Origin of the sequence: Streptomyces sp. 351MFTsu5.1 (genome assembly GCF_000383655.1) — a bacterium.
GTDB classification, from domain to species: domain Bacteria; phylum Actinomycetota; class Actinomycetes; order Streptomycetales; family Streptomycetaceae; genus Streptomyces; species Streptomyces griseorubiginosus.
This window is the reverse complement of sequence record NZ_KB911775.1, coordinates 460179-575521: the sequence shown is the minus strand read 5'-3', so window position 1 is coordinate 575521 and position 115343 is coordinate 460179. Positions and strand designations below refer to the sequence as shown.

Annotated in this window: 93 protein-coding genes and 2 pseudogenes (2 of these 95 cut by a window edge); 46 read left to right on the top strand and 49 right to left on the bottom strand. The window is 72.2% G+C overall.

All coding sequences use genetic code 11. The features are described 5' to 3' along the window. A protein-coding gene (hemG, locus tag H295_RS0102495) for a protoporphyrinogen oxidase (RefSeq protein WP_028808986.1) crosses the window boundary here: on the top strand, positions 1-1202 show its 3' portion. 238 nt of this gene lie to the left of the window's left edge; only the last 1202 of its 1440 coding nucleotides appear in the window; the start codon falls outside the window, past its left edge; its stop codon occupies positions 1200-1202. Between the two features lie 5 nt (positions 1203-1207). After that, positions 1208-1939: a hydrogen peroxide-dependent heme synthase gene (gene hemQ / locus H295_RS0102490; protein ID WP_020133767.1), complete on the top strand. Its 732-nt coding sequence runs from the start codon at positions 1208-1210 to the stop codon at positions 1937-1939. Here hemQ and H295_RS0102485 read toward each other — a convergent pair whose 3' ends face one another. The 15 genes from H295_RS0102485 to zapE all read right to left on the bottom strand — a co-directional run bounded on the left by H295_RS0102485 (position 1940) and on the right by zapE (position 17551). Next, positions 1940-3556 (bottom strand): alpha/beta hydrolase, encoded by a 1617-nt coding sequence (locus tag H295_RS0102485; protein WP_020133766.1) that lies wholly within the window; start codon positions 3554-3556, stop codon positions 1940-1942. It lies immediately after the preceding gene. Positions 3557-3672: 116 nt separating this feature from the next. Next, positions 3673-4464, bottom strand: a complete 792-nt coding sequence (locus H295_RS0102480; protein ID WP_020133765.1) for a TIGR04222 domain-containing membrane protein — start codon at positions 4462-4464, stop codon at positions 3673-3675. Positions 4465-4564: 100 nt separating this feature from the next. Then, positions 4565-5353 (bottom strand): DUF4142 domain-containing protein, encoded by a 789-nt coding sequence (locus H295_RS0102475; protein WP_020133764.1) that lies wholly within the window; start codon positions 5351-5353, stop codon positions 4565-4567. Positions 5354-5478: 125 nt separating this feature from the next. Continuing rightward, positions 5479-6831, bottom strand: a complete 1353-nt coding sequence (locus tag H295_RS0102470) for a DUF692 domain-containing protein (protein ID WP_020133763.1) — start codon at positions 6829-6831, stop codon at positions 5479-5481. A gap of 138 nt (positions 6832-6969) precedes the next feature. Continuing rightward, positions 6970-7686: an aminoacyl-tRNA hydrolase gene (locus H295_RS0102465; RefSeq protein WP_020133762.1), complete on the bottom strand. Its 717-nt coding sequence runs from the start codon at positions 7684-7686 to the stop codon at positions 6970-6972. A gap of 16 nt (positions 7687-7702) precedes the next feature. Continuing rightward, a complete protein-coding gene (locus H295_RS0102460; protein WP_020133761.1) occupies positions 7703-7882 on the bottom strand; it encodes a hypothetical protein in 180 nt (59 codons plus the stop codon). Between the two features lie 9 nt (positions 7883-7891). Further along, the gene (locus H295_RS0102455) at positions 7892-8713 is read right to left on the bottom strand and encodes a polysaccharide deacetylase family protein (protein WP_028808985.1); all 822 of its coding nucleotides are present in this window, start codon (positions 8711-8713) and stop codon (positions 7892-7894) included. Positions 8714-8774: 61 nt separating this feature from the next. After that, positions 8775-10292, bottom strand: a complete 1518-nt coding sequence (locus tag H295_RS0102450; RefSeq protein ID WP_020133759.1) for an FAD-dependent oxidoreductase — start codon at positions 10290-10292, stop codon at positions 8775-8777. A gap of 21 nt (positions 10293-10313) precedes the next feature. After that, positions 10314-11183, bottom strand: coding sequence for a PPK2 family polyphosphate kinase (locus tag H295_RS0102445; RefSeq protein WP_020133758.1), 870 nt, complete (start codon positions 11181-11183; stop codon positions 10314-10316). 81 nt (positions 11184-11264) lie between these two features. Next, on the bottom strand, positions 11265-12632 hold the full coding sequence (locus H295_RS0102440) for a PhoX family protein (RefSeq protein WP_020133757.1): 1368 nt from the start codon (positions 12630-12632) through the stop codon (positions 11265-11267). 101 nt (positions 12633-12733) lie between these two features. Continuing rightward, positions 12734-13510 (bottom strand): slipin family protein, encoded by a 777-nt coding sequence (locus H295_RS0102435; protein WP_020133756.1) that lies wholly within the window; start codon positions 13508-13510, stop codon positions 12734-12736. 96 nt (positions 13511-13606) lie between these two features. Continuing rightward, positions 13607-15097, bottom strand: coding sequence for a SulP family inorganic anion transporter (locus tag H295_RS0102430; protein ID WP_020133755.1), 1491 nt, complete (start codon positions 15095-15097; stop codon positions 13607-13609). Beyond that, a complete protein-coding gene (locus tag H295_RS0102425) occupies positions 15094-15672 on the bottom strand; it encodes a carbonic anhydrase (protein WP_020133754.1) in 579 nt (192 codons plus the stop codon). The genes H295_RS0102430 and H295_RS0102425 overlap by 4 nt, the downstream gene beginning before the upstream one ends. A 191-nt stretch (positions 15673-15863) precedes the next feature. Continuing rightward, positions 15864-16259, bottom strand: coding sequence for a hypothetical protein (locus H295_RS0102420; RefSeq protein WP_020133753.1), 396 nt, complete (start codon positions 16257-16259; stop codon positions 15864-15866). 215 nt (positions 16260-16474) lie between these two features. Continuing rightward, positions 16475-17551 (bottom strand): cell division protein ZapE, encoded by a 1077-nt coding sequence (zapE, locus tag H295_RS0102415; protein ID WP_020133752.1) that lies wholly within the window; start codon positions 17549-17551, stop codon positions 16475-16477. A 73-nt stretch (positions 17552-17624) separates the two neighbouring features. Here zapE and H295_RS0102410 point away from each other — a divergent pair, with 73 nt between their 5' ends. The 5 genes from H295_RS0102410 to H295_RS0102390 all read left to right on the top strand — a co-directional run bounded on the left by H295_RS0102410 (position 17625) and on the right by H295_RS0102390 (position 22491). Further along, positions 17625-18449 (top strand): pyrimidine reductase family protein, encoded by an 825-nt coding sequence (locus tag H295_RS0102410; RefSeq protein WP_028808983.1) that lies wholly within the window; start codon positions 17625-17627, stop codon positions 18447-18449. A 180-nt stretch (positions 18450-18629) separates the two neighbouring features. After that, positions 18630-19085 (top strand): hypothetical protein, encoded by a 456-nt coding sequence (locus H295_RS0102405; protein WP_020133750.1) that lies wholly within the window; start codon positions 18630-18632, stop codon positions 19083-19085. Positions 19086-19130: 45 nt separating this feature from the next. Continuing rightward, positions 19131-20522 (top strand): UDP-N-acetylmuramate--L-alanine ligase, encoded by a 1392-nt coding sequence (murC, locus tag H295_RS0102400; protein WP_028808981.1) that lies wholly within the window; start codon positions 19131-19133, stop codon positions 20520-20522. Between the two features lie 13 nt (positions 20523-20535). Then, positions 20536-20943, top strand: coding sequence for a peptide-methionine (R)-S-oxide reductase MsrB (gene msrB, locus H295_RS0102395; RefSeq protein ID WP_020133748.1), 408 nt, complete (start codon positions 20536-20538; stop codon positions 20941-20943). Between the two features lie 75 nt (positions 20944-21018). Beyond that, positions 21019-22491 (top strand): glycoside hydrolase family 3 N-terminal domain-containing protein, encoded by a 1473-nt coding sequence (locus H295_RS0102390; protein ID WP_020133747.1) that lies wholly within the window; start codon positions 21019-21021, stop codon positions 22489-22491. Positions 22492-22564: 73 nt separating this feature from the next. On the opposite strand, the pseudogene H295_RS42630 reads toward H295_RS0102390, so the two are convergent. Continuing rightward, positions 22565-23883, bottom strand: a pseudogene (locus tag H295_RS42630) (glycoside hydrolase 5 family protein). An 8-nt stretch (positions 23884-23891) separates the two neighbouring features. On the opposite strand from H295_RS42630, the gene H295_RS0102375 reads away from it, so the two are divergent. Further along, positions 23892-24968: an N-acetylglucosamine kinase gene (locus H295_RS0102375; RefSeq protein ID WP_051135487.1), complete on the top strand. Its 1077-nt coding sequence runs from the start codon at positions 23892-23894 to the stop codon at positions 24966-24968. Continuing rightward, positions 24965-27190, top strand: coding sequence for a glycoside hydrolase family 3 N-terminal domain-containing protein (locus H295_RS0102370; protein ID WP_020133743.1), 2226 nt, complete (start codon positions 24965-24967; stop codon positions 27188-27190). The genes H295_RS0102375 and H295_RS0102370 overlap by 4 nt, the downstream gene beginning before the upstream one ends. Here H295_RS0102370 and H295_RS0102365 read toward each other — a convergent pair. From H295_RS0102365 to H295_RS0102340, 6 genes are all read right to left on the bottom strand, one after another. Further along, on the bottom strand, positions 27154-28050 hold the full coding sequence (locus tag H295_RS0102365) for a carbohydrate ABC transporter permease (protein ID WP_020133742.1): 897 nt from the start codon (positions 28048-28050) through the stop codon (positions 27154-27156). The genes H295_RS0102370 and H295_RS0102365 overlap by 37 nt on opposite strands. After that, positions 28047-29060 carry a carbohydrate ABC transporter permease gene (locus H295_RS0102360; protein WP_020133741.1) on the bottom strand — a complete coding sequence of 338 codons (1014 nt, stop codon included), beginning with the start codon at positions 29058-29060 and terminating at the stop codon, positions 28047-28049. Before H295_RS0102360 ends, H295_RS0102365 begins: the two co-directional genes overlap by 4 nt. 2 nt (positions 29061-29062) lie before the next feature. Further along, positions 29063-30439, bottom strand: a complete 1377-nt coding sequence (locus H295_RS0102355) for an extracellular solute-binding protein (RefSeq protein WP_020133740.1) — start codon at positions 30437-30439, stop codon at positions 29063-29065. A 117-nt stretch (positions 30440-30556) separates the two neighbouring features. Then, a complete protein-coding gene (locus H295_RS0102350; RefSeq protein ID WP_051135486.1) occupies positions 30557-31297 on the bottom strand; it encodes a hypothetical protein in 741 nt (246 codons plus the stop codon). Beyond that, positions 31243-35454 carry an NEW3 domain-containing protein gene (locus H295_RS0102345; RefSeq protein ID WP_020133738.1) on the bottom strand — a complete coding sequence of 1404 codons (4212 nt, stop codon included), beginning with the start codon at positions 35452-35454 and terminating at the stop codon, positions 31243-31245. The genes H295_RS0102350 and H295_RS0102345 overlap by 55 nt, the downstream gene beginning before the upstream one ends. 109 nt (positions 35455-35563) lie before the next feature. Next, positions 35564-36448 (bottom strand): MurR/RpiR family transcriptional regulator, encoded by an 885-nt coding sequence (locus H295_RS0102340; protein WP_020133737.1) that lies wholly within the window; start codon positions 36446-36448, stop codon positions 35564-35566. Positions 36449-36567: 119 nt separating this feature from the next. Between H295_RS0102340 and H295_RS0102335 the strand changes: the two genes are divergently transcribed. Further along, entirely contained in the window at positions 36568-37332 is a 765-nt protein-coding gene (locus H295_RS0102335; protein WP_020133736.1) for a sugar isomerase domain-containing protein, read from the top strand. 89 nt (positions 37333-37421) lie between these two features. Here the strand turns inward: H295_RS0102335 and H295_RS44635 are convergent, their stop codons facing one another. The 4 genes from H295_RS44635 to H295_RS0102315 all read right to left on the bottom strand — a co-directional run bounded on the left by H295_RS44635 (position 37422) and on the right by H295_RS0102315 (position 43364). After that, complete coding sequence (locus H295_RS44635) at positions 37422-40481, bottom strand: beta-N-acetylglucosaminidase domain-containing protein (protein ID WP_020133735.1); 3060 nt, start codon at positions 40479-40481, stop codon at positions 37422-37424. A gap of 47 nt (positions 40482-40528) precedes the next feature. Next, positions 40529-41545, bottom strand: a complete 1017-nt coding sequence (locus tag H295_RS0102325; RefSeq protein WP_020133734.1) for a lysylphosphatidylglycerol synthase transmembrane domain-containing protein — start codon at positions 41543-41545, stop codon at positions 40529-40531. A gap of 229 nt (positions 41546-41774) precedes the next feature. Further along, entirely contained in the window at positions 41775-42242 is a 468-nt protein-coding gene (locus tag H295_RS0102320) for a hypothetical protein (RefSeq protein WP_020133733.1), read from the bottom strand. 132 nt (positions 42243-42374) lie between these two features. Continuing rightward, complete coding sequence (locus H295_RS0102315) at positions 42375-43364, bottom strand: hypothetical protein (RefSeq protein WP_020133732.1); 990 nt, start codon at positions 43362-43364, stop codon at positions 42375-42377. A gap of 372 nt (positions 43365-43736) precedes the next feature. Here H295_RS0102315 and H295_RS0102310 point away from each other — a divergent pair, with 372 nt between their 5' ends. From H295_RS0102310 to H295_RS0102295, 4 genes are all read left to right on the top strand, one after another. Then, positions 43737-47030 carry an AfsR/SARP family transcriptional regulator gene (locus H295_RS0102310; RefSeq protein WP_020133731.1) on the top strand — a complete coding sequence of 1098 codons (3294 nt, stop codon included), beginning with the start codon at positions 43737-43739 and terminating at the stop codon, positions 47028-47030. Between the two features lie 185 nt (positions 47031-47215). Then, entirely contained in the window at positions 47216-47881 is a 666-nt protein-coding gene (locus tag H295_RS0102305) for a M15 family metallopeptidase (RefSeq protein ID WP_020133730.1), read from the top strand. 88 nt (positions 47882-47969) lie between these two features. Further along, positions 47970-48506 (top strand): RNA polymerase sigma factor, encoded by a 537-nt coding sequence (locus H295_RS0102300; RefSeq protein WP_028808978.1) that lies wholly within the window; start codon positions 47970-47972, stop codon positions 48504-48506. A gap of 155 nt (positions 48507-48661) precedes the next feature. Beyond that, positions 48662-49807 carry a C40 family peptidase gene (locus H295_RS0102295; RefSeq protein ID WP_020133728.1) on the top strand — a complete coding sequence of 382 codons (1146 nt, stop codon included), beginning with the start codon at positions 48662-48664 and terminating at the stop codon, positions 49805-49807. Between the two features lie 66 nt (positions 49808-49873). Here H295_RS0102295 and H295_RS0102290 read toward each other — a convergent pair whose 3' ends face one another. Together H295_RS0102290 and H295_RS0102285 are read right to left on the bottom strand one after the other, a co-directional pair. After that, positions 49874-51316, bottom strand: coding sequence for a sensor histidine kinase (locus tag H295_RS0102290; protein WP_020133727.1), 1443 nt, complete (start codon positions 51314-51316; stop codon positions 49874-49876). After that, positions 51313-51987, bottom strand: a complete 675-nt coding sequence (locus tag H295_RS0102285; protein ID WP_020133726.1) for a response regulator transcription factor — start codon at positions 51985-51987, stop codon at positions 51313-51315. The genes H295_RS0102290 and H295_RS0102285 overlap by 4 nt, the downstream gene beginning before the upstream one ends. Before the next feature lie 175 nt (positions 51988-52162). Between H295_RS0102285 and H295_RS0102280 the strand changes: the two genes are divergently transcribed. From H295_RS0102280 to H295_RS0102255, 6 genes are all read left to right on the top strand, one after another. Next, positions 52163-53503 carry a ferric reductase-like transmembrane domain-containing protein gene (locus tag H295_RS0102280; protein ID WP_078616539.1) on the top strand — a complete coding sequence of 447 codons (1341 nt, stop codon included), beginning with the start codon at positions 52163-52165 and terminating at the stop codon, positions 53501-53503. A gap of 10 nt (positions 53504-53513) precedes the next feature. Then, positions 53514-54209, top strand: coding sequence for an FMN-binding protein (locus H295_RS0102275; RefSeq protein WP_020133724.1), 696 nt, complete (start codon positions 53514-53516; stop codon positions 54207-54209). 10 nt (positions 54210-54219) lie between these two features. Continuing rightward, positions 54220-54957: an FAD:protein FMN transferase gene (locus H295_RS0102270; protein ID WP_020133723.1), complete on the top strand. Its 738-nt coding sequence runs from the start codon at positions 54220-54222 to the stop codon at positions 54955-54957. Between the two features lie 108 nt (positions 54958-55065). Further along, a complete protein-coding gene (locus H295_RS0102265) occupies positions 55066-56193 on the top strand; it encodes an ABC transporter ATP-binding protein (protein ID WP_028808976.1) in 1128 nt (375 codons plus the stop codon). After that, the gene (locus H295_RS0102260; protein ID WP_020133721.1) at positions 56190-56879 is read left to right on the top strand and encodes an ABC transporter permease; all 690 of its coding nucleotides are present in this window, start codon (positions 56190-56192) and stop codon (positions 56877-56879) included. The genes H295_RS0102265 and H295_RS0102260 overlap by 4 nt, the downstream gene beginning before the upstream one ends. Then, positions 56876-57544 (top strand): ABC transporter permease, encoded by a 669-nt coding sequence (locus tag H295_RS0102255; protein WP_020133720.1) that lies wholly within the window; start codon positions 56876-56878, stop codon positions 57542-57544. Before H295_RS0102260 ends, H295_RS0102255 begins: the two co-directional genes overlap by 4 nt. Before the next feature lie 35 nt (positions 57545-57579). Here H295_RS0102255 and H295_RS0102250 read toward each other — a convergent pair whose 3' ends face one another. Genes H295_RS0102250 through H295_RS0102235 form a run of 4 tightly spaced genes read right to left on the bottom strand, consistent with a single transcriptional unit; the run spans position 57580 to position 61786 of the window. Beyond that, positions 57580-58182 (bottom strand): GTP-binding protein, encoded by a 603-nt coding sequence (locus tag H295_RS0102250; RefSeq protein ID WP_020133719.1) that lies wholly within the window; start codon positions 58180-58182, stop codon positions 57580-57582. Continuing rightward, positions 58169-58585, bottom strand: a complete 417-nt coding sequence (locus H295_RS0102245) for a DUF742 domain-containing protein (protein WP_020133718.1) — start codon at positions 58583-58585, stop codon at positions 58169-58171. Before H295_RS0102245 ends, H295_RS0102250 begins: the two co-directional genes overlap by 14 nt. Positions 58586-58604: 19 nt before the next feature. Next, complete coding sequence (locus tag H295_RS0102240) at positions 58605-59096, bottom strand: roadblock/LC7 domain-containing protein (protein WP_020133717.1); 492 nt, start codon at positions 59094-59096, stop codon at positions 58605-58607. Then, the gene (locus H295_RS0102235) at positions 59093-61786 is read right to left on the bottom strand and encodes an ATP-binding protein (RefSeq protein WP_020133716.1); all 2694 of its coding nucleotides are present in this window, start codon (positions 61784-61786) and stop codon (positions 59093-59095) included. The genes H295_RS0102240 and H295_RS0102235 overlap by 4 nt, the downstream gene beginning before the upstream one ends. 385 nt (positions 61787-62171) lie before the next feature. Here H295_RS0102235 and H295_RS0102230 point away from each other — a divergent pair, with 385 nt between their 5' ends. Next, complete coding sequence (locus tag H295_RS0102230; RefSeq protein WP_020133715.1) at positions 62172-63137, top strand: ABC transporter substrate-binding protein; 966 nt, start codon at positions 62172-62174, stop codon at positions 63135-63137. A gap of 234 nt (positions 63138-63371) precedes the next feature. Here H295_RS0102230 and H295_RS0102225 read toward each other — a convergent pair whose 3' ends face one another. Genes H295_RS0102225 through H295_RS0102205 form a run of 5 tightly spaced genes read right to left on the bottom strand, consistent with a single transcriptional unit; the run spans position 63372 to position 68547 of the window. Further along, complete coding sequence (locus H295_RS0102225) at positions 63372-63968, bottom strand: GTP-binding protein (protein WP_020133714.1); 597 nt, start codon at positions 63966-63968, stop codon at positions 63372-63374. Then, entirely contained in the window at positions 63955-64314 is a 360-nt protein-coding gene (locus H295_RS0102220) for a DUF742 domain-containing protein (protein WP_020133713.1), read from the bottom strand. The genes H295_RS0102225 and H295_RS0102220 overlap by 14 nt, the downstream gene beginning before the upstream one ends. Then, entirely contained in the window at positions 64311-64739 is a 429-nt protein-coding gene (locus tag H295_RS0102215) for a roadblock/LC7 domain-containing protein (RefSeq protein ID WP_020133712.1), read from the bottom strand. The genes H295_RS0102220 and H295_RS0102215 overlap by 4 nt, the downstream gene beginning before the upstream one ends. A gap of 10 nt (positions 64740-64749) precedes the next feature. After that, positions 64750-67485 carry a nitrate- and nitrite sensing domain-containing protein gene (locus H295_RS0102210; RefSeq protein ID WP_020133711.1) on the bottom strand — a complete coding sequence of 912 codons (2736 nt, stop codon included), beginning with the start codon at positions 67483-67485 and terminating at the stop codon, positions 64750-64752. 45 nt (positions 67486-67530) lie between these two features. After that, positions 67531-68547, bottom strand: coding sequence for a substrate-binding domain-containing protein (locus H295_RS0102205; RefSeq protein WP_028808975.1), 1017 nt, complete (start codon positions 68545-68547; stop codon positions 67531-67533). A gap of 234 nt (positions 68548-68781) precedes the next feature. On the opposite strand from H295_RS0102205, the gene H295_RS0102200 reads away from it, so the two are divergent. Beyond that, positions 68782-69513: a peptidase E gene (locus tag H295_RS0102200; RefSeq protein WP_020133709.1), complete on the top strand. Its 732-nt coding sequence runs from the start codon at positions 68782-68784 to the stop codon at positions 69511-69513. Between the two features lie 324 nt (positions 69514-69837). Here H295_RS0102200 and H295_RS0102195 read toward each other — a convergent pair whose 3' ends face one another. After that, positions 69838-70395 (bottom strand): DUF6114 domain-containing protein, encoded by a 558-nt coding sequence (locus H295_RS0102195; protein WP_020133708.1) that lies wholly within the window; start codon positions 70393-70395, stop codon positions 69838-69840. Further along, entirely contained in the window at positions 70395-71060 is a 666-nt protein-coding gene (locus H295_RS0102190; protein ID WP_020133707.1) for a DUF6230 family protein, read from the bottom strand. Before H295_RS0102190 ends, H295_RS0102195 begins: the two co-directional genes overlap by 1 nt. 670 nt (positions 71061-71730) lie before the next feature. Between H295_RS0102190 and H295_RS0102185 the strand changes: the two genes are divergently transcribed. Beyond that, positions 71731-72390, top strand: a complete 660-nt coding sequence (locus H295_RS0102185) for a hypothetical protein (protein WP_028808974.1) — start codon at positions 71731-71733, stop codon at positions 72388-72390. An 18-nt stretch (positions 72391-72408) separates the two neighbouring features. Here the strand turns inward: H295_RS0102185 and H295_RS0102180 are convergent, their stop codons facing one another. Further along, complete coding sequence (locus H295_RS0102180; RefSeq protein WP_020133705.1) at positions 72409-73362, bottom strand: lytic polysaccharide monooxygenase auxiliary activity family 9 protein; 954 nt, start codon at positions 73360-73362, stop codon at positions 72409-72411. Positions 73363-73807: 445 nt separating this feature from the next. Between H295_RS0102180 and H295_RS0102170 the strand changes: the two genes are divergently transcribed. Next, on the top strand, positions 73808-75592 hold the full coding sequence (locus tag H295_RS0102170) for a S8 family peptidase (RefSeq protein WP_020133703.1): 1785 nt from the start codon (positions 73808-73810) through the stop codon (positions 75590-75592). A gap of 93 nt (positions 75593-75685) precedes the next feature. Here H295_RS0102170 and H295_RS0102165 read toward each other — a convergent pair whose 3' ends face one another. Continuing rightward, the gene (locus H295_RS0102165; protein WP_028808973.1) at positions 75686-76348 is read right to left on the bottom strand and encodes a ScbR family autoregulator-binding transcription factor; all 663 of its coding nucleotides are present in this window, start codon (positions 76346-76348) and stop codon (positions 75686-75688) included. Between the two features lie 159 nt (positions 76349-76507). Here H295_RS0102165 and H295_RS0102160 point away from each other — a divergent pair, with 159 nt between their 5' ends. The 4 genes from H295_RS0102160 (at position 76508) to H295_RS0102145 (ending at position 80150) form a co-directional block, all read left to right on the top strand. After that, positions 76508-77434 (top strand): ScbA/BarX family gamma-butyrolactone biosynthesis protein, encoded by a 927-nt coding sequence (locus H295_RS0102160; RefSeq protein WP_020133701.1) that lies wholly within the window; start codon positions 76508-76510, stop codon positions 77432-77434. Between the two features lie 70 nt (positions 77435-77504). Further along, positions 77505-78152: a ScbR family autoregulator-binding transcription factor gene (locus tag H295_RS0102155; RefSeq protein WP_020133700.1), complete on the top strand. Its 648-nt coding sequence runs from the start codon at positions 77505-77507 to the stop codon at positions 78150-78152. A gap of 20 nt (positions 78153-78172) precedes the next feature. Then, positions 78173-79324: a damage-control phosphatase ARMT1 family protein gene (locus tag H295_RS0102150; protein ID WP_020133699.1), complete on the top strand. Its 1152-nt coding sequence runs from the start codon at positions 78173-78175 to the stop codon at positions 79322-79324. Positions 79325-79397: 73 nt separating this feature from the next. Further along, complete coding sequence (locus H295_RS0102145; protein WP_028808972.1) at positions 79398-80150, top strand: class I SAM-dependent methyltransferase; 753 nt, start codon at positions 79398-79400, stop codon at positions 80148-80150. Here H295_RS0102145 and H295_RS0102140 read toward each other — a convergent pair. Next, the gene (locus H295_RS0102140; RefSeq protein ID WP_028808971.1) at positions 80108-83380 is read right to left on the bottom strand and encodes a tetratricopeptide repeat protein; all 3273 of its coding nucleotides are present in this window, start codon (positions 83378-83380) and stop codon (positions 80108-80110) included. The genes H295_RS0102145 and H295_RS0102140 overlap by 43 nt on opposite strands. 244 nt (positions 83381-83624) lie before the next feature. Between H295_RS0102140 and cyc2 the strand changes: the two genes are divergently transcribed. From cyc2 to H295_RS0102115, 5 genes are all read left to right on the top strand, one after another. Beyond that, the gene (gene cyc2, locus H295_RS0102135; RefSeq protein ID WP_020133697.1) at positions 83625-85784 is read left to right on the top strand and encodes a germacradienol/geosmin synthase Cyc2; all 2160 of its coding nucleotides are present in this window, start codon (positions 83625-83627) and stop codon (positions 85782-85784) included. Between the two features lie 386 nt (positions 85785-86170). Then, positions 86171-86761: a PDZ domain-containing protein gene (locus H295_RS0102130; RefSeq protein ID WP_028808970.1), complete on the top strand. Its 591-nt coding sequence runs from the start codon at positions 86171-86173 to the stop codon at positions 86759-86761. Between the two features lie 361 nt (positions 86762-87122). Further along, complete coding sequence (locus tag H295_RS0102125) at positions 87123-88247, top strand: aminopeptidase P family protein (protein WP_020133695.1); 1125 nt, start codon at positions 87123-87125, stop codon at positions 88245-88247. Between the two features lie 47 nt (positions 88248-88294). After that, positions 88295-89272: an aminoglycoside phosphotransferase family protein gene (locus tag H295_RS0102120; RefSeq protein ID WP_020133694.1), complete on the top strand. Its 978-nt coding sequence runs from the start codon at positions 88295-88297 to the stop codon at positions 89270-89272. Positions 89273-89459: 187 nt separating this feature from the next. Next, positions 89460-89987 (top strand): hypothetical protein, encoded by a 528-nt coding sequence (locus H295_RS0102115; RefSeq protein WP_020133693.1) that lies wholly within the window; start codon positions 89460-89462, stop codon positions 89985-89987. A 27-nt stretch (positions 89988-90014) separates the two neighbouring features. Here the strand turns inward: H295_RS0102115 and treZ are convergent, their stop codons facing one another. Next, positions 90015-91760: a malto-oligosyltrehalose trehalohydrolase gene (gene treZ, locus H295_RS0102110; protein ID WP_020133692.1), complete on the bottom strand. Its 1746-nt coding sequence runs from the start codon at positions 91758-91760 to the stop codon at positions 90015-90017. Positions 91761-91932: 172 nt separating this feature from the next. On the opposite strand from treZ, the gene H295_RS0102105 reads away from it, so the two are divergent. The 3 genes from H295_RS0102105 (at position 91933) to H295_RS0102095 (ending at position 94406) form a co-directional block, all read left to right on the top strand. Continuing rightward, positions 91933-92484: a DUF1707 and FHA domain-containing protein gene (locus H295_RS0102105; RefSeq protein WP_020133691.1), complete on the top strand. Its 552-nt coding sequence runs from the start codon at positions 91933-91935 to the stop codon at positions 92482-92484. 138 nt (positions 92485-92622) lie between these two features. Next, entirely contained in the window at positions 92623-93987 is a 1365-nt protein-coding gene (locus H295_RS0102100; RefSeq protein ID WP_020133690.1) for a M14 family zinc carboxypeptidase, read from the top strand. Next, positions 93984-94406 carry an SSI family serine proteinase inhibitor gene (locus H295_RS0102095; protein WP_020133689.1) on the top strand — a complete coding sequence of 141 codons (423 nt, stop codon included), beginning with the start codon at positions 93984-93986 and terminating at the stop codon, positions 94404-94406. The genes H295_RS0102100 and H295_RS0102095 overlap by 4 nt, the downstream gene beginning before the upstream one ends. A gap of 44 nt (positions 94407-94450) precedes the next feature. Here the strand turns inward: H295_RS0102095 and H295_RS0102090 are convergent, their stop codons facing one another. The 3 genes from H295_RS0102090 to glgX all read right to left on the bottom strand — a co-directional run bounded on the left by H295_RS0102090 (position 94451) and on the right by glgX (position 100493). Continuing rightward, complete coding sequence (locus tag H295_RS0102090) at positions 94451-95707, bottom strand: M14 family zinc carboxypeptidase (protein WP_028808969.1); 1257 nt, start codon at positions 95705-95707, stop codon at positions 94451-94453. Between the two features lie 232 nt (positions 95708-95939). Then, on the bottom strand, positions 95940-98297 hold the full coding sequence (treY, locus tag H295_RS0102085) for a malto-oligosyltrehalose synthase (RefSeq protein ID WP_028808968.1): 2358 nt from the start codon (positions 98295-98297) through the stop codon (positions 95940-95942). A 69-nt stretch (positions 98298-98366) separates the two neighbouring features. Next, complete coding sequence (gene glgX / locus H295_RS0102080; RefSeq protein WP_020133686.1) at positions 98367-100493, bottom strand: glycogen debranching protein GlgX; 2127 nt, start codon at positions 100491-100493, stop codon at positions 98367-98369. 195 nt (positions 100494-100688) lie between these two features. Here glgX and H295_RS0102075 point away from each other — a divergent pair, with 195 nt between their 5' ends. The 4 genes from H295_RS0102075 to H295_RS0102060 all read left to right on the top strand — a co-directional run bounded on the left by H295_RS0102075 (position 100689) and on the right by H295_RS0102060 (position 105081). Further along, entirely contained in the window at positions 100689-101510 is an 822-nt protein-coding gene (locus H295_RS0102075) for a hypothetical protein (RefSeq protein ID WP_020133685.1), read from the top strand. A gap of 58 nt (positions 101511-101568) precedes the next feature. Next, on the top strand, positions 101569-102888 hold the full coding sequence (locus tag H295_RS0102070) for a copper amine oxidase (RefSeq protein WP_020133684.1): 1320 nt from the start codon (positions 101569-101571) through the stop codon (positions 102886-102888). Positions 102889-103002: 114 nt separating this feature from the next. Continuing rightward, positions 103003-104247 (top strand): SAV2148 family HEPN domain-containing protein, encoded by a 1245-nt coding sequence (locus H295_RS0102065; RefSeq protein ID WP_078616538.1) that lies wholly within the window; start codon positions 103003-103005, stop codon positions 104245-104247. Positions 104248-104358: 111 nt separating this feature from the next. Next, positions 104359-105081 (top strand): 3'-5' exonuclease, encoded by a 723-nt coding sequence (locus tag H295_RS0102060; RefSeq protein WP_020133682.1) that lies wholly within the window; start codon positions 104359-104361, stop codon positions 105079-105081. Between the two features lie 7 nt (positions 105082-105088). On the opposite strand, the gene H295_RS42620 is transcribed toward H295_RS0102060, so the two are convergent. Continuing rightward, positions 105089-106078, bottom strand: coding sequence for a DMT family transporter (locus H295_RS42620; RefSeq protein WP_020133681.1), 990 nt, complete (start codon positions 106076-106078; stop codon positions 105089-105091). Positions 106079-106159: 81 nt separating this feature from the next. Between H295_RS42620 and H295_RS0102050 the strand changes: the two genes are divergently transcribed. Next, a complete protein-coding gene (locus H295_RS0102050) occupies positions 106160-107068 on the top strand; it encodes a LysR family transcriptional regulator (protein WP_020133680.1) in 909 nt (302 codons plus the stop codon). A 70-nt stretch (positions 107069-107138) separates the two neighbouring features. Here H295_RS0102050 and H295_RS0102045 read toward each other — a convergent pair whose 3' ends face one another. Continuing rightward, a complete protein-coding gene (locus H295_RS0102045; protein ID WP_020133679.1) occupies positions 107139-107993 on the bottom strand; it encodes a phosphotransferase enzyme family protein in 855 nt (284 codons plus the stop codon). 201 nt (positions 107994-108194) lie between these two features. Here H295_RS0102045 and H295_RS0102035 point away from each other — a divergent pair, with 201 nt between their 5' ends. The 5 genes and pseudogenes from H295_RS0102035 (at position 108195) to mgt (ending at position 113518) form a co-directional block, all read left to right on the top strand. Beyond that, a complete protein-coding gene (locus H295_RS0102035; RefSeq protein ID WP_020133677.1) occupies positions 108195-109127 on the top strand; it encodes a carbohydrate ABC transporter permease in 933 nt (310 codons plus the stop codon). Next, positions 109124-109957 (top strand): carbohydrate ABC transporter permease, encoded by an 834-nt coding sequence (locus tag H295_RS0102030; protein ID WP_020133676.1) that lies wholly within the window; start codon positions 109124-109126, stop codon positions 109955-109957. The genes H295_RS0102035 and H295_RS0102030 overlap by 4 nt, the downstream gene beginning before the upstream one ends. Continuing rightward, complete coding sequence (locus H295_RS0102025; protein ID WP_020133675.1) at positions 109957-111246, top strand: ABC transporter substrate-binding protein; 1290 nt, start codon at positions 109957-109959, stop codon at positions 111244-111246. The genes H295_RS0102030 and H295_RS0102025 overlap by 1 nt, the downstream gene beginning before the upstream one ends. 263 nt (positions 111247-111509) lie before the next feature. Beyond that, positions 111510-112283, top strand: coding sequence for an ErmE/ErmH/ErmO/ErmR family 23S rRNA (adenine(2058)-N(6))-methyltransferase (gene erm, locus H295_RS0102020; RefSeq protein ID WP_020133674.1), 774 nt, complete (start codon positions 111510-111512; stop codon positions 112281-112283). Beyond that, positions 112264-113518: pseudogene (mgt, locus tag H295_RS0102015) on the top strand (macrolide-inactivating glycosyltransferase). The gene erm and the pseudogene mgt overlap by 20 nt, the downstream one beginning before the upstream one ends. Before the next feature lie 95 nt (positions 113519-113613). Here mgt and H295_RS0102010 read toward each other — a convergent pair. After that, positions 113614-115343 carry the 3' portion of an MMPL family transporter gene (locus H295_RS0102010; RefSeq protein WP_028808965.1) on the bottom strand. 538 nt of this gene lie beyond the right edge of the window, so 1730 of the gene's 2268 nt are visible here — the last part of the coding sequence; its start codon lies off the right edge, out of view; it ends in the stop codon at positions 113614-113616.

The window sequence follows — 115343 nt, the reverse complement described above, 5'->3', positions numbered from 1 at the left end:
AGCCCCCGGCCACCTCGACCGCCTCGATCTGGACCCGGGGCGCCCTGCGCCCCATGCCCAAGGGCCATGTCATGGGCGTCCCCGGCACCGCCGACGCCCTCGCCGGAGTGCTGTCCGACGAGGGCGTGGCCCGCATCGCGCAGGACGCGGAACTGCCCCGCACCGAGGTCGGCGACGACGTGGCGGTCGGGGAGTACGTGGCGGCGCGCCTGGGCCGCGAGGTCGTCGACCGTCTCATCGAGCCCCTGCTGGGCGGGGTCTACGCGGGCGACGCGTACCGCATCTCCATGCGCTCCGCGGTCCCGCAGCTCTTCCAGGTCGCGAAGACCCACACCTCGCTCACCGAGGGCGTCCGCGAGATCCAGGCCAGGATGGCCGCCCATCAGCAGACGGGGCCCGTCTTCATGGGCATCGAGGGCGGCGTCGGCACCCTCCCGCTCGCCGTCGCCGACGCGGTCCGCGCGCGCGGCGGCGAGATCGTCACCGGAGCCCCGGTGACCGAACTGCGCCGCGAGGCGTCCGGCGGCTGGCGGGTCGTCGCCGGGGACCGGGTCCTGCACGCCGACGCGGTGATCGTCGCCGCCCCCGCCCCGGCCGCCGCGGCCCTCCTGCGGGCCGAGGCACCCGAGGCCGCCGGCGAGCTCGGCGGCATCGAGTACGCCTCCATGGCCCTGGTCACCCTCGCCTACCGCCGCTCCGACACCGACCTGCCCGCGGGCAGCGGCTTCCTCGTCCCGCCGGTCGACGGCCGCACCATCAAGGCCTCCACCTTCGCCTCCCAGAAGTGGGGCTGGATCGCCGACGAGAACCCCGACCTCGTCGTCCTGCGCACCTCCGTCGGCCGCTACGGCGAGACGCGGATCCTGGAGCGCGACGACGCCGGGCTGGTGGACGTCTCCCGCCATGACCTGCGCGAGGCGACCGGCCTCGACGCCACCCCCCTGGAGTCCCGCGTCACCCGCTGGACCGACGGCCTGCCCCAGTACCCGGTCGGGCACCACGCGCGCGTGGCCCGCATCCGGGAGCACCTCGCCAAGCTGCCTTCTCTCGCGGTGTGCGGCGCGCAGTACGACGGCGTCGGCATCCCCGGCTGCATCGCGAGCGCGCACGCCGCCGCGGACCAGATCGAGGGCGACCTGACCGCCGTGCGGGAGCTCACCGCCAACCCGGTGCAGAGCCTGCACGGGGGAGCGGGAGAATAGGGCCCATGAGCAACGACGCCCCCACCCCCGAGTCCGGCAGGGTCCCGAACAAGGGCAAGCTGGCCAAGGACCTCAACGAGGTCATCCGTTACACGCTCTGGTCCGTCTTCAAGCTGAAGGACGTGCTCCCCGAGGACCGCACCGGCTACGCCGACGAGGTCCAGGAGCTGTTCGACCAGCTCGCCGCCAAGGACGTCACGATCCGCGGCACCTACGACGTGTCCGGGCTGCGGGCCGACGCCGACGTCATGATCTGGTGGCACGCGGAGACCAGCGACCAGCTGCAGGAGGCGTACAACCTCTTCCGCCGCACCCGGCTGGGCCGTGCCCTGGAGCCGGTGTGGTCGAACATGGCGCTGCACCGCCCCGCCGAGTTCAACCGCTCCCACATCCCGGCGTTCCTGGCCGACGAGAACCCGCGCGACTACGTCAGCGTGTACCCGTTCGTGCGGTCGTACGACTGGTACCTCCTGCCCGACGAGGACCGCCGCCGCATGCTCGCCGACCACGGCAAGATGGCCCGTGGCTACCCCGACGTCCGCGCCAACACCGTCGCGTCGTTCTCGCTCGGCGACTACGAGTGGATCCTGGCGTTCGAGGCCGACGAGCTGTACCGCATCGTCGACCTCATGCGCCATCTGCGTGCCTCGGAGGCCCGTATGCACGTCCGCGAGGAGGTCCCGTTCTACACGGGCCGCCGCAAGGACCTCGGCGACCTCGTGGCGGGCCTCGCCTGATCAGCGAGTCGGCTTGCCGGCGGCCTTCCGGGCGCTGGCCGTCGGCTTCGGCTGAGGCTCCGGGTGCGGGGCGCACGCGGCGCGCCGCACCGGGAGGCGGCCCTCCAGCAGATAGGCGTTCAGGTAGCCGTTGACGCAGGGGTTCGGGCCGCCCGCGATGCCGTGGGTGCCCGCGTCCCGCTCGGTCACCAGCACCGACCCCGACAGTCGCCGGTGCAGCTCCAGTGCCCCCTCGTAGGGCGCGGCGGCATCCCGCTCGGCGGCGAGGATCAGCGTCGTCGGCAGCTCCGCGGGTCCGGTCCGCACGTCCAGCGGCTCCTGCCGGGCCGTCGGCCAGTAGGCGCAGGGAAGATTCGTCCAGACGTTGTCCCACGTCTCGAACGGCGCCACCCGGGCGAGCCGGGTGTTGTCCCGGTCCCACACCTTCCAGTCGGTCGGCCAGGACGCGTCGTTGCACTCGACGGCCGTGTAGACGGCGTGGGAGTTCTCCGCCTCCTTCGCCGCCTCCTGGTGCGGGCCCGCCTGCTGGATCAGCGGCTTCGGGTCACCCTTGAGGTAGGCGGACAGCGCCTGCGCCCGGTGCGGCCAGAAGTCGTCGTAGTACCCGACCGACAGGAACGCCCCCTGGAGCTGCCCCGGGCCCACCGTGCCCCCGGCCGGTTCCGCGGCCAGTCGCGCGGCCGCCTTCTCGTAGCTGAGCAGCACCTTGTCCGCGGTGTCCCCGAGCCCGTACACGTCGTCGTGCTTGGCGGCCCACTCCCGGAAGTCGGCCCAGCGGTCCTCGAACGCGGCCGACTGGTCCAGGTTGTTGCGGTACCAGACCTGTTCCGGGTCCGGGTTCACCGCCGCGTCGAACACCATCCGCCGCACATGTGAGGGGAAGAGGGTCGCGTACAGCGCGCCGAAGTAGGTCCCGTAGGACGCCCCCATGAACGTCAGCCTCGGCTCGCCCAGCGCGGCCCGCAGCACGTCCAGGTCACGGGCGTTGTTGAGCGAGGTGTAGTGCCGAAGGGCGGGGCCCGTCCGCCGGGCGCACCCGCGCGCGTATGCCTTCGCCTGCGCGACGCGTTCCTTCTTGTACGACTCCGAGGGGTGCGTCGGCGCCTGCGTGGGCGCGTGGAAGAACTGCTTGGGGTCCTTGCAGGACAGCGGCGCCGAACGGCCCACTCCGCGCGGGGCGTAGCCGACGAGGTCGTAGGCCGCCGCGAGCCCCTTCCACTCGGGCAGGGCGCCGATCAGCGGGAAGTACATGCCGGAGGCGCCGGGACCACCGGGGTTGTAGACCAGGGCGCCCTGCCGGGGCACCCGGCGCTTGCTGTTGTGCGGGTCCTTGTGGGTGGCGCGGACCCGGCTGACGGTCAGTCTGATCTGTGTGCCGTCGGGGTGCGCGTAGTCGAGCGGGACCGTGACCGTGCCGCACTGGACACCATCGGGCAGATCCTCCACCGCGGGGCAGGCCCCGAAGCGGATCCCGGCCGTCCCGGCGCGCGCGGCGGCGACCGTGGTCCCGTACAGCTCCGCGGCGCCCGGGGCGGCCGGTGCGCTCCCGGCCGGCGCGGCGGCGAGCGTGGTCAACAGCAAGGACCCGGCGGCCGTGTAGAGGGCGGGAGCTCTCATCGGTATCCCTTCGGTGCGCGGCAGCGACAAAAGGGATGTTTGGTTCGGCTGTGGTGGAAGGCAAGCACCGCCCCGCCGGTGTCGGCCCCAATGCCTCCGTGCGCCCCCGGGCGCGCTCAGTCGCGCGGGTCCGTGTCCCACCCGTCGTGCCGCTGCTCACGGTGGGCGAAGGCGGCGCGCAGATCGGGTTCGCCGACCGCGCTGATGCCCCGCACCGCGACGGAGGTGAGATAGGTCCGCTCGTCCGTGCCGCCGGTGCCCCGGCTCAGGGCGCCGAGCAACCGCTGGCCCGCAGGGGAGGCCCAGCGCGAGTACGGGTGGACCTCGATCCTCGCGATGGCCAGGCAGCTCAGGCTCAGCGCGAGCGGCAGCGCGAACCAGAGGGCGACCAGGTGCCGCGGCATCTCCGACGGGGCGGGCGCCAGCAGGGCGATCACGCCCAGCGCGACCACGGCCACCGAGGCCGACTGCACCTGGCGCACCGCCGCCGCGATGCCGGACCGGGCGCCGGCGGGCACGGCGAGACCCGCGTCCACGAGCCGGTCACCGAGCCCGCGCACGGCGTCCGCCGCGGCCGCACCGGCGCGCACCGGCGCGATCCGGCACTGTCCCTCCGGTCCGATGGCGCCGAGGACCGTGCGCTCCATCTCGTCCCGGCCCCGCGGATCGACGACGGTCGCCCAGCCGGTGCGGGCCAGCAGCAGCCGTCGCTGCCGGGCCATCGAGACCAGTGTCAGATCGGCGACCCGTCGCGGGCCGCCGGACAGGAACGCGGCCTCGTACAGCGTCAGATCGTGCTCCCGGGCATCCGCGTCCGCGGCCGCCGCGTGCACGGCGGCCAGGCACAGCCGCGTGCAGGCGGTGCCGGTGACGGCCCAGGCCAGCAGCAGGAGAAGAACCCAGAACATGCCGCGTTTCTATGCCAAAGGCTCGCGACTGCGCCATGGGCTGTTCACGATCCGGACGGAGTGTTGTCGGTGTGTGACGTTCCGTTTGTCCGGAAGCGGCCTAGGAAGGGGCGGGGGCCGGGCTGGAGGCGGCCGGGGGGAGCGAGTACGTCGTCGCGTACGGCGACGGGGTGACCGGCACGACCACGCCCGGGTCGGTCGTCGGACCGGGCGGCGCGGGCGAGTTGACGAGGGGCGGCGCGCTGTCGCCGGCCAGTTCCTGGGCCAGGGCGGCGAAGTCGACGTACCCGGTGGCCTCCAGGACCTTGATGTGGTCGAGGACCGTGGTGTTGGCGTCGTCGGCCAGGGCGCGGACCAGGGAGTTCTGCGTGCTCGCGCGGACCTCGGCGACGACCGAGAAGACCCTGCCGTGCGCGAGGCGCAGGATGTTGGCGAACTGGCGGTCGTAGTCGACGCCCTGGGCCTGGTCCAGCGTCGCGAGCCACTGCTTCTGCTGGTCGTTCGGCTCGTTGGGCAGGGCGAGCCCGAGCTTCGCCGCCACGTCCCGCACCCGGGCGTCCAGGAAGGTGTGGCCCGCCACGAGGTGCTCACCGGCCGTCCGCACGGCCTGCGTCGTGCCCTTCTGCTCCGCCTGCTGACCCGCGGGCAGTTCCCAGAGCCCGGCCAGCCGCACCTTGGTGACGAAGTCCCGGTCCAGTGCGGAGAGCGGGCCGTACGGGGTCGTCACGGTCCCGGCCTTGAGCAGGCTCAGTCCCGTGTCCGAGCGGTCGGCGTAGGACCAGATCGGGACGAGGATCGCCACGAGGGTCGCCGTCAGCCCGGCGATGATGACTCCGGTGCCGGTGAAGATGCCTCGGCCCTGGAGTGGCGGCCGTGGTCGCGCTCGCATGGTGCCTCCTGTTACGGCACCGCACGCTAGTACGTTTCAGGTGCGGGGTGCACATATTACCGTCGGGTCAACACCGACGGCCGAGCGTCCCACGGGCGCCGGCCACGGGACGCGGGGCGGCCCCCTCAGCGCCGCAGCAACACCTTGCGCGTGGCCCGGGCCAGCCGGACAGCGGGCCTGCGGGACCTCGGCGCGGGCCCCGACCGCTCCACCCACCACTCCCGCACCTGACGCCGCGTTCTGGCCTCCGCCAACGCGCCGCCGCCGAACAACAGGTGCTCGGCGAAGGTCAACGCGTCCCGCCGGTACCCGTCCGTCATCGGCGACCCCTGGGCGTACGCCAGGAACGCCGGCCGGTAGCCGGACCCCAGGATCAACGGCAGCTCCGGCGCCACCTTGGCCACCACGTCCGCCCGCTTCCCCGCGAGCGCCCGCGCCTGCACCCCGAGCCGCACCCGGTCGAAGCCCTCCGGGGCCGGAGTCCCCGCCACCAGCGCGGACAACAGCGCGGTCTGAGCGAGGGCGAGCCGCTGCCGGACGGCTTCGGCCGGAGCACCGGCCGACTCCTTCGAGGACGCGGAGCGCCCCGTACCGCTGGGCGGCCCCTGCGAAATCCTCGCCCGCCCCGCACCGGCGCGCCCGGCATCACCGCCGCCCCCCTTCTCCACGGCGTCCCGGATCGCCCTCAACTCCCCTTCCAGCTCGCCCGGTCCGGGGAAGTTCTCGTCCCGCTCCAGCAGCACCCCCGGAGGCGAGACCCGGGACGCGAGGTCGGTGAGGATGTCGAGGACCGGTCGCGGAACCGGGTGGGCGTGGCTGTCGTGCCACACCCCGTCGCGCTCGAACCCGCCCGCGACATGGACGTACGCGAGGGCCTCCAGGGGGAGTTCGGCGAGCGCCTCGGCCGGGTCCTCGGCGCGGTTGACGTGGTTGGTGTGCAGGTTGGCCACGTCGATCAGCAGCCGCACCCCGGTCCGGTCGGCGAGGTCGTACAGGAACTGCCCCTCGGTCATCTCCTCGCCGGGCCAGGAGATCAGCGCGGCGATGTTCTCGACCGCGAGCGGCACCGGCAGCGCGTCCTGGGCGATGCGGATGTTCTCGCACAGCACGTCGAGGGCGTCCCGGGTGCGGGGGACGGGCAGCAGGTGCCCGGCCTCCAGGCGCGGGGAGGCGGTCAGCGGGCCGCCCGCCCGGACGAACGCGATGTGCTCGGTGACCAGCGGCGCCCCCAGTGCCCCGACCCGTTCGGCGAGCGCGGCCAGCCGCCCGGCGTCGGGCCGCTCCGCCCCGCCGAGGCCGAGGGAGACGCCGTGCGGGATCACCGTGACCCCGCGCGCACGCAGCCGCCGCAGCGACTCGGGGAGATGCCCGGGGCAGACGTTCTCGGCCACGACCTCGACCCAGTCGATGCCCGGCATACCCTCCACGGCGTCCGCGATCTCCGGCCGCCACCCGATCCCCGTGCCCAGTCGCTCCATGGTCCGTCCCCCTCCTCCGCCCGCTCCGGCCGCCGTCCGGGCGGCGTGACGGAGGTATGGCCCCGGGTGCCCGGTCCGAACCGTGGCACGGGGACCTTCAGAGCAACATTTGAGGTTCGGGAACAGCGGCCCCGTACGTCACCGCAGCGCCGGATGATCGGCGACCACCGTGCAGCTGCCCGGCGCGATCTCGGTGAAACCGGCGTCACGGACCAACGGCAGCCCGCTGGTGGTCAGTTCGCCCCAGCGGCCGGGGTCCGCGGTGCGCACGGCGAGCGGGAACCCGGCGTCCCGCCAGTCGGCCTTCTCCTCGTCCGACAGCTCCCACCAGGCCAGTTGGGCGCCGTGACCGGCCTGGGCCATCGCCTTGCCGGCCGACATGTCGAGATCCGGGTTGAGCCACAGCACGGGGGCGGCCGTGTCCGCCTCGGCCGGCGGCTCGGGGTCGTCGAGATCGGTACCGGAGACCTGGAGCCTGGCCAGCTCCTTGGGCCAGCCGTCGAGCGGCACCGGCGGGAACACCCGCACCTCGGCGGACTTCCCCGTCACCGTGATCCCGGGCAGCGCCTCGGCCCGCCGCCACTCGGCCCCGCGGGCCCGCCGGACGACCTTGCGGATCCGGGCATCCTGCCAGTCCCGCATGGCCTCGGCCCACTCGCCGTCACGCACGGAACGCTCGTCGGCGAGCATGACGAGAACGGCCCGGGCGGCCGTCTCCAGGGCGTCGGTGCGAGCGGGCGGGGCCGCCTTCTCGATCCGGACGACCAGCGGCAGCACGAACTGCGGCGCCTGGTCGCGGGCGGTCGGCTCGGTGCGGAAGGGGCTGTCGGTGGAGGGCGTCACGTCGTTGCTCACCGGACAACCCTAAAGCTCACCCGGAGCAGGCCGTCCGCTGAGCCTCCTGCCACTCGCAGACCGGGCACAGGGTGATCCCCTTGTACGACTCCGGGTACTCCGTGGGCTCGCGGCACAGCACGCAGTCCGCGTACGGCGGCCCCTCGGCGACCGGCGGCCTCGGCACGGCGCCGATGGTGCAGTAGTCCTCGCTCATGCCTCCAGCCTAGGACCCGATCAGCTGGGACACCTTCATGAACCGAAAGCCCCGCGCCCGCAGCCGGGGCACCACCTCCCGCACCACCCGTTCCGTCGTCGGCGCCGCACTGCGCGTGCAGTGCATGACCACGACCGACCCCGGCCGCACCCCCTCCAGCACCTGCCGGGCGACCGCCTCCGCGTCCGTCGCGAACGCGTCGCCGCTCACCACGTCCCACTGGACGGCGGTCACCCCGGCCGGGGTGAGCTCCTGGAGGGCCCGCCGGTCGTAGCAGCCGCCGGGGAAGCGGAAGTACGGCCGCGCGTCCGGCACCCCGGCCTTCCGGAACGCCGTGTACGCCCGCTCCACGTCCGCCCGCATCCGGTCCGCCGGCACCGTCGGCAGCCCGTAGCAGTCGGCGGTGAAGGCGTAGTGGCTGTAGGAGTGGTTGGCCACCTCGAAGAGCGGATCGCGCCCGATGGAACGTGCCTGGTCCGGGTACTCCTCGGCCCACCGCCCGGTCATGAACACGGTGGCCGGCACCTTCAGCGCCCGCAGCGCCGAGATCAGCCCCGGATTGTCGAAGTGCTCGCCCGCCGCCGCCCGCGCCCCCTGGTCCGCGGTCATGTCGGCGTCGAAGGTGAGCGCGACCGTCCGCCCGAGCGCCCGGGACCCGTTCCTGAAGACGGGGGTCAGCCCGCCCGGGCCCGGGGCGAGGGTGGGCGGCGCGGCGGTCGCCGAGGGGGCCGGCCGTGCCACCCGGGACGCCGGGTGGACGGTGGGGGCACAGGCCGTGAGAGCGGTGCCGAGAAGACAGGCGGCCGTCACGCGTCGTACAAGAGTGATCATCGTACGAAAATAGGGCGAACCGTCTTCTTGTCGTCTCAGCCCCGGCCGGGGCATCACCCGCTCAGATGTCCCGCTGCTCCAGCGGCTTGGTCGCCGGGCCCTGGATCACCTTGCCGTCGGTGTCGAAGCGGGAGCCGTGGCAGGGGCATTCCCAGGCGTCCTCGGCGCCGTTGAAGGCGACCAGGCAGCCCATGTGCGTGCAGCGCGGCGAGACCGCGTGCAGGGCGCCCTCGTCGTCGCGGTAGACCGCTACCCGGTCACCGTTCACGCGGACCACCGCACCCTCGCCGGGCGGCAGGGACTCCAGCGGCGGGGAGGGGCGCAGCCGGTCGCCGACGAAGTGCCGGGCGACCTGAGCCTGGTGCTTGAGGAAGGACGGGGCCTCGCGGACCTGCGAGCGCAGCCGACGGGGGTCGTACAGCTCGCTCCACGCGCACTCCTCGCCGGTGATCTGCGCCGTGAGCAGGCGGCCCGCCATGACGCCGCCGCTCATGCCCCAGCCGCCGAACCCGGTGGCGACATAGGTGTGCCGGGCGCCCGGGTGCAGCGGGCCGACGAGCGGCACCGTGTCCGTGGGGTCGTTGTCCTGGGTGGCCCAGGCGTGGGTGAACTCGACGCCGGGGAAGTGCCGGGCGGCCCAGGCCGAGAGGTCGTCGAAGCGGGCCCGGGTGTCCCCGGTGCCGGGCGTGAAGTGCTCGCCGGTGACGATGAGCAGCCGCCGGTCCTCGTCCCAGGGAGCCGTCCGCACCGAGCGGGTGCCCTCGTCCGGCGTGATGAACATGCCGTCCGGATCCCGCTCCCGCCCGATCGTCCCGGCGACCACCAGCTCGCGGCGCGGGGAGAGCCGGGTGAACAGCAGGGCCCGGTCGAAGATCGGGTAGTGGGTGGCGACCACGACGTCCCGCGCCGTCACCGTCGCCCGGGTGTCCGTCGTCAGCCGGCACGGCTCGCCCTCGTCGAGACCGACGACGACGGTGTGCTCGTGGACCGCCGCGCCGGATGCCAGCAGGTCCTCGACCAGGGCCAACAGGTACTTGCGCGGATGGAACTGCGCCTGATCCTCGACCCGCACCGCTCCCGCCACCGGGAACGGCAGCCCGGTCTCCGTCACGAACGACGCCCGCAGCCCCGCCTCCCGGGCGGCCTCCGCCTCGGCCCGCAGTTCCTCGACCCGGCCCTCGTCACCGACATAGGTGTAGGCGCTGCGCCGCTCCCAGTCGCAGTCCACGCCCAGCTCCCGCGCGATCTCGGCGGCCCGTTCGACCGCCTCGCCCTGCGAGCGCGCGTACAGCCGGGCCCCCTCCGGGCCACGGGTGCGGCGCAGCTTGTCGTAGACCAGGGTGTGCAGGGCGGTGAGCTTGGCGGTGGTGTGCCCGGTGACCCCGGCCGCCACCCGCCCGGCCTCCAGTACGGCCACCCGCAGCCCCGCCTGCGTCAGCTCCCAGGCCGTGCTCAGCCCGGCGATGCCGGCGCCGATCACGGCCACGTCGACGTCGAGGTCCCCGGTCAGTGGCGGCAGGGGGCCACCGGGTGCCGTCTCCAGCCAGTACGAGCCCTTGACGTGCCGGTTCTCGGTCATGCGGGCCGAGTACCCAGGGATTCACTCTTCCAGCAGCCGCCTGCGGGCCTCCGCCACATCGAAGTCCGCCTTCGGGTACTGCGGGTCCAGCTCGGACAGGTGCTCCAGGAGAAGACGGCTGACCGCCCAGTTGCGGTACCACTTGCGGTCGGCCGGCACCAGGTACCAGGGCGCGTGCCGGGTCGAGCAGCGCTCCAGGGCGATCTCGTACGCCCGCTGGTAGGCCGGCCACAGGGCGCGCTCGTCGATGTCCGAGACGTTGAACTTCCAGTGCTTGTGCGGGCGGTCGAGACGCTTGAGGAGGCGGTCGCGCTGTTCTTCGTACGAGATGTGCAGGAAGCACTTGATCACGGTGACGCCGTCGTCGCTCAGCGCCTTCTCGAAGCGGTTGATCTCGTCGTAGCGGCGCTCGATCTCGGCGGCCGGGGCGAGTTCGCGCACCCGGGCGATCAGCACGTCCTCGTAGTGGGAACGGTCGAAGATGCCCAGCTCACCGGCCTGCGGCAGGACCTTCTTGACCCGCCAGAGGAAGGGGTGCTCCCGTTCCTTCGGCGTGGGTGCCTTGAACGCCTGGATGCGGCAGCCGGAGGGGTTGAACAGGCCGATGACGTGCTTGACCGTGCCGCCCTTGCCGCTGGTGTCCATGCCCTGGAGCACCAGCAGCACCCGGCGCCGGTCGCCCGCCGTGCTCGCCGCCCACAGCCGTTCCTGAAGGTCGGCCAGCGGATCGGCCAGCCTGGTCATCGCGGCCCGGCCGGCCTTCTTGTCCCCGGGGCCGGCCGGGGTCCTCCGGGCGTCGTGGGAGGCCAGGTCCACCGCCTTGCCGCCCGGCACGCGCAGCGACTCACGCAGGGAGACGTCCGCACCGGCCTTCGAGCGCTTCCTGGACATGGCACACCCCTTCCGGTCCGGGTCCGGTCCCTCGGTCCTGCGCCGGGGGACCGGGGCGCGCCGGCCGTCCCGGAGGGGCGGCTACCTGCGCCAGGGCCCCGTCACCGCGAAGGTCGTCCCGGGCGTGTAGCAGTTGACGTACATCGTCTGCCCGTCGGGCGAGAAGGTGACGCCGGCGAACTCGCCCCACTCGGGTGCCTCGGGCGTGCCGATGTTCTGTGCGTTGCGGGCCATCGCGTAGACCTCGCCGTGCCGGGTCACGCCGAAGACGTGCTGGGCTCCGTTGCCGTCCTCGCACACCATCAGACCGCCGCTGGGGGCCAGGCAGATGTTGTCCGGGGACTCGCCGGGCAGCTGCACGTCGGTGTCCGGGCCGAAGACGATCACCAGGGTGAGCCGGCGCGCCGAGGGGTCGTAGCGCCAGATCTGCCCGAAGTGGGAGGCGGCCGAACCGTCGGCGCTGCGCGCGAACGACGACACGAAGTAGACGGACGTCCCGCCCCAGTAGCAGCCCTCCAGCTTCTGGGCGTGGGTGATGCCCTTCGGGCCGAAGTCCTGGAGCCTGACGGGTGTCTCGATGGCCAGCGGGTCCGGTACGTCGACCCACTCGATGCCCTCGAAGCAGGCTCCGGTCTCCTGGATCACCGACAGGTCCGGTACGCCGGGCACCCGCATCGCCTGGAGCCGGCCGCCCGCCCGAAGCGAACCGGGGCCGCCCTCGGGCCGGTCGGGCAGGAACCGGTAGAAGAGGCCGAAGGGCTTGAGGAAGGCGTCCTCGGTCTCGTAGACGATGCCGCGCTTCGGGTCGATCGCGATCGCCTCGTGCTGGAAGCGGCCCATCGCGGTCAGCGGTACGGCGCCCGAGCGGTGCGGGTCGACCGGGTCCACCTCGAAGATGAAGCCGTGGTCCTTGGTGTAGCCGTTGGTGCCGGCCTTGTCCTCGGTCTCCTCGCAGGTCAGCCAGGTGCCCCAAGGCGTCGGCCCGCCCGCGCAGTTGACGGCGGTGCCGGCGATGGCGACCCGCTCCGACAGCACGTTGTTGCGGGAGTCCAGCGTGAGGGCCGTACAACCGCCCTTGCCCGCCGGGTCGTAGGTGAGGCCCTCGACCGTCGGGACCTGGAGGGGCGCGGTGGGGCGGTTCTCGTGGTTGCGGACCAGGTGCACCCGGCCGTGTCTGCCGGGCAGCGCGGTCATGCCGTCGTGGTTGGAAGGAACCTTTCCCTCACCCGAACGCAGCTGGTCGCCCTCGCGGGAGAGGACCTGGTAGCGGAACCCTTTCGGCAGGTCCAGCAGGCCCTTCGGGTCGGGCACGAGGGGGCCGTAGCCGGTGTGGCCGAGGGACTGGGCGGCGGCGGTGCCCGCGAAGAGCTCGGACAGGGCTCCGGTGAAGGCGATGCCGACCCCGAGGGCCCCTGAGCGGGCGAGGACTTGACGTCGTGTTGCGGACATGGCGGTGCGACCTTCCTGCTGGCGGACAGGAACTGTGACGCCGCTGTGTCTATCACCTGGGTCGGCCGTCGGGAACCACGCGCGTAGCGTGTCCCCATCCGTCACTGCCCGGTCGGGTGCTCCTGTGCGCGCTCCAGGAAGCGCAGCAGCTCCACCGGGAAGGGCAGGACAAGCGTGGAGTTCTTCTCGGCGGCCACCGCGACGACCGTCTGGAGGAGCCGGAGCTGGAGCGCGGCGGGCTGCTCCGACATCTCCTTGGCGGCCTCCGCTAGCTTCTTGGAGGCCTGGAGCTCGGCGTCGGCGTTGATGATCCGGGCCCGCCGTTCACGGTCGGCCTCGGCCTGACGGGCCATCGACCGCTTCATCGTGTCCGGCAGCGACACGTCCTTGATCTCCACGCGGTCCACCTGCACACCCCAGCCGACGGCCGGGCTGTCGATCATCAGCTCCAGGCCTTCGTTGAGTTTCTCGCGGTTGGACAGCAGATCGTCCAGCTCGCTCTTGCCGATGATCGAGCGCAGCGAGGTCTGGGCCATCTGGGAGACGGCGAACTTGTAGTCCTCGACCTTGACCAGGGCGCTCGCCGCGTCGACGACCCGGAAGTAGACGACCGCGTCCACGCGCACCGTCACGTTGTCCCGGGTGATGCCCTCCTGGGCCGGCACCGGCATCGTGACGATCTGCATGTTCACCTTGTGCAGCCGGTCGGCGAACGGGAGGACCAGCGTGAACCCGGGCTCGCGCACCCCGCCCGTGAGACGGCCGAGGCGGAAGACCACCCCGCGCTCGTACTGCTTGACCACCCGGGCCGCCGCCGCGAGGTAGACGCACCCGGCGGCGGCGGTCGCCGCGGCCGCCGCCAACAGTTCTGGGAGCATTCCGACCTCCTCAGAGAGGTCCTTCTGTCTGCTCCTGCCACGATATGCCCGGTGCCTGGTCCGAGGCCACGACGGCTCCGGACCAGGCGGTGAGGGCTACGGGGCGGTGGCCCGCACGGGCTCCGGCTCGGTGACGCGCACCGGTTCCGTGCCGACCGAGCTGTGCCGTTCGGCCCAGTTCTCCAGGGCCGTACGGCAGGCGTGGTCCAGGTGGTGCAGGCCCGAGAGGTCCAGCTCCACGGGCCGGTCCTGGGGCAGCGACTCCAGGCTGTCGAGGATCTTCGGCAGCCGCAGGAAGGTCGCGTTGCCCGACAGGTGGGCCTGGACGGGGCCCGCGCCCTTGTCGACGATCTCCAGCTTGAGGTGCGAGGCCTCCCAGGCGGTCTTGGCGACGGACAGCGCCAGACCGATCAGCACGCCCTCGAACATGTTGACCGCGACAATCGAGACGGCGGTGGCCACCAGGATCAGCGCCTCACCGCGGTGGCTGCGCCACAGCGGCACGATGGCCCGGAAGGGGATCAGCTTGAAGCCCGCGTGGACCAGGATGCCGGCGAGCGCGGGCAGCGGGATCAGGGCGAGCGCGGAGGGCAGCAGGGCCGCGAACAGCAGCAGCCACACACCGTGCATGACCCGGGACGCCTTGGTCCGCGCGCCCGCCTGGACGTTGGCGGAGCTGCGCACGATGACCGCGGTCATGGGCAGGGCGCCGAGCGCGCCGCACACTGCGTTGCCCGCGCCCTGAGCCATCAGTTCCTTGTCGTACTCGGTGCGCGGACCGTCGTGCAGCCGGTCCACGGCGGCCGCGCTGAACAGCGACTCGGCGGAGGCGATCAGCGTGAACGCGAGGATGGTGCCGAAGATCGCCGGGTCGGCGAGCTCGCCGAAGGCCTCCGAGCCGGGGGGCTGGATGGAGCCGAGCAGGCCGTTCACCTCGACGGTGGCGATCGACAGGCCGAAGACCTGGGTGACCACGGTGGCCAGCAGGACGGCGGCGAGGGCGCCCGGCACGCTCTGGGCCTTCCCGGGCAGCTTCTTCCACAGGACCAGCACCGCGACGGTGCCCGCCCCGACCGCGAGCGAGGTGAGCGCGGTGCTGCTGCCCAGCGCGTCGACCACGGCACCGGGCAGTCCCAGGATCTTGTCGACCCCGGTGGTGGGCGCCTTCAGGCCGGCCGCGGAGTACAGCTGGCCGGCGATGAGCACGAGGCCGATGCCGGCCAGCATGCCCTCGACGACCGAGACGGATATCGCCCGGAACCAGCGCCCCAGCTTCAGGGCGCCCATCGCGAGCTGGATCAGCCCGGCGGCCAGCACGATCACTCCGAGCGCGGGCAGCCCGAACTCCTGCACCGCCTCGAAGACGAGCACGGTCAGACCGGCGGCGGGCCCGGAGACCTGGAGGCTGCTGCCCCGCATGACTCCGGTGACCAGCCCGCCGACTATGCCGGTGACCAGGCCCAGTTCGGCCGGGACTCCGGAGGCGACGGCCACGCCCACGCAGAGTGGGAGCGCGACCAGGAAGACGACCAGGGACGCGGTGAAGTCCTGCCGCAGGTGAGGGTATTTGGTCAGCACGGCGATCACAGGCCCTCGAACGCGTCGGACTCGGTGCGGTGGACGCGGACCGCGCCGGTGTGCACCTCGTAGTACCAGGCGTGCAGGGTCAGTTGTTCCTCCGCCAGCTTCTTGTCGATGAACGGGTAGGACCGCAGCCGCAGGATCTGGGCCAGGACATGGCTCTGCACGCCCTCGGCGACCTCCGGGTCCTCGGCCGCGCCGGCCGGACGCGGGGTGGCGTGGTGCAGCCAGTCGCGGACGGCCGGTACGGCGTCCAGGTCGTCGCCGCGGACCAGGGCGCCGACGGCCCCGCAGTGCGAGTGCCCGCAGACCACGATGTCGCGGACGCCCAGCACCTCCACGGCGTACTCGATGGTGGCCGCCTCGCTGGTGGGGTGCTCGGAGGCGTAGGGGGGAACGATGTTGCCCGCGGTGCGCAGCTCGAAGAGCTCTCCCGGGCGGGCACCCGTGATCAGGGCCGGGACGACCCGGGAATCCGAGCAGGTGATGAACAGAACCTGGGGGGACTGGCCTTGGGCCAGCGGGGCGAACTCCTCAGGGCGCTGTCCGAACGTACGGGCGTTGTCGATGAGGGGCTGCATGTGGTGATTCCTCCTGGCGCGCCGTGGGGGGCGCGTCGGGCTTGCCGAGTGCGCGGTTGCGCGTCGGCTCGCATGACAGTGATTCAGGTGAGGTGGGGGACTTCGCTGCCGAGAGCGGTGGAGAACAGCGGAGAACAGCGGAGAGCAGCAGACCGCGGCTGTCAGCAGTCGTCAGCAGTGGTCAGCGGCTGTCAGCAGCGGAAGACCTGGAGTGCCGCCGGAGCGTGGGCTGTCGAGGGTCTCGACAGGGGGAATCCGCTCGGGACGGAGTGGTGCCCGGGTGTCGTCGCCGACTCCTGGGTCAGTGCCGCGCGGTCGGGCCCCTGGGGTGCGAAGTCGACGGCGCGGTGCCGGTCGCGTGCGCGCAGGGGACCGGTCGGGTCGCCCGCGGGGTTGCAGTGGCGCTTCGTGGCGGCTTCGATGCGCAGCGTGCTGCCGGTGGGTTTGGTTCCGGCAGGAGCTTTGGCCTCGACTTGACGAACCGTGTGCGCGGTTGCGAAGCCCTCGGTGGGTGCGAAGAACTGGAGGGCGAACAGGACAGCCGTGAGGGCCGCGAGCGCGGTGCGTACCGCCTTACCTCGAAACATGCGCCCCCCTCTCGCAGTTCTGCATCTCCAGTCCAGACCAACACCTGGTCAACGGCTGGTCAAGAAACACCTTAGCCCGGCAAAGTTGTTTGCTGGGTTAACTTAACGTTTCCAGCTGAAGAGAGGCTGAAGCGCGCCGGGTCGCTGTCGCGAACTGGCCCTTGACGTGCGATGTTTCGCTGTGGTGGGGCGAGCTGTGGTTCGGCGGGCCGCGGTCAGGCGACGAGACCCTTGGCGTCGCGGGCCAGCGCGGTGAGCCGGGATATCGCGCGGAAGTACTTCTTGCGGTAGCCGCCGTTCAGCATCTCCTCGCTGAACAGCCGGTCGAAGGGCAGCCCGGAGGCCAGGACCGGCACCTCGCGGTCGTAGAGACGGTCCGCGAGCACCACGAGCCGCAGCGCGGTCGACTGGTCCGGCACCGGCTGGACATCGGTGAGGCACACCGCCTTCAGACCGTCGGTCAGGGCGCCGTACCGGCTCGGGTGGACCTTCGCGAGGTGGGCCAGCAGGCTCGGGAAGTCGTCCAGGGAGGCGCCCTCGGTGGCGTACGCCGCCGTCCTGACCTGCTCGTCGGTGAACGGCGCCGGCGCCTCGGGCAGCCCACGGTGGCGGTAGTCCTCGCCGTCGATGCGCAGCGGGCGGAACTGCGCCGCGAGGCCCTGGATCTCGCGCAGGAAGTCGACGGCCGCGAACCGGCCCTCGCCGAGCTTGCCCGGCAGGGTGTTGGAGGTGGCGGCGAGCGCCACACCCGCGTCGACCAGCTTGCCGAGCAGGGTGGAGACCAGAACGGTGTCGCCCGGGTCGTCCAGCTCGAACTCGTCGATGCACAGCAGACGGTGGCCGGAGAGCGTCTGCACGGTCTGCTGGAAGCCGAGGGCGCCGACCAGGTTGGTCAGTTCGACGAAGGTGCCGAAGGCCTTGAGGGAGGGCTCGGCGGGAGTGGCGTGCCAGAGGGAGGCCAGCAGGTGGGTCTTGCCGACGCCGTAGCCGCCGTCGAGGTAGACGCCGCGGGGGCCGGCCGGTGCCTTGGCCGCCTTGGCCCTGCCGAAAGCGGTGCCGAGGCCGAGGAAGCCGCGCTTGCCGCCGCCGACCGCGTGGGCGCCGCCGAGACCCGCCGCGAAGCCCTCGAGGACCCGCACGGCCTCGGTCTGGCTGGGCTGGTTCGGGTCCGGGATGTAGGTGTCGAAACGCACCGAGTCGAACCGCGGCGGCGGCACCATCTCGGCGACCAGCCGGTCCGCGGGGACGTGCGGCGCGCGGTCGCACAGGGACGGAGGGGCGGGCTCGGTCATCGCACCGGACCCGGACGCGGCGGGGGAAGTAGACACGGTTCACCATGCTAAGCGCCGTGCCAGACTGCACGACATGCGACGCCTGTTCCCTGTGACCGACGAGACAGAGATCCGAAGCCCCGAGACGGAGATCCGCAGCCCCGAGGGGGAGGCCGGCCACGAGTGGAGCCTCGCCGAGCTGGCCGCCGCCTACGCGTACCCCGCGCTCGGGCCGGGCGCAGGACCCGGGGCCCCCGAGGTCTGGCTGCGCGCCAACATGGTCTCCACCCTCGACGGGGCCGCCCAGCACGACGGCCGTTCGCAGCCCATCTCCACCGCGACCGACATGCGGATCTTCGGCACCCTGCGGGCGCTGGCCGACGTGGTGGTGGTCGGTGCGGAAACGGTCCGCCAGGAGGGGTACCGGCCGGCCCGCGCGCGTGCGGAGTTCACGGTCGCGCGGGTGGCGGCCGGACAGGGGCCGGCCCCGGCGATCGCCGTGATCAGCGCGAGCCTGGACCTGGACTTCGCCCTGCCGCTCTACACCTCGCCCCTGGTGCCCACGCTGGTCCTCACCGGCGCGGCGGCGGCTCCGGACCGGATCGCCGCGGCCGAGAAGGCCGGAGCGCGGGTGGTGATCGCCGGCGACGGCGTCGGCGTGGATCCCGCGCGGGCCGTACGGGCGCTGGCCGAGCTCGGGCACACCCGGCTGCTGACCGAGGGCGGGCCCCGGCTGCTCGGGCAGCTGGTGGCCGCCGGGGTGCTCGACGAGCTCTGTCTGACCCTGTCGCCAATGCTCACCGCGGGGGACGCGCAGCGCATCGCCGGGGGGCCGTCGGTCGCGGTCCCGGCGCGGTTCGCGCTGGCCTCGCTGCTGGAGGAGGACGGATTCCTCTACAGCAGGTATCGCCGGCCTTGACCGCGGGCGTATGGGTATAGGGGTTCGATCGGTACCGCTGTCGCCGACATCCGCGGAATCTGTCGTTCCGTTTGATGTCCGGCGGGCACACTGAATCCGGCAGTACCCGTGCGATCACGGGGCAGGATGGTTTCCGCAACGCGCAGAGAAGGGGACGCCCCGGTGTTCACAAGCGTTTTGATGATCGAGAAGGCCCTGACGTCCGCCGACGTGGAGTTCGTCACCACCTTGCACGGGGATGAGTCCGTCGCGTTCCATGTGCTGCTCCAGCCGCGGGGGGATCAGGCGGACCGGCTGCTGCGGGCCATCGACGACGTGGCGCTGGGCGAGCTGGACGAGGCGGTCCGGGAGCGCGAGACGCCCGAGGGCGAGGACGCCAAGGGGGTCGGGGAGCAGGCCCTGGCGGTGTCCCTCCAGGCGCTCAGAGCCTCCGGCAGCGAGGCCGAGGGGCGGCTCATCGAGGACCACCCCCTGGACGCGCTGAAGTCCCTGGTCGACGAGATCGGCGCGGACGAGGTGATCGTCCTGACCGACCCCCACTACGTGGAGGAGTTCTTCCACCGCGACTGGGCGTCCCGGGCCCGTCACAAGGTGGGCGTCCCGGTGCTGAAGCTGTTCTCGCACAGCAAGGCATAGGCTGAGCCCCGCACTCGTACCGCACCACCTTGGGGAGACACACGCATGGCACCCGGCCTTCCTACCGCCATGGACCGACCGCACTTCATCGGGATCGGTGGGGCCGGGATGTCGGGGATCGCGAAGATCCTCGCGCAGCGCGGGGCCAAGGTGGCGGGCAGCGACGCCAAGGAGTCGGCGACCGCCGAGGCGCTGCGGGCGCTGGGTGCGACCGTGCACATCGGGCACGCGGCGGAGCACCTCGCCCCCGACGCCACCTGTGTGGTCGTCTCCTCGGCGATCCGGGCCGACAACCCCGAGCTCGCCCGGGCCGCCGAACTCGGCATCCCGGTCGTCCACCGGTCCGACGCCCTCGCCTCCCTGATGGACGGCCTCAGGCCGATCGCCGTCGCGGGCACGCACGGCAAGACGACCACGACCTCGATGCTGGCCGTCTCCCTGTCCACGCTGGGCCTGAAGCCGTCCTTCGCCATCGGCGGCGACCTCGACGCCCCCGGGTCCAACGCCCTGCACGGCGAGGGCGAGATCTTCGTCGCCGAGGCGGACGAAAGCGACCGCAGCTTCCACAAGTACGCCCCCGAGGTCGCGATCGTCCTCAACGTCGAACTCGACCACCACGCCAACTACGCCTCCATGGACGAGATCTACGAGTCCTTCGAGACGTTCGTGGACCGCATCACCGAGGGCGGAACGCTGGTGGTCAACGCGGACCACGAGGGCGCCCGGGAGCTGACCCGGCGGGTCACCGCGTGTGACGTGCGCGTGGTGACGTACGGCGACGCCGAGGACGCGGACGTACGGGTCCTCTCGGTGGTTCCGCAGGGCCTGAAGAGCGAGGTCACCGTGGTCCTCGACGGTGCGGAGCTCACCTTCGCGGTCTCCGTCCCCGGCCGCCACTACGCGCACAACGCGGTGGCCGCGCTGGCCGCCGGCGTGGCCCTCGGGATCCCCGCCGCCGAGCTGGCGCCGGCGCTGGCCGCGTACACCGGCGTCAAGCGGCGCCTCCAGCTCAAGGGCGAGGCCGTCGGGGTGCAGGTCGTCGACTCCTACGCCCACCACCCCACCGAGATGACGGCCGACCTGGAGGCCATGCGCGCCGCCGCCGGGGACGCCCGCATCCTCGTGGTCTTCCAGCCCCACCTGTTCTCCCGGACCCAGGAGCTCGGCAAGGAGATGGGCCAGGCGCTCGCGCTGGCCGACGCCTCGGTCGTCCTGGACATCTACCCGGCCCGCGAGGACCCGATCCCCGGGGTGACGAGCGAGCTGATCATCGAGGCGGCCCGGGCCGCGGGTGCGGACGTGACGCCGGTCCACGACAAGGCGGAGGTGCCGTCGGTGGTGGCGGGAATGGCGAAGGCCGGTGATCTCGTTCTCACCATGGGCGCGGGTGACGTCACCGACCTGGGCCCGCTGATCCTGGACCGTCTCGCACAGTAAGGGGCTGAACTTCATGTCGTACGACGTCGAAAAGCCGGACGAGCAGTGGCGAGCGGAGCTGACGCCGGCCGAGTACGCCGTACTCCGCAAGGCCGGTACGGAGCCGGCCTTCACCGGTGAGTACACCGACACCAAGACCACCGGCGTGTACTCCTGCCGTGCCTGCGGCGCCGAACTCTTCACCTCCACCACGAAGTTCGAGTCGCACTGCGGCTGGCCGTCCTTCTACGACCCGAAGGACACCGACGCGGTCGAGCTCATCGAGGACCGCTCCCACGGGATGGTCCGCACCGAGGTGCGCTGCGCCCGCTGCGGCTCGCACCTCGGGCACGTGTTTGAAGGCGAGGGCTACCCGACGCCCACCGACCAGCGCTACTGCATCAACAGCATCTCGCTGCGCCTGACGGCGGACGAGAGCTGACGCCGGCACCCCGGAGTGAATGACCGAACCATTGGTCTGTTGACTTTCGGCTGATCGAGCCAGAGGATTCCGGGGGTGACCCACACCGAGCTCCCGACTGCCCGCACCGCCCTCCCCGTCGACCTCGACGAGGCCGCCCACCGCTGTCTCGTCGCCGGGTTCGAGGGGACCACCGTCGTCCCCGACAAGCTGAAGCGGCTCATCGACCGCGGCCTCGGCGGGGTCATCCTGTTCACCCGCAACGTGCGCGACGCGGAGCAGGTGCGCCGCCTCACCGACACCCTGCGGGCCCTGCGCCCCGACCTGCTGGTCGGCATCGACAACGAGGGCGGCGGCATCGGGCACCTGGTGGCCGCCGGCGCCCCGGAGGTCCCCGGCTCCTACGCCCTCGGCGTCGTCGACGACCCGGCCCTGACCGCCCGCTGCGCCGACGCGCTCGCCGGGCACCTCGCCGCCCTCGGCATCACCGCCTCCTACGCCCCCGTCGCCGACGTGCAGCGGAAGGCCGACAACCCCATCGTGCGCACGCGGGCCTTCGGCGAGGAGAGCGGGCTCGTCTCCCGGCACCTGAGCGCCTGGATCGCCGCGACCGAGGCCCGCGGCATCGCCTCCTGCGCCAAGCACTTCCCGGGCCACGGCGGCACCCTCACCGACAGCCACCACGAACTCGCCGTCGACCCGCGGCCGTACGAGGAACTCGACCTCGAACCCTTCCGGGCCGCGATCGCCGCGGGGGTGCCGATGCTGATGAGCGCCCACGTCGTGTTCCCGGCACTCGACGCGAACCGGCCCGCCACGCTCAGCCGGCGGATCCTCGGGGACCTGCTGCGCCACGAGCTCGAGTTCGAGGGGGTGCTGGTCAGCGACGCGCTGGAGATGAAGGCCATCGCCGACCTGTACGGGGAGGCCGCGGGGGCACGGATCGCCCTCGCCGCCGGGGCCGACCAGGTCATCGTCGCCGTACCCGATCTGCGGGTCACCCTGGAGTGCCGGGACGCCGTGCTGGAGGCACTGCGAGAAGGGGTGCTCGCCGAGGAGCGGGTGCGGGAGGCGGCGGGGCGGGTGCAGCGCCTGGTCGACCGGTATGCCACGCCGACGGCGGAGGTCGCCCCGTGGGACGCGGACGCGGGCCTGGAGGCGGCTCGGCGGGCCGTGCGGGTGCCTCCCGTGGGGGTGCGGGGGGCGCATGTCGTGGATCTGTTCCCGGCGCCGCATCCCGCGTTGAACTGGGGCGGGGAGGATCTGCTGACCCAGGTGCTGGCGGTCGACCCGACGGCCACGGGAACGGCGCTGGCGGGGGAGCCGGCGGATCCGGAGGGCGTGGCTGCGGAGATTCTGGCCAGGGCCGGAGACGCCCCGCTGGTCGTGGCCACGTGTGACGCGGGGCTGTATCCCTGGCAGGGGCGGCTGAGGGACGTGCTGGTGGCCCGGCGGCCCGAGGCGGTCGAGGTCGCCACGGGGCTGCCGGACGGGGGTGCGGTCTGTTCCTACGGGCGGGGCAAGGTCAATTTGCGGGCAGTGGCTGAAGTTCTGGTCGGTGCGCGATGAGTTTCATCCGCGGGGCGGTGGGGGCTGGTCGCGCCCCCGCGGCGGAGCCGCACATCGATACAGCCCCGCGCCCCTAAAAGCCCTCACCGATCACTTTCTTGATGCCGCGCGCTGCGAGATGTCCCTCATCGCCCGCCCGCTCCGCCAGGACCACCGCCGGGCGCAGCCCCTCCTGACGCAGGCGCATCCACTCCTCGAAGTACGCCCCGCCGGGCCCCGACACCGACCGGGTGGACGGGGTGCAGTCCAGGACCAGGGCCGTGTCGCGGGGGAGGGCGGCCAGAGGGGTCGCCCGGAGTTCCGCGACCGTCGCCGCCACCGCCTCCGCGATCGGCTTGGGGCGGTCCTGTGCGTCGAACAGGCCCAGCGTGTACTCCAGTTCGGGGAAGTCCGCGAGGGACCGGTCCACGTCGTGGGAGCACCACCAGGTCACGCCCCACAGGCCCGCGCAGCCGGAGGCGTTCAGGATCGTCTCGCGGGCGAAGTGCGGGGCGTCCGCGGCCGGGATGTGGGGTTCGGGGGCGCCGGTCTCCTGGACCCAGACCGGGCGGGCGGGGTCCTCGGCGTAGGCCTTGGCGAGTTCCGTGCCGTACTCGGCCAGGTGCAGGACCTGGGGCGAGCGGGGGCCGTAGAGGCTCGCGCAGCCGCCGGAGAAGACCCACGGGTGGACCGTGGTGACGTCGCCCTTGCGGGCCGAGGCCTCCGGGGTGAAGGGGTGGTCGTCGCCGTACCAGGCCGCGTCGTACGCGGAGTGGGTCACCAGGCCCGCGCCCGCGCCGAGCCCCTCGCGGGCGGCGGCGAGCAGGGTGTCCAGGTAGTGGTCGACCTCCGTCGGCGTCGCCGGGTTGTGCTCGATCAGGTTGTTGAGCTCGTTGCCCAGCTGGAGGCCGATGAGGTTCGGGCGGCCGGACAGGGCGCGGCCGAGGGTGCGCAGCAGGTCCGCCTGGGCGGCGATGGCGTCCGGGTCGGTGAAGACGTTGCGGTGGTGCCAGCTGCGGGTCCACTCCGGGTAGAAGTCGAAGCTCGACAGGTGGCCCTGCACGCCGTCCACCAGGACGTCCAGGCCCGCCTCGGCCGCCAGGTCGACCAGCTGCGCCAGCTGGTCGACGGCGGAGGCGCGGATCAGGGTGCGGTTGGGCTGGAGGAGCGGCCACAGGTGGAAGATCCGGACGTGGTCGAGGCCCAGCCCGGCGATCTGGTCGAGGTCCGCGCGGGCGCGGGCCGGGTCGAAGTCGTGCCAGGCGTGGAACCAGCCGTGGCGGGGCGTGTAGTTGACGCCGAAGCGGAGCGTGGGAATGGGATCCTCCTCGGGTTCGGGCCGGTCCGACGTCGGCCCGGCTCGTGTTCCGCTCGTGTTCTGCTCTTGTCCTGCGCGAATGTATCAATCACCATAGTCATCGATGGGTAATTATTTGAACCACGATGTGCGTGACGCCGACGCCCTGGTCATCGGCCTCGACGCCGGCGGCACCCGTACCCGCGCGGTCCTCGCCGCCGCCGAGGACGGCCGCGTGCTCGGGGAGAGCACCGGCGGTCCGGGCAACGCCATGACCGTTCCGGCCCCGCAGCTCACCGACCACCTCGCCGAGGCGCTCGCCCGGGTGGTGCCCGAGGAGGCGCGCGGCCGGGTCGTGGCCGTGACCGGCGGTTTCGCGGGCGCCACGGCCGCCTCCGCACAGGACCCCGGCACGGTGAAGGCCCGCACGGCCCTCACCGAGGCGCTGCACCGCCTCGGCATCCCGGCCGGCCGGATCGGCGTGTGCAGCGACATCGAGGCCGCGTTCGCCGCCGCTCCCGGCACCCCTTCCGACGGCCTCGCCCTGGTCGCGGGCACCGGTGCGGTCGCCATGCGCATCACCGCCCGGCACGCCACGACCACGGTCGACGGCGACGGCTGGCTCCTCGGCGACGAGGGCAGCGGCTTCTGGATCGGCCGCAGCGCGGTCCGGGCCGCCCTGCGCATGGCCGACGGCCGCGGCCGTCCCACGGTCCTCGCCGCCTGGGTCGGCCACACCCTGGGCCTGCCCGTGGACGTCCTCCCCAAGGGCCCGGTCCAGCCGTACGACCGTCACGGCACCGTCCCGCCCCCCGGCACCGGCACCCCCACCCCCGGAGTCCCCGGCTGGGAACGCGCCCGGCGTGAGGACTTCCGCCGGCATCTGCTGCCCGCCGTGCTGGCCGACCCCCCGATCCGGCTGGCGCGCTTCGCCCCGCTGGTCGCCGAGGCGGCCGCCGGGAACGACGCGGTGGCCCTGGCGATCCTCGCCGAGGCGGCCGACCACCTGCTGGACACCGTACGAGCCCTGGAACCGCGCCCCAGTGAGCGGATCGTCGCCACCGGCGGCCTCCTCGGCCCCGAGGGCCCGCTCACCGCCCCCCTGACCGACCGACTCCACGCCCACGGCCTGACCCTCGACTGGGTGGCCGACGGCCGCCCCGGCGCGGTGGCCCTCGCACGACTGGCCCACACCTCATGAGCGACGCCCTCTACCGCGACCCCACCGCCCCCGTCGACGCCCGCGTCCGCGACCTCCTCGGCCGGATGACGCTGCGGGAGAAGGCCGGCCAGCTCAACCAGCGGATGTACGGCTGGGACGCCTACCGCCGCACCCCCGACGGCGGCTTCGAGCTCACCGACGCGCTGTACGCCGAGACCGACCGCTTCGAGGGCCTCGGCGCCCTGTACGGCCTCCAGCGGGCCGACGCCTGGTCCGGGGTCGAGCACGGCAGCGGGCCGGGAGCCGAGGACGGGGCCGCCCTGGCCGAGCTGGTGCAGCGGCACGTCGTGCGGCGGAGCCGGCTCGGCATCCCCGCCCTCCTCGTGGAGGAGGTCCCGCACGGCCTGATGGCCCTGGACGGCACGGTCCTGCCGGTGAACCTGGCCGTGGGCGCCGGCTGGGACCCGGACCTGTACCGGCGGGCCGCCGCCCACGCCGCCGCCGAACTGCGCGCCCGCGGCGGCCATGTGGCCCTGGTCTCGGCGCTGGACATCGCCCGCGACCCGCGCTGGGGCCGCACCGAGGAGTGCTTCGGCGAGGACCCCTACCTGGCCGCCCGGCTGACCGAGGCGCTGGTCCGCGGGATGCAGGGCTCCTGGGACCCCCTCGGTGACGACGTCTTCGCCGCCGACAAGGCCCCCGTCGTCCTCAAGCACTTCGCGGGCCAGGGCGCCACCGTCGGCGGCCGCAACTCCGCCGAGTCCGAACTGGGCCTGCGGGAACTGCACGAGATCCACCTCCCCGCCGCCCGGGCCGGGATCCGCGCCGGCGCCGCCGCCGTCATGGCCGCCTACAACGAGGTCGACGGGATGCCCTGCTCCGGCAACCGGGCCCTGCTCACCGGGCTGCTCCGCGAGGAGTGGGGCTTCGACGGACTGGTCATGGCGGACGGCCTCGCCGTCGACCGGCTGGCCCGCATCACCGGCGACAAGGTCTCGGCGGGTGCCCTCGCGCTCAACTCCGGTGTGGATCTGAGCCTTTGGGACGAGGGCTTCACCCACCTGGAAGAGGCGGTCGAACGGGGACTCGTCACGGAGGCGGCCCTCGACGCGGCCGTCGCCCGCGTCCTGCGCCTCAAGTTCCGGCTGGGGCTGTTCGAGCAGCAGGACGGCACGGCCCGGCCGCCGGCCGGGGGAGCGGAGCTCAGCCGGGACGTCGCCCGGGCCGCCGTCACCCTCCTGCGCAACGACGGCGTGCTGCCCGTCGGCGGACACGTCTCACGGATCGCCGTGCTCGGGCCCCAAGCCGCCACCACCGCCCACCAGTTCGGCGACTACACGGCCCCGCAGCGCCCCGGCACCGGCAGCAGCGTCCTCGACGCCCTGCGCAGGCTCGCCCCGCCCGGCCTCGACATCCGGCACGCCGCCGGCTGCACCCTCACCGGCACGGACCTCTCCGGCATCCCGGCGGCGATCGCCGCGGCCGCCGCCTCCGACCTCGCCGTACTGGTCCTGGGCGGCAGCAGTGCCCGAACGCCGGACACCGAGTTCGACGCCAACGGGGCCGCGCTCAGAGCCGTCTCCGAGATGACCTGCGGCGAGGGGGCCGATCTGGCCGAACTGCGCCTCGGGGCAGCCCAGTACGCCCTGCTGGACGCCGTCCTGGCGACGGGCACACCGACCGCGGTGGTGCTGGTGCAAGGGCGCCCGCACGTCGTGCCGGACACGGCGCCCGCGCTGCTCACGGCCTGGTACCCCGGCCCCTGGGGCGGCGACGCGATCGCCGAGGTGCTGCTCGGACTCGCCGAACCGGCCGGCCGGCTGCCCGTCTCCGTGCCGCGCTCGGCGGCCCAACTCCCCGTCTACTACAACCACAAGGACACCGAGTACGGCGGTTACACGGACCGGAGCGCCGAGCCCGCTTACTCCTTCGGACACGGGCTGTCGTACACGGACTTCGACTGGACCGAGCCCGCGTTCACCGGCACAGGTCTCAGTGTCGACGTCACCAACACCGGTCAGCGGTACGGCCGTTGTGTCGTGCAGGTCTATCTCCGCCGACTGATCACCCCCACCTGGCCGCGCACCCTCGAACTGTGCGCGTTCGAGGGTGTGGGCCTTGCTCCGGGTGAGCGCCGTACGGTGACCCTGTCTCTGGAAGGCGTCACCGGCACGGTCGAGATCAGGGTCGCCGCGTCAGCCGCGCAGGCGCTCGCCGTGAAGGGTCACAGCTTCACGGCCCCCGACGAGACGCCCTTGTAGAACCACCGCTGGGTGATCACGAACAGCACCAGTACCGGGACCACGGAGATCACCGAACCGGCCATGACCATCCGCTGGTCGTAGCCGAACGAGGAGCTCTGGAGCCGGGAAAGCCCCAGGGTGAGCGTCATGTTGCTCTCGGAGCGCAGCACGATCAGCGGCCACAGGAAGTCGTCCCAGGCGCTGATGAAGGTGTTGATGACGACCACCATGATCGCGCCCCACGCGGACGGCAGGTACAGGTACCGGAAGCGCTGCCACTCGTTGGCGCCGTCCAGCATCGCCGAGTCCTCGATCTCGCGCGGGACCGCGAGGAACGCCCCGCGCATGAGCATGACGTTGATGGCACCGACGAAGCCGGGCAGCCACACGCCGGCCAGGTTGTCGACCAGGCCCAGGTCGCGGATGCTGATGAACAGGGAGACCATGATCGACTCGAAGGGGAACATCATCGAGGCGATCAGCACCACCCAGACCGCCTTGCGGCCCTTCCAGGCGGGCTTGGATAGCATGTAGCCGGCGGTCGTGGAGAAGACCAGCTGGCTGGTGACCGACAGGGCGACCACGATCAGGCTGTTCCTGATGTACGACCACACCGGCACCTGGTCGAAGACCGTCCGGTAGGCGCGCAGCGTCGGATGGTGCGGCAGCAGCGTGGCGTCCGTGCCGAAGACGTCCTCGCTCACGCCCTTCAGGGAGGCGAGGAGCTGCCACAGCAGCGGGCCCACGGTGAGGCCGAGCACCAGCAGGAGCAGCAGATAGCGCACGACCAGCTCGCGCGGACGGCCGTAGTCACGCCAACGCGGCATCAGGCGACGGCCCTTGGTCTCGACGTGGGTCCCGACGACACTCGTCGTCATGACTCGTCCTCCTTGGTCAGACGCTGCGCCAGCAGGGTCAGCCCCAGCGTCAGCGCGAACAGGGCCACGCTGACGGCCGAGCCGTATCCCGCGTTGCCGGTGATCGGGTCCAGGCCGACGTCCCGGATGTAGAAGGGCAGGGTGCGGTCGGCGCCGCCGGGGCCGCCGGTGGAGCTGCCGAGCATGTAGATCTCGGTGAACACCCTGAGCGAGCCGATGCCGGTCAGGGTGCCGACGAGCATCATGGCCTGCCGGACGCCGGGGACCGTGATGTGCCAGAACCGGCGGACCGCGCCCGCGCCGTCCATCTGCGCGGCCTCGTGCAGCTCCTTGGGCACGTTCCCGAGGGCGGCCAGGTAGAACACCATGTACCAGCCCAGGCCCTTCCACAGCGTCAGGCCCATCGCGGAGAGCAGGATCAGCCACGAGTCCGAGAGGAACGGGATCGCGGACTTGATCAAGTGGGCCTTCTCCAGCCAGGTGTTGACCAGGCCGTCGTCGGCGAGCAGCCACTGCCAGCTCAGGCCCACCACCACGCTGGAGGCCAGCACCGGCGTGTAGAACGCCGACCGGAAGAATCCGATACCGGGCAGGTTCTTCTCCACCAGGACGGCCAGCATCAGCGGCAGCAGCACCATCAGCGGGACGACGATCACCGCGTACAGGATGCTGTTGCGGGTGGCGAGCCAGAAGTCGTCGTCCTGGAGCATCCGCGTGTAGTTGTCGAGCCCCACGAAACTCGCGGTGCCGCCAAGGGGTTTGGCGTTGGTGAACGACAGCAGGACCGTGTTGAGGAACGGGAACACACCGAAGACCACCGCGCACACGATCGCCGGGGCGGTCCACAGCCAGGGAAGCCACCAACGGCGGTACATCGCCGCTCCGTTGGCCCCGGGGGCGGGGCCGGGCAGCACGGCCCTGGCGAGTCGGCGCAGGCGGGACGGGGCCGTGCCCGGCGTGGAGGTCAGGGGCTCCACGCCGGACACCGGATGCGTGATCTGTGCCGTCACCGTCAGCTGCCCTGCTTCAGCAGCTCGTTCGCCTTCTCCTGGGCGTCCTTGACCGCGTCCGCCGCGCTCTTCTTGCCCTGCATGGCCAGCTGGACCTGGGCCACGATGGCGTTCTGCACGGCCGGGGAGAGGTTGGTCTGGTTGGTGGAGGCCGTCTTGAGCTGGTCGGCGACGAGCTTGCGGGCCTGGGAGAACGGGTCGCTGCCGGTGACGTCCTGGAAGAACGGGTCGTCAAGCGACTTGGTGGTGGTCGGGAAGATCACCACGTCGGGGTCCTTGCACCAGGCCGTCTGGTTCTCGGCGTTGGTGAGGAACTCCGCGAACGACAGTGCCACGGGCGCGTGCTTGCTGGTCGCGGCGACCGAGATGTACTGCGGGGCGCCGGCGGACGCCTTGCCGAGCGCGTCGTAGGGCTGCTGGCCCACGGCCGTCTTGGCGTACACCGACGGGCTGTTCTGCTTCACGAACCGCACGAAGCTCGGGTTCGTCGAACCGTAGGCCACCTTGCCCTGGCTGTAGAGCGTGGACGGGTCGTTGCTGGAGGACAGTGAGTCCTTCGGCATCGCGCCCTCCTTGTACAGCTTCGCCATCCAGGCGACCCACTGGGTGGTGCGCGGGTCGTCGCCGAAGACGGCGGACTTGCCGTCGGCGGACAGGACCTTGATGCCCATCTGGTCGAAGTCGGCGGGGATGCGCCAGATCGGGTTGGCCATCGTCGCGAAGAACTTGCCGCCGGAGGCCTTGGCGACCTTCTCGTAGTCTGCGAAGAGGCCGAAGATGCTCGTCGGCGCCTTGGCCGGGTCGACGCCGGCCTTCTCCAACAGGTCCTTGTTGTACGTCAGCAGGACACCGCCGGTGTACCAGGGCAGCGTGGTGTGGATCGCCTTGCCGGAGGCGTCCGGGAAGGTGGCGGTCTTCCAGAAGGACGGGACGAAGGGCTCGCCGGCGGCCGGGTCCTTGGTGCCGATGTCGAGCAGGTAGCCGGCCTTGGTGAGGGCGGTCGCCGTCGGCGCGTTGACGTTGATGACGTCGGCCATCGTGCAGGCCTGGGCGTCGGCGACGGTCCGGCTCGTGAAGGTGTTGTCACCGGGGTCGTCGATCCACTTCACCTTGGTGCCGGGGTGGGCCTTCTCGAAGTCGGCGATCACTCCGTTGAAGAAGCTCCCGAAGTCCTTCTTCAGGTTCGTGGTCTGGAAGGTGATGTCGCCCTTGACCTCGCCGGTGAGCTTGCCCGACCCGACGTTGCCCTTGTCGACCTTGCAGCCGCCGGCGGTGGCGTCACCGCTGTCGGACCCTCCACCGGACAGGCCGCAGCCGACGGCCGTGAGCGACAGCACGGCGATACAGGTCAGGGTGCGGGTCAGTCTCTTTGCACGCATGTGATGCCCTCCACGGCTGGTTCATTGAACCAACTCCGACTCCGATTGATGAAAATGTGGACCAGAATTCATCGGAGGTCAATGGTTTGCCGTGTTGCTTTTAGGTTCCGTAGGAGATCAGTGACGGTGTTCATGATCCGGATGGGACGGATCGCCGGGGTGTTCGTGCCCATGGGAGTAGGTCACGCCCGCGCGCGACTGGTCCAGCCATCCGAAGAACGCCTGGCGGCCGGCCGCGGTGCGGAGCTCGCGGGTGATGTGGTCGCGGACCTCGTCGTACGGGCGTATGTCCTGAGGGGTTGCCCCGTCGAAGGGGGTGACGCCTCGCCTGAGTGCGTCCGGGGTCAGGAAGCGGTCCTGGTTGCGCTCGTAGTAGTCCCGTACGGCCGTCTCCGGGACCGTCTGTTCGGCTTCCAGGGCGGCGAGGAGGGTGCGGGCGGCTGGCGAGTGGGCCAGGGCTGCGGCGACGATGCTTCCGAGGTCTGCCACGTCGGACTCGGCCAGCGTGAGGATTTTGGCCGGGGAGACTTCGGGTGGCGGTTCCAGGCCCCGTGCCGCGCAGGCCCTTCGGGCGAGTTCGTCGGTGACGACGACTTGTGTGGCCCAGCGGCGTCTTTGTCTCGCGACGGAGGGTGCCTCTGGTTGCCGTCTGGCGGGTGCCGGCTCGTTGTGGCTTGTCGCGCCCCGCGGCGGAGCCGCAAATTGATACAGCCCCGCGCCCCTGGAGGGGCGCGTTTCCAGGAACGAGTCCACCCGTTCTCTCGGCAGTGGTTCACCGTCTATCAGGGCCGCGTGTTCCGGGTTCACTCGGTGACCTCCAGGGGGATCGTCCTCGTGTACGCCACCTGGCCGTTCCATGCCGCCTTGGCCAGGAGCCAGTACGTGCCCGGGGGGATCAGGGAGCTGTCGACCTCGATCACGGACTCGGTCCGTTCTCCTCCCGGCACCGTGAAGCCCTGGAGGCCCGGCGTCACGCCCTGCCAGGTGCCCCAGGACGAGACCGCCCACAGCTGGCCGCCGATCGGGCCCCGTGTGGTGTTGTGCAGGCTCACCGGAACCTGAGCCCGCTCACCTCTGCGCACGGTGACCCGGTCGGCGGCCAGGTCGCACGCCAGGCCCTGGCCGGCGGGCGGTCCGCCCGGCACGTCCAGGCCCAGCACGTCCTCGTAGGTCTGGCCGCCGTACGTCAGCCGGGCCGTGAGCCAGTGGCGGCCGGGCTCGGCGTCCGGGGGCGGTGTCACCGTCACCTCGGACAGGGAGAAGCCGCCCGGGCCGAGCGCGTACGGCAGTACGGCGGGCTCCGCGGACCAGCCGGGCGGTACCTCGAAGGCCACCGTGCCCGTCGTCGAGGCGTCCGTGAGTTCCGAGCCGACCCGGACCGTGGCGGTGACGGGGCCCGTGGCGGTCAGGGCGGTGGGGGAGACGTAGACGGACACCGGCATGTTGCCGCGGGGGGCCGGTCCGGAGTTGTGGAGCCAGTAGCGGGTGTGGACCGGCTGGGCCGGCTCGTGGGCGGCGACTCCGGGATCGGTCGCCGGCTCGGGAGCCTGTGGGGGCGTGGCCAGGACGGTGGCGACCTCGAAGCCCGTGAGCGTCGTCTCCAGGGCCCCTTCGCCGTCCGGGGTCAGCGGCTCACCCGGCCTTTCCAGTACGTCCGCGCGGGCGCCCTCCGTCCAGGCGACCGGCCCGCGCACCCGTGCCCGCACCGGCCGTCCGTTCACCTCGTGCATCCGGACCACGACCCCGCGTCCGGGGTCCGCCGGGGCGGAACCGCCCCTGGCCAGCGGTGAGCCCAGCGGCTTGAGGGCGTCCAGGAGGACCGCGCGGGCCGGTTCCACCTCCAGCAGCGAGGTGGTGCGGGGCAGCAGCGGGGTGGTGCCCCCGTCGCGCACCCGGGCCGTGAGCGGATGGTTGAACTCGTGTCCCCGTGCGGGGAGTTCGAGGTCCCGCCAGTCGCCCTCGCCGGCGACGACGGCGTACTCGAAGGTGTGGGACCAGCGCTGGAGCTGGAAGCCCGAACCGTCGGGGGTGGTGCGGCGGGGCGGGTCGACCCAGATGCCGGACGGCCAGCCGGTGCAGGAGCGCATCAGCGACATGTAGAGGTCGCCGGAGCTCGTGATCACACAGCCGGGTGTGCCCCGGTTCAGGACGGCGAAGCCGCGCCCGTCCCAGGCGTCACCGGGCGGGAGCGCCTCGCCGCCGCCCGCCGCGGTGGCGGTGACGGTGAAGTCCTCCAGGTCCGTGATCAGCGCGTCGACCGCCTTGGCGTCCCCCGACGCGTCGGCGCCCGCGATCACCAGCAGCGGCAGCCGTTCCAGGTCGCGCAGGTCGGCGCCGGGCACCCACTCCTCGCGCAGGGAGGCGCGCGGCGCGACCCAGACGGCCGCCACGCCCCGCTCGGCGACCTGGCGGCGCAGTTCGCGGTCGGCGGCCGGGTCCATGGCGAGGGCCTCCGCGACCAGGGAGTTGCGTGCGGGGCCGCCGACGGCGATACGGAGGTCGGGGAGGTTGGAGTCGACCTCCAGGTCGCCGTAGCGGGGACCGCCGGCGATGGTCGAGGTGGCGGTGACACCGGTGCGCACCAGGGCCGCCGCGAGCGGGGCGCCCAGCTCACCGGCCTCGTCCCAGTCGGCGTACACCAACTCGGCGACCCCGAAGGCCCGTTGGCCCAGGAGTGCGCCGGAGTCGTCGCGCAGGGCGACCCGGGCCGTGGAGCCCAGCCCGAACCATGTGTTGGCCGGGTTGTCGAGGGTCCACGGGAACTCCTCGCTGTTGACCTCCACGAACCCGAAGCCGCGTCCGATGACCGCGTCGGCGACCTCGTGCACGGGCAGTCCGCCCCGGACGTCGGAGGGCCAGCGGACCCGGATGAGGCGGTCCTCGCCGTCGTAGCCGTCGAGGGTCGTGGTGACGTCGAGCCGGTCCACGCCGGTCCACAGGGTCAGGCGCTGCGTGTAGGTGAAGAGCCCGAGGTCGGCGCGGACGGTGATGCGGGAGCCGGCCGGGGAGTGATCGACATCGATGTCGGCGGTCACGTCGCGGCTGCGGGCGGCCGTGGTGCCGGTCGGGGTGAGGTGCCAGGGGCCCTCGCCGAAGCGCGGGTGCCGGGCGAACTCCTCCTGGACGACCAGTTCGTTGCCGATGTCCCCGGCGGGCAGGAGTTCCCGGTCCTCCACGACGGATCGAAGACTGCTGACGGCGCCGCCGCGCGCCGGGTCGACCGTCACCTCGTAGAACTCGTTGCGGATGGTCAGGCCCTCGCCGGTGGTCCACTCGGGGATCGAACCGGCCGTCAGGGGCAGGGCCTTGAGGCCCATGCCGGGCACCTGCGGTACGACGACGTTGAGGGTGCCGTCCTTTTCGCGGACGGCCGGCAGCGGCTGGAAGTCGTCGCCGACGGGCACCAGACCCGGGTCGGCGACGGTCAGGACGTCCCGTCGTTCCCAGGTGGCGGGGTTGAAGACCACGAGATCGGGTCCGGTGCCCGGCTCGACCCGGTCGGCCAGTGCCTTCGTCGCGTCGGCGTGCACGGTCTCGGCGAGATCGGCCAACTCCCGCCAGCCGGTGAGGAGATCGATGTACACCTGGTCCGACTCGGAGCCCGTGATGGCGTCGTGGTGGGCGCCGTACACGAGCTGGCGCCAGGCCTTGTCGAGGGCCGCGTCCGGATAGGGGTGCCCGGTGACCAGCGAGGCGAGGGTCGCCCAGGCCTCCGCGTCGGCGAGAAGCGTCTCGCCGTACCGCTGGGCCTGCTTGGTGTCGATGTAGGAGACGTCCTTGCCGGTGTAGACCGGGTTCATGTCGCGCGTCTGCGGCGAGGCCCTGCGTCCCTCGGCCTCCAGCTCGGCGCGGACGGCGGCGAAGAAGTCGCGGGGGATGCCGGAGACGAACCGGGGCCAGACGTAACGGGCGTTCCAGTCCCGGTGGATGTCCATCACCCAGCGGCACGGCGGCGCGTAGTCCCCGCCGACCGGGAGCAGCACGTTGCGGGTGAGCGCGACCTGCTTGAGCCCCTTGAACAGCTTGAAGGCCTCGGCCTCCGCCTCGGGCAGCGTCGGCGCGTTGTCGATCCGCCAGCCGGCGCCGTAGTGGTTGACCATGTACGCGGTGAGGATCCCGCGTCCCGAGGGGGCGATCCAGTCGAACTCGGCCGGGAACTGCATGCGGTTCGGGTCCCGCGGCTCCTCGCCGAAGACGGAGAGGGTCGGCCCCCACTGGTGGAAGGGCCCGCGCGCCCAGGAGCTGGAGGAGACCCCCGCGTCGGCCATGATCCCCGGGAACTGCGGGTCGTGCCCGAACGCGTCCAGCTGCCAGGCGGTCTCCGGCGACGCCCCGAGGATCGCCCGCTGGTATCCGTCGCCGTACAGCGCGTTGCGTACGGTCGCCTCGGCGCCGGTGAGGTTGGTGTTCGGCTCGTTGTAGGTGCCGCCCATGATCTCGACGCGGCCGGTGCGGATCAGCTCCCGCAGGAAGCCGCGCTCCTCGGGGAAGGCGTCCCAGTACGGCTTGAGGTAGTCGACCTCGGCGAGCACGAAGGTGTACGCCGGGTCGCGCCGGGCCAGGTCGGAGTGGGCGCGGACCAGGCTCATCCCCGACTGGCCGCGCGAGTCGAAGGTGCGGGCGGGGAGGCCGGTGCCGGCCGGGTCGTCGGCGACGTCCCAGGTCTCGGTGTAGGCGCCCTGGGTGTTCCACCAGACCGGGTCGTAGTGGAAGTGGCTGACCATGAACATGGTCCAGCCGGGCTCGGCGGGCGTGAACTCGCCGGTCGCGCTCGCGCTCTCGTCCCCGTCGGCCGCGGTGACCGTGATCGGTCCGCCGGGGCCGGTCACGGGTATCTCGGCCCGTGCGGTGCCGTCCTCGCCGAGGGTGACCTCGGCCTCTCCGGTGCCGTGGCCCTCGACGCGGACGCGGACCGAGCGGCCCGGGAGGTGCTCGATCCGGGCCGCCACCACCTGGAGCGGTTGTTCGGGGGAGCCGACGAACAGCTCGGTCGACTCGACAGCGGTGACGCGCATGGGGCTCCTACGAGATGACTCGGGGAGCCCCATCCTGGCATCGAGAGGATGATTCAAACAACCATCTTCGTGTTATCTCGGTGGTTCATCCATGCAAGATCGGTCACGGTCACCGGGTGCGGCGAGCCTTCACCGCGTGCTGCGGGGTGATGTGGTCGGTGAGCGCGAGGGAGGCGCTGGCCCGCTGGTAGGCGACCTGGCCGACCCGGACGTAGAGGCAGTCCACGAGCATCAGGACGGAGTGCCGGCCACCGATGCTGCCGGTGCGGAAGCTGGTCTCCGAGGTCGCCGAGATGAGCCGGATGTCGGCGGCCCTGGCCAGCGGGGAGCGCGGGTCCGTGGTGATGGCGATGGTGGTCGCGCCCCGCTCCCTGGCCATCTCGAAGGGTTCGAGGGTCTCGCGGGTGGCGCCCGAGTGGGAGATCCCTATGGCCACGTCGGCCGGGGTGAGCAGGGCCGCGGAGGTGGCCGCGCCGTGCACCTCGGTCCAGCCGCGGACCTGGCAGCCGATGCGGAACAACCGGGTCTCGGTCTCCTGGGCGACCGCGCCGCTGCCGCCGACGCCGTACACGTCGATCCGGCGCGCCTTGGCCAGCGCCTGGGCCGCGCGCTCCAGGGAGTCGAGGTCGATGCGCTCGATGGTCTGCTGGATCGCCCGCAGGTCGGCGCTGCCGACCACCTGGACGACGCGCTCCAGGCTGTCGTCCGGCGAGATGTCCGGGCCGATCTCGGCCGAGCCCCAGTCGGAGACCTCGCCGCGGCCGCGCTCCTGGGCCAGTTCGATCAGCAGGTGCTGGTAGGAGTCGAGCCCGATGGCCCGGCAGAAGCGGGTCACCGTGGCCTGCGAGGTCCCGGTGCGGCGACCCAGCTCGGCGGCCGAGCAGTGGGTGACGGCGGCCGGATCCTCCAGGATCAGCTCGCCGACCTTCCGCAGGGAACCGGCCAGCCGGGGCAGCTCGGTGCGGATCAGTGTGGTGACGTCCGTCGGAGGCATGGAGAGAAGGTATCAGCCACCGTATGGGGCACTGATTGAATACCAGGACCGTGCTGTGATTTATTGATTCATCGATCGGTGATTGAATGGTGGTTCAATCCATCAGTGGGGAGTGTCGCGTGTCCGTCGAGTCAGTCAGCGCCCAGGGCTTCGCCGAACAGAGTCTGGACGTCCTCCGTCACCTCACCGAGTCCGCCCGCGAGGACGTGCGCCGAGCCGCCGGCCTGATCGCCGACTGCATCCGCGCCGACGGTGTGATCCAGGCCTTCGGCACCGGTCACTCCCAGGCGATGGTGCTGGAGGTCGCGGGCCGGGCGGGTGGGCTCGTGCCGACGAACCGGTTGCAGATGTCCGACCTCGTCGTCTACGGCGGGGACGCGCCGAGCGTTCTCGACGACCCGCTGCTGGAGCGTGAGCCCGGCATCGCCGTCCGGCTCTACGACTTGGCCGCGCCTGCCCCGCAGGATCTGTTCGTGATCATCTCCAACTCCGGGGTCAACAACGTCATCGTGGAGATGGCGCTGCACGCGAAGTCGCGGGGGCACAGGATCCTCGCGATCACTTCGCTCACCCACACCGGCGCGGTGCCCGCGGGGCATGCCAGCGGGAAGAAGCTGGTGGATCTGGCGGACGTGGTGCTGGACAACGCGGCGCCGGTGGGGGACGCGATGGTGTCCTTGCCGGGGGGTGGGGCGGTGGGGGCACTGTCCACGTTGACCGGGGTGATGCTGGTGCAGATGGCTGTCGCCGAGACGTGTGCGGTGCTGCTCGCTGCGGGGGAGCGGCCGCCGGTCTATGTGTCGGCCAATGTGCCTGGTGGGTTCGAGGGGAATCTGGAGTTGGAGAAGCGGTATGCGGGGCGGGTTCGGCGTACTGCTACTTAGGGTTTGGGGCTTGGGGTATCGCGGGGAACTTGCGGCCGGTGGGGGCCGGTCGCGCAGTTCCCCGCGCCCCTGAGTGAGTTGCCCGGCCCTCAGTTCACAGGTACTGGAGTCAGGGCGACCGCCAGTGGATAGGCACCCGTCGTCAGAGGTGACTTGACGGTACTGGTCGCCGTGTCCACCGGGACCAGTACGTTGCCGTCCGCCGTCGTGACGTAGGCCGTGGTGCCGTTCCAGTCGAGGGCCACGTCGAAGGCCGACTTCCCCACCTTGACCGGGGTGCCCGGGGCGCCCGTCACCGTGTTCACCGGGGTGATCGTGTCGCCGTTGCTCGGGCTGACCCAGAGGGTGCGGCCGTCGGGGGAGAGACCGAGTCCGTAGGCCTGGCCGCTGACCAGGAGGGTCGGCTCCGTCTCGTTCGTGGCCGTGTCGATCGGGGTCACCGTCGAGCCGCCCGAGTTGGAGACGTAGACCGTCTTTCCGTCGGGTGCCGCCACCACGTTGAAGGGGCTCGGGCCCACCGGGATCGGCTTGCCTGCGGTGGCGGTGGTGAGGTCGACCGGGGTGACCGTGTTGTCGTGGATGTCGGCCACGTACAGGGTCCGGCCGTCGGGGGTGATCGCCATGTTCTCCGGGCCGTCTCCCACGGGTATCGGTGTGCCCGTGCGCAGAGTGGCGGTGTCGATCGACTGCACTGTGCCGTCCGTGTAGTTGGCGACCCAGAGGGTGTGGCCGTCCGGGGTGAGCGCGAGCCCGGCCGGGACCTTGCCCACGGCGACGGTGGCGGTGACCTTGCCGCTCGCCACGTCGATCACGCTGACCGTGTTGCTGCCCTGGTTCGCCGCGTACGCGGTACGGCCGTCCGCGCTCACCACGACCTCGCCGGGATTGGCGCCCACGGCGATGTTCGTCGTTGTTCCGGAAGCCAGGTCGATCGAACTCACCGACGCACCGCTGAAGTCGGCCGTCAGCGCCCGGGGGGTGCCGGCGCCGTCCGTGACCTGGACCGGGAGGGCGCGGTCGAGGATGCCGGTGCCCTCGACGACGATCGAGTGCACGCCCTGCGCCCGGCCCGTGACGGTGATGGTGGCCTTGGTGCCCGTGCCTTCCGAGGGCGTGGCGGTGACACCGTCCGGCACGTCGAGCTTCCAGCCGGCCGTCCCGGCCCGGGTGCCGGAGAGGTCGAGGGTGACGGTGGCGGAGGCTCCGGGCTTCAGGGAGAGGGACGCGGGGGAGAAGGACGCGTCCACACCCGGGTCGGGGGCGTTCTCCAGCATCGTCGTGTACAGGAACTGGTCCATCACGCCGGGGGAGACCTGCTGCGGGATGGCGTCCAACTCCTTGCGTTCCTGCTGGAGTTGCTTCCAGTACGTCGAGACCGCGTCCGTGTCACCGGCCCTGTGGGCCAGCAGCAGCCTCACGGCCGTCCCGCCGGCGCTGCCGTAGCGGCCGAGCTTGTCGAGCCAGGGGGAGGTCTCGTCGAGGAATACCGGGTTGTCGAGGTCCGCGCGCAACCGGGCGGGGGTGGCCGCCATGTCGGCGAAGTAGTTCGTGAGTGCCGTCGCGGCACGGTCGAGCCCGCTGTCCTGCTCGTAGGCCCTGCGGAAGGCGGCGATCAGCTTCGTGAGGGTCGGGGACTCGGTCGCGTCCAGCTGGGAGGAGTAGTTGTTCTCCGCGAAGATCCGCAGCCACTTGGCGGCTCCGGGACCCGCGAGATCACGGACCGAGGCGAGGAACGCCCTGTGCGGGTCGTAGGAGTCCGGGTTCCACAGGTAGGCGCCCGAGGTGAACAGGGCGATCCGGCTGGCCTCGCCCTGGACCATCGGGTTGGCGGTCACCCCGGTCGCCTGTGCGGCCACGCCCGGTTCGCGGCCGGTGTACGGACCGAGGAGGAGGCGGCTGGTGACGTAGTCGTTGACCGGGTAGTTGTCCCAGACCAGGATCGGGTGGCCGTAGACCTCGCGGGCCTGCTTCAGCTGGTCGGTGGTGAGGGTGGGCGCGATGACGCCGACGCCGGTCCACTCGACGACCACGGACGGGTCGAGCTGCTCCCGAAGGGCCTTCTTGTACGGGGTGTCGGCGAGGTCGGAGTACTCGGTGGGGACCATCTCCAGGGGTTCGAGGTCCGGGTGGCTCGCGGAGAACCGCTTCCAGACGGTGTTCAGCAGGTGGGCCTGCGCGGCACCGGCCGCGGCGCCGCCCGTGCCGAACTCCTCCTCGTCCGCGGGGCAGTTCCACTTGGTGTAGCTGATGTCGTCGAGCGGGATCGCGAAGGAGCGGACACCGATGGCGTACAGCGAGTCGAACTTGGCGGTGAGGGCGTCGACGTCGGCTTCGGAGGAGTAGCAGACGGAGAGGCCGGGGGACAGGGCGTAGGTGAAGCGGACGTGGTCGGTCGCGGCCCGGTCCGCCAGCTCCTTCAGCAGGGCCAGTTGGGCGGCCGGGTACTCGTCCCGCCAGCGGGCGCGCAGATAGTCGTCGTCCTTGGGCGAGTAGACGTACACGTTCTGCTTGGTACGGCCGTAGAAGTCGAGCTGGGCGAGCCGCTCGGCGTGGGTCCAGGGGGTGCCGTAGAAGCCCTCGATGACTCCGCGGAGCGCGGCGGTGGGCCAGTCGCGGATCGTGAGTGCGGGCAACTCGCGCTGCCCGGCGAGGAGTTGGCGCAGGGTCTGGGCGGCGTAGAAGGTGCCGGTCGAGTCGGCGCCGGAGAGGGCGAGAACGGCCCTGCCGTGACTGCGGCCGGAGGCGAGGACGTAACCGCCGGAGGGGAGCCCGTCCGGGGAGCCGGCCTTGAGCCGCTTCAGCACCTGGGCGGTCGCGCTGTTCTCGCCGGGGCCGCCGAGGTGGACGGTGAGGGCGGCCGGGGGCAGCCGGTCGCCGGCGTGCACGGTGGTGATGCGGTCGGCTCCCGCGGCCTTGAGGGCGGCTTCCACGACCCGTCGGGCGGAGGGGTCGGTGCCGGGGCCGACGACCTCCACCACCCGCTGGGGAACGGGCAGTTCGCCGTGTTCGACGGTGATCCGCCGAGGAGTCGGCCACACCTCCGGCACCGGCTGCCTGGGCGCGGCCGAGGCGGGAACCGTGGGGGCGGCCAGGCCGAGCGCGAGGAGCAGGGCGGCGGCCGTGCGTCTGAAGTTGATGAATGAATCCACCCTGTGAGGCTATTGATGTTGAATGATGCATTCAATCGGAGGAACGTTCAAAGTACCTTGCGGTGCACCAGCGCCGACATGCACAGCACCCCCGGCAGCAGCGGCAGCCACACCGTCAGGACCCGGTAGCCGATCAGGGCCGCCGTGCCGACGCTCACCGGAACGCCGTAGACGGCCAGGGTGAAGACCATGGCCGCGTCCACCGGGCCGATGCCGCCGGGCGCGGGCACCGAACCGACCGCGGTGCTCGCGGCCAGGTACGCGAACGCGACCTGGGCCCAGGACAGCGTCACGCCGAGCGAGGCGCCGACCGCGTGGATCACGCTCGCCTGGAGCAGGGGCGCGGCGGCCGCACCGCCCCACAGGGCCAGGACCCGGCTGGGCATGGTGTGCAGCAGGCGGGCGTCGGTCAGGGCGGTGCGCACGAACGTGACCGCGGGGCGGCGCAGCGGACGGACCAGGACGAGGAGCAGAAGGATGCCGCCGAGACCGAGCCCCGCGGCCGCCAGGGGCAGGAACAGCATGCGGCGGTCCGGGACGAGTTCACCGAGCCGCAGCAGTCCGGGCAGCGTGACCAGGAAGCCGACCAGCACCAGCGTCTTCGCGATCGGCCTGACGAGCGAGTACAGGGCGAGCGAGGCGGTGGCCCGGGCCAGCGGGACGCCCTGGCCGCGCAGGAAGCGCAGGGTGACGGCGTGGGCGCCGAGACTCGCCGGCAGGACGTGGTTGGCGGCACCGGCGGCGAACTGCGAGGCCACCAGCAGCCCCGGGGGCAGCCGTTCGGGGAGGGCGCCCTGCCGTACGACGGACGCGGATACCCAGCCGAGGCAGGTCCACAGCAGCGCGACGAGCAGCCACCCGGGGTCGGCGTCGGCCAGCCGCGCGGTGCCGTCGTACAGGGCACGCCAGTCCAGCACCGCCCAGACGCCGATGAGCAGCACGGGCAGCAGGGTCAGCACCCGGCGGGTCAGGCGGGACAGGGAGCGGCGGTGACCGGCGGGGGCGGGGGCCGGGGCGCTGCTCGGGAGCGGGGCCGGGGGACCTTCGAGCGGAAGCAGGGACACGGCTCACGTCGTCCTTTCGCGTCATGCCCCGTGCGGGGCGCGGGGCATGACGGAGGCAAGGCGATGCAGAGGGGACGAGTGAAACGTTCCCTCTCGGTGTGACGTTCAAATGTCCGGCAGCCGAAGGAGTGCGGGCGGGTGGGCGACACGAGGCGGGGCGGCGGTCGCGGAAACGGGCCGCCCCGGCACCCGTTGCCGGGGTGCCGGGGCGTGCGAGGCGAGCGGACTCCTAGCTGATGAAGGAGCCCGGGGCGCAGGCGGACGAGGTCACCCAGGTGTGCGACTGGATGTTGTTGTTCATGTTCGCGTTGTTGGTGAAGTGGTTCCGGCTGAGGTCGTCCACGTACTTCTCGCCCGGCAGGAGGCAGCCGTACGAGCCGTCGTTGTAGTTGTCGAGCCAGTAGAAGGCCACGACGTCCTTGCCGCCGATGAAGCCGCTGTTCATCACGGACGAGGCGCTGTTCGCGTCGCTGCCCTGGAAGGGGCCGGCGCCGTCGCCCCAGGAGGGGTCGCTGCCCGCGGTGACGCCGAGGAGCGTGCCGCCGCAGTCGGTGCCGTCCCAGGCGCGGACGTCGCCGTCACGGCCATGCGCGTTCCAGTTGGCGTTGCAGCCGGGGCCCGCGTGGGCGGTGGCCGGGACGGCGATGCCGAGGGCCGCGATGCCCAGGGTGGCGAGGGAGACGGTCAGCTTGCGCATGACGGATTCCTGTTCTGCTCGCGCCTCTTGGGAGGCGTGGTGGGGATGGTGAGGTGACGGTCCGCGAGTGTCGTCGCGGGGTCTGTCCGTGACACGGGTGTCACGGATGTTCCGGGACCGGCGCGTACCGGGTCAGGTGCGCGCCGGGACGGTGCGTTCGGCGACGGTCAGGGCGTGCCGTTGCATCCGCAGGTGGGCGTCGAGGGCGGAGCCGTACGTGCCGGCGAGCTCGCCGACGTAGTGGGCCTCGCGCCGCTCGCCGACGGAACGGAGGGAGACCGACCGGGCGCAGGTGGCGTCGGCGACCGCGAGGCGGGTCTCGTTCGCGAAGCTCCTGGCCTCCTCGGCCGGGGTCTGTCCCGCGCTGTGATCGCGCGTGGACTGGCGTGCCGCGTCGGGATCGGGGAAGGGGTGACCCGCCTTGTTCATGCACTGCGACCAGGCGGCCACCGCGCTCTTGAACTCCTTGTCGGCCAGCAACTTGCCGACGTACAGGGGGCGCAGGTTCCTGACGGTCACGTCGGAGCGGAACCACGCCTCCGGATCGCCGTACAGCGTCTTCTCGGCCTGGCCGGCACAGCCGCCGGACTGCTTGCTGATCGTGCCGCCGGACGGTGTCGGCGACTTCAGCACCACCGCGTCCCGGCCGCCGTCCATGGCGATGTCGAAGGCCTTCTGGCGGGACCGGGAGAGGGACTTGCGGTAGGCGATGTTGGGGTTGCGCAGACGCGCGCGGTCCTCCTTCGCCTCGATCCGGCTGCCGTAGCCGTGACTGCGCGCCCAGTCGACGTCGTCCTGCACATAGCCGACCGGACGGCTCTCCTCCAGGCTCGGCGGCTTCTCCTCCTGGTAGTCGAAACCGTGCTTGCGCATGCACTCCGTGACGAGGTGCTGCTCGGCGTCGGAGATCCGCAGGTCCTGGGCCCAGGTGAGCTTGTCGGTGGCCCCGGCGGCCTCGGCGCGGGCGACCGGCGAGGTGCCGTGGGCGGTGCCGGAGTCCGCCGAGCATCCGGTCAGGACGAGCGAGGACAGCGCGGCGATCGTGCCCACCGCGGTGGTCGCGCGCCGCATGCCGCGTCCACTGGCTACCACCGTCCGGCGGGGGGCGTCGGCGCGCTTCATCGGCATGCTCCTGGGGTGTGCGGTCGAACGGGTTTGTTCCTACGAGCCGTTGACGCCCCTGGAGGCACATCCGTATGTCCCTCGGATCATGGAATTTTTTCTTGGTCCGGCGCTCATATGAACGACCCGGCCCAGCCGTCCCTCGGAGGAGCAGGACCTCTGCCCACTGTCGAAATCCGGCCAACCAGCGTGCGGCGGGGAAGGCGGCGCACACCGGGTCTGTTCCTACGCGCAGGCGCTGTCCGGGACCCGGCCCGAGGTCGTCAGGCATCCGGATCCGGCCAGGAAGGCTGTGCGCGCGCCGTGTGATGTCCGTGCCCGTCGATATCGTCGAAGACGTATCCATGGGGTGGGTGCGGCGATCGGGGGATCATGCTCCAGGTACGACTGCTGGGTCCGGTGGAGGTGTGGCAGGGCGGCCGGCGGGCCCCGCTCGGCGGGATCAGACCTCTCGCCGTGCTGTCCGCGCTCGTCGTCCACCTCGGCGAGGTCCTCTCGACGGACCGGCTCGTCGACTCCGTCTGGGACGAGCAGGCCCCCGCGACCGCCAGCGCCCTCGTCGCCACCCATGTCTCCGCGGTCCGCCGCGCCCTCGCCCGCATCGACGCCGCCGAGGTGATCCGGACCCGGCCGCCGGGCTATGTCGCCGACCTCGACCCCGCCCAGGTCGACGCCCGCCGCTTCGAGGAACTCCTCGCCTCCGGCCGGTCCGAGGCCGCCGGGGGCCACCTGGAGGAGGCCGCCGACCTGCTGTCCGAGGCGCTCGGACTCTGGCGCGGCCAGGATGCCCTGGAGGGGCTCGCGCAGTCGTTCGCCCGGATCGAGGCGGCCCGGCTGGCGGAACTGCGGCTCGTCGCCCAGGAGGAGTCCTTCGGCCTGCATCTGGAGCTCGGCCGCGCCGACCGCACCATCGCGCCCCTGCTCGCCCATGTCGCCGCCCATCCCCTGCGGGAGCGGCCGCGCGGCCAGCTGATGACCGCGCTCTTCCGGACCGGCCGGGTCTCCGACGCCCTGCGCACCTACCAGGAGGGCCGCGAGGTCCTGCGGGAGGAGCTGGGCATCGACGCCGGGCCCGAACTGCGGGCCCTGCACAAGGCCGTCCTGACCAACGACCCCGCCCTGCTCGGCGTCGGCGCCCGGCCGCACGAGCCCTCGCGGTCAGCACCCGGCTCCCGCCCGACCTCGCCGTACCCCGGGCACCCGCCCCACCCCTCGCCCCACGAGCCGTCACCCGGCCCCGCACAGCGGCCGCACGACCGCACACTCCTCGGCACCGGCGCCCGGTCGCACGCCCCCTCACGGTCCGGCCCCGGCTCCCACCCGCCGGTCCCGGAGGCCGAGCCCGCCCGGACGCCCCGGCAGCGGACCCCGAGCCGTACCGCGCCGGACGGCACCGGAGCGGGCACGCCGACCCGGCCCGCGCCCTCCCATCTCCCCCCGGACATCGCCGACTTCGTCGGCCGGACGGAGCAGATCGACTGGGCCGTCCCGCTGCTCCGCGGAGTCGACGACCCCGGCCGTACCGCCCCGCCCATCGGGGTGATCTCCGGGCGCTCGGGCACCGGCAAGACCGCCCTCGCCGTCCACGTCGGCCACCGCACCGCCGAACTCTTCCCGGACGGCCGCCTGTTCGTGGACCTCAGGGCCGCCGACACCGCACCCCTGGAGCCCGCCGACGCCCTCGCCCGGCTGCTGCGCGCCATGGGCGCCGAACCGGAGACGCTGCCCAGCTCGGTCGAGGAACTCACCGGCCTGTACCGCACCGTCACCGGACACCGCCGCATCCTGCTGATCCTCGACAACGCTGCCGGGGAGGCGCACGTACGACCACTGCTGCCGCCGGGACCCGGCTCCGCGGTGCTCGTCACCAGCAGGCGCCGACTGGTGGCCCTGGAAGGCGCCGCCCACCTCGACCTGACCGTGCCCGACCAGGACGAGGCCCTCGAACTCCTCCGCCGCGTCGCCGGAGCGGACCGCACCGACGCCGAACCGGACCAGGCCGCCGAGATCGTCTCCCTGTGCGGACGGCTGCCGCTCGCCGTCCGGATCGCCGGGGCGCGGCTCGCCGCCCGGCCGCACTGGGTGCCCGGCCGGCTCGCCGCCCGGCTGCGCGACGAACGGCTCAGGCTCAACGAACTGCGCGCCGGGGACCTGGAGTTGCGCACCAGCCTCGAACTCGGCTACGCCGACCTCGACCCGCAGCAGCGGCGCGCCCTGCGCCGGCTCGCCCTCCTCGACCTGCCCGACTTCGCCGCCTGGATCGCCGCGCCCCTGCTGGACATCGGCACCGAGGAGGCCGAGGAGGCCGTCGAGCGGCTGGTGGACTGCCACTTCATCGACGTGATCGGCGTCGACGGCACCGGGCGCAGCCGCTACCGCATCCACGACCTGGCCCGCGAACACGCCCGCGAGCGCTGTCTGTCGGAGGAGAGCCCCGAGGAACGCTCGGCGGCCGTGCTGCGCCTCGTGGAGTGCTGGCTCGGACTCGCCGAGAAGGCCGCGGCCCGCGGCCCCGGCGGCGCGGCGCGCTACTTCCCCGAACCGGCCGCCGTACGGCCCGTCGATCCGCTGGACCCGCGCGCCGAGGAGGAGCTGCTCGCGCGGCCCGCCGCCTGGTTCGCCGCCGAACAGGCCGGTCTGCTCGCCGCGGTGGACCACTGCGCCGACCACGGCATGGACCGGGCCGCCCGCGACCTCGCGGGGGCGTTGATAGCCAGCTCCGTCGCCCTCTACAACCAGTTCGACGCCTGGTCCCGCTCGCACACCGCGGCGATGGCGGCCGTGCGCCGCAGCGGTGACCGCGAGGGCGAGGCGTGGCTGCACATCGGCCTGGGCCAACTGCGCTACGAACAGGACGAGTTCGAGGAGTCCTACAACTACTTCCGGGACGCCCTGCGCCTGTTCGAGGCCTTGGGGGACACGCCGCAGGGGTCGGCCCAGGCCCTGGTCGGCATGGCCACGGCCCGGCGCGAACAGGCCTGCTTCCCCGAGGCGTCGGAGCTGCTCGACGCCGCGCTGGAGCGGTACGGACCGGACGGCGACCGCGGCGCCCGGGCCCAGGTGCTGTACGGCCTCGGCTGTGTCCACCGCGAGCAGGGGCGGGGTCCCGAGGCCCGCGAGGCCCTGTCGCGCGCGCTGGAGCTGTATCGGGCGGAGGGCGACCGGTTCGGTGCCGCGCTGACCGTGCGGTCGCTGGCGCTGTGCCATCGGGCGGAGGGCGCGTGGACGGCGGCGGAGGGGCAGCTGCGGGACGCGCTGCGGGGGTTCGAGGAACTCCAGGACACCTTGGGCCTGATGTACACGGAACAGTCGCTGGCCAAGGTGGAGCTGCGGCAGGGGCGGCTCGACGCGGCGCGGGAACGGCTCGAACGGTGCCTGGAGGTGGCCCGCGACCGACAGGACCGGTTCGGGGAGGCGCTGGTGCTGCGGACGCTGGGGGAGTGGCACCTGGCGGCGGGTGACGCGGTTGCTGCGCGGGAGCCGTTGGAGCGGGCACTGTCGGGGTGGGAGAAGTTGCGGCTGCCGTTGTGGCGGGCGCGGACGCTGTGGGACATGGCGGAGGTGTTCGAGGCCTCGGGGGAGTCGGGGGCGGGGGCCGATGCCCGGGCTGAAGCGATGCGGGTTTTCCGGGAGTTGGGGGCCAGGGAGGCGGCCGAGCGGGGTTAGTCGCCTACGGGGGTGCCGGGTCCGGTTGTAAAGCGGCTGCGGGTTCGTTGTGGCTGATCGCGCCCCGCGGCGGAGCCGCAAATCGATACAGCCCCGCGCCCCTATAGGGCGCGCTGCAGGACCCTGGATAGTTGCTTGCAGGCGATCTGCAGAGCAATTGCAGAGCTCCCGGGGACTCTGTTCCCGTGACCGACATCATCACGCTCGCCGACCCCCGGGTCGCCGCCGTCCGGCCGGACGAATGCGGTGAGCCCCTCGTCGATCTGCGGGCCGGCGGGCAGTTGCTGCTCGACGACCGGCAGGCCGACGACGACGGCAGCTACGCGCATCTGCGGGCCGGCGCGCTGGAGCGGCTCGTGCGGGCGCAGCGGCTGCTGCCCGCGGGGATCCGGCTGCTGGTGGTCGAGGGGTACCGGCCGCCGGACCTCCAGCGCCGCTACTTCGAGCAGTACGCGGCCACCCTCCGCAAGGACCTCCCGGACGCGGGTCCCGAACGGATACGTGAGCTGGCGAGCGCGTACATCTCACCGCCGGAGGTCGCCCCGCACGTCAGCGGCGGCGCGGTGGACCTGACCCTGTGCGACCGCGCGGGCCGGGAACTGCCGCTCGGCACCGAGGTCAACGCCACCCCGGAGGAGAGCGGCGGCACCTGCCGCACCCACGCACCCGGCATCAGCGCCGAGGCACGCGCGAACCGGGCCCTGCTCGGCCGCGTGCTCAACGCGACCGGATTCGTCAACTACCCCACCGAGTGGTGGCACTGGTCGTACGGCGACCGGTACTGGGCGCTGCTGCGCCGGATGCCGGCCGCCCGTTACGGCCCCGCCGACCCGCCCCGCCCTCCGGCCTGACCACCGGAGCGGGACAGCACACGAAGGACACCGCAGGGGATCACCGGACCCATGTGATCCCCGCAAGAATCATCACCAGGGGGAACGAGTGGACCACAGTCACACCAGCTGTCCGCCACCGCCGCGTGAGGCCGGCAACGGGATGAGCCCGAAGGACTTCGACGCCTCCTTCACGGCCGACATGCCGCGGCTGCGCCGACGGCTGCTCGCGCTGACGGGAAACCCGCACGACGCCGACGACCTGCTCCAGGAGACCTATCTGCGGCTCTCCCGGCGGGCCCGCGCCCAGAGCCTGACACGACAGCAGCACCCGTACGCCTACACCTGCGCCGTCGCCCTCAACCTGCTGCGCGACTCCTGGCAGCACCCCTCCCGGCGCGAGCGCACCACCGACGAGCTGCCGGAATCCGGCTGGGACGGCGGACTCGCCTCCTACGAGGCCTCCGCCACGGCCCTCGCGCTGCTCGGCATGCTCTCCGAGAAGGAGGCCGCCGCGGTCATCCTCGTCGATCTGGAGGGGCTCACCCACGACACGGCCGGGGAGCGGCTCGGCGCCCACCGCGGCACGGTCCAGCGCAACCGGCTGCGGGGCCTCGCCAAGATGCGCGCCGCGCTCCACAACTGACCCGGGAGGCACACCCCCACGGGGGTGGGGTGCGCCTCCCGGGTCGGCCGACCACGGGCGCCGACGGCATCCCGACCGGCATGCCGTCGGCGCCACCTCGAGCACTTCGAGCACCTCGACGTCACCTCGACGTCCCTCGACGAAGGAAGAGTCCCTTGCAGACCATCAGCACGCGCCGCCGGACCAGCGGCGCGATCCTGGGCGCCTCGGCCCTGGCCCTCACCGCCTTCTTCTCCGCCCCGGCCCACGCGGCCCAGACCGCCGCGGACGCGAGCTGCGGAGTCCTCGCGCCCGGCGCCTCGGCCACCGCGCAGGCCGCCGTCGACGCGGCCTGTTCGCAGATCGGCGTCTGGTACAGCTGGGGCGGCGGCCACGCGGCCACCCCCGGCGCCAGCTACGGCTACTACGACGGGTCCGACCCGGACAGCCTCCACGACGGCGAACGCAAGGGCTTCGACTGCTCGGGCCTGATGCGCTACGCCTACTACCGGGCCACCGGCAAGGACCTGCTCAACGGCACCGCCGACGACCAGTTCCACACCTCGCAGGCCGCCGCCCGGTTCTCCGCCGGGCAGGGCACCGCCCCGCTGCTGCCGGGCGACCTGATGTTCTGGGGCAGCGGGCACATCCACCACGTGGCCATGTACCTGGGCAACGGCCAGATGGTCGAGGCCTACGAGTCCGGCACCCACATCCGGGTCACCTCGGTGCGCACCGGCGGCGACTACGCGGGCGCGGTCCGGATCAACGGTTCCGGCACCCCGATCCCGCCGCCCGCGAACGGTGGCACGGTCTTCGAGACCTGGGGCACCGGCGTGCGCACGCACCGCTCGCCGAGCGTGGGCTCCGACGTCGTCGACACCTTCCCCGGGCCGACGCAGGTGTCCGTGCAGTGCCAGCAGCACGCGGAGACCGTGACCGCCGAGGGCTACACCAACGACGCCTGGTCCAAGCTCGCCGACGGCTCCTGGGTCACCAACATCTACATCAAGGGCCCGGCCTGGCTGCCCGGCATCCCGGACTGCGGCGGCAGCAGCACCCCGCCGCCGTCCGGTGGCAGCAAGGCGTTCCAGACCTGGGGCACCGGGGTGCGCACCCACAGCGAGCCCAACGTCAACGCCGGTGTGGTCGACTACTTCGCGCAGCCGACCACCGTCAACGTGGTCTGCCAGGCGCACGCCCAGACCGTCACGGCCGAGGGCTACACCAACGACGCCTGGGCCAAGCTCACCGACGGCTCGTGGATGACCGTCATCTACATCAAGGGCCCGGACTGGCTGCCCGGGGTGGCCACCTGCTGATCCGGTCACTGCTCCGACGCCTCGCCGGCCGTCCGGCGAGGCGTCGGAGCCGCGTTCGCCGGGGCCTCAGCCGAGCGTCAGCGGGAGCGACACCGTGAACACGGTCGAGCCCGGCTCGCTCTCCAGCGCGATCGTGCCGCCGTGCGCCCGGACCAGGGAGCTCGCCACGGCGAGGCCGAGGCCGCTGCCGCCCCGGTCCCGGCTGCGGGCCTTGTCGACCCGGTAGAAGCGGTCGAAGACCCGCTCCTGGTCGGCGGCCGGGACACCGGGGCCCGCGTCCGCGATCCGCACCCGCGCGCTCCCGTCCCGCACCCGCACCCCGACCGACACCTCGGTGCCCGGCGGGGTGTGCACGGCCGCGTTGGTGAGGAGGTTGTCGAGGACCTGGCGGACCCGCTGCGGATCGAGCCGCAGCTTCAGGGCCTGCGGTCCCGGCACCACCGTCAGCGGATGGTCCGGGTGACTCGCCCGGAACGCGTCGGCCGCGTGCTCGACCAGTTCCACCAGGTCCACCTCGGCCGGGCGGAGCGGGGTCTCCACCTCCGCCGCGTCGAGGCGGGCGAGCAGCAGCAGGTCGTCCAGGAGGAAGCCCATGCGGGCCGCCTCGGCGCGCAGCCGGGCCAGGTGCCGCTCGCGCTCCTCGGGCGCGTTCGCGGCGGCGTACTGGAAGAGGTCCGCGTAGCCCCGTACGGACATCAGGGGCGTGCGCAGCTCGTGCGAGGCGTCCGCGACGAACCGGCGCAGCCGCTGCTCGGCCTCCGCGCGGACCGCGAGGGAGTCGTCGATGTGCTCCAGCATGGTGTTGAAGGCGGTGCGCAGTTCCTCGACCTCCGGGCCGCCGCCCCGCTTGTCGGCGCGCAACGGCAGCCGGGCCGCCGTCTCGGACAGGTCGTGCGAGGCGATGCCGTGCGCGGTGTGCGCCATGTCGCTGAGCGGTTGCAGACCGCGCCGCAGCAGCCTGCGGCCGATCAGCACCAGCACCAGCAGGGCCAGCCCGAAGGCGACGACCTGGACCGTGACCAGCCGCCGTACGGTCGCGTCGATGTCGTCCATGGGGGCCGCGCTGACCAGGATCACGCCGGGCTCGACCTCGCAGGCCCGCAGCCGGTAGTCGCCCTGGCCCCTGAGGTGCTCGGTGGCCAGCACCTCGGTGTCGGACACGGTCTGCGCCTTGGCGACGGTGGTGAACTCCTCGACGTCCTTCGGCAGGTCGGTGGGGTCCTCGGGCGTGCGCAGCTCGGGGGTGCCGTCCTGCACGTCGTACACCGCGTAGTACCAGCGGTAGTACTTCTTGCCCGCCAGCGTGCCGGACTCCGCGATGCTCTTGGACTGGGCGGTCTGGGCGAGCGCCAGCTGCTCGTTCAGCTGCGCCGACAGGTAGTCGTGCATGTAGGTCGTCAGGGCCGTGCCGACCACGCCGAACACCAGCAGGGCCAGCACCCCGAGGCCCAGGGCGAGCCGGGTCCCCAGACGCATCCGGCGGTAGGCGGAGCGCAGCCGCCGGATCATTCCGCCGCCTGCCGGATGACGTACCCGAAGCCCCGCACGGTGTGGATCAGCGGCGCCCTGCCGTCGTCGGGCTCGTCCAGCTTGCGGCGCAGCCGGCTGACGACCAGCTCGACGACGTTGGAGCGGCCGCCGAAGCCGTACTCCCACACGTGGTCGAGGATCTGCGCCTTGGTGAGCACGGTCGGCGACTTGCGCATCAGGTACCGCAGCACCTCGTACTCGGTCGGGGTGAGCGTGACCAGCTTGTCGCCGCGGCGCACCTCGCGGGTGTCCTCGTCCATCGTGAGGTCCGCGACCCGGAGCACCGAGCGCTGGAAGCCGGGTCCGGCGCTGCGCCGCAGCACGGTCCGCAGCCGGGCCATCAGCTCCTCCACGGCGAACGGCTTGACCAGGTAGTCGTCGCCGCCCCGGGTCAGTCCGGCCACCCGGTCGGCGACCGCGTCCCGGGCGGTGAGGAACACCACCGGCACCATCGTGCCCGAGCGCCGCAGCCGGTCCAGGACACCGAAGCCGTCGATGTCCGGGAGCATCAGGTCGAGCACCACGATGTCCGGACGGAACTCGGCGGCGCGGCTCAGCGCCTCCTCGCCGGAGTTCGCGGTGACCGCCTCCCAGCCCTCGTAGCGGGCGACCGTCGCGACGAGATCGGCGATCGGCGGGTCGTCGTCCACGACGAGGAGTCGTACTTTTTCCACCCGCTCATAGTGCTTCACGGCGGGCCGAAAGCCAGAGCCGGACGGGAACCCGGGACAGATCGATAACCTCTTGAAAGTTGTACGACAGCTGATCGACAGCTACCGCCGGGGAAGCTCGGTAACCCAGGCCCCGATCAAGGAGCTCCCTGCCGTGACGACCGTCCAATCGCCCCCCTCGCCCCCCACGGCGATACAACGCCCCAGGGTGGTGGCCCGCACCGGTCTCTACGCCGTGCTGGCCGCCAACGCGGCCGTGGTCGCGTTCTTCTTCGCCCAGGCCGGCTTCGCCTCCAACGCGCTCATCGTGCTCGGCCGCCTCACCGGCCTGTACGCCGCGCTCGTCATGGCCTTCCAGCTGGTCCTGGTGGCCCGGCTGCCCTGGCTCGACCGCCGCATCGGCATGGACCGGCTGACCTCCTGGCACCGCTGGACCGGCTTCGCGCTGCTGTGGACGCTCCTCGCGCACGTCGTCCTCATCGCCTTCGGCTACGCCGAGGGCACCGACGTGGGCCCGATCGGCGAGATCGTCGACCTGGCCGAGACCACCGAGGGGGTGCTCCGCGCGGTCGTCGCGTTCCTCCTGATCCTCGTGATCGGCGCCGTCTCCGCCCGCTTCGCGCGGCGCCGCCTCGCCTACGAGACCTGGCACTTCATCCACCTGTACACGTACGTCGCCGTGGTGCTGGCCTTCACCCACCAGGTCGCCGTCGGCACCACCTTCACGTCCTCCCCGGCCGCCACCGGGTACTGGTACGGCGTCTGGGGCGTCGCGCTCGGCTCGGTGGTCCTCGGCCGCGCGGTGCTTCCGCTGTGGCGCAACTGGCGCCACCAGTTCCGGGTCACCGCCGTCGTCCCCGAGAGCGACAACGTCGTCTCGGTCTACATCAGCGGCAAGGACCTCGACCAACTGCCCGCCCGCGCCGGCCAGTTCTTCCTGTGGCGGTTCCTGACCGCCGACCGCTGGTGGCAGGCCAACCCCTTCTCCCTGTCCGCCGCCCCCGACGGCAGGACGCTACGGCTGACCGCCAAGGCGGCCGGCGAGGGCAGCGCGGCCCTGCGGCACGTCAAGGTCGGCACCCGCGTCTTCGCCGAGGGCCCCTACGGCGCGTTCACCGCCCTGCACCGCACCCGGCCGGAGTCCGTGCTCATCGCCGGCGGTGTCGGCGTCACCCCGATCCGGGCCCTCCTGGAGGAGATCCAGGGCCACGCCGTGGTGATCTACCGGGTCGGCTCCGACCGGGACGCCGTCCTCTACGACGAGCTGCGCGACCTCGCGTTCGCCAAGGGCGCCGAACTCCACCTGGTCACCGGGCCGCCGGTGCCCGACAAGCTGGCGGCGGGCGAACTGGCCCGGCTCGTGCCGGACATCGCCGAGCGGGACGTCTTCCTGTGCGGACCGCCCCCGATGATGAACGCCGTGCTGGGCAGCCTGCGGGAACTGAACGTGCCCAGGGCGCAGACCCACTTCGAACGCTTCAGCCTGGCGGGATGAGGAAGAGACCGTGAAACGAGCCATACCCGTCGTCGTCCTGAGCATCGCGGGCCTGGTGCCCGTGTGGCTGTACCAGCCCTCGGCCGGCTCCTCCAGCGTCCAGGCGACCACCCCCGCGCCGACGTCCACCTCCTCCTCCGGGACGTCGGGTACCCATGTGGTGACGACCCCGACCGTCGACACCGAGAAGGGCCCGGTCCAGCTCCAGGTGACCTTCGACGGCACGAAGATCACCGCCGTGAAGATGCTCCAGCAGCCGGACCACCCGCAGACCGAGGCCGCGGTGCCGAAGCTGGTCGCGGAGACGCTGCAGGCGCAGAGCGCGGACATCGACACCGTGTCCGGTGCCACGATCACCAGTGACGCCTACAAGAAGTCCCTCCAGGCCGCGATCGACGACAACGCCAAGACGGCCGCGAAGGCTTCGGCGTCCCCCGCCCAGGAGGCGGCCAAGACCGTCGACGGCACGGCGGTGGACACCGAGAAGGGCACCGTCCAGGTCCAGGTGACCTTCTCGGGCGACAAGATCAGCGCCGTGAAGATGCTCCAGCAGCCGAACCATCCGCAGACGACGGCCGCGGTGCCGAAGCTGGTCGCGGAGACGCTTCAGGCGCAGAGCGCGGACATCGACACCGTGTCCGGTGCGACCATCACCAGTGAGGGCTACAAGGAGTCCCTCCAGGCGGCGATCGACGCGAAGGGCTGAGAAACCGACCATGCTGCACCGCGTCGAACACGTCATGGGCTTCCCCGTCTCGCTCCGGGTCGACGACGAGGACGTCCCCGAGTCCGCGGCGGACGAGGTCTTCGCGTGGCTGCGCGAGGCCGACGCCCGGTTCAGCCCGTTCAAGGAGGACAGCGAGGTGTCGCGGTACGACCGCGCCGAGCTGTCCGAGGACGCGCTGAGCGCGGACCTGCGCGAGATCCTCGGCCTGTGCGAGCACTACCGTCGCGCGACCGGGGGAGCCTTCGACGTACGGCCCCCCGGTCGCCGTCTCGACCCCTGCGCGGTGGTCAAGGGCTGGGCGGTGCAGCGGGCGGCGGAGCTCCTGAAGCAGGCCGGTGCTTGCCGCTTCGTCCTCAACGCCGGCGGTGACGTGGTCACCGCCGGCGGCCCCTGGCGGGTGGGCGTACGGCATCCCGAGCACGCCGACCAGCTGTGCACGGTGCTCTCGCTCACCAACGGGGCGGTCGCGACCTCCGCGCGCTACGAACGCGGCGACCACATCTACGACGCCCGCACCGGCCGCCCGGCGACCGGCCTGCTCAGCCTGACTGTCGTGGCCGCCACGCTCACCGAGGCCGACTCGGTCGCCACCGCGGCCTTCGCCCTCGGCCCCGAGGGCGTCGACTGGGCCGCCGCCCTGCCCGGCTGCGAGGTGTTCGCGGTGGACGCGCAACGCCGCGTGCTGCGCACCCCGGGGTTCCCGACGGCCGAGGCGACAGCGGCTTAGCGGGTTGCCGCGCGGTGCTGAAACACCGGCCGTCTAGACTCTGCCGGACGGCCGTTCGCGTGGCCGGAAGTGGTCAATCCCGGCCAGACCCGAAGGGTATTCGGCGCCTTGATACGGATAGATTCAGTCACCAAGCGGTACCCGGACGGCACCGTGGCGGTCGACCGGCTCTCGTTGGAGATACCCGACCGCTCGATCACCGTGCTCGTGGGGCCCTCGGGCTGCGGCAAGACGACGACCCTGCGGATGATCAACCGGATGGTCGAGCCCAGCGAGGGCACCATCCTGATCGACGGCAAGGACAGCCGTCAGCAGCCGGTCAACACCCTGCGCCGGTCCATGGGGTACGTCATCCAGAACGCCGGCCTCTTCCAGCACCGCACGATCGTCGACAACATCGCCACCGTGCCCCGGATGCTGGGCTGGGGCAAGGACAAGGCACGGGCCCGGGCACGGGAGTTGATGGAGCGGGTCGGGCTGGACGGCTCGCTCGCCAAGCGGTACCCCTACCAGCTCTCCGGCGGCCAGCAGCAACGCGTCGGAGTGGCCCGCGCCCTCGCCGCCGACCCTCCGGTCCTCCTGATGGACGAGCCGTTCTCGGCTGTCGACCCCATCGTGCGCAAGGGCCTCCAGGACGAACTCCTGCGCATCCAGGACGAGTTGGGCAAGACCATCGTCTTCGTCACCCACGACATCGACGAGGCCGTCAAGATCGGCACCATGGTCGCCGTGCTGCGCACCGGCGGCAAGCTCGCCCAGTACGCGCCGCCCGCCGAACTGCTGTCGAACCCGGCCGACGCGTTCGTCGAGGACTTCCTCGGCGCCGACCGGGGCATCCGCCGGCTCTCCTTCTTCGGCTCCGCCGGACTGCGGCTGCTCACCGGCCCGGTCGTCGCGGTCGACGCCGGCGCCGAGCAGATCGCCCGTGCCACGGACGAGGCCCCCTACCTCCTCGTCACCGACGTGGACGGCCGGCCCCTCGGCTGGAGCGAGCCGAGGAACCTGACCGCCGGGAGCGTCGACACCGCCCGACTGCTGCCCTACGGACGGCCGTTCGTCGCCGGTACGGACTCGCTGCGGGCCGCGCTGGACTGCGCGGTGCTCTCGCCCACCGGGTGGGCGGTCGGCGTGGACGCCGAGGGCCGGGTCGCCGGAGTCGTCTCCCAGCAGGCCATCGGCGAGGCGATCCGCGGGGCGCACGCGGAGGGCCGCACCGACTCCGAGGCCGTGCGGTGAACGGCTTCTTCGACATCCCCAGCGACCTCCAGCACAGCTGGCTCGGGCTGATCGGCCTGCACCTCAGGGAAGCCCTGCTGCCGGTCCTCGCCGGGCTGGTGATCGCGCTGCCGCTGTCCCAGCTGTGTGTGCGCTTCCGGTGGCTGTACCCGCCGGTGCTGTGGGTGACGACCGTGCTGTACGCCATCCCCTCACTGGCCTTCTTCGTCGTCCTCATCGACTACACCGGCCAGACCGAACTCACGGTGATGATCCCGCTCACCGTCTACACCCTCGTCATCCTGGTCCCGGCGATCGTCGACGGCGTCCGCTCGGTGCCGCAGGAGACCCTCGCCGCCGCGACCGCCATGGGCTTCGGGCCCGTACGCCGCTACCTCCAGGTACAGCTGCCCATCGCGGTGCCCGCCATCATCGCGGGGCTGCGGGTGGCGACCGTGTCGAGCATCTCGCTGGTCAGCGTCGGCGCCCTCATCGGCAACCAGGGCGCGCTCGGCAACCTCATCAACGACGCCAACATCTACAACCGGCCCGAACTCGCCGTGAACGCCGTGCTGACCATGGCGGTCCTCGCGATCCTCGCCGACGGGCTGCTGGTCGTCGTACGCCTGCTCCTGACGCCGTGGATGCCGAGCGGCGCGCGGGCGCGCCGCGCGCAGCGGCCCGAACCGGAGGTCGCCGCCCGGTGAACGTCCTCAACTTCATCAACGCGTTCTTCAGCGACGGCGCCCACTGGCAGGGCTACGACGGGATTCCCACGCGGCTGTGGGAGCACGTCCAGTACACCCTGGAGGCCCTCGCCATCGCCGCGGCGATCGGACTGCCGGTGGGGCTCGTCACGGGGCACTACGGGCGGGGCGGCAACGCGCTCGCCTTCATCGCCGTCGCCGGGCGGGCCCTGCCCACCTTCGGCCTGCTGGTGCTGATGACCCTGTCCCTCGGGTTCGGGCTGATCAACGTGATGATCCCGCTGGTGGTGCTCGCCGTACCGCCGATCCTCGTCACCACCTACGAGGCGATGCGGTCGGTGGACCCGGCGCCGGTGGACGCGGCGCGAGGCATGGGCATGCACGAGGTGGAGGTCCTCTTCCGGGTCGAGCTCCCGGTCGCCCTCCCGCTGATCCTCGGCGGCCTGCGCTCCGCGGCCATCCAGATCGTGTCCACGGCCACGATCGCCGCCTACGTCTCCCTGGGCGGGCTCGGACGGTACATCGTGGACGGGCTCTACCAGCGCAACTACGAGAAGGTCGTGGGCGGTGCGACGCTGGTCGCTGCGCTGGCGCTGGTCACGTTGGGGGTGTTCTGGGGGATCACCCGGCTGACCGTGTCGCGTGGCGTGCTCAGGAGCAACTAGGCGAGGGACCGGGGGAGCCGCCCCGGTCCTCGGCCTCACTCCCCGGTACGCGCCAGCGCCTGTTCCAGCACCACCAGCAGCGCGTCCCGCACCGACCCCCGCTCCCTCGCGTCGAAGACCAGTACAGGGACGCGGTCGTTGACGTCGAGGGCCCAGCGGACCTCGTCCAGGGTGTGCTCGACCCTGCCGTCGAAGGCGTTGACGGCGACCGCGAACGGGATCTGCTTGTGCTCGAAGTAGTCGACCGCGGCGTAGCAGTCGTCGAGGCGCCGGGTGTCGACGATGACCAGTCCGCCCACCGCGCCCTCGACGATGTCGTCCCACATGAACCCGAAGCGCTCCTGGCCCGGCGTGCCGAACAGATACAGCTTCAGGGTCGGGTCGACGGTGATGCAGCCGAAGTCCATCGCGACCGTGGTCGTGGTCTTGCGCGGGGTGTGGCTGAGGTCGTCCACGCCCGCGGCGACCTCGGTGATGGCGGCCTCGGTGGTCAGCGGCTCGATCTCGGAGATCGAACCGACCGCGGTCGTCTTGCCCACCCCGAAGCCGCCCGCGATCACCATCTTGACCGGCAGCGGCGGTCGTACGGCGGCGGACGCCGCGGCCGAGGGCCGGAAGGCCGGTTCAGTCGGTGTCACGGAGAACCCCTCGGGAGTCGGGGATGGCGCGCAGGCCGTCGATCAGCCTGCGCAGGACGGACGCGTCGTGGGTGACGTCGGAATCGGGCACGTGCACCGTGAGCTGCCCTGCCGTGCGCAGGTCCTCGGCGAGGATCCGCACCACGTTCAGATGCAGCCGCAGCCGGGCCGCGATCTCCGCGATGGACTGCGGGATCCGGCACGCGGCCACGATGTCGTGCTGTTCGAAGGACAGCCGGTCGAGCACGGCGAGACCCTCGGCGGTGGCCACCACCTGGGTCTCCACCGGCATGGTCCGGCCGGACGGATCGGGTGCCACCCGGCCCGCGGTGACGAGGAACGGCCGTACGGCGGGTACGGGACCGCCCGGCTCCGGGTCCGGAGGCGTGCTGCCGTCCGCCATGACTGCGCTTCCTCCTCGGTCAGCGCTTCGACGTCGCGCCGACGCTGTTCTTCAGCTCCAGCACGAGCTGGGGACTGAGCGCGGCACCGGCACGGTTGGCGAACAGCGTCATCTCGTAGGCGATGTTGCCGAGCTTGGCCTCCTTGTCGGTGACGACGCCGAGCACGGCGCCGCTGCCGATCGCGGAGACCAGGACATGGCCGCCTTCCAGGTCGATGATGACCTTGTTGAGGCCGCCGAGACCGTAGTTGCCGGAGGCGCCGGCGGCCAGGCTCGTGATGCCGGAGACGATCGCGGCGAGGCGTTCGGAGTCCGCGTGCTCACGCAGCTCCGAGACGGCGATGAGGAGGCCGTCCGAGGACACCGCGATGGCGTCGACGACACCCGCGGTCTCCGTCGCGAAACGGTTCAGCAGCCAGGTGAAGTCGGCCGCGGCGGCCTGAAGCTCGGCCGGCGTGGTGCCTGCCGTAGGGGTGCCTCCGGTCGGGGTGCCACCTGTGGACGTGCTCACTGCTCCGCTCCTTCCGTGGAGTGGTTCTGTTCGTGCGGGGGGTTGGACGCGGTCCGGTGGGTTTCCACGGTGTGGCTCGGTACCGGCGCGGCATGGCTGCCGGTGTCCCGGTGGGCGCGCTCCACGGCCGCCTCGAACTCGTCGAGCTCGTCGCGCACCGCCGTCGCGTCGGCGGGCCGGGGAGCGGCGGTCTTCGGTACGACGTCGGCGCCGAGGGTGGTCCGCAGGGTGGCCCCGCGGACACGGCGACGCAGCGGACGGGCGCCGGCGGAGTCGTCCGGGGCACCGGGCGCCTCGGCGGGCACCGCAGGCTCTCCGGCGCGGGCCCTGGGGACGAACGGGGCGGTGGAGGAGGCGGACTCGGGGGCCGCCGGGGCGTCTGAGTCCGGACCTGCGGAGGCGATGTCGCGCTGCGGGACCCGGCGCGGGAGGGGGGCGGCGTCGTCGGCGGCTCCCGTGACGCCGGGCTCGGGGGCCGGGGTACTCCGGCCCGGCGCGGCCGGGGCTGCCTCCTGGCCGGAGCCGGGCCGGGCCGCCGTAGAGCCCGTGCCTGCCACCGGATGCGCGGCGGGTGTCGAGTCCGGGCCGGTGTCCGAGGCCCAGGACGGCGCCGGGCGGGATCCCGTGCCGTCGTCCGCACGGGTGGCCGTGGCGGTGAGGGCGTCGGCCGTGGCGGCACCGCCGGCGTTCACCGCCACCGGGCTCATCGTCAGCAGGAGCGACGACGGGATCGTCACCTCGGCCGTCACGCCCCCGCCGGGGGTGCGGGAGAGGGTGACGCCGACCTCCCAGCGGCGTGCCAGCGTGCCGACGACGAAGAGGCCGAGGACCTTCGTCGGGACCAGGTCGAGGCGCTCGCGGCGGATGAGACGGGCGTTCTCCTCCGCCAGGCGCTCGGCGCTCATGCCCAGACCGTGGTCGGAGATCACCACCAGCGCGCCCTCGTGGCTGTTCTTGACGATCACCTCGACCGGGCTGCCCGCGGGGGAGAACGACACCGCGTTCTCCACCAGTTCGGCCACCATCAGCGTGAGGTCGCCGATGATGTCCGGCTCGACCATGACCTCCGTGCCGGCCTGGAGGGAGACCCGCTGGAACCCCTCGATCTGGCCGAGCGCGACCCGGACGACGTTGGTCAGGGCGAGCGGGCCCGAGTCGAGGACGGTCTCGCGGATGCCCGCGAGCAGCATCAGGCTGTCGGCGTTGCGGCGCAGGCGCACGGCGATGTGGTCGATGCTGTAGAGGCGTTCCAGCAGCGCCGGGTCGGTCTCACCGCGCTCGACCGCGTCGATCAGCGCCAGCTGCCGGGTGGTCAGGTTGCTGACCCGGCGGCCGACGTTGCCGAACATCTCGGCGACGTTGCGCCGGCTGAGGACCTGGCGTTCGAGCAGCGCGACCGCGGTCGTCTGCACCTGGTTGAACACGTCGGCGAGGTCGCCGATCTCGTCCTTCGCGGTGACCGGCATCTCCTGGAGCCGCGGTGTGCCGGTGTCCTCGGTGTCGTCGTCGGCGACCCGCGCCAGCTCACGGCCCGCCACCTCGGCGACCTGCCGGGCGGCACCGGTCAGCGCCTGCACCGGCCGCACCACCGAGCGCCGTACGGCGACCGAGAAGGCCAGCCAGAGCACGAAGCCGAGCAGGGCCGAGCCGAGCAGCCAGAGCGCGTTGCTGCGGGCGTCCCGGGAGGCGGTGTCGGCGCGGTCGGCGATCTGGTCGATCAGCGAGGTGGTGGTCTTCAGCCGGGTCCGGGCCTGGGCGCGGTAGTCCGGGTAGGAGTCGAGCGCGGTCTGGAAGGCGGCCTTGATCTCGGACGGGCTCTCCGCCTGGAGCGACCCGGGGTCGATCTGGAGCTCCGCGTACTGCTGGGCGATCGTCGCCTGGGCGCTGTTGTGCTCGATGTCGCCGAGGGCCTCGGTCTGCTCCGGGGTGGCGAACCGGCCGAACCGCTCGACCTGGTGGGTGTACTCGTCGTAGGAGCCGATGGCGCCGATCAGCTCGATCAGGGCGTTGGAGTCGCCGGTGGTCGCGGAGAAGACACCGGTCTCGAAGGAGCCGTGCGCGGCGTCGGCGCGCAGCAGCGAGTCGAGGAGGTTGCCGGTGAAGGTGGCCGCGAGCGCCGGGTTCCGGTCCAGCCCGAGCCCGTCGATCAGCCCCTTGGCCGCGTCGCTGTAGGCCGGGTCGATGTTGTCGGCGGGCAGGTACGCCTTCTCGATGGTGTTGCGCAGGTCCTCCAGGCCGTCGACCTCGCGCAGCGCCCCGGCCTCCTCGTCGGGCAGCCGGCCGCCGAAGGTCCTGCGGACCTGCTCGACCTGGTTGTCCACGCGGATCTGGGCCTCGCGGTAGGCGGTCTGCGAGGGGGTGTCGCCCGGCCGGTTGGACTGGTGGCGCACCGAGAGCAGGACGGCCTGCTGGTGCTCGGCCTCCAACTGCCCGACCAGCTTGGCCACCTGGGCGCTGTCCCGCACCAACTGGGCGGCCTTCGCGGCGTCCTGGGACTGGCCGATCTGGTCGGCGAACAGGTAGGCCAGCAGCGCGGCGACCACTGCGAGCGGCACGCCCACCAGGACGTTGAGCTTGCGCCGGAACGGCCAGCGTTCGGCGAAGTCCCGCAGGCCTCGGTCGTCACGTATCCTGCCCCGGCTCGGCGGCGGTGCCGACCGGGTGGACGCGTCCACCTCGTTCGTGGACACCAGCCCTCCTTCGTGGATGTCCCGGCCGACGCGCGAGGAAAGCGCGTGACCGATTCTGATCGCTACGGGACAGTGCATAGAGATACCTGAGTGGCTCCTGCACGCCTGTGTGACCGGCGCCAACTTCGGCGAGACTACAGCCTCTTCGGACAGCGCTTCCCGCCACCCCGAGTCAAGAATCCGTTACAACCTGGCGGCGCACCGCGCGCCGGTTTCGCCTTTCCTTCACAACCCGATGGTGATGGAGGCCAATTGTGACCAGGCCGGTCTTGACTGGGCGAGAACAGGCTGGATTGGATCAGTGCAAAGGCTTCCCCCGAGGCCGAGAGCTTCACCGCAAGCTCCCTGAATCCCCTTGAGTCCCCCAGAGTCCGGAACGGGAATCGTGACTGTTACCGCCGTACACCGCAGGTCCCTCAGGAAGAACCCCGGCCTGGCCGCCGTCGCGCTGGCCGCCGCCACGGTCCTGCTGGCGGGATGCGGTTCCTCCGACAAGACCTCCGACCCCCTCAACGAGGACAGCGCGGGTGCCGGCAGCGGTGACACCGTCGTCGTCGGCTCCAACAACTTCGCCGAGAGCATCCTGCTCGCCGACATCTACGGCGAGGCCCTGAAGGCCAAGGGCGTCAAGGTCAGCTACAAGCCCAACATCGGCAGCCGCGAGACCACGTACGGCCTGCTGAAGAACGGCTCGATCACCGTCCTGCCCGAGTACAACGGCTCGCTGCTGGCCTACCTGGACAAGGACGCGGCGCAGGAGTCGGCCGAGGCCGTGAACACCGCGGTCAAGGCCAAGCTCGACCCCAAGCTGACGTTCCTCGACTCGGCGCCGGCGGAGGACAAGGACTCGGTCTCGGTCAACGCGGCGACCGCGAAGAAGTACAACCTGACCGCCGAGTCCACCCTCGCCGACCTCAAGAGCATCGCCGGGGACCTGGTCATCGGCGGCTCGCCCGAGTTCCAGACCCGGCAGCAGGGCCTGCTCGGCCTCGAGTCGCAGTACGGCCTGAAGTTCAAGTCGTTCAAGGCGCTCGACGCGGGCGGTCCGCTGACGCAGGCGGCGCTGAAGAAGGACACCGTGCAGGCGGCGGACATCTTCACGACCGACCCGACCATCACCAAGGAGAAGTTCGTCGTCCTGAAGGACCCGAAGAACCTCTTCGGCTTCGCGAACGTGACCCCGCTGGTGTACAAGTCCGGTCTCAGCAAGGACGGCGTGGCCGCGCTGAACGCGGTCTCCGCCAAGCTGGACACCAAGGCGCTCCTCGACATGGACTCCCAGGTCCAGCTGGAGAACAAGGACCCGCTGGACGTGGCGAAGGCCTGGCTGAAGACGAACGGCCTGGGCTGACCCACCCGCGCCGGGCCGCGGCCCCTGCCGTGCACCGGCGGCCGCGCCCGACGCCGGACCACTGATCTGCGGCGTTGTCGTCGGTTGGGGCCCCTCCCGCTCGAAACAACCTCGCGCGGGAGGGGCCCCCGACGCGTCGTCGCCCTTCTCCGCCGTGCACCGCGCAGCACCGGACCCGGCTCACTGTGCCGCTCAGCAGCGCTTCTTGCAGCCCGCCTGGTCCGCCGGACGGCCCTAGTCGTCGACCGCCGCGGCGATCAGCAGGTCCAGGAGGGCGATCAGGACGTCCCGGGAGGAGTCGCGGCGGCGTGCGTCGCACAGCACCACCGGGACGTGCTCCGGCAGCGCGAGGGACTCCCTGATGTCCTCGGCGGGGTAGGGGTGCCGGCCGTCGAAGCCGTTCACGGCGACGACGAAGGGGATGTGCCGGCGCTCGAAGAAGTCCACCGCGGCGAAGCTCGACTCGGGGCGGCGGACGTCGATCAGGACGACCGCGCCCAGGGCGCCCACCGCGAGGTCGTTCCACATGAACCAGAACCGCTGCTGGCCCGGGGTGCCGAAGAGGTAGAGCACCAGTTCGTCGCTGATGGTGATCCGGCCGAAGTCCATGGCCACGGTGGTGGCCCGCTTCTGCTCGATCCCGGCGAGGTCGTCGACGCCCAGACCGGCGACGGTGAGCGGTTCCTCCGTGCGCAGCGGGGTGATCTCGCTGACCGAGCCGACCATCGTGGTCTTGCCGACGCCGAAGCCCCCGGCGATCAGGATCTTGACGGTGTCGGGCGGGGCGGGAGTCTCAGCGGTCCCGCGGGTGCCCGTCTCAGAGCCGGCCAAGGCCTTCCCTCACTTTCTGCAACAGGTCCAGATCCGGGGTGCGGGGCGAGACGGGATGCGGGGGATGCGCGGTGATCAGGCCCGCCTCCAGCAGATCGCAGAGCATGATGACGACCACGCTGACCGGCAGGTCGAGCAGCGCGGCGAGTTCTGCCACGGCGACCGGGCGGGCGCACCGGCGCAGGATGCGGCTCTGCTCGGGCTGCGGGCGCGGGGCCCGCTCCGGTGGCGGATCCACCGCGGTCACCGTCGTGATGAGGGTGAAGTCGGCACGGCTGGGCCGCGTCCGTCCGCCGGTCAGGGCGAACGGACGCACCAGCCGGCCCGCCGCTTCGCTGTCGGTCACCTCACCCCGCCGGTGGGGCCGATGCCGGCCCGCGGTGCCGCGCTGAGGTGCTCGCCGATCTTCTTCACCAGCATGTTCATCTGGTACGCCACGACGCCGACATCGGCGTTCGGCCCGGTGAGGACGACGAGGTGGGCGCCGGGCCCGGCCGAGGTCAGGATGAGGAAGCTGTTGGCCATCTCGATGAGCGCCTGGCGCACCGGGCCGCCCCGGAAGTCCATGCTGACGCCCTTGCTGAGGCTCATCAGACCGGACGCGGTCGCCGCCAGCCGCTCGGCGTCGTCGCGCAGGAACCCGGTGGACTTGCTGACGACCAGCCCGTCCTCGGAGAGCACGACGGCCTGCGTCACGTCGGCGACCCGCTCCACGAGTCCGGTGAGCAGCTGGTCCAGCTGGGTGTGCGTGGCGGGGGTGGGGCGTGTCATGGCGTGTCCTTCATGAGCGATCGGTGTGGGGAGCGCGTGCGGTGACGGCCGGGTCCTGCGGGGCGTCCGGGGGGCTGTCGGGGGGCTCGCGGTCCCCGGGGGTGTCGAGCGGGTCGATCCCGTATGCGGTGGCCTCCTTCGGTACGTCGGCTGCGGCGCTGTCGGCGTCGGCGACCGGCTCCGGCGAACTCTCCGGGTCCTGGAGCGGGTCGTCGAGGGGGGCGTCCTCGTCGCGGGCGCGCCGCGTGCCGCGCTGGAACCCGGCGAGCGAGGAGGCCGCGTGGTCGGCCGTGAAGTCCTCGACATCGCACTCCTCCGCACCGGCGACCGGGGCCTCCTCCCGCAGCTCGACGGCGAGACTGGTCTGCGGCACCCGCCGGGGGAGCGGGGCCAGGCCGTCGGCGCGGGGAGCGGTGACAGCGGGCCCGGCACCGTGAGCGCCCTGAGCGTCCTGCGCGTGCGCCGCGTCCGCCGAGCCCGCCGCGTGCGAGTCGGCCGTGTCCGCGGAACGGCCCGTGCCGCCTTCGCTGTTCGTGCCGCCTTCCCCGGCAGCCGCCCGGACCCCGCTGCCCTCCGGCCCCGCCGTGTCCGGCGAGCCCGGGAGCGCCGCGGAGTCCGTCGTACCGGCCCCGGCCGCGGCCGCCGTGTCCGTCGTACCGGCCCCGGCCGCCGTGTCCGCCGTACGGTCCGATCCCGCCGCGCGCGCGGTACTCGCGGGGCCGCCCGACACCTCGGCGAGCCCGTCGGCCGCACCCGAACCGCCGTACGAGGCAGCGGTGTTGCCCGTCGCACCGGCGGAGCCCGTCGCGTCCGCCCCGGCCTCCTCCCGTACGACGATCTCGTGCGGGATCAGCACGATCGCCGTCGTCCCCCCGTACGGCGAGGACCGCAGCGTCACCTGGATGCCGTGGCGGTTGGCGAGCCGGGCGATGACGAACATGCCGAGGCGGAGGTCGTCGGCGAGGGCGACCACGTCGAACTTGGGCGCCTCGGCCAGGTGGGTGTTGAAGGAGGCGTACTCCTCCTCCGACATGCCGAGCCCCCGGTCCTCGACCTCGACGACCAGCCCCTTGGCGACCAGCCCCGCCCGCACCCCGACCGGGCTCGGCGCGGGGGAGTACAGCGTGGCGTTCTCGATCAGCTCGGCCAGCAGGTGGATCACGTCGGCGACCGCGGGCGGCGCCAGGCAGACCTCCTCGTCGGTGTGCACCTCGACCCGCTGGTACTCGGCGACCTCGCCCACCGCGCTGCGCAGGATGTCGATCAGCGCGACCGGCTCGGTCCAGCTGCGGCGCGGCTGCCCGCCGCTGATGATGACCAGGTTCTCCTCGTACCGCCGCAACTGGCTTGCCGTGGAGTCCAGTTCGTACAGGCCCGCCAGGACGTCCGGGTCCTGGTGCTCGCGCTCCAGCGTGTCCAGTCGGCTGAGCTGGAGGTTGACGAGGTTCTGGCTCTGCCGGGCGATCCCGAGGATCACCTTCTGGAACCCCCGCCGGGTGTCGGCGAGTTCGACGGCGGTCTCCACGGCCGTCCGCTGTGCCGTGTTGAACGCCTTGGCCACCTGGCCGAGTTCGTCCGGGCCGTAGTCCAGTTCCGGAGCGGCCCTGTCCATGTCGACCTTCTCGCCCCGCTCCAGCCGCGCCACCACGTCCGGCAGCCGCTCCTGTGCGAGACCCAGCGTGGCCATCCGCAGGCCGCGCAGGCGCCGGGACAGCGAACGGGTGATCCGCCACGACATGATCAGGCAGATCAGCAGCGCGAACAGTCCGACCGCGCTGAGCGAGGCGGCCGTCAGCAGTTGCTCGTGGGCCTTGTCCGCGCTCCTGGTCAGCAGTCCCGAGGTCTGCTGCCGGATCAGGGCGCTGTAGCGGACGGAGACCTCGGCCATCGCGGCCGTCCACTGCTTGCGCGCGTTCGGCAGGGCCACCTGCCCCGTGCCGTCGGACGGCCGTGCGGCGAGCACCTGGTCCTCGACGGACAGCAGGGTCTGCCAGTCCTCGCTCGTGAGGATCCGCTCGGTCTCCGTCTTCGCGCTGCCGCTCAGCGCGGGCACGATCTGGTCCTCGACCAGCCACCGCCGCGTGTTCACCAGTTGGACGAACTCCGCCCAGTCCTTCTCGCCGAGGTGCCCGGAGGGCCAGGCCAGGGTGAGCTCGACGTCCTCCTGCGCGGTCAGCTCCGCCGCGTGCTCCAGGGCGACGAGCGGACCGGCCTGCGAGGTGAGGTCGCCGTCGTCGACCTGGGAGAGCTGCTGGAAGGCATGGACCTGGTCGTCGATGATCGACGTGTACTGGTCAAGGGCCTGCTCGGCGGTGATGTCGGTGGGGTGGTCCACCTGGCCGCGGTAGTACTCCAGGCTGCCGACCGAGCCGAGGACCGAGTACAGCTTGTCGGCGACGCGCGCGGGCGCCTGCTGGATCTGGTCGGAATGGCCGACGAGCTGGGCCACCGCCTTGTCGGTGTCCGCGCGTTTGCGGTCCAGCACCGCCCGGGCGCCGGGCACCCCGGTGAGCCACGCGGCGGAGGCGGAACGCTCCCCCTGGAGCGCGAGCGTGGTCTCGGTGCCCATCGCGCCGGTCGACCGGCTGAGATCCGTCTGCGAGCGCAGCCGCAGGCCCTCCGAGAACAACTGCGTGGTCGTCACACCCCACATGGCGGCGAGCGTCACGCTCGGCACCAGCGCCAGCAGGATGAGGGAGAGACGTATGGAACCGAGGCGGCGCCGGGCACCTTTCCGGTCGGGCATGGTCGTCCTTGGGCGGTCAGGGGGAGGGGTTTCCCGAGGTAGGGGTCAACGGGTGCCGGCGGCTGCGAACTTCGCGACAGCCGCGACGTTCGTCCGGGTGACGAAGGCGGGCCCGGTGAGCACGGGGGCCACGCCGCCCCCGCTGATGTTGCCGTTGTGCCGGTACAGCCACAGCGAGTCCACCGCGAGGTAGCCCTGGAGGTACGGCTGCTGGTCCACCGCGAACTGTACGGTCCCGGTGCGGATCGCCTTGACCAGGTCGTCGTTGAGGTCGAAGGTGGCGACGTGGGCCCTGCTGCCCGCCGCCTTCACCGAACCCACCGCGTCCAGCGCGAACTGCGCGCCCAGGGTGACGATCTCGTCGATCCCGGGTTCCTGCCGCAGCTTCGCGGTGAGCACCGCGTCCACCGCGTCGGGGTCGGTGCCCTCCACGTAGAGGTTCTCGGTCTCGCCGCCGAACGTCTTCTTCACACCGGCGCAGCGCGCCTCCAGGGCGACGTTGCCCCGCTCGTGGATGACGCACAGCGCGTGCTTGGCCCGCAGGCCGTTCAGCTTGTTCCCCACGGCCGCGCCGGCGACGCTCTCGTCCTGGCCGAAGTACTCGAGCAGGCCCTGCGACTTCCAGGCGTCGATACCGGAGTTGAGACCGACGACCGGGATGCCCGCCGCGAGGGCCGCGGCCACCGGTGCCTTCATGGCGGTCGGCTTGGCCAGGGTGACCGCGATGCCGTCGACGTGGTCGCCGATCGCGTCCCGCACCAGTTGGGCCTGGCCCGCGGGGTCGGAGTCGTTGGCGTAGGTCAGCTCGACACCGTCCTTCGCGGCGGCGGTGGCGGCTCCCTTGCGCACGAGCTCCCAGAAGGCGTCGTCCTTGCCGGCGTGGGTGAGCAGGGCGATCCTCATCCGTGCCGTGCCCGCGCCGTCCGTGCCCGCGGCGAGCCCTGTGTCCCCGGGGCCGGAGCCGGAGCCGGAGCAGCCGGCGAGCAGCAGGACGACGACGGAGGCCACGGCGGCGGCGGACAGGAATCCGGAGCGGGCCCGAGGTGGGGGAGGAGGGTTCATGGGTGCGGCACCTCGCTGTGCGGCCGAGCAGGCGGAACGCGAAAGGGCGGCCGGAACGCGGGCGCGTCGACCGTTTGAACTTTCACTGGCCAGGAGCCAACCGCGTGTGACCGCCGGTAGTCAAGTGATCAGCCCCTTGTAGTGACTTCTCGGTTCCGCATCGTAATGATCTTTCCGCCCGGGGCGGCGGAGAGAGCCGGAGACGGGCGGGCGTCCCTGGCTAGGATCACGTGAATGGCCACAGAACCCACGATCGTCGCGACCTCCGGAGGACACCGCACCGGTGGCCGCACCATGGTGTCCTTCCACGCGCTGGTCCATCACGCGGTCGAGCTGTCGGGCGTCCACGGGCGCAGACCGCGCGTGATGTACGTCGGTACGGCCATCGGGGACGCCGAGCACTTCACGGCCCGGATGCACGAGGCGGCCCGGGTGGCCGGCTTCGACCTCACTCCGCTCCATCTCTTCCCCATGCCCAACCTGGACGACGTCGAGGGCACCGTCCTGGAGCAGGACGTGGTGTGGGTGATGGGCGGCTCCGCGGCGAACCTGCTCGCGGTGTGGCGGGTCCACGGCCTCGACCGGATCATGCGCCGGGCATGGGAGTCCGGCGTGGTGCTGAGCGGTGTCAGCGCGGGCTCCCTGTGCTGGTTCCAGGGCGGCACCACCGACTCGTACGGCCCCGAACTCCGCCCGCTCACCGACGGGTTGGGCCTTCTGCCGTACGGCAACGGGGTGCACTACGACAGTGACCCGGGCCGCCGCCCCCTGGTCCACCGGCTGGTCGCGGACGGCACCCTGCCGGAGACCCACTGCACGGACGACGGCGTGGGCCTCGTCTACCGCGGCACCGAACTCGTCGAGGCCGTCACGGAGATCCCCGGCAAGTCCGCCTGGACCGTCACCCGCGACGGCACCGGCACCCGAGAGGAACGCATCGAGCCACGCAGGCTGCCTGGGGTGTGAGGGGGGCGGTGCGTGCGCGGTGCGGGGGGTGCCTTCGTGGGTTCGTGCCGCGCGGGGCTCGTGAGGCGAGGGGGCGCCGGGGCGGACCGTGCGGGCTGCCCGGTGGGTGAGCGGGCTCCCGTCGGCGCGGGCCCGTGAAGTCGGACCGCACCCTCCCCGAACCGCACCGCGCAGGCGAGTGGGATGTGCCGACGCCCTGGCGCCGGGGGAGAACGCGGCGAACCGCGCAGGCTGCCCGGTGTGACGGGGGTGCCTGCGCGGTTCGGTCCCGGGAGGGGGGCGGATCCGGCGGTCCGCGGGGGTGTTGCTAACGCGGGGTTCGGGTCACTGCGCGGTCTGCGGGGTGCCCGTGGCCATCCCGGCCGTGCCCGTGCCGTGGTCGGGCCGGTCGGTGTCGTACGACGGACCGTCCTGGGCCGTCTGCTGCACCTGCTTGCGCCGGTCGCGACGGCTCACCCGCTGGTCCTGCTCGGGCAGCCAGCCGAAGGTGAGGACGCTGCCCACGACCCCCAGCAGGAGGCCGACCATGAAGCCGCCCAGGTTCGAGGTGAGCCAGGTGCCCATCGAGCACAGGACGCCGACGATCGAGTAGAACAGCCGCTGCCCCGGGCTGAAGAGGATCAGCAGACCCACCAGGAGCATCAGGGCCGGCAGGAGATAGCCCGCCACCCCCTGCATCCCGACATGCATGACGACCTTGATCGAGGCCTTCATGGTGAGCAGGATCCAGGCCCCGCCGAGGGTGAGCCACAGCCCACCCCAGAAGGGGCGTCCGTACACCCAGCGGGTGAACGCGTCCTGACGGAGGGCGGGTTGCCCCCCGTCGCCGGGCCGGTCGCCGTCCACCGGCTCCCGGCCGTCCAGCGGCTCCTGGCTCTCCATCAGCAACCCGAGCTGCTGAAGCTCATCTTGAGGCCGGGCAGCTTGAAGACACCCGCCGTGGTGGCGTAGTTGGTCTGCCGCAGGTTGGCGATGTACACCGTGTCGGCCTGCTGGCTGAAGACACCGAGGGGGCCCTTGACGCCCGCCTTGGTGAGGGTGCTGGCGTCGTTGCCGATCTCGATGTTGTCGAAGGAGGCGTCACCGGACAGCTCGGTGGAGTCCGTGGTGAGGTCGGTCGCCTCGACCTTCTTGGTGCCCTGGCCCGCCTTGATGAGCAGGTTGGTGCCACCGAGGTCGACGCTCTGGCACAGCTTGGTGAGGGTCGCGCTCTTGATGGCGGAGGTCATCACGAGGACCTGCCCACCGGTGTCACCGGCGTTCGGGCTGTTGTCCGCCATGTTGTCGAGGCCGCCGAACTGCTCGAACCCGGTGCCGTTGAGCTCCGTCGCGGTGACCGTGAACGGCATGCCGGAGATGGCGAACTGGACTCCGAGCGCACCCTCGGCGGTCATGATCGCGAGACCCGCGGTGATCGCGACGGCCGGCACCGCCATGATCGCGGCCCGGCGACCCCGAACCCGGCCGCGTCTCGCGGAGCCGTCGGGGGCTTGTGGCGCGGAACCGCTTTCGGGGGTCTCGAAGGTGTTGCCGACGGACGAGGCCATGTGCTGCTCCCAGGGACTTAGTCAACGCAAGTGGGGCTCACGTGCGGATGTGCGGCTTCAGTGGCTCGGTGTCCTGGCGCGGACATCGGCTGCGGTGCACGCCCCGTCACACCCCTCGGCGGCTGCAAGGGCTTTCCGGTGCGTACTCCGCAGTAACGCCACGGAAGTTACCGGCGGTTACGCTCATGGGTCAAGCAAGTTGTGAGTAAAGGGTGTTGATTATGCGTCATCTGTGATCCACAAGGGCCAGACATGCAGAAAAAAGCGCTGATTGAAGATCAACTCCCTTTCGATGCCTTGACGTTGACGGATGATCAGGTCTACAACTCTCCTGGCTTCCCCCGGATCCGTGGCGCCGGATCCAAGCCTTCGGGCGGTACCTGTCCGCTTTCCCGGACCATCTGTCCTTCACGGGCTCTTCACCGCCCGAGTTCGACCCTCCCACCGGCACCCGTGCGACCGCTTTCCCCCCTGGGGTCGCATCGGGCCGGCCACCTCCCGCCCGGCCCGGTCGGAGCCCTCCCCCATAGGGCCTCGGCCGGTCACCGGCCGGCTGCCGTTGCCGGTCCGTCACGTACGGAGAAGGCGTGACGGGTCGGCAACGGCGGACGCCGCCATGCGTCCGCGCTCCCCCTCACCCACCCTCACCTCATGAAAGAGGCAATCCCGCATGCGTATGCGTTCTCTGGTCTCCCTCACCGCCGCTGCCGCCGCCCTCGCGCTCCCGGTGGCCGTGGCCGCCTCGGCCCCCGCCGCCGCGGACGACGTCGCGGTCCTCACCACCGGCGCCGTCGGCGGCCCCGCCGTCGCCGAGGGCTCGACCATCACGGCGTCCCTGGCGAGCGGCACCTCCGCGACCCTCTACTCCACCGCGACCGGCACCAGCGGCATCACCTGTGGCACCTCCACGTTCACCGCCACGGTGGGCAGCAACCCGACCGCGCCGGGCACCGCCGTCGAGTCCCTGACCGGGCAGACCTTCGGCAACTGCACCTCGAACGTGGTCGGCGTCCTCGGCGTCACCAGCATCACGGTGAACAACCTGGCCTACACCACCGACGTCTCCTCCGACGGCACCGTCTCCGTGACCCCGTCCAGCGGTCCCATCCAGACCACCGTCGTGCTGCGCACCCTGCTCGGCAGTGTCAGCTGCGTCTACCAGGCCGCGGCCGGTCTGTCCGGCACCGCCGACAACAGCGACAACAGCATCAAGTTCGCCAACCAGCAGTTCAGCCGCACCTCCGGCTCCTCGCTGTGCCCCGCCAGCGGCTTCTGGACCGCGAAGTACAGCCCGGTGACGGCGGGCGGCGAAGCGGTCTACGTCAACTGAACTCCGTGACCCGGTAGTTCAGCGCCGACGCAGGCGAAGTACCAGGGCGGCGCCACCGGTGAGTACCAACACCCCGGCGGCGCCGCCCGCCAGCATGGGCGCGGACGGCGCCGAGTCGGCGGCCACCGGCGTGGAGTCGGGGGCCGCCGCGGCCGCGGACCCGGCCACGGAGGGAGCCGGCGTGGAGGGTGCGGCGGGAGCCGACGCCGTCGGACTCTTCGCGGGCTCCTTCTTCGCCGCCTCCTTCTCGGCTTCCTTCTCCGCTTCCTTCTCCGTGGCCTTCGAGGGCGACGGCGACGCGGCGCCGCCGGCCTGCTTCCCGGCCGCCGCCGCGAACACCACGTCCGAGCACGAGTAGTACGTGTCCGCCGTACTGCTGTTCTGCCAGATCGTGTACAGCACCTGCCGGCCCGTACGGTCCTTCGGCAGCGTCATCCTGATCCGATACGCCCCGTTCGTCAGCGCCGGGTCCTTCACCTGAGCGAACGGCTGCTCCGGCAGATCGGACCACCTCAACGGCTTCGACGGGTCGTAGCCCGGCTCGGTGAGGTACATCCGGAAGGTGCCGGTGTGCGGGATCGTCGAGGCGTACTTCATGGTCAGCGTCGCACCGGGGGACAGCCGGGTCGCCGGCCAGTCCGAGCGGGCCAGGTCGAGGCCCTTGTAGGCGGGCAGTCCACCGCTGCACAGCTCGCCGTCCGGGATCGTCTGCCGGTCCCGGCCGTTCACGTTCGCGACCCGCAGGTTGTCCCATGCGGTGAAGGGCGAGCCGTTCGCCGCGACGGCCGCCCGGCACGCGGCGGTGCCGGTGGAGGCGCCGTCGGGGGAGCAGGCGAAGACCCGGCTCACCGGATCCGTGGGAGCGCCGTGCGCCTGCGCGGGCGTCGCCGCGAACACGGTCAGCAGGAACGGTGTCAGGGCGGCGACCGCCGCACTTGTACGACGGGCTGTGGTCCAGGGCATCCGGGCCATCCGGAACGCCTCCTCGGGCGGCGCGGGAAAGACGGGCTTCCGTGCAGTACGCGGCACGGGCCCCGCACGTTCACCGGCGCACCGGAACGTTCGCCGGCGACCGGTTCACCGGCGCACCGGAACGTCCGCTCGCGACCGGTTCAGCGGCGCCCCCCGTCCGTCCGCGGGCAGACGCGGTCAAAGCGGCCGTCTTCGGTCAACCGGCCACCTGACAGGGGGTGTTCCCGGCCGCATCAAGGGTTTCCCCTGTATCCGCATGACCAGCTCTTTGCCTATCGTTCGACCACAGCTGACCCACAGGTAACCCCGAACAGGTCACGCACGCACCCCCTCTCTGCCCGGCCGGCCGCCGCGCTCCTGGCTTCACCCCCCCGCCGCTTCATCGCCGAAGCGAACCGTTTGCCGCTCCGCGCTGCCCGGAGCACGGCCACGAAAGGCAAGAACCTTGCGCACCTCCCCCTCCCTCCGGCGGAAGCTGATATCCGCCGCCGCCGTCTCCGCGGCCCTGCTCTCCGTCGGCACCGCGTCCGTCGCCGCCGCCCAGGACGCCCCCGCCGAGAGCGCCGGAGTGCCGGCCGCGCTCACCGAGGCCGCTCCCGGCGTCCAGGCCGAGCGCCTGATCGTCGGCTACAGGTCCGGTGCCGCCGAGGCCACCTCCAACAAGGCCGCCGAGGCCGACGCCGCCGCCAAGGACGCCGACTTCCAGCGCAGACTCGGCACCGGGGCCGCCCTGGTCGACCTGGGCGCGAACCCCAGCACGGCCGAAGTCGCCGACGCCGTCGCCGAGTTCAAGGCGGACCCGCAGGTCGCCTACGTCGTGCCGGACCGTCTGAACAAGCCGCAGGCGGACCCGAACGACACCGAGTACGCCAAGCAGTGGGACCTGTTCGAGACCACGGCGGGCATGAACGTGCCGGGCGCCTGGACCACCTCCACCGGCACCGGCGTCACCGTCGCCGTCATCGACACCGGTTACGTCACCCACAGCGACCTGGCCGCGAACATCGTCGCCGGCTACGACTTCATCTCCGACACCGCGGTCTCCGTCGACGGCGACGGCCGCGACAGCAACCCGGCCGACCCGGGCGACTACTACGCGGCCAACGAGTGCGGATCGGGCATCCCGGCCTCCACCTCCTCCTGGCACGGCACGCACGTCGCCGGCACCATCGCCGCGGTCACCAACAACAGCAAGGGTGTCGCGGGCATCGCGTACGGCGCGAAGATCTCCCCGCTGCGCGTCCTCGGCAAGTGCGGCGGCTACGACTCCGACATCATCGACGCCATCACCTGGGCGTCCGGCGGCTCCGTCTCCGGCGTGCCCGCCAACACCAACGTCGCCAAGGTCATCAACATGAGCCTCGGCGGCGACGGCGCCTGCACCTCGGCGACCCAGACCGCCATCAACAACGCCGTCAGCCGCGGTACGACGGTCGTCGTGGCCGCCGGCAACGACAACGAGAACGTCTCCGGGCACTCCCCGGGCAACTGCAACAACATCATCTCGGTCGCCGCCACCAACCGCACCGGCGCCAAGGCCTCCTACTCCAACTACGGCTCCCTGGTGGACATCTCGGCCCCCGGCGGCCAGACCAGCACCGGCACCGCCAACGGCATCCTGTCCACCCTCAACTCCGGCGCCTCGACGCCCTCTTCGGAGTCGTACGCCTACTACCAGGGCACCAGCATGGCCACCCCGCACATCGCGGGCCTGGTCGCCCTGGTGAAGTCGGCGAACCCCGCGCTGACCCCGGCGCAGATCGAGACCGCCATCAAGAACAACGCCCGTCCGCTGCCCGGCGCCTGCTCCGGCGGCTGCGGAGCGGGTCTCGCGGACGCGGCGAAGACCGTCGCGGCCGTGAGCGGCGGCGGTACGACGACGGGCACGACCTTCTCCAGCAGCACCGTCGTCGCCATCCCCGACAACGGATCGGCGATCGAGTCCCCCGTCACCGTCAGCGGCCGCAGCGGCAACGCCCCCTCGACCCTCCAGGTCGGCGTCGACATCACCCACACCTACCGCGGTGACCTGGTGATCGGTCTCGTCGCCCCGGACGGCACGGTGTACAGCCTGAAGACGGCCAGCTCCTCGGACTCCGCCGACGACGTCAAAACCACCTACACGGTGAACGCCTCCTCCGAGACCGCCAACGGCACCTGGAAGCTGCGCGTCCAGGACACGGCCGCGCAGGACACGGGCACGCTCAACAGCTGGAAGCTGACCTTCTGAGCCTCCCTCTCCGACGGGACGGGCCGGCCGGTGCGTTGGGAGCACCGGCCGGCCCGTCCCGTGTGTGTCGTATGCAGAGGCGCGCCCCGCACCTCACGCCTCGGCGCCCACCAGTTCACCGCTCTGCGCCGACGCCAGCACCCGCGCCGCCCGGTCCGGCCGGGTGTCGAGGCCGCTCAGCAGCCCCGGCACCGCGATGCTCGGCAGCAGATGGGACCACAGGACCGAGATGCGGTGTCCCAGGTCCTCCCGGGCGTGCAGCGCCCGGGACATCAGCTGCACCCCGGCGAAGGCTCCCACCAGCAGATCCGCTGTGTCGCGCGGCTGCACGGTCGGCAGCAACTCGCCCTGGTCCCGGGCCCCTTGCAGCATCTCCACCACCCGGTCGCTCCACTGCCTGAACGGTCCCGTGTGATCGACCCCGGGCGGTGCGCACTGGTCCAGCGTCAGCCGCACACTCCCCTTCAGCAGGGAGTTGGTCCGCAGCCGGTGCCCGAAGACGAACGTCATGTCGACGATCTCCTGGAGCCGGCACGGATGCGGCGGCACGTCCCCCAGCGACAACTGCTCGTCCAGCACCGCCTGGGCGAGGGACTCCTTGGAGGGGAAGTGGAAGTACAGTGCGCCTTTGGTGACTTCGGCCCGCTCCAGCACCATGGCGATGGTGGCCGCCGCGTACCCGTGCTCGTCGAAGACGGCGCCCGCCGCCTCCACGATCGTCCTGCGTGTCCTGACGGCGCGCTCCTGTCTCGCCACAAGAACCCCTCCCATGAGCCGAGTCGGGTATCTTCCGGTCTCGATCAGGTCACATTGAAAACAGACCGGAATCCCTCGTACTCTATCGCCCATCGGCACGGGCACCTCGCCGTCCGTCATCGCTCCGTGGGAACCGCTTCGGGGGAACGAGGGGGAGACATGCCAGAGTCGCGGCAGTTCGCGGAACTCCCGTCCGAGGCCGGGCCCCTGACGGCGACCGTCCCCCGTGAACTCGTGCACCGCGTGTCCGTGGCGGAGACCCTCCTCACCGGCTGGACCAGGAGCGGCCCCGACCGCTTCACGCTCACGGCCCAGTGGCCGCGTGCCCACCAGTTACACGTGTCGGCGGACCGCTCCGCCTATGAGCCGCTCCTGGTGGCAGAAACGGTCCGCCAGTGCGGGGCGCTGCTCGCCCACACCGCCTACGAGGTTCCGATCGGTCATCAGTTCGTCCTCAGGGAACTGCGGGTCGACACCCGTCCCGAGCATCTGGCGGTCGGCTCCGTCCCCGCCGAGCCCGTCGTCGACATCACCGTCGAGACGGTCCGCCGCACCGCGGGCCGCCCCGCCGGACTGCGCTACGACGCCGTCGTGCGCCTCGGCCCGGAACGCGTCGGGACCGGTCGCATCGCCGTGAGCTGGACGAAGGAGGCCGTCTACCGCCGGATGCGCGGGGGACGCACCGCCGACGTGGGGGCGCTGCGGCTGCCCCGGCCGCCTCCGGAACCGTTACCGGCCGCCACGGTGGGGCGGGCCCTGCGCGCCGACGTGCTCCTGTCGCCCACCGGCCGTCCCGGCCGCTGGCGGCTCAGAGTCGATTCCGCGCACCCCGTTTTCTTCGACCACCCGCTGGACCACGTCCCCGGCATGCTCCTCCTGGAGGCCGCCCGCCAGGCCGCACGTGCGCACGGCGGTCCGGACGGCCCGGTGCCCGCCTCCCTGCACGCCACGTTTCACCAGTTCACCGAACTCGACAGACCGGTCTGGATCGAGGTGAGCGGTGCGGACGGCGCCGACGTACAAGTCGTAGCGCTGCAAGGGGAGTCGGTGGCCTTCGAATGCCGTGTGGGCGCCGTCGCGGGGTGAGTTATCGTGTACGGAGAGTTAGAAACAAACGGCATGCCCCGTTCTTTTCCTTCCCAGGAGTGTGCAGTCGATGCCGAGGCAGTTACGCGCTGAACAGACCCGAGCGACGATCATCACCGCCGCCGCCGATCTGTTCGACCGTCGTGGCTATGAGTCGACCAGTCTCAGCGACATCGTCGAGCACGCCCAAGTCACCAAGGGCGCCCTGTACTTCCACTTCGCGGCCAAGGGCGACCTCGCCCACGCGATCATGGAGATACAGTCCCGGACCTCGCGCCAGGTGACCGGAGAGGTGGAGGCCCGCGGCTGCACCTCGCTGGAGGCGCTGGTCCGGATCACCTTCCAGATAGCGCGGTTGTCGGTCGAGGGACCCGTGCTGCGGGCCGGACTCCGGCTCGCCACCGGCGGAGTCGAGGTGCGGGAGCCGCTGCGGCACCCGTTCACGGAGTGGCTGGACCTCGCGACCGCCAAACTCCTCGGCGCGGTCAAGGAGTCCGACCTCCACCCGGACACCGACGTCGACGCGATGGCGCACTCCCTGGTGTGCTTCTTCGTCGGCACCCGCGTGGTGGGGCGGCACCTGGAGCCGGTGGGACGACAGCCGCGCCGGCTCGCCCAGATGTGGCACGTCATGATCCGGGGCGTGGTGCCGGTGCCCCGCAGGGCCAGGTATCTGGCCCTGGTGAGTCAGCTGGAGCAGGAGTCGAGGGCCGGCTGAGAGGTGGTTACAGTCGGCGTATGTCTCCCAGCGCCGCCGTCGTCCTCGCCAGTGAACCCGGCTCCTTCCCCCACAGCGTGCTCGCCGAGCGGCACCCCGCGATCATCGCGCAGGTGCGGGAGGCCTTCCCCTACGGCCCCGAGCAGCACCGCGCCCTCGACGCCCTGCTCGACAACTGCACCAAGGGCGTGATCGAGCCGCTCCCCGGCGGGGCGTGGGCCGAGTGGGAGATCGGCACCTACGCCGGGCAGTCCTGGTTCGACGTGCCCTGGCTGTGGTCGGAGAGCTACTTCTACCGCCGGCTTCTCGACGCCGTGGGCTACTTCGCGCCCGGCCCCTGGCAGGGCATCGACCCCTTCCGGCCCTCCAAGCTCACCGAGCTCGACTCCCCGGAGACGGACCAGGAACTGGCCGCGCTGGACGAACTCGCCTCCCGGCCCGTCGAGGAGCGCGGCACGGCCCTGCTGCACGGGTCGCTCTGGGGCAACCGCGCCGACCTCGGGTTCCGGCTCTCCGACGGCGAGGCCGAGGGCCGGGACGCCGTACCCGATCTGGTCGCCGACGACAGCGAGAGACTGTGGACACGGCTCGACGGCACCGGCACGCTCTGCCTGATCGCCGACAACGCCGGCCGTGAACTCGTCCCCGACCTGCTCCTCCTCGCCCACCTCCTCGAACACCGGCGGATCGAACGGGCCGTCCTGCACGTGAAGCCGTACCCCTACTACGTCTCCGACGCGACCACCGCCGACGTCGTCGACGCCCTGCGCCGGCTGGTACGGGCGCCGGGGGAGGCCGCGCGGTACGGACGGCGGCTGTGGGACGCCATGGCGGACGGAGCGCTCGTCGTCCGTGCGCACCCGTTCTCCTGCGCCCCGCTGCCCTACGCGGACATGCCCGACGACCTGCGTACGGAGATCGGCCGGGCCACGCTGACCGTCCTCAAGGGCGACCTCAACTACCGGCGCCTGGTGGGGGACCGGTGGTGGCCGCCGACCACGTCCTTCGCCGAGGCGACCGCCTACTTCCCGGGACCGGTGGCCGCGCTGCGCACCCTCAAGTCCGATGTGGTCACCGGGCTCGACGCCCGCACGGAGGCCGCGCTGGTCGAGGCGGAGGGGCAGCGCTGGCGGACCGGCGGCACCCGTGCGCTCATCCAGGTCCGGCCCTGAGGAGCGTTATGCTGCCGACCTGTACCGGTGGGCTGCCGTACGTCCCGCCGACGGGCAGCGAAAGAGGACCCCATTGACCCCGCGGTACCTGAGCAATCCTGGGGAGCCCGTCTACGACGTGGACGCACGCCGCTACCTCGACGTCACCGACCCCCGTGACGAGGCCGACCTCCACGACGTGTTCACGGACATCTACCGCACCAACCGCTGGGGTTCCGACGAGACCCGCTCCGGACCGGGCTCCGAGCTGCAACGCATGAAGCGGGTCATCGCCCGACTCGGGCTCCTCATCGCGGACCTGGGCATCCGGTCGGTACTGGACGCCCCCTGCGGCGACTTCAACTGGATGCGCCACGTCGACCTGCACGGCGCCACCTACCTCGGCGGCGACGTCGTCGCCGAGCTCGTGGCGGCCAACAGCGCCGACCACTCCGCGCCCGGGCGGGAGTTCCAGCTGCTCGACTTCACCGCGCAGCCCGTGCCGCGCGTCGACCTCATCGTGTGCCGGGACGCCCTCGTGCACTTCTCCTACCAGCATGTCGTGGAGGCGCTGACCCGGTTCCGGGAGAGCGGCTCGCGCTATCTGCTCACCACGACCTTCTCCCGGACCCCGGCCAACACCGACATCGTGACCGGCTGGTGGCGCCCCATCGACCTGTGCAAGGCGCCCTTCGGCCTGCCCGAGCCGCTCCAGGTCATCGGCGACGAGGAGTCCGACGACTTCTACGACGACAAGGTGCTCGCGCTCTGGGACCTCGGGCAGATCCCGGCCCGCTTCCCGGGCTACGAACCGGCGGCGGCCGAGTCGGGGTCGCGGGGAGCCTGATCCCCCTGCGCGGCCCGCAGCCGGGCCAGCGCCTCCCCGGCGGCCAGGGTCCGCGGATGCCGTGGCCCCAGCACCTCCTCGCAGACCTCCCGTACCTCGGTGAACTCCGCTTCTGCCTGGACGAGTTCACCCTTGAGGCACAGCAGGTCGGCCAGGTTGTGCCGGACCGCCAGGGTCCCCGGGTGGCGGGGCCCCAGGGTCTCCACGCAGTCCGCGAGGACCGTGCGGTACTCGGTCTCCGCCCGCTCGACATGCCCGCGCAGGTGCAGGACGTGCGCGGCGCCGTGCCGGACCGACAGGGTCAGCAGGTGCTGTTCGCCGAGCACGGTCCGCCGGGCCTCGTAGACCTCCCTGAACTCCTGCTCCGCGGCCGCCAGCCGGCCCTGGTCCTTGAGCAGGTCGGCGAGGTTGTGGCGGACCGCGAGCGTGCCGGGGTGACGGGGCCCCAGGGTCTCCACGCAGTCCGCGAGGACCGTGCGGTACTCGGTCTCCGCCCGCTCGACATGCCCGCGCAGGTGCAGGACGTGCGCGGCGCCGTGCCGTACCGAGAGCGTCAACAGGTGCTGCTCGCCCAGCACTTCGCGCCGCGCCGCGTACACCTCCCGGAACTCCGCCTCCGCCGCCTCCAGTTGGCCCCGCTCCATCAGCAGGTCGGCCAGGTTGTGACGGACCTCCAGGGTGTGCGGGTGCATGTCGCCGAGCAGCCGGCGCTGCACCTCGAAGACCTCCCGGAACTCCGTCTCCGCGTCCCCGGGCCAGCCCCGGTCGCGCAGCACCGTGGCCAGGCCGTACCGGGCGGACACGGTCTCGGGGTGATCCTCGCCGTAGGCCTCGGCGCGGGTCGCGAGCACCGTGCGGAACTCCTGCTCGGCCTCGGCGAGCAGACCCCGGTCGCGCAGCACGCCGGCGAGGTCGTGCCGGACCGCGAGCGTGCTCGGGTGGCGTTCGCCCAGCACCCGCGCACACACCTGGAGCGTCTCCCGCAGCTCCGCCTCGGCCTGGCCGAACATGCCGCGCTCGTGCAGCACCTGGGCCATCTCGTGCCGGGTGGCCAGGGTGTCGGGGTGGTGGGCGCCGAGCGTCTCCCGGTAGGCGTCCAGGAGCAGGCGGTACTCCTCCTCGGCCTCCGCCAGCAGTCCCCGGTAGCGGGCCATCCACGCCACACCCTTGCGGGCGGCGAGGGTCCCGGGGTCGCGCTCGCCCAGCAGGGCCCGGCGCGTGGCGTGCACCGCGCGGTACTCGGTCTCCGCCTCGACCGGGCGGCCCCGGCCGTGCAGCAGGTTCGCGAGCGCGTACCGGGCGTCCGCGGTCTCGCCGGAAGCGTCGCCGAACAGGGCACGGGTGTCCGCCAGCACCGTGCGGAACAGCGACTCGGCCGCCGCCAGCCGACCGCGCATGTGCAGCAAGTGGGCCGCGGCGGCGCGTACTTCGAGCGCGTCGGGATCGTTCGGGCCGCACGCGAGCACCACCGGCTCGCAGGCGTCGAGCACCTCCTCCGCACGGTCCAGCCAGCCTCGCCGGAACAGATGCCGGGCCCCGGCAGCCGCCGCCCTGAGCGCCTTCGAGACCAGCTCGTCCTCGGCCTCGTGCGGGTCGCCCATCAGGGCCAGCGGGGCGTCGCAGTGCGGGAGCAGCAGCCGCCAGCGCGGCCAGTCGCGCGGGTCGTCCTCGCTCAGCTCGGCGGTGGCGCACACGACCAGGTCGGCGACGACGGCCGCGTACTCCTCCCAGTGCTCGGCGAGGTCCCGCTGCAGCCGGCCCGCGTCCCGGACCAGCGGGTGCAGCACCAGGGTGCGGGCGTGGTCGTCGCCGCCGGGCGGGGTGTGCAGTTCGACCAGGCCGAAGTCGGCGAGCGCGGTGAGCGCGGTGTACAGCTCCTGCGGTGTGATGCCGGGCAGCAGCGAGGAGGCGGCCAGCCGGTCCGGGCGTAACAGGCCGACCAGTGGCACCGGGGCCTCGCCCAGGCAGCACAGCAGCCGCATCAGCGGCCGGGCCTGGACGATGCCCCGCCGCTCCAAAAGGTCGAGCGACAGCTCCCAGGTACCGGTCACCGGTACCGAGTAGGTGCCGCCCTGCTGCCCGGGCGGGCGTTCGTCGAGGAGTTCGGTGAAGCGCTCGTCGAGGGCCACGCGGTAGTCGGCGTACGTCCGTACGGTCGTCGTGCCCGGCCAGGCGGGGAAGGCGGAGGCCGCCGCGAGGTGCGACCCGGCGATGCGCAGCGCCAGCGGCAGCCCGCCGAGCCGCCGGGTCAGCATCCGGGCGTCCTCGCGGGAACCGGCCCGCTCCCCGGCGAGGTCCCAGAGCACCTCGGTCGCGTCGTCCTCCTCCAGGGCGTCCACCGAGTGCAGCGTGGCCCACGGCCCCCAGGTCGTCGGGCTGCTGTCCCGGCTGGTGATCAGCACCAGACCGGGCAGCTCGGCGGCGGGCCGGATCCAGCCCGTGCCCTCCGCCAACCGGCCGTAGGGCGCGAGGTGTTCGGGCTCGTCGGCGTTGTCCACCACCAGCAGCCAGGGGGTCGCGGTGTCGCACAGTCGGCGCCACAGCAGGTCGGTCGCGCTCGAACGCCCCGACCAGGCACGGTCGATGAGATCGGCGGGGGTGCCGAGCGCCGCCACCACCTCGCGCATCCCCGCGCTCAGCGCGGCGGGGTTCTTCGCCGTCACCCACCACACGTCGACGTTGAGGGCGGCGGCGTGCGCCGCGATCTCCAGGGCGACCGTGGTCTTTCCGCTGCCGCCCATGCCGTGCAGCACTCGCACACCCGAAGTCGGCTTGCCCACCAGCTGCTTGAGGGTGTCGAGGAGCGGTCCACGGCCGCGCACCCGGCGGTCGAGCCGGCCCAGCGGAGGCGCCACGGTCAGCGCGCCCGGGGCGCGGGCGGGCTCCAGCGGGGCCGCGGGCTGCTGGACCTGGATGAAGACCGGGCGCACCACCCCGGAGAACTCCTGCACGAACTCGGTCAGCAGTCCGGCCAGTTCCGGATTACGGTCCAGCAGGCCGCGCAGGGTGCTGCCCCACTCCTCCCGCTGCTGGCGCAGGATGACCTGCTGCCGCCCCGGCGGCGCCGCGTCCAGCTCCGCCCGGGCCGCCTCCAGCCGCTCCACGTCCTCCCGGCGCAGGAACCGTGCGATCCGGTGCCTGGCCACCTGCCAGGCGTCCGTGGTCATCAGCCCCACCATCGTGCCCGCGGCGGCGGCAGCGGTCTGGGTGAACAACTCTGCCCCGAACATCGAGGACCCCCCTGTCGGCACACACCTCGACGGCTACGTCCGAACCCCTCTCCCGTTTTCAGGTTCTCATGTCACGAGGTGGGACATCGCCGAGTTCGACGCGACATCGTACGGATCCGCGCGTGGAGACGGGAACGCCACAAACGCCGTCCGTCGTGTCCGGATTCACCCCCGATTCACGCGATGGTGTGATCATGTCCCGGCTCGCGGATGGCACTTGAGGGCCCTGGGTAGGGCCCGGCTCATGACGCAGCAGCCCTTCGAACTTCCGCACTTCTACATGCCGTACCCCGCGCGGCTGAACCCGCACGTCGACGAGGCGCGCGCCCACTCGACCGCGTGGGCGCGCGAGATGGGCATGCTGGAGGGGTCCGGGATCTGGGAGCAGTCCGACCTCGACGCACACGACTACGGACTGCTCTGCGCCTACACACACCCCGACTGCGACGGCCCCGCGCTCTCGCTGATCACCGACTGGTACGTGTGGGTGTTCTTCTTCGACGACCACTTCCTGGAGATCTTCAAGCGCACCCAGGACCGCGCCGGCGGCAAGGCCTACCTGGACCGGCTGCCGCTGTTCATGCCGATGGACCTCACGACCCCGATGCCCGAGCCCGGGAACCCGGTCGAGGCGGGCCTCGCCGACCTCTGGACGCGCACCGTGCCGTCGATGTCCGCCGACTGGCGCCGCCGCTTCGCCGTCGCCACCGAGCATCTGCTCAACGAGTCCCTGTGGGAGCTCTCCAACATCAACGAGGGGCGGATCGCCAACCCCGTCGAGTACATCGAGATGCGCCGCAAGGTCGGCGGCGCCCCGTGGTCGGCCGGGCTCGTGGAGTACGCGACCGCCGAGGTCCCGGCCGCGGTCGCCGGGTCCAGGCCGCTGCGCGTCCTCATGGAGACCTTCTCCGACGCCGTGCACCTGCGCAACGACCTGTTCTCCTACCAGCGCGAGGTCGAGGACGAGGGCGAGCTCAGCAACGGCGTGCTCGTCCTGGAGACCTTCTTCGGCTGCACCACCCAGGAGGCCGCCGACACCGTCAACGACGTCCTCACCTCCCGCCTCCACCAGTTCGAGCACACCGCGCTGACCGAGGTGCCCGCCGTCGCCCTGGAGAAAGGTCTCTCCCCGGCCGAGGTGGCCGCCGTCGCCCAGTACACGCAAGGGCTCCAGGACTGGCAGTCCGGCGGCCACGAATGGCACATGCGCTCCAGCCGCTACATGAACGCCCGCGCCGAGACCACCTCCCCCTGGCAGAGCCCGACCGGCCCCGGCACCTCGGCCGCCGACGTCGGCGCCCTGCTCGCCGCGGCCGGCGCCGAGCGGCTGCGCGCCCACACCCATGTCCCGTTCCAGAAGGTCGGGCCGTCGCTGCTGCCCGACTTCCACATGCCGTTCCAGGTCGAGCACAGCCCCCACCTGCCGGGCGCCCGCCCGCGTCTCGTCGAGTGGATGCACCGCATGGGAATGCTCCAGGAGGGCGTCTGGGACGAGGACCGGCTCGCCGCGGCAGACCTCCCGCTGTGCGCCGCGGGCATCGACCCGGACGCGAGCGCCGAGGCCCTCGACCTCAGCTCGCACTGGCTGGCCTGGGGCACCTACGGCGACGACTACTACCCCCTCGTCTACGGAGCCCGCCGCGACCTCGCCGCCGCCCGCCTCACCACCCACCGGCTCTCGCAGTGCATGCCCCTCGACGGCGAGCAGAGCCTCGTACCCGGCAACGGCATGGAACGCGGCCTGACCGACCTGTGGGCCCGCACCACGGCCGGGATGACCCCCGACCAGCGGCAGACCCTCAAGGACGCCGTGAACGCGATGACCGAGAGCTGGGTGTGGGAGCTGGCCAACCAGATCCACCACCGCGTCCCCGACCCCGTCGACTACCTGGAGATGCGGCGCACCACCTTCGGCTCCGACCTCACCATGAGCATGTGCCGGATGGGCCACGGCCCCGCCGTACCGCCCGACGTCTACCGCAGCGGACCGGTCCGCTCCCTGGAGAACGCCGCCGTCGACTACGCCTGTCTGCTCAACGACGTCTTCTCGTACCAGAAGGAGATCGAGTACGAGGGCGAGATCCACAACGCGATCCTCGTCGTGCAGAACTTCTTCGGCATCGACTACCCGACCGCGCTGCGAGTCGTCCATGACCTGATGACCCAGCGCATGCAGCAGTTCGAGCACGTCGCCGCGAACGAACTGCCCGTCGTGTACGACGACTTCGGGCTCTCGGAGGAAGCTCGCGAGGTGATGCGCGGCTATGTGGCCGACCTCCAGAACTGGATGGCCGGCATCCTGCACTGGCACCGCACGGTCGACCGCTACAAGGCCGACTACCTGGCCGGCCGCACCCACGGCTTCCTGCCGGACAGGGCCCCGACGCTCCCCATGGCGGGCTGACGGGACGGCGGTGGGCGGGGGCGACGGGGGCAGGTGGGGTGACCCGGGGGCAGGCGGAGTCGGGGTGCCTACCCGCTTCGGGTTCGCCGGACCGTCCTGCGGCCGACCGTCCTGCGCCGGACCGCCCACCGTCGCGACCGCCGGCGCCCCGACCGTCGACCACGCTCCCCGCGCTCGGGGTGGGCCGCGCGGGCTGACGCACCCCGCGCGGGCACGCTCCAGCACGCTCGCGTCGGCGGCCGGGCGGAGCCGCCGCGGACCCCGGACCTGCTGGTTCCGGCCGCTTCCCACTCCTGACCACCGGTCAGTCTCACTCGTTCGTGGCTCGTCACGCGCTCGTGCGCCGGGTAGTCACCACCCGGTGGTGATCCAGCCGGAGGCGATCCATGGAACAGACAGCGTTGCGTCCCAAGCCGATGCCCGGTCAGGAGACCGGGGGCGGCAGGAAGCCCCGGTCCGCCCGGCGCCCGCACGCCGCGCGCCGGCGCGGACGCCGGTTCACGAGCGTGCTGTTCGGCCTGCTCGTCGCGTTCGTTCTGGTGCTGTCGGGGGTGGGGCTCGGTGCGGTGGGTACCACCGTGATCGGCATGGACAGGCTGGCCGAACTCCAACGGCAGGTCGGCCTGCACCCGGGCGGACCGTCCGCCCCGGCGCACCCGGGTCCCGCCCGCCCGTCCCCGACACCGCCGCCCGCCCCCTCGGCCGCGGCCGCCGTCGCGACACTCGGCCTGGAGGTCGTGGATGCCGAGAAGGCGGGCGCGCTGGTCGTCGGCGTCCATGTCCCGGGCCCGGGCTACACCGCGGGCCTGGTCCGCGGTGACGTACTGCTCGTGTTCGGCCGTACCCGCATCGACACGGCCGACGACCTCGCGCGAGCCGTCGCCCACGCCCGCTCCGGCCGCGAGATCGTACTGACGGTCCGCCACCGCAGCGGGGGCTACCAGCAGCTGACGGCGGTGCCGGGCGTGCTGACGTGAACCCCCTCACGGCGCCGCGACCCCGCTGACCAGCGCCGGGCGGCGGGTGATGCCGGTCGGTCCGCCGAAGCGAGCCTCGGCCCTCCGGCTCTCCTCACCACACTCCGTCACCGGTAGGCCTCGCATGGTGCCGAGCGGTCCCCTCATCGGCTCCCGCTCCAGCGGGCGCCGGCGTCCAGAGCACGTCTCCGGGCGCCGTACTGCTGCTCCCCACCCCCGCACGGCCGGAGGAGTCCGTCAGCCCGTCGTGCGGCAGCGCTCTTCTCGCGAGCCGCCCGAAAGACCTCGCAACCGGCTCGCGCGCCCCACGTCGGGCGGGCAGGATGCTGCCCAAGACCCACACCCGCCCAGGGAGGCCCCGATGACCGGCACCGCAGCGCCCTTCGCCGCCGACGACTACCGGGCCCGCATGGAGCGCGCGGCCCGGTCGGCCGCCGAGGCAGGGCTCGCGGGGCTGCTGGTGGCCCCGGGACCGGACCTGGTGTGGCTCACCGGCTACGCGCCCACCGCCGCCACCGAGCGCCTCACCCTGCTCGTCCTCGCCCCCGGCCAGGACCCCGTCCTGGTCGTCCCCGCCCTGGAGGCCCCGGACGCCGCCAAGGCCGTCGGCGCGAGCGCCCTGACCCTGCGGGACTGGACGGACGGCAAGGACCCCTACGCCGTCGCCGCCCCCCTCCTGGACGCCGGCGGCCGGTTCGGGATCAGCGACAACGCCTGGGCCATGCACCTGCTGGGCCTCCAGAAGGCGCTGCCCGGCACGTCGTACGCCTCGCTCACCGAGGCCCTTCCGATGCTGCGGGCGGTCAAGGACCGGGCGGAGCTGGAACTGCTGGCAGCGGCGGGGGCGGCGGCCGACGCGGCCTTCGAGGAGGTCCGGAAGCTCCCCTTCGGCGGCCGCCGGGAGTCCGAGGTCGCCGCGGACCTCGCCGACCTGCTGCGCCGCTTCGGCCACTCCCAGGTCGACTTCACCATCGTCGCCTCCGGCCCGAACGGCGCCAACCCGCACCACGAGGTGGGTGACCGGGTCATCGAGCGCGGTGACATGGTCGTCCTCGACTTCGGCGGCCTCAAGGACGGCTACGGCTCCGACACCTCCCGCACGGTCCACGTCGGCGAACCCACCGCCGAGGAACGCCGGGTGCACGACCTCGTCCGCGCCGCCCAGGAGGCGGGCTTTCACGCGGTACGGCCCGGAGCGGCCTGTCAGGAGGTCGACCGGGCCGCCCGCGCGGTCATCGCCGACGCCGGCTACGGCGAGTACTTCATCCACCGCACCGGGCACGGCATCGGCGTGACCACCCACGAGCCGCCGTACATGATCGAGGGCGAGGAACAGCCCCTCGTGCCGGGGATGTGCTTCTCCGTGGAACCCGGCGTCTATCTGCCGGGCCGTTTCGGGGTACGCATCGAGGACATCGTCACCGTCACCGAGAACGGCGGCCGCAGGCTCAACGACACCATCCGCGAGATGGTCATAGTGGACTGACCCGACCCCAGGAGCCCCCTCCACCCCTCGAACGACTACGGCGCGACATGACCCAGGCACCGACACCCACCGCGGACACGGTCCGCCGACTGGTCCGTTCCCTGCTCAAGGACGGCCTGTCCGACACCGGCCCGTCCGACACCGGCCCGTCCGACACCGGCGGGCCCGAGGTCAGGCCCGTCACCGAGATCGGCGCGCACTCCACCTGGTGGGTCGGCGCCCGCCATGTGCTGCGGCTGTCCGAGGACCGCGCGGCCGCCGCCCGCCGACGCCGCGAACTGCGTCTGCGCGACCTGGTCCGCCCGCACGTCCCGGTCGCGGTGCCGACCAGCGTGGCGCAGGGCGAGTGGGCGCCCGGCCTGGCCTACACGCTGGACACCAGGATCCCCGGCGGCTCGGCGGAGGAGCACGACGTCTCCGCCGTCGGCGAGGCCGACCTGGCCGGGCTCCTCACCGGGCTGCGCGAGGTGCCCGTACGGCAGGCCGAGGCGCTCGGCGTCCCGCGCGTCGCCCCGCGCTCACTGGAGGCGCTGCGCAGACAGGCCGGCCGGGCCGCCGAACTCCTGGGCGCTGCCGACGAGTTCGACCCGGCCCGGCTCCACCAGCTCACCTCGGCCGCCGCGGTCCAGCTCGCCGCACAGCCCGGCAGCGCGGTCCTCGTGCACCACGCCCTGACCGGCGAGCACCTCGTGGCCAGTGCCGACGGCCGGGTACGGGGCGTGCTCGACTGGACCGACACGGTCGTCGGCGACCCCGCCGAGGACATCGCGGGCCTCGCCCTCGCTGTCGGCGCGCCCGCGGCCGTCCGCGCCGCCACCCTCGCGGGGTACGGTGCCCGGCCCTGCCTGCGCGGTCTCTGGCTGGCCCGCTGCGACACCGTGCTCCACCTCGCCGCCGGCCTGGACCACCGGGAGGACGCACCCCTGGGGCTGCTGAGGGCCCGGCTGGGCCGCGCCTGGGAGGCGATCCTGCTGGAGCGGGTCACCGAGCTGCGGGACGAGGAGCCGGACGACGCGGAGCCGTAGGGGCTCCACCGCGCTCCGGACACAGGCCGCTCCACCCGCGGGCCGCTCCAGCGGCAGGCCGTTCCACCCGTAGGGCGCTCCACCCGTGGGTGGCTTCCTTCTCGGACCGTCTCCACCTGCGTATTTCCACCCTCCGTCCACCCCCGGGCCGAGGCGCACGACCGTGCCCGAGCCGGATAGTCGACGCATGACGATCTCCGACTGGCTCATCGACGTGGCCCTTCTCCTCGTGGTCTTCCGGCAGCTCCGCGAGGAGAGACTGACCCTGCGCACGGTCCTGCTGCCCCTCGCGCTGATCACCTGGGCCGGGACCACCTACCTCCACCACATCCCCACGGCCGGCAACGACGCGCTGCTGATCGCGCTGTTCGCCGCGACCGGAGTCGCCTTCGGCCTGGCAGGGGGCCTGATCACCCGCGTGCGGTTCGCCGACGGACACGTGCGGGTCAGGGCGACGTGGGGCGCGGCGGCCCTGTGGGTGGTCAGCATGGGCTTCCGACTCGGTTTCGCGGTCTGGACCTCCCACGCCTCCGGTGCGGCGCATGTCGCCCGCTTCTCCGCCGACCACGACATCACCAGCGGACAGGCCTGGGTGGCCGCCCTGATTCTGATGGCCTTCGGCGAGGTCATCGTCCGTCTCGGCGTCATCGTCGCCCGTGGCCTGCGCATACGGGCCCGCCACCAGGGAGTGCCCGCCGTGTCCGCCCTCGTCTGAGCCGGGAGGCGAGCGGAATCCATGGCGTCACGCCTGGAGCAGCACCACGCACGACTCGCCGGGAACATGCAGCACTCCGTCCGTGCCCGGCGCCTCCACCGGCTCCCAGGCCGCTAGGACGCGGGCCTCGCGGGGCCCGAGCGGGATGGCCGCCGTCGACTTCGCGAGGTTCACGGCGACCCGGACGTCCCCGCGGCGGAAGGCGAGCCAGCGTCGGCCCTCGTCATGGGCGACCTTGGTGTCGGCGAGGTCGGGGTCGGTGAGGTCCGGGTGCTCGTGGCGCAGCGCCAGGAGCCGGCGGTACCAGGCCAGCACCCGCGCGTGGGGCTCACGGTCGAGCTCGGACCAGTCGAGGCAGGAGCGGTCCCGGGTCGCCGGGTCCTGCGGGTCGGGCACGTCCTCCTCGGCCCAGCCGTGCTCCGCGAACTCCCGGCGCCGGCCCCGTCGTACGGCCTCGGCGAGTTCGGGATCGGTGTGGTCGGTGAAGAACTGCCAGGGCGTGCCCGCGGCCCACTCCTCGCCCATGAACAGCATGGGCGTGAAGGGCGCGGTCAGCACCAGCGCCGCCGCGCAGGCCGCCAGGCCGGGGGAGAGGGACGCCGCCAGCCGGTCGCCCTGGGCGCGGTTGCCGATCTGGTCGTGGGTCTGGGAGTAGCCGAGCAGCCGGTGCCCGGCCGTGCGGGTGCGGTCCAGCGGACGCCCGTGGCTGCGGCCCCGGAAGCTGGACCAGGTGCCGTCGTGGAAGTAGCCGCCGGTGAGGGTCTTGGCGAGCGACGCCAGGGGGGCGCGGGCGAAGTCGGCGTAGTAGCCCTGGGACTCGCCGGTGAGCGCGGTGTGCAGGGCGTGGTGGAAGTCGTCGTTCCACTGCGCGTGCAGCCCGAGACCCCCCTGGGCGCGGGGGGTGATGAGCCGGGGGTCGTTGAGATCGGACTCGGCGATCAGGAACAGCGGCCGCCCCAGGTCGGCGGCGAGGGCGTCGACCGCCGTCGACAGCTCCTCCAGGAAGTGGCAGGCGCGGGTGTCCGCCAGCGCGTGCACGGCGTCCAGGCGCAGTCCGTCGATCCGGTAGTCCCGCAGCCAGGAGAGCGCGCTGCCCAGCAGATACGCGCGCACCTCGTCCGAGCCCGGCGCGTCCAGGTTGACCGCGGAACCCCAGGGAGTGTGATGCGTGTCCGTGAAGTACGGCCCGAAGGCGGGCAGGTAGTTGCCCGACGGGCCCAGGTGGTTGTGCACCACGTCCAGCACGACCCCGAGACCCAGTTCATGCGCCCGGTCCACGAAACGCTTCAGGGCCTCGGGGCCGCCGTAGGGCTCGTGCACCGCCCACAGGGAGACCCCCTCGTACCCCCAGCCGTGCCGCCCCGGGAAGGGGCACAGGGGCATCAACTCGACGTGGCTCACGCCGAGTTCGACGAGGTGCTCGAGGCGGCCGGCGGCCGCGTCCAGGGTGCCCTCGGGCGTGTAGGTGCCCACGTGCAGCTCGTACAGGACCGCGCCCGGCAGGGGGCGGCCGGTCCACCGGCTGCGCCACGCGTGGCGCTCGTGCTCGACGACCGCGCTGAGCCCGTCCGGTCCGTCCGGCTGGCGCCGCGAGCGCGGATCGGGCAGCACCGGGCCGTCGTCCAGCGCGAAGCCGTAGCGGGTGCCGTCCGCGGCCTCCGCCTCCGTCCACCACCATCCCGCGCGCTCCGGATCGCGCTCCAACGCGCGCGTGGCGCCCTCGCAATGGAGCGTCACACGGCCGGCCTGTGGTGCCCACACCTCGAACTGCACGGACGGTCCCCTTCGTCGGCTCATCCGGATCCAGCCCGTCCATGGTGCGTCAGACGCGATCAATCCGCCTCGGAATCAGCCCCTTTGCCGCAGGTGTCGTCGGGTACGCGCGCGTGGCGGCCGTTGTCTCGTTTTCTGGACACCCGGGGTTCACTGCCCGACAATCACGAACGTGACGTCGTCCTTCGAGTTCAACACGTACCCCGCGCGGCTCTCCGACGTGGAGCGCGACAAGGCGCTGAAGGTGCTCCGTGACGGCGTCGCCATGGGCCGCCTGTCGCACGACACCTTCGTGCGCCGCATGGAACTGGCCCTCGTCGCCCGCCGGTCCGACGAACTCGCCGCGCTCACCGCCGACCTGCCCCAGGAGAACCGCGTCGCCCGGCTGGTGTTCGGCACCGTCGAGGCCGTCTCCGGCTTCACCGTACGGCTGCGCAGGGCGTGGCAGGCCGAGCGGCTGCCCAAGCTGCTGCTGCCGCACCCCGGCAGCGGTCACGCGCTGCGCATCGGCCGGGACCCGGCCAACGGCCTCAGGCTGACCCACGAGACGGTCTCCCGTGTGCACGCCGAACTCAGCCGCCAGGGCGGGATGTGGGTGCTGCGGGACCTCGGCTCCACCAACGGCACCACGGTCAACGGCCGTCGGGTCATCGGTGCCGCCGTCGTCCGCGAGGGCGACCAGGTCGGGTTCGGACGGATGGCCTTCCGGCTCGCGGTGAACTGAGCCCAAGCTCACCTCTGGCCTGGGCTTTACGTGCCGTCGCGACCCAAAGCCCTTTCCTTCGCACGGTGTTGACGTAACCGTCAAGTCGTGACTGACTGTGCGTACACCATGCACACCAGGTGAACCGACGGCACCACATTGTGGAGGTGTGCCCTGCCGCCCCTCCTCCGTTACCCGACCGTCGACGAGCTGGGCGCACGGGCCGCGTCACTCGTCGCCCGCCATCCCGCGGACGCCCGGCTGCGCCGGGTCGGCACCTCACGGGCCGGCAGCCCCCTGTGGCTGCTCTCCGTCGGCCACGGCAGCCGCCAGGCCCTCGTCGTCGCCGGACCGCACGCCAACGAGCCCGTGGGCGGCGGCACCGTCCTCAGACTCGCCGAGCGGGCCCTGGCCGACCCCCGCCTCACCGCCGGGGCCGACGCCACCTGGAACCTCCTGCTCTGCCTCGACCCCGACGGCCTGCGGCGCAACGAGGGCTGGCTGCGCGGCCCGTACTCCCTCGACCGCTACTTCCGGAAGTTCTTCCGGCCCGGCTTCGGCGAACAGCCGGAATGGCTCCCGGACGGCGCGCAGGCCGCGGCGCTGCCGGAGACCCGCACCCTCCTCGCCCTCCAGGACGAGCTGCGTCCCTTCCTCCAGTGCTCCCTGCACGGCGTCGACGTCGGCGGCGGCTTCGTCGAACTCACCCGCGACCTGCCCGGCCTCCCCCGGCACGTCGCCCACACCGCCGCCGAGCTGCACATCCCGCGCGAGTTCGGCCCGTACGACACGCTCTACTGGCCGTGCCTGGGCCCCGCCGTCTACCGGATCCCGCCACCCCGCCGCGGTGACCTGGCCGCCGCCATAACGGAAGCCGCCGTCGAGTCGACCTGGTACCACCCGCACCCGTACGGCACCGTGACGGCCGTCGTCGAAGCCCCCATGTGGGGCGTGGCCGGCGTCGAGGACGCCGGCCTGCCGCCCGATACCGCTGCCGTCCTGCGGACCGTCAGCCACACCCTGCGCCGCGACGCACGGCTCCTCCAGGACGTCCTGGCGCGGATCCGCCGCTATGTCTCGGACGCCCCGGACGCCGCCCGGCTGCTCGCCCCGGTCGACGACTATTTACTGGTCTGCCCGGGGCTCGCCGACGCCTGGGACCCCGACGTCACCGGCAGCGGCCGCCCGCTGCCCCCGCTCAGCGTCGGCCATCTGGCCGCCCTGCGCATCGCCGGCCGGCGCCTCGCCCTGCGCACCGCCGGACTCCTCCACCAGCTCGTGATCCGCGCGGGCACCGACCCGGCCGGCGCGCTGCCCGAGCTGGACCGGCTGATCGACCTGTGGTGCGCCGACTACCGCGACGGCTGCGGGGCCCGCTGGATCCCGGTCCCGCGCCAGATCGAGTACCAGTCCCGGGTCGTGCTCGCGGCCTTCGAACTCGCCGCACGGGACGCGCCCGCGCGCTCCCGTTCGGGTGAGCCCGGGTGGGGATCCGAGGCCGCCGTGCCGATGCATCGGGAATGACGCACACCCACACAGCGACAGCACTGCGACGAGCGGCCCGCACGGGTCTGACGGCGGCGGCCGTCCTGCTGGCCGCCGCGGCCCCCGTCTCGGCGGGGGACCGGTCCGTCGGCGACTACCTCTACCTCACGGTCACCAAGGGCGACAGCCGCTCCAGCGACACCCGCGGCACCCTCCTGCTGTGCGACCCGCCCCAGGGCCACGGCCGCGCCGCCGAGGCCTGCGCCCAGCTCGACGCGGCCGGCGGCGACATCGACGCCCTGCCTGCCGCCGACGTCTTCTGCCCGATGCTCTACGCCCCGGTCACCGTCCAGGCGCGCGGACAGTGGGACGGCCGGCCCGTCGAGTACCGCCGGACCTTCTCGAACGGATGCGTGATGCAGGCGCGGACCGGGGCGGTGTTCGCGCTGGAGAGCTGACCCGCCCGCAGCGAAGCACGGGCGCACGCGCGCGTGGCGCCGCGTCACTCTCGGTCCGCCCGGTCCCGCGCGTGCAGTGCCACCGTCACGACCGTGCGGGCCTGGTGCTCCACCTGGTGCTCCAACGGCACCCAGCGGGCCCGGAAACGCTCCGCGAAGGCGTCGCTCCAGAGCCTGACGAGGTGTTCGAGGCCTGGCGCAGCGCGGTCGTCGTTCTCCCGGAGGACCCGCAGCAGCATGGCCGCCACCCGCAGCGGCAACCGCCGGGAGAACGCGTCCACACTGCCGATGTACGCCCGGGTCCCGTCGGCGGGACGGGTGTGGATCCAGTCCGCGGCCAGCCCCGGCACCAGCTCCAGACCCCAGGTGGCCGCCCGCAGCAGGGGCCCGTCCACCCCCTCGAGACGCGGCCGCGCGTCCCCGAGCACCCGCTCCACCGTCCGCGCCTGCCGCAGCAGCCGGCCCGCCAGCCGCCGTATCGCCGCCGCCGGGTCCGGATGCGGTGCCGGATCGTCCACCAGGTCGCTCGCCCACATCGGCACCTCGACGACCGCGGTCAGACCGCCGTACCGGTGCGCGTGGTACCAGGTGCTGTGCCGGGCGTCGTCCGGCATGCTCGGGTACGCCGCCCCCGCGCCCGGCGCCGGCATCACATGCACTCCCGGCCCCGACGCCGGCCAGCCCGCCGCGTCCGAGGCGCTGGTCTCCACCGGAATGTGCAACTCCGCCGCGGACTTGGCGAACGGCTCGGCGAGACCGGGGACGTCCTTCGTCAACTGCACCCAACTGCCGCCCAGATCGGTGCCGTGCAGGGTCACCTGGAGGTAGGGCCGCAGTTCGTCGATCACCGCGGTCAGCGCGCGGGTCTCGGGCGGCAGCCGGTCGGGCGGCAGCATCGACGGCGCCCACTCCGGCTGCTCCGCACCGGCCGGCCGGAAGAACCCGAGGTGGTAGTCGAACAGACTGCGGGGCGCCGGGGTGACATGGAGACTCGCCCCGTCGGGATCCGCGCACAGCAGGAAGTGCCAGGAGGTGTCCGCCCGCAACTGCCGCTCGGCCAGGACCCGTTCGGCCACCGCCAGCGCCGCGGGGCCGCCGGCGGGTTCATTGGCGTGGGCGCCCGCGACCACCAGGACGGCCCGCCGGGCGTGGCCGACCGACAGCAGCTGCAGGGGCCTGCCCGCGCGCGAGACACCCACCTGCCGCAGTCGGCAGACACCGGGTCGCATGGCGGCCAACGCCCTTGCGGACAGCACAAGTTCGGGCACCGTGGGGTAGCGCAGCTCCGGCAGGAGACTCACCCCCGACATGTCCGACCGGCCTCGCAATCCGCAGTACCCCACGGTCCGGTTGAGCTGTCAAGGACGCCGTGGGGGAGGCGCCAGGGGGCGCCCGGAGGCAACGCGCCGGCAGCGGGCACAACCGTGGACGCCGAAGGGCGGCCCGCGCCCCCGTACCGCAGGCGCCCGCCCGGCGGTCACCGCAGGTCCGCGCCCTCAGGACGGCCGGCCGTGCCCCGGGCGCGGCCCGCGCTCACCCGGCCGCAGCCCGCCGCTCCAGCAGCGCCACCGGCGACGCCCCGAACAGGTCGGCCAACCGCATCTGTCCCGAGAACTCCCGCTCCGGCACCAGCACGTCGCTCCACACCCCGGGCGGCAGCGGCAGCACCGTCTCCTCCCAGCCGCCCGCCTCCGCCAGCCGCAGCGACAGCCGGGTCACCGCCGTGAGCACCTCCCCGGAGCGCGTGAAGGCCACGCAGTGCGCCGCGGCGGGCCCCTCGGCGGCCAGCGGCTCATAGGCCGCCGACGCCCCGAAGACCTCCGGCCGCCGCCTGCGCAGCCGCAGCGCCGCCGCGGTGAGCGCGTCCTTGTCGCCGGAGTCCTCCGGCGGGAAGCGCACGGCCCGCCGGTTGTCCGGGTCCACCAGCGCCAGGTACTCGCCCTCGGTGCCCTGGTACACGTCGGGCACCCCCGGCATGGTCAGCTGCACCAGGGCCGCGCCCAGCACATTGGCCAGGATGTGCGGCCGCAGCCGGTGCCGCAGCTCGGCCACCCGCTCGCCCTGCGGCCCGCACGGCCCCGCCGCGACGAACGCCGCCACGGCCTCCTCGTACGCCGGCTCCTGCTCCGTCCAGCTCGTGTACAGGCCCGCCTCGCGCACATGCTTCAGCAGGGCCTCCCGCGCCCGCCCGGGCTCCGCGGGGCCGAGCCCGAACACCGTCTGCCAGGCCGCCCAGGCCAGTTGCGCGTCCGGCACCCCGTCACCGGTGCGTGTCACCTCCGCGAGCGTGTCCGCCCACCACCCGGGGCACTCGGTGAGCACGGCCAGCGCGGCCCGCACGTCCGCGCTGCGCTTGGTGTCGTGCGTGGAGGCGACCGTCCCCGTCAGCGGCCAGTCGCGCTGCACGCGCGCGCAGTACGTGTGGAACTCCTCCGGGGAGACCGCCGGGCTCCCGGGGTTCCCGCCGACCTCGGTCGCCGACAGCAGCGGCACGTACCGGTAGAACGCCGTGTCCTCCACGGACTTGGCCCGCAGTGCCGACGAGGTCTGCGCGAACCGGGTCCGGAACTCCACGTGCTCCGGCCCGTCACCGGCCCGCCCCAGCACCAGATCCCGTACGACGTCGACGGCCTCCGCCTCCTCGGGGACCGCGAAGGCGAGCCGGGCCTCGGCCGCGGCCTCCTCGGTGACCACGGCGGCGGCGTCCGAGGAGGCGTAGGGCCGGTAGACCTCCATGCGCACCAGGAGCTCCACCAGCGCGGTGCGCAGCGCCCAGGGCGCCCGGTCGCGCAACGCGGGCTCCGGGGACGCGGCGCACACGCGGACCGCCGCCCGGGTCAGCCGCTCGGTCTCGGCCGCCAGCTCGTGCGTGATCACCTTGTACGCCGCCCGCCGTACCGTCGCCGCCCAGTCGCCGCCACGGTCCGTCTGGGGGGCCGCGAACCGCCGGTACTGGCCGAGGAGCTCCCCGAACCCCGCCGGGTCCGTGAAGAGCCCGTCGAGGTGCCTCAGGGCGTCGTAGCCGGTCGTCCCGGCCACCGGCCAGGAGGCGGGCAGGTGCTCACCGTCGGCGAGGATCTTCTCCACGACCGTCCAGCGGCCGCCGGTCGCCTCGTGCAGCCGCCGGAGGTAGCCGTCGGGGTCCGCGAGGCCGTCCGGGTGGTCGATCCGCAGCCCGTCCACCACGCCCTCGTGCAGCAGCTGGAGGACCTTGCCGTGGGTGGCCTCGAACACCTCCGGGTCCTCCACCCGCACCCCGATCAGCTCGGAGATGCTGAAGAAGCGCCGGTAGTTGAGTTCCGTACGGGCCAGCCGCCACCAGGCGAGGCGGTACCACTGCGCGTCCAGGAGCTGCGGCAGCGGCAGCTCCGCGGTGCCCTCGCGGAGCGGGAAGACGTGGTCGTGGTAGCGCAGCACCTCGCCGTCCACGGTGAGGCTGCCCAGCTCCGCGCCGACCGGGCGCCCCAGCACCGGCAGCAGCACCTGGCCGTCCTGCGCCTCCCAGTCGATGTCGAACCAGCGCGCGTACGGCGACTTCGGGCCCTCCCGCAGCACCTCCCACAGGGCGCGGTTGTGGCGCGGGGCCATCGCCATGTGGTTCGGCACGATGTCCAGCACCAGGCCCAGTCCGTGCTGTCGCGCGGTGCCGGACAGCGCCCGCAGCCCGTCCTCGCCGCCCAGCTCCTCGCGCACCCGCGCGGGGTCGACGACGTCGTAGCCGTGCGTCGAACCGGGCACGGCCTCCAGGACGGGCGACAGGTGCAGATGCGAGACGCCGAGCGAGGCCAGGTACGGCACGGCGGCCGCCGCGGCCCCGAACGGGAACTCGGGCTGCAACTGGAGCCGGTACGTGGCCGTCGGCACCGCAGGGACGGATCGCTCAGGTGTCATGCGAACCTACGTACCCGCCCTGCGGCCTTTCGTGTCATCGCTGCTCCATGTGCCCTCCCCGGGCGCCCCCTAGACCGGCCGCTGCAACACGGTCAGGCTCCGGTCCACCAGGCTGAGCCGGTCCCCGGCCTGCACCTTCGCCCCCGTGCCGGGCGGCACCCCGTCCGGGCGGGCGGTGTCGACCACGACCTCCCACTGCCGGCCGTGGTTGACCGGCACCACGAAGTCGAGCGTCTTCGGCGAGGCGTTGAACATCAGCAGGAACGAGTCGTCGGTGATCCGCTCCCCGCGCGGGCCGGGCTCGGAGATCGCGTTGCCGTTCAGGAACACCGTCAGCGCCGAGGCCTGCGCCCGGTCCCAGTCCCGCTGGGCCATCTCCTTGCCCTCGGGGGTGAACCAGGCGATGTCGGAGAGCTCGTCATGGGTGCCCTCCACGGGCCGGCCGTGGAAGAACCGGCGGCGCCGGAAGACCGGGTGGTCCCTGCGCAGCCACACCATCGCGCGCGTGAACTCCAGCAGCTCACTGCTGAGCCCCGCCTCCTCGGCCCCGTCCGGCCACTGCACCCAGGCGATCTCGCTGTCCTGGCAGTAGGCGTTGTTGTTGCCGCCCTGGGTGCGGGCGAGCTCGTCGCCGTGACTGATCATCGGCACACCCTGGGAGAGCATCAGGGTGGCGACGAAGTTGCGCATCTGCCGGGCGCGCAGCTCCCGCACCGCCGGGTCGTCGGTCTCGCCCTCCACCCCGCAGTTCCAGGACCGGTTGTGGCTCTCGCCGTCCCGGTTGTCCTCCCCGTTGGCCTCGTTGTGCTTGTCGTTGTACGAGACCAGGTCGCGCAGGGTGAAACCGTCGTGGCAGGTGACGAAGTTGATCGAGGCGAGCGGCCGCCGCCCGTCGTCCTGGTACAGGTCGGAGGAACCGGTCAGCCGGGACGCGAACTCCGCGAGCGCGCGGCCCTCGCCCCGCCACAGGTCCCGTACGGTGTCGCGGTACTTGCCGTTCCACTCCGTCCACAGCGGCGGGAAGTTGCCCACCTGGTAGCCGCCCTCGCCCACGTCCCACGGCTCGGCGATCAGTTTCACCTGGGAGACCACCGGGTCCTGCTGCACCAGGTCGAAGAACGACGACAGCCGGTCCACCTCGTGGAACTGCCGGGCCAGGGTCGCCGCCAGGTCGAAGCGGAACCCGTCGACATGCATCTCGGTGACCCAGTACCGGAGCGAGTCCATGATCAGCTGAAGGACGTGCGGGGACCGCATCAGCAGGGAGTTCCCGGTGCCGGTGGTGTCCATGTAGTACCGCTGGTCGTCGGTCAGGCGGTAGTACTGCGGGTTGTCCAGCCCCTTGAAGGACAGCGTCGGGCCCAGGTGGTTGCCCTCGGCGGTGTGGTTGTAGACGACGTCCAGGATGACCTCGATCCCGGCCTCGTGCAGCGCCCGGACCGCCGACTTGAACTCCAGGACCTGCTGGCCGCGGTCGCCCCAGGAGGCGTACGCGTTGTGCGGGGCGAAGAAGCCGATGGTGTTGTAGCCCCAGTAGTTGTTCAGGCCCATGTCGACCAGACGGTGGTCGTTCACGAACTGGTGGACCGGCATCAGCTCCAGCGTGGTGACGCCGAGCTCCACCAGGTGCTCGATGATCGCCGGGTGCGCGAGAGCGGCGTAGGTGCCGCGCAGCTCCTCGGGCAGCCCCGGGTGCCGCATGGTGAGGCCCTTGACGTGCGCCTCGTAGATCACCGTCTCGTGGTAGCCGATCCGGGGCCGCCGGTCGTCGCCCCAGTCGAAGTACGGGTTGACCACGACCGACGTCATGGTGTGCGGCGCCGAGTCGAGGTCGTTGCGCCGGTCGGGCGCGTCGAAGTGGTAGCCGTACACCTCCTCGCCCCAGCGGATCGAACCGCTGACCGCGCGCGCGTACGGGTCGAGCAGCAGCTTCGACGAGTTGCAGCGCAGGCCGCGCTCGGGAGCGTACGGGCCGTGCGCACGGAAGCCGTAGCGCTGTCCGGGCATCACGCCGGGCAGGTACGCGTGCCGCACGAACGCGTCGCTCTCGCGCAGTTCCACCGCCGTTTCCGAGCCGTCGTCGTGCAACAGACACAGCTCTACTCGGTCCGCGGCCTCCGTGAAGACCGCGAAGTTGGTACCGGCGCCGTCGTACGTGGCACCGAGTGGATACGCCTCTCCAGGCCAGACCTGCATGGAACGACTCTTTCAGGTGTCACGCGCCCCGTGTGGCGCCTTGGGCTCGAGTGTCCACGAAAGTGATGGAACCACCTATGACTTACGTCCCTCTTACCCAGCGACCGGCGCACAGGACGATCACAGGACCGCCCTGGGCCGAACCATTGGGGCATACACGTACTCCCGGAGTTCGCCGGGGAGTAGGGGGAAGATGTGCGCAAGATAGTGCACCGCCACCTCGGGAAGGTGGTGGCAGGTGCGGCCATCGCGGTGGCCGGGACCGCCGTGATGATCGGGATCACCCTGCCGGGCACGGCAGGGGCGGACGACGACCCGGGGGGCGGCACGACAGCCGCAGGTCGGTCCGCGGCGCAGGCCGGAGCGGGCCGGGACGGGGCGGTGGCGCCCGGGGTCGTCGAGCAGGCGCCCGCGGCCGAGGGGGAGAAGGGCAAGGGCCGCGACCCGCTCACCGACGACGAGATCAAGCGGGTCGAGCAGCTCGCCGTGAACCGGCAGATGTTCGACACCAGTGAGGACGTCGAGGGCGAGCGCGGCCCCCAGCGGCTCACCGTCGACCTCGCCGACCCGAAGGCCGACGAACTCGACGACCCGAACGCGCCCCGGCGCGCGGACGTCACGTTCTACGACTACCGGGACGACACCCTCGTCACCAAGACCGTCGACCTCGCCACCGGCAAGGTCGTCGCGACCGGCACCCAGCACGGCGTGCAGCCGCCGCTGAGCAGCGCCGAGTACGCGGAGGCCGCGAGCCTGCTGATCGCCGACCCGCTGGGCGCGGACCTCAAGGCCGACTACAAGGACGCCACCGACAAGGCACTCACCGACCCGAACCAGCTGCTGCTCACCGGCGCGGTGTACCGGGCGGTCCCGGGCGGCCAGCCGGCCGTGCTCGACAAGTGCGGCGAGCACCGCTGCGTACGGCTGTTCCCGAAGGTGAAGAACGGCCCCTGGATCGACGCCAGGGCCTTCGTGATCGACCTCAGCGCCCGCAAGATCGCCAAGCTCGCCGGCTGAGCCGCGCCTTTTCGTCCACTTTTCCCACCTGCTCCTTCCGCAAGGGAGTCATCTCTTCATGCGTGTCAACAGAACCAGCCGCGCGCGCAGGCACGCGGCCCTCGGCGTTTCCGTGGTCGCGCTGGCCGCCGGTGTCACCACCGGCGCGGGACCGGCCGCCGCCCAGCCGAAGGCCGCCGCCGCGGCCGCCGCGGAGTGCAGCTCCGCCTACAAGATCGAGCAGAAGCTGTCCAGCGGCACGACCTGGAGCATGTGCTGGCGCTACGACAGCAAGGCCGGGCTCGTCCTGGAGGACATCTCCTACCAGCCCAAGGGCGAGGCCGCGCCCATCAAGGTCCTCAACAGTGCCCGGCTCGGCCAGATCCACGTCCCCTACGACGACGGCAGCGTCGAGTACGACGACCTGACCGGCTTCGGCTTCGCGCAGGGCCTGATGAACCTGGACCCGGGCGAGTGCCCCGGCGGCACCATCAAGAAGGTCAAGGTCCCCGACTCCTGGGACCCGGACCAGCCGGACGTCAGCGGCCTGTGCACCACGACCCGCTCCCGCGGCCACGCCTACCGCATGCAGGGCGACAGTGCCAACAAGGTCTACCAGGCCCAGGGCAAGGACCTGCTGGTCTACTCGGTCAACCAGGTCGGCTGGTACGAGTACATGACCGAGTGGCGCTTCCAGGACGACGGCACCATCACCATGAACCTCGGTGCGACCGGCAGCCTCTCCTACTACGACTACGACGCCGGCGACGGCCGCGGCTGGCCCATCGGAAAGGGCCCCCGCGCCCAGGCCACCAGCCACAGCCACAACGCGTTCTGGCGCCTGGACTTCGCCCTCGACGGCTCCTCCAAGAACCGCGTCGAGCAGTACGACTCGACGGTCACCGCCGCGGCCCCGGGCCAGCAGGCGCCGAGCACCAAGACCACCCGCACCCCGGTCACCAAGGAACTCGCCGGCGACGCCAAGAGCTACCGCTGGTGGCGGGTGGTCAGCGCGGTCGGCAAGAACAAGGACTGGCACCCGCGGTCGTACGAGATCGTCCCCGGCCCGAGCACCAAGTACCCGGGGCGCAGCTTCACCAAGCACGACGTGTACTTCACCGAGTACAACGAGTGCGAGCAGTTCGCCAGCAACAACCCCGGCAACTGCGGTGCCGGGGCGGGCAAGTCCGTCGACAAGTGGGTCAACGGCCAGACGCTCACCCACCCGGTGGTCTGGATGAACGTGGGCTTCCACCACATCGCCCGGGACGAGGACCAGCAGCCCATGCCGGTCCACTGGCAGGGATTCTCCATCGCCCCGAGGGACGTCACGGCTATGAATCCGCTCACTCCGGCCGAGCTCGCCGGACAGAACGGACAGTGGACGCCCGGTAGTTGAGATTGACCCTGTCCATCCGGCTGCACCGCCGACCGCTCCCGGAGTACCCTTCCTTGATCGTTGGGTGGGGAGACCCTCCGGGTGGCACCCGGGGGAGCGGAAGGCGGTGCGCGGGTGGGCTCGGGAGGGCTGGAGTTGCCCCCTGGTGACGAGGGTCACGAGGGGAACTCCCAAGACGCCCCGCCCGGCACGGTGTCCCTGGCACGGCCGATGGACGCGGGAGCGACGATCGGGCCGGAGCTGGACTGGGACGCCGAAGCCTGGCGTGAGGTGCGTACCCGCGCGCAGCGGGCGGGGCGGGCCTACATCTGGCTGAACCTCGTCGAGCAGCGGCTGCGGGCCGTCGTGGCCGCCGTGCTGCGGCCCATCTACGAACCCGTCCACGGCCACGACGACTGGGTGGTGGCCGCGGCAGGACCCGCCGGGCAGGAATGGGTCCAGCGCGCGGTGGCCGTCCGTGAGGTCAGCCGCCGCAAGGGCTATCTGCTCGACCCCGCCGACGACAACGTCCTCAGCTTCCTCACCCTGCCCCAGCTGCGCGAGCTGATGGTGCAGCACTGGCCGTGCTTCGAGCCCTACTTCGACGAGCGCCGGGACGTCGAACTGGCCCTGGACGAGCTGGAGGTGACCCGCAACGTCGTCTCCCGCAACCGCGCCCTGTCCGAGGCGGTCCTCGGCCAGGCCGAGCGCGCCTCCGCCAAGCTCCTGGAGATACTCGGCGCCGGCGGTGACGTGCCGTCCGCCCGGCGGCTGCCCGTGGACGCGGTCGAGGACCTGGTCGGCGACCGGTACGCCGACGTGGTCGCCGTCCACCCCGACCGGGTGCGGCTGCTGCGGCAGTTCCCCGCGGAGGACATCTTCGGCGGCGCCCGCCGTCTCGACGCCGTCGGCATCGGCCTCAACCTCCTCGTGCAGAACTTCTCCGGCCGCCGCCTGGTGCGGCTCGCCGAGGCCGGCTGCCGGGTGCGGCTGCTCTTCCTGAACCCGGCCTCCAGCGCGGTCAAGCGGCGTGAGCGGGAACTGGGCATGAAGCGGGGCGAGTTGAGCCGCGCCGTCGAGATGAACATCCTCCACATGCGCCGGGTGCGCTCCCGGCTGCGCGACCCGGGTGCCTTCGAGATCCAGGTCTACGACGACACACCCCGCTTCTCGGCCTACCTGGTGGACGGCGACGGCACCGACGGCATAGCGGTCGTGCAGTCCTACCTGCGCCGGTCCCGGGGCATGGAGGCACCGGTGCTCGTGCTGCGCAACGGCAACCGGGTGGTGAAGGCGGGCGACGTGGACGACATCGGGCTCTTCCCGACCTACCGCGAGGAGTTCGAGACGAACTGGGTCGATTCACGCCCGGTGTCCTGAACTGTCCGGAACGGCAGGGCCGGTAAGCGGAACGCGGCCGTCTGATTGTCAGTGGCGCATGGGAAGGTGGAGACCACTGGGGGAAAGCACCACCACGAAGGGGGACCGCCCATGGGCTGGCACCAAGAGCTGCTGATCGGTTTCGACCTGGAGACCACCGGCACCGATCCGCGCGAGGCGCGCATCGTCACGGCAGCCGTGATCGAGGTCAGGGGCGGGCAGCCCATGGGGCACCGGGAGTGGCTGGCCGACCCGGGCGTCGAGATCCCGGCCGACGCCGTCGCGGTCCACGGCATCAGCAACGAGCGGGCGGCCGGCGAGGGCCGCCCCGCCGACCAGGTCGCCGACGCCGTCGCCGACGTCCTCACCACCTACTGGAAGACCGGCGTCCCGGTCGTCGCGTACAACGCCGCCTTCGACCTGAGCCTGCTCTCCGCCGAACTGCGCCGGTACGGCCTGCCGTCCCTGCGCGAGCGCCTGGGCGACCTCGACCCGGCTCCGGTCATCGACCCGTACACCATCGACCGCTCGGTGGACCGCTACCGCCGCGGCAAACGCAACCTCGAAGCGGTCTGCACCGAGTACGGCGTCGCCCTCGACGCGGCCCATGACGCCTCGGCCGACGCCCTCGCCGCGGCCCGGCTGGCCTGCGCGATAGCCGTCCGCCACCCCAAGGTCGCCGCCCTCGGCCCGGCGGAACTGCACCGCCGCCAGATCGAGTGGTACGCGCAGTGGGCGGCGGACTTCCAGGACTTCCTGCGCCGCAAGGGCGACGCCACCGCGGTGGTCGACGGCACCTGGCCACTGCGCGAGCCGGCCGACGAGACGGTGTGAGGGACCCTCACGGGAGCAGAGCCGGCGGGGTGGGCGCCGTGGTGCCGGTTGATGGCGGCCCCGGGCACCCGATGTCCTCCTCGGTGGGCTGAACTTCCGCGCTGCGCGGGGCGGTCGCGCGGTGGGCGCGCTCCACGGTCTGTCCCCAGTAGGTACCCGTGACCATCAGGACCGCTCCCAGCCCGGTCAGTACGGTGAAGTGCTCGCCGCCCAGCGCCACACCGACCGCCGCGGCCCAGATCGGCTCCGTGCCCAGCAGCAGACTGGCCCGGCTGGCCGAGGTGCGCTGCACGGCCCAGGTCTGGGCGAGAAACGCGAACACACTGCAGAACAGGGCCAGATAGAGCAGCTGGGTCCAGGTGGCGGTGTCCGTACGGGCCAGGGTCGGCAGGTCCCGTGCGGCCGGGACCAGGAACAGGCCGGTGCCGACGAGGGTCTGCACGGTCGTCAGGTGCAGCGGCCGTACCGCCCGGCCCGCGGTGAGCCGGCCGACCAGCGCCACATGGCCCGCCCGGACCACGGCGGCGCCGAGCATCAGCAGGTCGCCGAGGCGGGGCGCGTGGAAGCCGTTGCCCGCCATGAGGAGCCCGACGGCCAGGACGCACAGGCCGGCGGCGGCGTAGAAGACCGGCGGCAGCCCGCCCCGCTGACCGCCGCGGTCGAGAAGGGGGGTGAGCACGATGGTCAGACTGATGATGAGGCCGGCGTTGCCGGCGCTGGTGTGGGCGACGCCATAGGTCTCGACGACCAGCACGGCGGCCTGGGTGAGGCCGAGGGGCAGTCCCGCCCGCAGCTCCTCCCGCGTCCACCGGCGAGGCCCCCGACCGGGAGCGGCTACGACCACCCCCAGACACGCGAGCGCGGACAGGGCGTAGCGCGCGAACAGGACGAGCAGGACGGGAAGAGCGGCGGTGGCGGTCTGGGCGGACAGGTAACTCGAACCCCAGACGAGCGCGACCAGCAGGAGTACCGCGTCGGTACGGCGGGCGTCGGACACCCGACCCACCCTGCACCCCGCCGTCCCTGAAGCCCAGAACCATTTTCTTCAACGATCTTTCAGTACTCCTACACTGTTGTGATGGACGAACGTCAGCTGCGGATCCTGCGGGAGCTGGGCGAACTGGGGAGCGTCACCGCGGTCGCCGAGGCGCTGCTGGTGACCCCTTCGGCTATCTCGCAGCAGCTGCGGCTGCTCCAGCGCTCGGTGCGGGTGCCGCTGACCGAGCGCGACGGACGCCGACTGGTCCTCACCGACGCCGGCCAGGCCCTGGCGGGCGCGGCCATCGAGGTGGAGACGGCCCTGGCGCGCGCCCGGCACACGGTCGAGGAGTTCGCCGACCGCCCCGACGGCGAGGTCTCGGTGGCGGCGTTCCACAGCGCGGCCGCCGCGTTCTTCCCACCGCTGCTCCAGGCGCTGGCCGGGACGGACGGCCCGGTGCCGAGACTGGCCGACGAGGACGTCCCGCAGGAGGACTTCCCGCGCCTGACCCGCGCGTACGACATCGTCCTGGCCCACCGCCTGGAGCACGCCCCCGCCTGGCCGCCCACGGTGACCGCCACCACGCTGCTGCGCGAACCCCTGGACGTGGCCATGCCCGCCGACCACCCCCTGGCCGCCAAGCGCCGGGTCACCCCGAAGGACGTGGCCGGCGAACCCTGGATCACGGTCCACGACGGCTTCCCGGTGATGGCCACCATCGAAGCGATCTCGGCCGCAGCGGGCCACCGCCTCCACCTGGCCCACCGCATCAACGAGTTCGCGGTGGTGGCGGAGGTGGTGGCGGCGGGCGGCGGCCTGGCGTTGATGCCCAGGTGGACGATGCGCCGCCATCCGGCGTTGGTGCTGAGACCCCTCAGCGGCGTCCAGGCGAGACGCCACATCGACGCGCTGTACCGCCCGGAGAGAACGGCGAGGAGGGCGGTCAGGACGGTTTTGGCGGAACTGAAGAAAGCCGCACTCTCGATTCAGGGTGAGCAGAGTACTTAGGGGCGCGGGGCTGTATCGATCTGCGGCTCCGCCGCGGGGCGCGACCAGCCACAACGAACCCGCACCCGCCCTAGAACGGATACCACCGCACAGCCGAATCCCCGTCCCGCAAAGAACGCACCCTCCGCTCGAACTCCACCAACGCCTTCGGATTAGTGGGCGCATGCTGCGCCACCCACGCACAACTCGCCGTCTCCCGAGCCCCCCGCAACACCGCACACCCCTCCCACTCCCGCACATCCCACCCGTACGCGCCGGTGAACGCGTCATAAGCGGCCGCAGGCACCCCGTACCGGTCCCTGGACAACGCCATCACCACCAGATCGTGCTCGCGCAGATCCGAGGAGAAGGTCTCCAGGTCGACGAGGACCGGCCCGGACGGCCCGACATGCACATTCCTGGGCAGCGCGTCCCCGTGGATCGGCCCCGGCACCAGATGCGGCGTCACCGCTGCCGCCGCCCCCGCGAATCCGTCCCGCCGCTGCCGCAGATACTCCGCGTCGGCGGCGGAGATGGCGTCCCCCGCGAGCCGCAGCCACCGCTCGACACCGCCGAGCAGGTCCCGCGGCGGCAGGGCGAAGGGCGGCGTCGGCAGCGCGTGCACCACCCGCAGCAGTTCGGCCAGATCCCGCGGCTCGGCGGGCCGTACGGCGTCCGGCAACCGGTGCCACACCGTCACCGGGTGCCCCTCGACCAGCCGGGCCTTCGGCTCGGCCGCGCGCACCGCGGGCACCCCCGCCTCCGCGAGCCACACCGCGATGTCCAGCTCCCGGCGCGCCCGGTCGAGGAGTTCGGCGTCGCGGCCGACCTTGACGACCAGGTCACCGGCGGCGAACACGGCGTTCTCGCCGAGCGCGAGCAGCGGTGCCGAGGCCGGCAGCACCCCCGCCGCGTCCAGTACGTCCCGTGCCCGTGCCTCGTCCATCGTCCGGCCTCCAGTCGCCGTAGGTCCGCGTGCTCGGCCACGCCGGCGGGAACGGCGTGATCGGGCCAATCATCGGCCAGTCTCGCATCAGCACAGGTCGGCCCGTGTGCGCGGAGCCTTGACGGGGCACGGCGTGGTCACGACCATGACGGGGCCCACCTGGACCCGGACCGTCACGAGCCGCGCGAAGGAGCCGATCACGTGACAGTGGTGACCGCGACGAAGCGGCCGGCGCGGGACGCCCCGCGCGCCGGGAGCAGGCGGACGTCCGACCGGGGCGCCTGGTTCCTGGTGCTGCCCGCGCTGATCCCGATCCTGGTGCTCAGCGTGGGGCCCCTGCTCTACGGGATCCTGCTGGCCTTCACCGACGCCCAGTCCGGCCGGACCCGGGCCACGCAGTGGATCGGCGGCCTGAACTTCCAGGACCTGCTGCACGACACGCTGTTCTGGGAGTCGTTCCGGATCGGTCTGGTGTGGGCGGTCGGCGCGACCGTCCCGCAGTTCCTGCTGGCGCTCGGGCTCGCCCTGCTCCTCGACCAGGACCTCAGGCTGCGCTGGCTCGCCCGTGCCCTCGCGATCATCCCGTGGGCCATGCCGGAGGTCGTCGTCGGTGTGATGTGGCGGCTCGTCTACAACCCGGACGCCGGTGTCCTCAACGAGACGCTGCGCACCCTCGGCCTCGGCGACGGCCGGGACTGGCTGAGCGGCCTGTCCTCCGCGCTGCCCGCCGTGATCGTCGTGGGGGTCTGGGCCGGGATGCCCCAGACGACGGTCACCCTGCTCGCCGGCCTCCAGAACACCCCGCGCGAACTCCACGAGGCCGCCGCGATGGACGGCGCGGGCGCCTGGCGCCGGTTCCGCACAGTGACCTGGCCCGTCCTGAGACCGGTTGCGCTCGCGATCACCGCGCTGAATTTTATTTGGAACTTCAACTCGTTCGCCCTGGTGTACGTGCTGACCAGCGGGGGTCCCGGTGGTCGGACCCGGCTCCCGATGCTCTTCGCCTACGAAGAGGCCTTCCGCTACGGCCAGTTCGGCTACGCGGCCGCGATGGGGCTGGTGATGGTCGCGGTGATCTCCCTGCTCCTCGCGCTCTTCCTGGTGGGCCGGATCAAGGGAGGCGAGGAGGCATGAGGACCAGCACCGCCGGCCGCGCCGGCCAGTACGCCGCCCTCCTCGGATATCTCGTCTTCCTCGCCTTCCCCTTCCTCTGGCTGGTCTCCACCGCCTTCAAGTCCCCCCGGCAACTGGGCAGTCTGCATCCCACCTGGATCCCGCGGCACCCCACCCTGGACAACTTCCGCCAGGCCTTCGACGAACAGCCCCTGCTGCGCGCCGCGGGCAACTCCCTGCTGGCCGCGCTCGCCGCCGCCGTGATCGCCGTGCTCGTCGCGACGCCGCTCGCCTACGTCATGGCCCGGCAGCGCACCCGGCTCGCGAGGGCCGCCACCGGCTGGGTGGTGGTCAGCCAGGCCTTCCCGCTGGTGCTGGTGATCATCCCGCTGTTCCTCGTGCTCAAGGAGCTGCGGCTGATCAACTCCCTGGCGGGGCTGGTGATGGTGTACGTCGTGTGGGCGCTGCCGTTCGCGCTGTGGATGCTCGTCGGATACGTCCGTGCCGTGCCGACCGAGCTGGAGGAGGCCGCCGCAGTCGACGGGGCCGGACGCCTAAGGACCCTGGTGTCGGTGACGGCACCCCTGCTCGCGCCGGGAATCGTGGCGACGGCGCTGTTCGCCTTCATCACCGCGTGGAACGAGTTCTTCTTCGCGCTGGTCCTGCTGAAGACCCCGGAGAAGCAGACGCTGCCGGTGGTCCTCACCCACTTCATCGGCGCGGAGGGCGTCGCCGACCTGGGCCCGCTCGCGGCCGCCGCCTTCCTCGCCACCCTCCCCTCGCTGATCATCTTCGCGATCATCCAACGGCGGATCACGGGCGGTATGTTGGCCGGGGCGGTGAAGAGCTGATGCGTGAAGAGCTGATACGCGCACGGTGGATCGTCGTCCTGATGCTGCTCCTCGCCGGCTGCACCCACGGCGCCGACGGCTCCGGCACGGGACCTGTCACCCTCCGTTTCCAGTCCCTCGCCTGGCAGGAGGAGTCCGTCGCGGCCAACAAGGAGCTAGTGAAGGAGTGGAACGCGACCCATCCCCAGGTCAAGGTCGATTACGTGCAGGGGAGTTGGGACAGCGTGCACGACCAGCTGCTCACCTCCTTCGAGGGCGGGGAGGCGCCGGACATCATCCACGACGCCTCCGACGACCTCGCGGACTTCGCCTACGGCGGCTACCTCGCCGACCTGAGCGACCTGCTGCCCGCGCGGCTCAAGTCCGGCATTCCGCAGCACAGTTGGGACACCACCACCTTCGGCGACGGGGTGTACGGCGTGCCGTTCCTCCAGGAACCCCGCGTCCTGATCGCCAACGCCACCTGGCTGAAGGAGTCCGGCGTACGCGTCCCGACCGCCGAACACCCCTGGAGCTGGCCGGAGTTCCGGCAGATCACCGCAAGGCTCAGCGGTGCCGGAAAGTACGGTGTGGCCTGGCCGCTCAAGGAACCCGTCTCCGCGACCCTCAACCTCTCCCTGTCGGCGGGCGGACAGCTCTTCCACCGGGGTGCCGACGGCAAAGTGACCATCCGCTTCGAGCAGGCCGACGAGACCGTGCCGCGCACGATCCACGACCAGGCGAACACCGACCACAGCGCGTCACCCACCACCCTCGGCAGCGGCGGCTCCGACACCCTGCCCGGATTCTTCGGCGGCAAGTACGCGATGGTCCCGCTCGGCTTCTCCTACCGCCAGCAGATCGCGCAACAGGCGCCCAAGGGCTTCCGGTGGCAGGTGCTGCCCGCCCCGGCCGGCGCCGACGGGCTCACCCAGGGGGTCAGCCCGCAGACCCTGTCCGTCGCCGAGGACAGCCCGCACAAGAAGGAGGCCGCCGCGTTCATCGACTTCCTGCTCCGGCCGAGGAACATGGTCCGGCTGGCGCTCGGCGACTGGATGCTGCCGACCGGCACGGAGGCCCTCGGCGACCCCGCCCTGCACACCGCGAAGGACGGCTGGGCGACGGGAACCGCCCTCGCCCCGCACCTCCGCCCGGCGCCCGCACAGTCGGTGCGCGGCTACCCCGAATGGAAGGACAAGGTGGCCACCCCCGCCTTCCAGGAGTACTACAGCGGTGCCATCGGCCTCGGTGAACTGCGGAAGCGGCTGGAGGAGGACGGAAGCCTGGTGCTCGCCCGCTACCAGCGCTGAAAACCGGTTGCCCGGGCCGACGGGGCCCGCCTAGCGTTCCGTCCGTGGCAGCGAACAACGCGATCATCTCGACCGGTCCCGGCCGGGGCAGTGCGCATTCCCAGCGGAAGCGCCGTGGCCCCGGAGCCCTGACCGGTCCGGGGAGCCACGCCCACCGCCGCTGATCGCCCGCGGCCAGGTTCGTCCCGCACACACTCTCCTGTCTTCCGGTCAGGGCCTTCGTCTGCCCTTCTCCCCCTTCCGGAAGACAAGGACCGCAGGCCATGGCCCGCCCTCCGCGCGTTTCTCGCGCGCTCTCGCAGAACTTCCTCACCGACGCCCGCGCCGCCGCGCGCCTGGCCGACATCGCCGTGTCCGACCGGGAGGCGTTGCTTCTCGAAGTCGGTGCGGGGAAAGGCGCGTTGACCGAGCATCTCGCTCCGCGATGCCGTCGGTTGCTCGCGTACGAGATCGACGACCGGCTCGTGCCGACCCTGACTGCACGCTTCTCCGCGCTGCCCCAAGTCCAGGTCGTGGCCGGGGACTTCCTCCGGGCCCGGCCTCCCCGGACGCCCTTCTCCGTCGTCGGCAACGTGCCGTTCTCCCGTACGTCGGCCGTCGTCGACTGGTGTCTGCGGGCACCGGCCCTCACCGACGCGACCCTCCTCACCCAGCTCGAGTACGCCCGCAAACGCACCGGGGACTACGGGAGGTGGACCCTGCTGACGGTACTGAGCTGGCCCCGGTACGAGTGGCGGCTGGTGGGTCGGGTCGGGCGGTACAGCTTCCGGCCGGTGCCGCGGGTGGATGCCGGGATCATCAGGATCGAGCGCCGCCGGACACCGCTCCTCGCCCCTGCGGTCGAGCGTGGATGGCGGCACCTGGTCGAGCTCGGGTTCTCGGGCGTCGGCGGCTCGCTGCACGCCTCCCTGTGCCGGGGCCGCCCCCGCCGCCTAGTGGACGCGGCCTTTCGCCATGCACGGCTCGACCCCGCCGTACTCGTGGGTGAGGTGTCGCCCGAGCGGTGGCTTCGGCTGCATGAGGTGCTGGTCCGTTAATGAAGTGTACGAGACGTCTCGTCTCGTCTATGCTTCCCGGCATGACCAGCCGCTCGCACATCGCCATGTTCTCCACCGCCAACCACGGGCACGTGAACCCCAGTCTGGAAGTGATCCGGGAACTCGTCGCGCGCGGGCACCGGGTCACCTACGCCATTCCACCGCTGCTCGCCGAGAAGGTCGCCGAGACCGGGGCGGAGGTGAAGCCCTGGAACTCCACGCTGCCCGGGCCCGACGACGACCCGTCGGCCTGGGGGAGCGAGCTCCTCGACCACGTGGAGCTCTTCCTCGACGACGCCGTCCAGGCCCTGCCGCAGCTAGCCGAGGCCTACGCCGGTGACGTACCGGATCTCGTCCTGCACGACATCACCGCCTACCCGGCCCGTGTCCTCGCCCACCGCTGGGGCGTCCCGGCGATCTCCCTCTCGCCGAACCTCGTCGCCTGGGAGGGATACGAGGAAGAGGTCGCCGAACCCCTGTGGGCCGAGCCGAGGAGCACCGAGCGGGGACAGGCCTACTACGCCCGCTTCCAGGGGTGGTTGGAGGAGAACGGGATCGCCACGCACCCGGCCCCCTTCGTCGGCCGCCCCGACCGCTCCCTCGTCCTGATCCCGAAGGCGCTCCAGCCGCACGCCGACCGGGTCGACGAGGCGGTGTACACCTTCGTCGGCGCCTGTCAGGGCGACCGCGCCGCGCAGGGGGAGTGGCAACGGCCGGACACCGCAGACAAGGTGGTGCTCGTCTCCCTCGGCTCCTCCTTCACCAAGCGGCCCGAGTTCTACAAGGAGTGCCTGCGGGCCTTCGGCGACCTTCCCGGCTGGCACCTCGTGCTCCAGATCGGCGCCCACGTGGACCCGGCCGAGCTGGGTGCCGTACCGGCCAACGTCGAAGTGCGGTCGTGGGTGCCGCAGTTGGCGATCCTCCGGCAGGCCGACCTGTTCGTCACCCACGCCGGCGCGGGCGGCAGCCAGGAGGGACTGGCGACCGCCACACCGATGATCGCCGTACCGCAGGCCGTGGACCAGTTCGGCAACGCCGACATGCTCAGCGCCCTCGGGGTCGCCCGACGGATCGACACCGAGGACGCGACCGCCGAGGCGCTGCGCGAGGCGGCGCTCGCGCTCGTCGACGACCCCGAAGTCGCCGGGAAACTCAAGGAGGTTCAGGCGGAGATGGCCCAGGAGGGCGGCACGCGTAGGGCGGCCGACCTGATCGAGGCCGCACTGCGCGCATGAGTGAGGGCCCGTTGGCACCCCGGTCGCCAACGGGCCCTCGGTATCAGGGGGTTCATCCAGCCCCGCGCAGGGGGTTCAGCCCCGCCCGGGAGGGATCAGACCCTCACGCGCTCACCCTCGTCGTCCCGGGCCGCCGTGGGCCCCGCCACGGCGTCCGCGGACTCGTCGTGGGTGAGGTCCGGCAGCCGGTTCAGCCACTTCGGCAGATACCAGTTGCGCTCGCCGAGCAGGGCCATGACCGCCGGGAGCAGCACACCCCGGATGATCGTGGCGTCGATGAGCACCGCGGCCGCGAGGCCCACGCCCATCTGCTTCATGGACTGCATGGACAGCGTGCCGAAGATCGCGAACACGGCGACCATGATGACGGCCGCGCTGGTGACGACACCGGCCGTGGTGACCACCCCGTGCTGGATCGCGTCCCGCGTCGTACGGCCCCGCAGCCGCGCCTCGCGGATCCGCGAGACCACGAACACGTGGTAGTCCATCGACAGGCCGAACAGGATCACGAAGAGGAACAGCGGCAGCCAGGTGATGATGGCGCCGACGCCCTCCGCGCCCACCAGGGACGCCCCCCAGCCGTGCTGGAAGACCGCGACGAGGATGCCGTAGGCCGCGCCCACCGACAGCAGGTTGAGCACGATCGAGGTGATCGCGACGGTCAGCGAGCGGAACGACAGCAGCATCAGCACGAAGGCGAAGATCACGACGAACGCGAACACCGGGACGACCGCTCCGGTCAGCTGGTCGTTGAAGTCCTTGGACCCGGCGACCTGTCCGGTGATCGGCGCCTGGACCCCTTCGACCTTGCCGAGGGTGGCCGGACGGACCTCGTCGCGCAGCTTGTCCAGGCTCTGACCGGCCTTGTCGAAGTCGGAGCCGCCCACGAGCGGGACGTAGACGAAGGCGAGGTTCTGGGCGTCGTGCAGCTTGATCTCGACCGGGCCCCGGGAGGCGCCCGAGGAGATCGCCCGCGCCTTGAAGTCGGCCAGTGCGGCGGTGACTTCGGGGGCGTTGATGTCGGCGGCCCTGACGACCACCTCGGCCGGCTCGGAACCGCCGGGGAAGGAGGCGTTGACCCGGTTGTAGGTCTGCACGATCGGCAGCGAGTCGCCGAACTCCTGGTCCAGGGTGAGGTTCTGGGTCTTCATGCCGAGCGCGGGCGCCGCGACGGCGAGCAGGGCACCGGCGGCGACCACGACGCAGAGGAGCGGCTTGGCGAGGACGCCCTTCAGCACGGCGGTCCAGAAGCGGCTCTCCCGGTTCCCGGCCCGCTTGCGGCGCAGCCGGCTCTCCGGGTGCAGCCAGGGGATCTTGCCCTTCTCGACGTGCTCGCCGAGGAGGGAAAGCAGCGCGGGCAGCACGGTCACCGAACCGACCATGGCGACCGCCACGACCATCAGCGAGGCCAGGCCCATCGCCTCGAACTCGGCGAGCCCGGTGAACAGCATCCCCGCCATCGCCACGCACACCGTGACACCCGAGACGATGATCGCGCGGCCACTGGTGGCGGCGGCGATCCGCAGGGCGGTCCCGGCGTCCCGCCCGGCCTGCCGCTCCTCGCGCTCGCGGCGCAGATAGAACAGGCAGTAGTCGACACCCACGGCCAGACCGACCAGCAGCATCACCGAGTTGGCGGTGTCGCTCATCGGCATGACGTGGCTGACGATGCCCATCAGACCCATCGTCGCCATGATCGCGCTGACCGCGAGCAGCACCGGCAGCAGGGCCGCGACCAGCGCGCCGAAGGCGATGAGCAGGATGCCGAGGGCCACCGGCACGGCGGAGAGCTCGGCCTTCTCGAAGTCGTCGCCGAACGCGTCGG

Excerpts from the sequence above, each read along its gene's own strand:
- H295_RS0102025 (WP_020133675.1), top strand. The coding sequence starts at position 109,957 with ATGCGTGAAGAGCTGATACGCGCACGGTGGATCGTCGTCCTGATGCTG.
- hemQ (WP_020133767.1), top strand. The coding sequence starts at position 1,208 with ATGAGCAACGACGCCCCCACCCCCGAGTCCGGCAGGGTCCCGAACAAG.
- H295_RS0102420 (WP_020133753.1), bottom strand. The coding sequence starts at position 16,259 with ATGTTTCGAGGTAAGGCGGTACGCACCGCGCTCGCGGCCCTCACGGCT.
- H295_RS0102375 (WP_051135487.1), top strand. The coding sequence starts at position 23,892 with ATGGGTAATTATTTGAACCACGATGTGCGTGACGCCGACGCCCTGGTC.
- H295_RS0102355 (WP_020133740.1), bottom strand. The coding sequence starts at position 30,439 with ATGCGTGCAAAGAGACTGACCCGCACCCTGACCTGTATCGCCGTGCTG.
- H295_RS0102195 (WP_020133708.1), bottom strand. The coding sequence starts at position 70,395 with ATGGAGAGCCAGGAGCCGCTGGACGGCCGGGAGCCGGTGGACGGCGAC.
- msrB (WP_020133748.1), top strand. The coding sequence starts at position 20,536 with ATGTCGTACGACGTCGAAAAGCCGGACGAGCAGTGGCGAGCGGAGCTG.
- H295_RS0102435 (WP_020133756.1), bottom strand. The coding sequence starts at position 13,510 with ATGCTCCCAGAACTGTTGGCGGCGGCCGCGGCGACCGCCGCCGCCGGG.
- H295_RS0102120 (WP_020133694.1), top strand. The coding sequence starts at position 88,295 with ATGACCCAGGCACCGACACCCACCGCGGACACGGTCCGCCGACTGGTC.
- H295_RS0102270 (WP_020133723.1), top strand. The coding sequence starts at position 54,220 with ATGCTGCACCGCGTCGAACACGTCATGGGCTTCCCCGTCTCGCTCCGG.
- cyc2 (WP_020133697.1), top strand. The coding sequence starts at position 83,625 with ATGACGCAGCAGCCCTTCGAACTTCCGCACTTCTACATGCCGTACCCC.
- H295_RS0102315 (WP_020133732.1), bottom strand. The coding sequence starts at position 43,364 with ATGAAGCGCGCCGACGCCCCCCGCCGGACGGTGGTAGCCAGTGGACGC.
- H295_RS0102180 (WP_020133705.1), bottom strand. The coding sequence starts at position 73,362 with ATGGCCCGGATGCCCTGGACCACAGCCCGTCGTACAAGTGCGGCGGTC.
- H295_RS0102310 (WP_020133731.1), top strand. The coding sequence starts at position 43,737 with ATGCTCCAGGTACGACTGCTGGGTCCGGTGGAGGTGTGGCAGGGCGGC.
- H295_RS0102140 (WP_028808971.1), bottom strand. The coding sequence starts at position 83,380 with ATGTTCGGGGCAGAGTTGTTCACCCAGACCGCTGCCGCCGCCGCGGGC.
- H295_RS0102475 (WP_020133764.1), bottom strand. The coding sequence starts at position 5,353 with ATGCGAGCGCGACCACGGCCGCCACTCCAGGGCCGAGGCATCTTCACC.
- H295_RS0102160 (WP_020133701.1), top strand. The coding sequence starts at position 76,508 with ATGCCAGAGTCGCGGCAGTTCGCGGAACTCCCGTCCGAGGCCGGGCCC.
- H295_RS0102095 (WP_020133689.1), top strand. The coding sequence starts at position 93,984 with ATGACGCACACCCACACAGCGACAGCACTGCGACGAGCGGCCCGCACG.
- H295_RS0102470 (WP_020133763.1), bottom strand. The coding sequence starts at position 6,831 with ATGGAGCGACTGGGCACGGGGATCGGGTGGCGGCCGGAGATCGCGGAC.
- H295_RS0102450 (WP_020133759.1), bottom strand. The coding sequence starts at position 10,292 with ATGACCGAGAACCGGCACGTCAAGGGCTCGTACTGGCTGGAGACGGCA.
- murC (WP_028808981.1), top strand. The coding sequence starts at position 19,131 with ATGGCACCCGGCCTTCCTACCGCCATGGACCGACCGCACTTCATCGGG.
- H295_RS0102350 (WP_051135486.1), bottom strand. The coding sequence starts at position 31,297 with ATGGAACGGCCAGGTGGCGTACACGAGGACGATCCCCCTGGAGGTCAC.
- H295_RS0102050 (WP_020133680.1), top strand. The coding sequence starts at position 106,160 with ATGGACGAACGTCAGCTGCGGATCCTGCGGGAGCTGGGCGAACTGGGG.
- H295_RS0102205 (WP_028808975.1), bottom strand. The coding sequence starts at position 68,547 with ATGAACCCTCCTCCCCCACCTCGGGCCCGCTCCGGATTCCTGTCCGCC.
- H295_RS0102485 (WP_020133766.1), bottom strand. The coding sequence starts at position 3,556 with ATGAGAGCTCCCGCCCTCTACACGGCCGCCGGGTCCTTGCTGTTGACC.
- H295_RS0102060 (WP_020133682.1), top strand. The coding sequence starts at position 104,359 with ATGGGCTGGCACCAAGAGCTGCTGATCGGTTTCGACCTGGAGACCACC.
- H295_RS0102365 (WP_020133742.1), bottom strand. The coding sequence starts at position 28,050 with ATGACGACGAGTGTCGTCGGGACCCACGTCGAGACCAAGGGCCGTCGC.
- H295_RS0102200 (WP_020133709.1), top strand. The coding sequence starts at position 68,782 with ATGGCCACAGAACCCACGATCGTCGCGACCTCCGGAGGACACCGCACC.
- treY (WP_028808968.1), bottom strand. The coding sequence starts at position 98,297 with ATGACACCTGAGCGATCCGTCCCTGCGGTGCCGACGGCCACGTACCGG.
- H295_RS0102210 (WP_020133711.1), bottom strand. The coding sequence starts at position 67,485 with ATGCCCGACCGGAAAGGTGCCCGGCGCCGCCTCGGTTCCATACGTCTC.
- H295_RS0102370 (WP_020133743.1), top strand. The coding sequence starts at position 24,965 with ATGAGCGACGCCCTCTACCGCGACCCCACCGCCCCCGTCGACGCCCGC.
- H295_RS0102070 (WP_020133684.1), top strand. The coding sequence starts at position 101,569 with ATGCGTGTCAACAGAACCAGCCGCGCGCGCAGGCACGCGGCCCTCGGC.
- H295_RS0102340 (WP_020133737.1), bottom strand. The coding sequence starts at position 36,448 with ATGCCTCCGACGGACGTCACCACACTGATCCGCACCGAGCTGCCCCGG.
- erm (WP_020133674.1), top strand. The coding sequence starts at position 111,510 with ATGGCCCGCCCTCCGCGCGTTTCTCGCGCGCTCTCGCAGAACTTCCTC.
- H295_RS0102440 (WP_020133757.1), bottom strand. The coding sequence starts at position 12,632 with ATGTCCGCAACACGACGTCAAGTCCTCGCCCGCTCAGGGGCCCTCGGG.
- H295_RS0102480 (WP_020133765.1), bottom strand. The coding sequence starts at position 4,464 with ATGTTCTGGGTTCTTCTCCTGCTGCTGGCCTGGGCCGTCACCGGCACC.
- H295_RS0102045 (WP_020133679.1), bottom strand. The coding sequence starts at position 107,993 with ATGGACGAGGCACGGGCACGGGACGTACTGGACGCGGCGGGGGTGCTG.
- H295_RS0102460 (WP_020133761.1), bottom strand. The coding sequence starts at position 7,882 with ATGAGCGAGGACTACTGCACCATCGGCGCCGTGCCGAGGCCGCCGGTC.
- H295_RS0102345 (WP_020133738.1), bottom strand. The coding sequence starts at position 35,454 with ATGCGCGTCACCGCTGTCGAGTCGACCGAGCTGTTCGTCGGCTCCCCC.
- H295_RS0102290 (WP_020133727.1), bottom strand. The coding sequence starts at position 51,316 with ATGATCCGGCGGCTGCGCTCCGCCTACCGCCGGATGCGTCTGGGGACC.
- H295_RS0102115 (WP_020133693.1), top strand. The coding sequence starts at position 89,460 with ATGACGATCTCCGACTGGCTCATCGACGTGGCCCTTCTCCTCGTGGTC.
- H295_RS0102190 (WP_020133707.1), bottom strand. The coding sequence starts at position 71,060 with ATGGCCTCGTCCGTCGGCAACACCTTCGAGACCCCCGAAAGCGGTTCC.
- H295_RS0102405 (WP_020133750.1), top strand. The coding sequence starts at position 18,630 with ATGATCGAGAAGGCCCTGACGTCCGCCGACGTGGAGTTCGTCACCACC.
- H295_RS0102125 (WP_020133695.1), top strand. The coding sequence starts at position 87,123 with ATGACCGGCACCGCAGCGCCCTTCGCCGCCGACGACTACCGGGCCCGC.
- H295_RS0102410 (WP_028808983.1), top strand. The coding sequence starts at position 17,625 with ATGCGACGCCTGTTCCCTGTGACCGACGAGACAGAGATCCGAAGCCCC.
- H295_RS0102185 (WP_028808974.1), top strand. The coding sequence starts at position 71,731 with ATGCGTATGCGTTCTCTGGTCTCCCTCACCGCCGCTGCCGCCGCCCTC.
- H295_RS0102155 (WP_020133700.1), top strand. The coding sequence starts at position 77,505 with ATGCCGAGGCAGTTACGCGCTGAACAGACCCGAGCGACGATCATCACC.
- H295_RS0102425 (WP_020133754.1), bottom strand. The coding sequence starts at position 15,672 with ATGCAGCCCCTCATCGACAACGCCCGTACGTTCGGACAGCGCCCTGAG.
- zapE (WP_020133752.1), bottom strand. The coding sequence starts at position 17,551 with ATGACCGAGCCCGCCCCTCCGTCCCTGTGCGACCGCGCGCCGCACGTC.
- H295_RS0102150 (WP_020133699.1), top strand. The coding sequence starts at position 78,173 with ATGTCTCCCAGCGCCGCCGTCGTCCTCGCCAGTGAACCCGGCTCCTTC.
- H295_RS0102030 (WP_020133676.1), top strand. The coding sequence starts at position 109,124 with ATGAGGACCAGCACCGCCGGCCGCGCCGGCCAGTACGCCGCCCTCCTC.
- H295_RS0102445 (WP_020133758.1), bottom strand. The coding sequence starts at position 11,183 with ATGTCCAGGAAGCGCTCGAAGGCCGGTGCGGACGTCTCCCTGCGTGAG.
- H295_RS0102215 (WP_020133712.1), bottom strand. The coding sequence starts at position 64,739 with ATGACACGCCCCACCCCCGCCACGCACACCCAGCTGGACCAGCTGCTC.
- H295_RS0102320 (WP_020133733.1), bottom strand. The coding sequence starts at position 42,242 with ATGCGCAAGCTGACCGTCTCCCTCGCCACCCTGGGCATCGCGGCCCTC.
- glgX (WP_020133686.1), bottom strand. The coding sequence starts at position 100,493 with ATGCAGGTCTGGCCTGGAGAGGCGTATCCACTCGGTGCCACGTACGAC.
- H295_RS0102455 (WP_028808985.1), bottom strand. The coding sequence starts at position 8,713 with ATGATCACTCTTGTACGACGCGTGACGGCCGCCTGTCTTCTCGGCACC.
- H295_RS0102245 (WP_020133718.1), bottom strand. The coding sequence starts at position 58,585 with ATGGCGGACGGCAGCACGCCTCCGGACCCGGAGCCGGGCGGTCCCGTA.
- H295_RS0102130 (WP_028808970.1), top strand. The coding sequence starts at position 86,171 with ATGGAACAGACAGCGTTGCGTCCCAAGCCGATGCCCGGTCAGGAGACC.